Source organism: Paenibacillus sp. J31P190, from assembly GCF_059692075.1.
Genome location: NZ_JCAUAS010000025.1, coordinates 1 through 84,363, shown reverse-complemented (window position 1 = coordinate 84,363; position 84,363 = coordinate 1). Strand labels below are relative to the sequence as shown.

The following is an 84,363-nucleotide window of genomic DNA, read 5'->3' as shown; positions in this document are numbered from 1 at the left end:
CGGATGAACCAACAAATTGGGATTGTTAAGCAAGCGAGCTAATTTTAAAAAATAATACCGCAATTTTCGGCGGGTATTACCTGGGGCAAATTGCATTATGAAATTGACTCACATGTACAACTATTTGGTCCTATACAGGCCATTTCGCAACAAATGGGCTGAAAATGTTGTACAAACTGCAACTTCAACTATTTAATCAAGCTAATTCGCGTTTTTTCAACTGAATGTTGCAAAAAAGCCAAGCAGAAATCAAGGGAATTGTTATATGGAGTACAACTTGTCTTTCTAGTTCTCCATTTTTTACATGTATGGGACCAAACATATTAAAAATCACGTTAGCGAAGTGAAGAGAAAGGCTGCCTCGCGGCAGCCCTTCCAATGTTTAACTATCGTTTTCTTTTTTGAATTTTTCAACCGTAAGAGCAGAAGGATACTCACTCCACTTTCCTACCTTCAGGCCGATGCTCCGGCTGCTCCTCCACGACGGTTCCGTCATTCTGACGAATCCACGTATCGAACCGGCGCTCACCCTCCTTCAGTCGAATGACTCTTGCTCCTGTAGGCAGCAGGTCGTGACGCACACCATCCACGTAGCTTACATATCTTGTCGAACGTCCGTAGCAAAGGCGAATACCATGAAGGGTTCCCCAAAAATCGTTGCCGTGGTCATGACCGACAAACGTCCCCATTACATCGCCCATCTCCACCATTGCCGCAAACATACCTGAATTAATCGCAGGAGTAGAGCAGCAAGATTCATAACGATGCCCGTAGCATACGTGGAAATCCCATACGTCATTGTACTCCGGTAGGGGAATGTGGAAGAAGGCAAGCGCAGGCAGCGGTTGTTCACCGATTCCTCTTGTCAGCTCTCGCGACTTGCCCACGTACCAATTGATTTGATCTCTGCGAATCCAGTCATATCCGCCTACCCGATCACCGATTGTTGAGTAGTCGCCGCTATCCACGAAATACAGCGCCGCCGCCGTTTCACCGGACTTACCCGCTACAGTTACGACAAAGTTCCCGGCCCCATTAACACCTTCTGGATCCGGTTCTGCCACACAAAATTCATGCTGCAATTGCAGCTCATGCATCATTTTCCTCGGCACTTCACCCTCCGAATCGTGATTGCCAAACACGGCTGCCCATGGAATGCAGCTCATCTCTGCTACATCAACGGCTTGGCGGAACGATTGAATTGGATCTCTCGCCCGGTTACTTGCGATTACATCACCGGCAAACACAATGAGATCAGGCTTCTCGGCTTCGATGATTCGTTCCATAAGCGCTCTTGTCTCTGAATCATACTTCGGTGTTTCCGGGTCATAATCAAATTCGTCGAGAAATTCCACATCGGAAAATTGTACGATGACAAACGTACCATCATCTCGATATTGTAGTCGTTTTTTCATAACTCCACCGCCTATGCTCCATCGAATCTAAATTCTCTCATATTGATCACTCTTCGATCTACCCTTGACCGCTCCGCTGCAAATGCCATCAGGTGACTCTGTACCGAATGAGCTGCAGAAGTTAACCCCTTTCCTTGCCCGCCCTGCTGAACCAGCTTCACAAAATCGCGGATCAAGCCGAAGTCACCGCCTCCGTGACCAATATGACCTCCCGGTGTTTCAAGTAAGATTTGCTTTGTCGTGCCTGTTTCAAAGTCAATCACTTCAATCTCATTTTTCTCCATGGCAGCGCGAATTTCGCCTTTTGTTCCCATCAGTTTGAGGGTTCGACTGCAATCATTCGTAAATGCGCTCATCGTAAATGCAGCCGTCACTTCATTGGCAAATTCCATATTAACGACTTGATGGTCAACTACATCATTGTCGCAATGATACACGCATTTGCCGTACGGCCCCTCTTGCAGCGCTTTCGTTCGGGCTTCCAAGCTAAGATCATCACTGATCGCTGAAGTTGGCCAGTGTATATTGTCCGTAAGATACACTTTAGGCGCATAATATGGACATGTATCCGAGACAGGGCATCCGTCCAAGCATCGCTGCGGTGCTCCCTTCGGGGCATTTTCCTTTTTAAAATGAGACAACGATCCGAAAGATGATACATAAGTGCAATCCGCCCCAGCTAACCAAAGAATAATATCCAGGTCATGACAGGATTTGGCCAAAATCATCGGACTCGATTCGGCGGTTATGCGCCAATTGCCTCTGACAAAGCTATGCGCCTGATGCCAATATGCTACATTCTCATTATGCCCAATAGACATGAGCTGGCCAATCACTCCCTCGTCCAACAACGTTTTGATTGTTCCGAAGAAATTCGTATAGCGGAGAACATGACAAATCGAAAATACACGCCCATATTGCTCCGAACGCTCACCCATACGGATACATTCCAGCGGATCGGGGGACATCGGTTTTTCGAGCAGTACGTGATATCCCGCTTCCAACGCTTTCATCGTCGGTTCATAGTGCATGTTGTCCTGCGTACAAATAAGCACGGCATCTGCCAGTTTAGGTCTGGCCAATAAATCCTCCCAGTTCTCAAAACACATCTCATCAGGCAATCCATGCAGCAATTTAAACTTATGGCTTCTCTGCTGGTTCGGTTCCGCAACGGCAACGACCTGCAGCTCATCCGGATGTTCAAGCGCATATCCCGTATAATTGACTCCTCTTTGTCCAGCTCCGATTAATGCAATTGTTATTTTCTCCATTGTCTATCCCGCCTTATTTTTATTCCTTCACACTGCCTACTGTCATACCTTTGATAAAATATCTTTGCATGAATGGGTAAACCATGAGAATCGGCAGCGCGCCCATGAAAATCTGCGCAGTTCGGAGCGTTTTCTCGCTGAGATTCTCCAGCTGTTTGAGCTGCTCGACGTTAACGGACTGCATTTGTGCATTCATGGCTGTTATTAACGTGGAAAGGTACGTTTGCAGCGGGTATTTGTCCGGCGAGTTCATATAGAGAATGCCGTCAAACCAAGAATTCCAGTGTCCTATAATGGTAAAAAGCCCAATGGTTGCAATCGCTGGCAACGATACAGGCAAATATATTTTCCACAGCAGCGTCCAATGATTGGCTCCGTCGATCGTAGCCGCCTCTTCCATTTCCTTCGGAATGCCTCGGAAGAAGTTCAGCATCATAATCATATTCCATACATTCAGTGCTCCAGGCAAAATAAGCGCCCAGATCGTATTAATCAGCCCAGTCGATTTCACGATCATATACGTCGGAATAAGTCCTCCTCCCAAAAAAATCGTAACCGCAAAAAACCACACATACACAGTTCGGGAGCGAAACTGCTCCGTTTCTTTGGCAAGCGGATAGGCCGTAATAAAAACTAGAAACATGTTGATTACCGTTCCGAGCACGACCCTTTCCACCGAAACACGTAGTGACCTAATAAATTCCACCTTATGTCCGAGATACACGTAAGCATCGAGTGTAAAACCGATCGGCAGCAGCTTAACTTCGCCGGCCATCGCCGCCGTGTTGGAACTTAACGATACAGCCAAAAGGTGAATGAACGGCACAATACCTATAATTGTTATGAAAGTCAGTACCAAAGCATTCATCAAGACAAATAGCTTTCTGCTCAACGATGGTTTATAAACCATATGAAATCCCCCAGCCGTCTAAAATATTCGGTAATTGCTGAATTTGTACGCAAGATAGTATGATAACGACACCAATCCGACGGATATGCCTGACTTAAACAACCCCACTGCTGCCGCAGGCGCAAACTGTTGGCTGAATAGACCGAGCCTGTAAGTGAACGTGTCAATAATATCAGCACCCTGATAAACGGTTGGATTATACATGATCAAGATTTGATCAAACCCTGCGTTCAATATATTGCCCAGACTTAATGTGCTCATTAAAATAATGATGGGCATCATTCCCGGCAATGTGATATGAATCATTTGTTTCCATTTACCAGCACCATCTACTTCTGCAGCCTCGTAAAGACTTGAGTTAATGCCTGTGATGGCAGCCAGAAAAATGATCATATTGTAGCCCATACCTTTCCAAACATCCGAACCGACCATGATGGCTCGAAACCAATTGTTGCTGCCCATGAACATAATCGGTTCCAGACCGAAGCTTGAGATCAGATCGTTAACCGGGCCTCTCAATGAAAATAACTCGAGAATAACCCCACCCAGTACGGTCCACGCGAGAAAAAACGGTAAAAAAATGCTTGTTTGGATCATTCGCTGAAACCATTTTTTTGTAATCTCATTCAGTAAAAGCGCCAATACGAGTGGAACGAGCAAGGAAAAGGCAATTTTCAAAGATGAAATGAGTATCGTATTCCACATGACTTGATGAAAGTCCGGCAGATTGAATACATATTTAAAGTTTTTGAACCCGACCCATTTCGATTTAAAAAAACCAAGCACCGGTTCAAATTTTTGAAAAGCCATCACGACTCCAAGTATAGGGCCATAAGCATATACAAGTGTAACCAACACGCCAGGCAGAAGCATCAGATGCAGCGGCATTTCTGTTTTTATTCTCAACTGTGAAGCCTCCAATCGCACACAAATTCAAACGTCCCACTTTAATGAAATGGGGGAGAGATTGTAAGAAACTCCTCTCCCCCCGTTCTATGGTTCACCTTATTTTACGGCATTCTTCGTGTACCACTCGTTTACTTCCTTCGTGATATCGTCTCCGCCAAGCTTCTTCCAGCTCTCTACGTATTTATCGAATTCGCTTATCGATGCGCCCATAATGATTTTGGTATAGGTTTCGTCGAGAAGCTTATCCAGCTGCGCTCCCTTTTCGACCTGTGTTTCCGTCGGAACACCGTAGAACTCGTTAAAGAACACTTGCTTGCTGTCACGAATTTGGCGCGTTATGCCCCAACCGCCATTTTTAGCTGCACGGCTATAATATTGGCCCCAATTTGAACCTTTGGTTGCGTTCGTCGTGTCGCCTGCAAGGAACTCCTTGGTTGCCTTAAACACGTCTGCGACATTTTTGTAGTTATCATCATCAAGCGTAATCGCCTCTTGCTTGGCATCCAAGGCCTTGTTGACCTCTGTGTAAATGGTTTCAATTTGAGCAGGGTTGTAGATTCTCGGCACGAACCAATTGTAAACATACCCGTTTTCCGCTTTGTTTTTCTCCAGATACTGTTTTTTACCCATTTCGAGATAGAAATTTATCATTTTAATCGCAGCTTCCGGATTTTTCGCTTTTTTGTTTACTGCAATAATGTGGCTCATCCGCACCTTGCCCACCATTGATTTCCCTGGCTGACCATCCAACGATGGAATTTGATAAGCTTCCCATTCTGCATTTGGATCCTTGTCCTTGTTAATATTAAGCGGCCAGTTCGGGTACCACCATTCACCGTACGAAATACCGACCCTGCCGGCAACAATATCTTCCACAACCTTGTTCTCATCTTTCAGCGCAAATTCCTTATCAATAAGCCCCTTTTGATACCAGGACTGCAGCTTGGCCAAAGCGTTTTTCGTTTCAGGCTGGATTTCACCCGCTGCAAGCTTGCCGTCTTTCCCTTTAATCCAAGCTTTTGGAGCCGTACCATAGCCATTGAAAACACCCCTCGCATCAAATCCCCAACCAATGAGGGATTTCTGCATCGCAATGCCATATCGATCATTTTTACCGGTTTTGCCAGGGTCATTTTTGACAAAGGCATCAGCTATTTTTTCCAAATCGTCAATGGTTTTCGGAGGCTGTAGATTAAGGTTGTTCAGCCAATCCTTCCGAATCCACAATAGCTGTGTCGATAAATACGGATCCTCGAAACCAGGAATACCCAATAGTTTGCCATCGGTTGTTGTGGTCTTCATAGCAAACCCGCCATCCACCTGCATATAATTCTTCAAAGCGGGAGATGCGTATTTATTATAAGCATCCGTCAGATCTGCAAGCATACCCTGACTTTTCAATTTCTCAAATTGCAGCGCATCCAAATCCAAGATGTCAGGCAAATCTGCGGAAGCAACAGCAAGAGAAAATTTTTGCTCGTATTGTTCGGTCGGTACGCTCCACAAATACTTTAGATCAATATTCAGCATTTCTTTCAAATCTTTCAGATAGGCGTTCTGATCGGGCGTAATTCCCTTTGGCGTTTTCGGGTCTTCCGGAGGACGGAAACCTAGCACTTCGGTAACGGTGACCGGCTGAGCGTATTTCCCCAACGGATCAACGGTTTCGTTTTTTTGGGTATTGGAAGTTTGCTGCGGCGCATTCGTAGAGCTTGAAGCGCTTTCATTATTGCTGCAAGCCGCTAACGATGCAACCATCAGTGTAGTCATGAGAACAGAACTGACAAGCTTTCTTTTCATGTTTTACCCCCCATATTTTCGTAAATTGAGAACTAACAGTGTTAACGATCTATGGTAAAGGCTCGAGCTTTACACTTTTATTGTAATGCCGAGGGGCGAATAGCCGCTATAATAAACTATTTACATCGTTATGTTTTGTTTACTTCCTCGTTTTATGAATGATTGCATCCCTAAATTCCTGTGGTGACATCTCTTTCATTTTCCGAAAAAATGCCGTGAAGTAGGAAGGAGATTCAAATCCCAATTTCAAAGCAATTTCATTGATTTTCACCTGCATGTCCTCAAGCATGCTCACCGCTGCTTCCGCTTTGGCTGTATTGATGTAGTCGGAAAGATTGCGCCCTGTAAGCTGCTTATAAAAACGTGAAAGATACGAAGGATTAAAATAGACCACTTCAGCGATTCTCGCAAGGGAAAGATCTCCACCCAAGTTTTCGTTAATAAACCTGTGAATTCGTTCAACTAACAAATTTTCGCCCTTGTCAACTTGCTCTTTTTTCTCCATACATATCTGTTTGCCAAGCTCTAAATAAAAGGCTTCCGTCGTTAGCCAATCACCGGGAATGTCCATCATGGCAAAATTTTCGAAATGACTGTGCTCCTTGATTCTTTCCGTAATGTTTTGCCCATTGATATAGGCTAAGAAAACAAGCACAAACATATAGTACCTTTCTAGACCCACAAGGTAGTTTTGAGCTATTTCATCTTTCAAGCTGTTGATCAAATCCCTGCTGACGATTTCTGCTTGCTGCACGTCCCCTTCATCCAGCCTTTTTTCAAGTAATCGCAGTTTTTTGCTGAACTCATCCGAGTAAGCGGAAACCTTCGCAGGTTCTACTTTGAAAAATTCGTTCGTCATGCCAAGGTCCATGATCGTCATTTTGAGCCCAGCAGCGGATCTTTTCTTCATCATCGCTTTCATAAGTTCAAATTCCTTATGAATGCTGTCCCATTCGACTGCTCCCCTAGAAATGATGAAAGAAACGTCCAATTGAAGCAGATCGCGGCACGCATTTTGAACCGATTCCAGTATTCCTTTCAAATAGGTGACTAGGCCTCCCCAATCGATCACATCGTCTTCACTTCGAAACCTGTCCGTATCCGAACTTAGCTGAATAAACCAAACAATGGTCGAATTTTCATACACAATATCTTCGTTTATCATCGAGTTGGGCAAGTATTGCTCAACTAAGTTCCTGATGGAATAAAGCGCGTTTCGTTTATTGGCGTACGTCATCCCTTCCGGCCAACAGTCCATTTTGCCAACAAGGATCAATACAGGGGAATCCCCCTTCAGCTTTAAATCTTGTCCCGCAAATAGGTCTTCGGATAGAAGTTCGGCTACATTTTCGCCTAAAAGTAAAGCCTCGAACATTTCCTTATTCAATAGCGGTGCCATGACCAACATTTGCTTCCGAGCCTTATCAACAAGATCATTGTTCTTAAGCTCATCCTCTATTTTCGTTAACGCATTCGTAACCGCACCGATGACAACCTTATCCTCTTCGGTTTTCAGAATATAGCTTTCCACATTTTTTTGAATAGCTGTGTACACATAATCAAACTCGTTGTGCCCCGTCAAAAATATAATTTTGCAAGAAGGCCAATAAAATAAGATCTCATCCATCAATTGCAAACCATTTTTCTCCGGCATGCGAATATCGCTGAGAACGACATCAATCTTCGTTTTTTTGATAATTTCAATCGCCTCAAACGCTGAGTAAGCCTTGCATATGTCGAGATCTAGCTCCTCTCTTTCCTGAAACATCTGTACAAGTCCCTCGACAATTGCCGGCTCGTCGTCCACAACTAAAAGTCTATACATCGCTGCCGCCCCCATAATTGAATTGAATGATGATTTCTGCTTTAAGCCCCCCACATTCACTTCGGGATACAAATAGCCCGCTCTCCTCGCCATACTTCAGCCGGATTCGATTACAAACATTGATGATGCCTGTCTTTTCAAGCACATTGAAGGAATTCGCGAGTCTAGCATCCAGGGAATGAATGAACTCATCCGTGATTTTATTTCCATCATCTTCCACATATATGCACAACCTATGATTCTCACACGTAACTTTAATATGGATACTGCCGCCTTTGCGTTCATTCTCAAAAGCATGTTCAAATGTGTTTTCGATGATGGGCTGCAGGATTAGTCTCGGAACCATGAGATGTTTGCACGCATCGGGAATTTCTTCCGCTACGACTTGAATCCGATTGGAGAACCTAATACGTTGGATTTCCACGTAATCCATGGCATGTCGATATTCCTTGGCAAACGGTACTTCATCCTCTCCGCTTCTTGTAACAAACTGATAATAGCTGCCCAGCTTCTGAGCAAATGTGGCAACCGTTTCGTAATCTTTGGCCTTGCACATCATGTAAATATTGAAAAATCCATTGTAGAGAAAGTGTGGATTGATCTGCGACTGCAGCTGCTTTAATTCAGAATGCTGCAGTGCTATTTTCTGTTCATAATTTTGTTGAATCGATTGCTTTAGCTTGTCTATCATCTTGTCAAAGCTTCTATAGAGGTAACCGAACTCAATGTCATTTTTCGGCCTTATTGAAATGTTCAGGTTATCCGTTTCCAGCGTTTTGAACGCGGCAATCAACTCTCTTAGCGGATTGTGAATCATCATTTTGACTGAAAATGAAAAAACAAGAATGATGGCCATCGAGACCACAGACATAATGATTAACCAAACATTGAATTTCTTGAGAGACCCGGTAAGTTCATTTTGATTTACATAGGAGAAAAGGGTTAGTCCGAGTGTACTTATACGGGTCGAGGTGACCCAGTAACTTTGATCTCTGACTTTAAGGACATGACTATCCAACGTTTTGTTACTCTGCTCTTTGGAAACGATATTGAATATACTTTGGACAATGGCATCTTCATGCTTAGGTGATATATCAAAACTAAACGATTCATTGGTGAGAACAGCACCAGCATCGCCATAATTTCCTACTAGTTGATTCAGTGTCTTTTCCAATTTTTGGACGGATAGCTCCAAATAGACGATGACACTTGAATTGTTTGCAAACTCGATAAAAAACAATCGGCCATTGCTGTAGTATAAGGATGGTTTGGGCGAATAATTAAAGAACTTTTCAATCACCTCATACTCCTGATTCGGCAGCTCAGTGATTCCGCTTTGCGTGGAGATCGTCCTTCCAAATGATTTCAAATATACCCCGGTATTGAGTAAATACTCACTGGAGTTCTGGATGGTGGCCAATCGTTCCTTTACCCTTTTTACGAGTTGGATTTCTTCAAAATCATCTAGTGTGCCTGATAGAAAGTTTAGCTTCTGAAGATCGGAATCGTTGATAACCTGCAGCTGCTGGTTTCGGATGAAAGAGATTTGATCATCTAACTGGTTCGAGTAAAATTGCACTTTGGACTGGATTGAATTTGAAAATTCCTGTTTGATAAATGATTGCCCCATCATATTCATCAACAGATTTACCAGGTAGACAGGAATAATCAATGCCGTGAACACGATAATGACTTTTTGGAAAACGTACAATTTGGGCAGCATTGTTGGTCTTTTCACATTTCCTCCCTGTTGGACCGTTCATAGTTCTATCACCTCTCATCATACCAAAAAAATTTGTGAAAGCGTCTACCTTTTCACCCGATCGAAAAAAGGACGTAAGAACTCACTTCAGTGAGGCTTACATCCTTTTTTTGGTGCCTTGCTCTGAAGAACGGTAACATGTTTCATTGACCACGTATCATCACGCACATTTTCATTTCGGTTCAAATAATACGCTCGCATTCTTTCATCGTACTCCCCAATCCTTTCACGCTGCGCTTCCAAATTTGTACGATAGTGATTTTCAAAATAAACAGCAGGGACAGGCAACCGCGGCTTCGTATCCATCTGTTGATCCGGTACACCAACTGCCATCTATTGTTAAACACTATTGCCCATCTCTCTCACGAAAGCTGAATGACTCTATAATCGGATTAACTTATATACCAAAAAAAGAATGCTGGACCCCAATGAAGTGGTCTTGCATTCTTTACTTTTTATGGCGCAGCACTCAGTCTTCCAGCGAAAAATCCCGCATATAAGTTTCCTCTTCCCATAGCTGCTCCAGCTCAGACCCTTGACTCCACTGAATCGTAAATAGCCAGCCCTTGTCATAAGGAGATTCGTGAATCAGCATCACCGCTCTTTCCAGCAGCCGATTGACTGATGTTATTTGGCCGGATAATGGGGCTAGCAGATCGTGTTCGTCATCCGCTACAGTCTCAACAGAACCCATGAATTCCCCTTTGCTCACATGAGTATCCAGATCAGGGAGCTCGATAAAAACAAGCATACCCAGCTCGCTGATCCCATACTCCGTTAATCCGACAACAGCTTTTTCCCCTTCGAGTCGAATCCAGTAGTGATCTCTTGTATATTTCAAATTCGCGGGAACCGTCATGTCCGCTCTCCTTCATGAAGAAAAGCTCCCCTGCTCGCATTCTCATGCCAACCAGAGGAGCTTCTCTATGTATTCAAAAAGCTTATTTTACAACCAGGTTTTTGTCGCCTGGTTTCCAGTTCATTGGGCACAATCCGCCGGATTGAAGCGCTTGAAGCACACGAAGTGTTTCTTCTACGCTGCGGCCTACGTCGTTGTGGTTAACAACTTCGTATTTCATTTCGCCTTCTGGATCGATGATGAACAGACCGCGAAGCGCGATACCTTCTTCTTCGATCAGAACCCCGTAGTCACGTGCTACGGATTTCGTGATGTCAGCAGCAAGCGGGAATTCCAATTTGCCAAGGCCATTATCGTTGATTGGCGTATTGATCCAAGCTTTGTGCGTATGGATACTGTCGATGGAAACACCAAGAATCTCAGTGTCCAATTCTTTGAATTGAGCAGCAGCATGACTTAGTGCTGTGATTTCTGTTGGACAAACGAATGTAAAGTCCAATGGGTAGAAGAATAATACTAACCATTTTCCTTTGTAATCAGACAAAGAAACTTTACCAAATTCTTTTCCGTCACCTGTAGCGGTCTCCATTGTAAAATCTGGAGCTTGTTTACCAACTAAACGCTCTGCCATGGGTATGATTCCTCCTCAAATCTATCTTATTCGTATAAAATGGTAACATCCGACTAGATGAAAGTCAATAATTAGATCAGATACTACATAATAATTATTATAATATATGAAGACCTGATGAACATGAATAAAAATCGATTTACGAGCAGTAGGGGCTGTCCCAAATGTCATAGATAGATGACTTTTGGGACAGCCCCTGCTAATACTTGAAATAAACCGTTCCTACGAACCGGCGCTGTCAAATAATAGGCCTAATGTGCGCCTAAGTAGGCTTTGACGATGTTGTCGTTGCTGCGAAGCGCTTCCGAGCTTTCTTCCATTGTAATGTTGCCTGTTTCCAACACATAACCCCGGTGGGCCAGTTTGAGCGCAGCTTTGGCATTTTGTTCTACCAGCAAGATCGTTGTCTTGTTCTGTTCGTTAATGTTTTTAATGATCTTCATGATTTCAATGACGATAATGGGAGCGAGCCCCATGGACGGCTCGTCGAGCATTAGCAGCTTCGGCTCCGCCATCAATGCCCTACCGATCGCAAGCATCTGCTGCTCGCCTCCGCTTAACGTACCCGCCATTTGCTTGTGACGCTCCGCTAATCGGGGGAACATGTCGAAAACCATGGCGATTTTTTGCGCCGTTTTGGTAGCGCCTTTTTTGGTAAACGCGCCGAGCTCCAAATTTTCCGTCACTGTCAGAGCAGCAAAAACGCGTCTGCCTTCCGGAACATGGATCAATCCTTTTTCCACGATGGTATGCGCATCGGTCGTCGTGATATTCTCCCCGCCAAATGACACCGAGCCTTCCGAAGGACGGATAAGACCGGAAATCGTTTTTAGGATCGTGCTCTTGCCGGCTCCATTAGCGCCGAGCAGAGCTACGATTTCGCCTTGTTTCACGGTAAGGGATACGCCCTTAACCGCCTGAATTTTGCCGTAGAACGTCTTCAAACCGTTCACTTCAAGCAGATTCATCTGCTTCATCCTCCTTTCCGAGATAGGCTTCGATAACGAGCGGGTTATTTAATACCTCATCTGGCGTTCCTTCCGCGAGCTTTTGTCCATAGTTAAGAACGAGAACCCGCTCTGACACTTTATTGATAAGCCCCATATCATGCTCGATCAGGACCACAGAAATCTTGTAAGTTCGGCGTATTCGACCGATTAAATCGATCAAATCCTGCTTCTCGGTAAAGTTGAAGCCTGCAGCAGGTTCATCTAGGAAAAGGACTTTCGGCTGAATCGCTAGCGCCCGAGCAATTTCCAAATATCGCTGCGCCCCGTATGGCAAGTTTTTGGCTCGGCGGTTTCTGTACTTGTCAATGCCGACAAACCGGATACACTCTTCCGCGACACTTAAGATCGTTTCTTCTTCCAGCCGCTGTGCTTTCGTATGAAATAAGGCGCCGTAGAGGCCCTGCTTCGTTCGAGAATGCATCCCGGCCATGACGTTCTCGAGAACCGTCAAATTCGGGAATACCCTGAGGTTTTGGAATGTTCGCGCCATGCCTTGTGCTGTAATCTGATGCGGCTGCTTTCCAACGATATTCGTCCCGTTAAATATAATTTCCCCGCGCGTCGGCCGGTAAAAGCCGGAGATCATGTTGAACAGCGACGTTTTGCCGGCACCGTTCGGTCCGATTACGCTCATCACGGTTTCATTAGGAATGTCGAAACTCAAATTATTCACGGCTGTCAATCCACCGAACTGCAGATGTAAATCTTTGACTTGGATAATCGGCATAAAGGGTTTCACCTCCGGTTACTCTTCAGTATCTTCTTTATCGGGGACGAGCCCTTTAGGACGGAAAATCATTAAAATCACAAGCGCGACACCGAACACTAGGTAACGGTAACGATCGACGCCGATGTTCAAATGAACGACCTTGTCGAAATCCCGAAGCAATTCCGGTATGACGATAACAAGAACGGCTCCGATAATAACACCGGATACTCGGCCGACTCCGCCGAGAATGACGGCGAGCAAAATCATCGTCGATTGCATGAAGCTGAAGCTTTCCGGCGCGATCGCCGTCATCTTGACAGCAAAGATGGAACCAGCCAGGCCGCCGAGCATAGCGCCCATTGAGTAAGCGGCAAGTTTCGAGCGCGTGCGGTTGATCCCCATTGCCTCCGCTGCATCTTCGTCTTCACGGATATATGCCCAGGAACGACCAATCCGTGAATTTTTCAAGCGCAAGGATACGAAGATGATAATCAGCATAAGCGCGAGAATTGCCCAGAACGAATAGCTTAAATTGTTGATCGTCACGCCGCCAAACCGCACCGGTGCCGGAAACGGACTCATAATGCCATAGATGCCGGAGGCGCTTCCGGTAAAATCAAGATTTTTGGCCGAGATGCGGACAATTTCGCCGAACCCAAGCGTAACAATGGCCAGATAGTCACTGCGTAAACGAAGCGTCGGAGCCCCTACGAGAATGCCGGCTAAGGCAGCCAAAGCGCCTCCTATCAGCATCGTCGGCCAGAAATTCATATGAAACTGGGTCATCAGAATGCCTGTTGTATACGCTCCTACTGCGAAGAAGGCGGAGTACCCGAGATCGAGCAAACCGGCATAACCGACGACGATGTTCAGTCCAAGTCCAAGACATATATAAAACACAGCTAGAAACCCAACGTCAAGCCAGTAGTTGCCTGCGTAAAACGGAAATAGCGCCGCGGCAACAAGCAGAATCCCAAGCAATATGGGCTTGCGCTGCACCGATAATTTCAGTTTGGTAACGGTATGGTGTATCGTTTTCTCCATCATCTACATCCTTTCCGTCACTTTTTTTCCAAGCATGCCGGTTGGTTTTAAGACAAGCAATAAAATGAGAATAATAAAAGCAAATACGTCCTTCCACTCGCTTCCGAGCGCATAGGTGCCGAATGTTTCCAAAAGTCCGAGCACTAGGCCGCCAAGCATGGCACCTGGAATACTGCCGATTCCGCCGATGACCGCTGCGGTAAACGCTTTCAATCCAAAAATGAATCCCATCATAAACGTGATGGTACCGTAATAAGTTGCGTTCATCATGCCTGCCGAGGCTGCGAGAGATGAGCCTACAAAGAACGTAAGCGCAATTACGCGTCTCACATTAATGCCCATCAAGCTGCATGCCGTCTGGTCAAGGGCGATTGCCCGCATCGCCTTCCCATAAATGGTTTTGTGGATAAACAGCTGCAGACCAACCATGAGTAGAACCGAGATGGCAATGATGCCGATCTGCGTATAAGTGATTTGCGCACCCAACAATTGAAAGCCTGCCGTCGGGAGCGTAATCGGCATAATATGCGGCTTGGAGCCGTATGCTGCCATCACGCCGTTTTCAAGAACAAGCGACATGCCTACCGCGGTAATGAGAATGGACAACTTTGGTGCCTTCAATAGAGGACGGTAAGCAATCCGTTCAATACCCATCCCAAGAAAACCGGTTACAATCATTGAAATGACAAAGGCAGCCACTAGTCCAAGCACGCTTCCTCCCACGCCGGTAAGCTTCGCAAGAACGGTATAGCCAACGAAAGCACCGGCCATGAACACGTCGCCATGGGCAAAATTCAGCAATTTGATAATGCCATAAACCATGGAATAGCCCAGAGCGATTAAAGCATAGAACGAGCCGATGATGAGCGCGTTGATCAACTGTTGAATAAACAAGTCAGTCGTTATTTGCAAGGCGGGCACTCCTATTCCTGTTAGAGTGGCGTACGGCGCCATCTGGCACCGCACCACTCCAAAATTGTTGGGAAATCTCTATTATTCGGCTTTAACAAAGCTGCCGTTCTTAATTTGCAACATCACGAAGTTCGATTTTTTCAGCGTGCCGTTGTCGTTAAAGGCTGTTTGATCGGCATTCAGAGTCTTAAGATCCGTTTTCTTCAAGGCAGCTGCGATTGCGGCTTTGTCCGTGGAGCCCGCACGTTTGATCGCATCAGCCATAATGTTCATACCGTCAAATTCAAGCGCGGAGTATGGACCTGGCTCCTGGTTGAATTTCGCTTTGTATTCATCCGTAAACTTCTTCGCTTCCGGCAGTAGATCAGCAGTTGGCGGCGTTGTGATGAAAGCTCCTTCAACCGCGTTTTTGCCGGCAATGTCAACGATTGTTTTGTCGTTTGCTCCGTCACCAATGCCGATAATTCCGCTAACGCCCTGCTGCTTGAACTGCTTGATAAACAATCCGCCTGCTTTATAGTAAGCAGTCCAGTACGTTGCATCCGGCTGAGCTTGCTTCAGCTTGGAAACAAGCGGCGAGAAGTCCGTTTCATCCGGATTGATCGCGTCAAAGACGACAACTTGTCCGCCTGCCGCTGTAACGGCCGCTTTCGTACGTTCAGCTAAATCTTTTGCATAACCGGAATTATCGTGAATGATGGCGATTTTTTTCGCGTTTTTCTTTTTCATCATGTAATCGGTTGCAATTTCAGCTTGGTGAAGAGTCGTACCATTGATCATGAATATTTCCGGGAACTTCTGATCGGAGATTTTCATCGAATTCGCGGCAGTGATGACCATCGGGATTCCGCTTTGATGGTAAACGCCTGTTGCCGGAATTGTAGCTCCGGAGCAATAACCGCCAACAATTGCGGTAACGCCTTGAGACACTAGTTTATTAGCGGCCGCCGTCGCGGTTTGCGGATCACACGCGTCGTCTTCGGCAGTCAATTTGATCTTTTTGCCGTTGATACCGCCCGTCCCATTGATTTTTTCGACAGCGAGTTCAGCTGCTTGTTTCATATCCTGTCCCATTTTCGCTTCGTTACCGCTTAGAGGTAGCTGCAGACCAATCAAAATGTCGCCTTCAGCAGCTTTACCGCTGGAGGTCGTTCCTTGTCCGCAAGCACTTAAAATCATCAAACTTGTGATAGCGCTTACAAAAAACATGTTTTTAATTCGCTTCTTCATAGTAGACCCCCTATTTGTGTGTTCGATGTTCATTCTATACACAAATTAGAAAAAAGTGTACAAGAAATATTTTACAATTGTGTTTATTATGTGTATTTGTCTGACTATTCGCTGTTCTATATGAGCATTTTTACACATTTCTTCCAAGCTGAAAAAGAAGCTGCACCCGTTTCCGAAGTGCCAGCACCTAGAGCCAAGCATAATATTATAAAATGAACGGCTTATGCCTTCTTGGGTTAGAGTAATGTTGGATGCTTTATGCTCTTTTAACCTTAAGGAACATTCGTATCGGTATTCAGCACGAAATTATACTTCTATTGGAATTTTCCAATGGAATCGACTCTCATGCCTCGAAATTCGTGCTTTTATTGGAAAAAATCCAATGAAATTGACTTCCAGGTTGTCAAATCTCTACTTCTATTGGATTAATCCAATGGAAGTATCTTCAGGCTTTGAAATTCAAAAATTTTGGGGCCTTGATGAATGAAAATAGATCTTTCGCATTCCCCAGCGGCGATGTTCGTATCATTCGAGCATTTGTTAATAAGAGAGAGATCTTCTGCTGTAACAATACAAGCTTCGCTGCCAAGGCAACGAAGCTTGATCCTTTTGCAAATAGGCTGAAATCTCTTCTATTATCGAATCCGCATTGCGTGTATGAAAATAGTTATTCAACGAAAATGTTCAACCATTTTATCCGAATTCCATTATTTTTAAACAATTGCTGTTCAAAATAAAAATAATGGTGTATATTTCTCTCATGAAATTAAACAACATTGTTCAATTCTTCTGGGGGAATCATACATGGAAATGATGCTGAGAAACATGTTTCAATCATTGGGCAAGAGCCGTTCTGCGAATCGATTAGCCAAAAAGTACGGCCTTCGATTTGGAGCCGCCCGCTTCGTAGCTGGTGAAACCATCAAACAATCCATTGATGCTGTAAGCGGGCTCAATAAGGATGGCCGAATCGCGACTTTAGACCATTTAGGAGAATTCGTCTTTAGTGAAGAAGAAGCTACATTGTCCGCTGATATGTGCATACAAACATTAGATGCCATTGCCAGCTCAGGTGTACAGTCCAATCTTTCTTTGAAAATGACATCACTCGGCCTAGATATCAGCAGAGAGCTTTGCGTAAACAATATGAGACGAATTCTGAATCGAGCGCGCCAATATGGTAATTTTGTTCGGATCGATATGGAGGATTACGCACACTGCCAAGTTTCTCTTGATATCTACCGTGAGCTTCGAGAAGAGTTCGATAATGTAGGGATCGTGATTCAAGCTTATCTGTTCCGAACGGAGCAAGATATCCAGGATTTGAGTGCGCTGAGTGCCAACTTGCGTCTTGTTAAAGGGGCATATAAGGAATCCCCTCAAGTTGCTTTTCCAGAAAAGAAAGACGTCGATGAAAATTATAAAAAAATCATTCAAATGCATTTGAAAAATGATCATTATACGGCTGTTGCCAGCCATGATGAAGCGATCATCAACTTCACCAAACAATTCGTAAGTGAGAATGGAATCTCCAGAGATCAATTCGAATTTCAGATGCTTTATGGCATTTGTGAAGAGATGCAGAAGCAATTGGTTAAAGAAGGATACCGTGTCCGCGTCTATGTTCCCTATGGTGTCGATTGGTTTGGATACTTTATGAGACGGTTAGCCGAGCGGCCAGCGAATGCCTGGTTTGTTCTTAAAAATATGTTTAAATAGGCCCGCAAAGGGAGAGGAGAATGAATATGAGCACATTTACAAAAGCAACCCCTTATGCAAACGAACCGTTCACTAATTTTTCTTTGGATGAAAATAAGCAAGCTATGGAAGCCGCTATTGCGAAAGTGAAATCGGAATTAGGTCAAGAGTACCCGCTTTATATCGGATCTGAGAAAGTAGTTACTGAAGCGAAAATCAAATCCATTAACCCAGGCAATGTGGATGAAGTGATTGGTTATGTGAGCAAAGCGAATCAAGCACTAGCGGAAAAAGCAATGGTCGCTGCTTTGGAGACTTTCGAATCTTGGAAGCGTGTTCATGTTAAAGAGCGGGCGGAATATTTGTTTAAAGCGGCAGCGCTTATGCGTGAACGTAAGCATGAATTTTCTGCACTTATGATTTTGGAATCAGGTAAGAACTACGTAGAAGCTGACGTAGATACCGCGGAAGCTATTGATTTCATCGAGTTCTACGCTCGGGAAATCATTCGTTTGAGCGAAATCAATGAAACTCAATCGTTAACCAAAATTGCCGGTGAAGACAATAAAATTTCCTATATCCCACTTGGCGTTGGCGTCATTATTCCGCCGTGGAACTTCCCGCTCGCTATTTGCGTGGGCATGACGACTGCTGCCGTTGTATCAGGTAATACGGTTCTTCTTAAACCTGCTTCTACAACGCCAATCATTGCGCACAAGTTTGTTGCTTTGATGCGAGAAGTAGGACTTCCAGACGGTGTTATCAATTTCATTCCGGGAAGCGGCGCTGAAGTTGGCGATTACTTGACGACACATCCGAAGACTCGTTTCATTAGCTTTACAGGTTCCAAAGAGGTAGGTCTGCGCATTAACAAGTTGGCCGCGGACACGGTTCCAGGTCAGATTTGGATCAAACGCGTCGTTGCTGAAATGGGTGGAAAAGACGGCATTATCGTTGATGAAACGGCTGATCTGGATGCAGCAGCATCCGCGATTGTCGCATCAGCGTTTGGATTCCAAGGTCAGAAATGTTCAGCTGGTTCCAGAGCGGTTATTGTGGAATCCGTGTATGACCAAGTTGTAGAAAAAGTAGCCGTTTTGACGAAACAACTGCAAATCGGGCTGCCAGAAAACAATTTCGCTGCAGGTCCAGTTATCGATAAGACTTCGTACGAAAGAATTTTGGAATATATCGAAATTGGGAAACAAGAAGGCACTCTGCTTGCCGGCGGTGAGAAGGCTGAAGGAAACGGCTATTACATCCAACCGACCGTGTTCGGTAATGTTAGCGGCAAAGCGCGGATTATGCAAGAAGAGATCTTCGGACCCGTGCTCGCTATTGCGAAAGCGAAAGATTGGCAGGAAGCAATCGCAATGTACAATGACACTGAATTCGGTTTGACCGGTTCTTACTTCTCCACGAACGAAGAACGTATCGCTGAAGCTCTGGAGACCGTGCATTGCGGCAACTTATACATCAATCGTAAATGTACAGGTGCGTTAGTCGGTGTACACCCGTTTGGCGGATTCAATATGTCAGGTACGGATTCCAAAGCAGGCGGTTATGACTACCTGTTGCTCTTTACACAAGCTAAATTAACGTCCCGCAAAATTTAAGGCAGTGTGGGGCCCTCTATCATTCAATGGAGGGCTCTTTTTTAAGAGTACTTATCAATAAATATATATAGGGGGAAATAGGATGAGCGTTACGGTAGAAAATGTGGAAAATGTGGATGTGTTGGCAAGAACGCAGCTGGTGATTGAAACGGCACTGAAAAAAATGGGGTACGCTGACTCCCTTTATGAACTGCTAAAGGAACCATTGCGCCTATTGACGGTACGAATCCCATTAAAAATGGATGATGGATCGGTTAAAGTACTTACAGGCTATCGTGCTCAGCATAATGATGCGGTTGGTCCAACCAAGGGGGGCGTCCGCTTCCACCCAGATGTTACAGAGGAAGAAGTTAAAGCGCTTTCAATGTGGATGAGTATAAAATGCGGCATTACAAATCTGCCTTATGGCGGCGGCAAAGGCGGGGTTCAATGTGATCCGCGTTCGATGTCTTTTCCAGAGTTAGAGCGGCTGAGCCGGGGATATGTTCGTGCTATCAGCCAAGTTGTCGGACCAACTAAGGATATTCCAGCGCCTGATGTATTCACCAATTCGCAAATTATGGCCTGGATGATGGATGAATACAGCCACATCCGCGAGTTTGACTCCCCAGGATTTATTACAGGCAAGCCACTGGTTCTAGGCGGGTCTATAGGACGTGAAACGTCCACCGCATTAGGTGTAAGTATTGTGATGAATGAGGCTGCCCAAGTGCTTGGAATTCCTATCCAAGGTGCGAGAATTATTGTCCAAGGGTTTGGAAATGCGGGTAGTTATTTGGCCAAATTCGTGCATGATGCGGGCGCTAAAGTGGTAGGCATTTCCGACGCAGGTGGGGCTTTATATGACCCGAACGGATTAGACATCGATTATTTGTTGGATAGACGGGATTCCTTCGGAACCGTTACGAATTTATTTCCTAACCGTATCACGAATAAAGAGTTATTAGTTCAGGAATGTGATATTTTAGTGCCAGCGGCTATAGAGAATCAAATTACAGAGGAAAACGCTTGGCAAATCAAGGCGAAGCTACTGGTTGAGGCAGCTAATGGTCCTACTACTTCTATCGCTACAGAGATTTTAACGCAAAGAGGCATCATGATCGTTCCCGACGTCCTAGCCAGCGCGGGGGGTGTAGTCGTATCCTACTTTGAGTGGGTTCAAAATAATCAAGGTTATTATTGGACAGAGGAAGAGGTTAACGAGAGACTGCATAAAATTCTGGTTGATTCCTTCCATAACGTTTATCGAACTTCACAAGAGAAAAAAGTGGACATGCGTTTGTCGGCTTACATGGTTGGGCTGAAGCGTATGGCAGAAGCTGTGAAGTGGAGAGGCTGGGTTTAAAGCGGCGCAAGCAAGTATTATTTTCCGTTTAGAATTAATGAGCCGATGTAGCTGGCCGCGGCGAGAGCCGCAAAGCTGTGATTGAAGCGGCCATTTTAACGTATGTTGCTCGGAGAACCCCGCCTGAGTTTAGGTAATAGGAAATAAATCGACAAGAACAATGAGTAGTTTGCTACGGCGAGCCGCTCCTTGTTCTTTTTTTGACTTTTCAAATCAATCGCAGTCATCCGTTGTCCTATTTTCACGACATCTGCATAAGCTCCTCCCGCGAAGATTATACATAGGGTATCAGACTACTTCTGAGGAGAGTGTCAAAATTGTCAAATGAGTTCGTTAGTCGTTCATTGGATGAGGTACGGTTCTGGTCACGTATTATGAAAGAGCATTCTTTATTTCTGAAGCTGGGATTTCGGTGTGAGGATACGCAATTAATCCAAGAAGCGGATCATTTTTATCATACTTTTGAACAAATAGAAGGCAAATCCCATGCATTCACAGAGTTAGCTGATCCTGAGCAAATCATACGCTTTAACATGGAAGCTCACTTAGCCGCAACCCACATTTGGGCTTTTAAAAGAAGGGTTTTAGGTCTCATCATCCAATGTAAACTTCCAGGCGGTAACAATTTCCCTTTATTAGTTGATCATACCAGTAGAGAGGCTAATTATTTTAGAAATCGATTAGAGGAATTGAATGCTGGTCGATTAGAACCGCTGCCCGATGCAATCATTGATGAAAATGTTTTCTTTTTGAGAATAATGGCTGACCATGCGAAGTTCATCGGGCATCTCCTTGATCCGTCCGAACGACAACTAGTTGAGCAAGCTCGAAACTTTAGCCAAGATTTCGACCAACTGCTCTTTCAAGCTGTTGATTTAAGCGGAATGCGTCCTCAATCTCAAACGGAGCCGCTTCTCGACCAATTCCTTGATCAAAATCGTGTTTCTGTTGTTTCTCTGCGAGATTTCAAAAAAACAGCAAGGGACTTAATCGAAGCTTGTCGTATAAAAAGTATCATTCATCCTTTACTTGCTGACCATGTGTTTCGTGAGGCTGAAAGATTCCTCTATATCATTGATATGTTTGAAGCAAGCTTAACAAGAAAACAAGCTGCAAACTAGACTCTAGGCAAAAAAAAGCTCGCCCCCCGAAGCCTCTACGGCCTCGTCGGGCAAGCTTTTTATTATTTACGCATAGCGTCTACGATCAGTTGGCCCATTGCAAGAGTACCGATTGCTTTGCTCTTGTCAACCGCAATGTCGCCTGTACGGTGACCCGCATCCAGCACTTCTTTCACTGCACGCTCGATGGAATCCGCTGCTTCGTGGTAACCGAAAGTCAAACGGAACATCAAGGCTACGGAAAGAATGGTTGCGATTGGGTTGGAGATGCCTTGACCTGCAATATCCGGTGCGGAGCCATGTACCGGCTCGTACAAGCCGAAGGCGCCTTCGCCAAGAGAAGCGGATGCCAACATACCGATGGAACCTGTCAGCATAGCTGCTTCATCACTCAGAATGTCGCCGAACATGTTTTCAGTCACGATGACGTCGAAGCTGGATGGGCGGCGCAGCAATTGCATCGCACAGTTATCAACGAGCACGTGCTCTAGCTCAACATCCGGGTAATCAACCGCAATGCGGTTCACAGTTTCGCGCCATAGACGGGAAGTTTCCAGAACGTTCGCTTTGTCTACAGAAGCAAGCTTCTTGCGACGTGTCTGTGCGATTTCAAATGCTTGACGAGCAATACGCTCGATTTCAGTAACATTATAAGCACAAGTATCGACAGCTTCTTGACCATTAGCTGTTTCACGACGGAATTTCTCACCGAAGTAGATCCCGCCAGTTAATTCACGAACAACGATCAAATCCGTTCCTTCCAGCACTTCAGGCTTCAACGTGGAAGCTTCTTTCAAGCAGTCAAAAATGAAAGCTGGACGAATGTTCGAGAAAAGTCCAAGCGCTTTACGAATACCAAGAAGTCCAGTTTCAGGACGAAGCTCTTTGGAGTTGTTATCCCATTTCGGTCCGCCAACAGCTCCAAGAAGTACAGCGTCTGCCGATTGGCAAACTTTCAACGTTTCTTCCGGAAGTGGCGTCCCTTTCTCATCAATCGCAATCCCGCCGAATAAGGCGTGCTCTGTTTCAAATTGATAACCGAATAATTCTTCGGTACGTTTCAATACTTTTTCCGCTTCTGCAACGACTTCTGGACCAATGCCATCTCCAGCGATTACAGCAATTTTTTTCACATCTGCCATGACTGCCATTCACTCCTTAGATTAGTAAACCTGCTCTTGAAAGCATTTACTATCGTTATATACTGCTAACATTGTATCATAAGTAGCCCCTCTTCTTTAGATATAAAAGCTATCGCATTTATAGGTATCACCTATTAACATTTCTCAAGGACTATTCAGAAACCCCAATACTTTTAATGATGACTTTAGGTGAAACATTGATAGTTGCTTCAGATAGCGCTTTTCCCCAGTTATCCTCTACCTTCTTCCAGTCTTTAATCTGATATGCGCGTACATGGACGCCAAACTGAAAAGGATCTACTTGATATTTTTGAGCTTTCTTGATTAAAGCCTCGCATTCTTTTTTCAACTCTTTTTCAATGACTTGTTCTAGCTGTTTTTTCTTCTCATCTAAGTCTAAGGTAAACAAGCGCTCCGTCAAATCGATCTGAACCTTCATCTTAATATCGATTGTAAGATCGCCGCCTTCGAAATTCGCCTTCATCTTAGGCTTTGCCTTTTTTATATTGAAACTCACATAGGACAACTTTTCATCCGTATGGAACAATTCAGGAGGTAAGTGAAACGTTAACGGTATAGGGTTATTCACATCGCCCTGTAATAATAGGAGCAGAGAACTTTCTTGATGATTCAAAGAAGTCGCATAGGTGCCGTCTTTATGCAAAAGAACTGTACCTGAAATCACGAGGTCATTTTTCTCTACTTTCATTTCAGTTAACGTAGGCGTCATTCCTTTATCCTTCATTTGTTGATGAAATCGCTGTAGTGAAGTTTGCACGGAAATCCTGCTCTTATATGCGCTATCTAGCAGTTGTTTAATCACATTGGACACTATGCCTTTATCACTCATGTTCGTATACATCACATCTTTAACGGCCCCATCAACCACAATCACATTCGCATTAATCTCATTTCGGGAATCGCGGAAGAGAACATCCAAATAGGGGAATGCGTTTCTTTGCTGCAGCAGTTTTTTTCCTATAAGAACATTTTGCGATTTTCCGTAAGCAAGGTTGCCACTCGTCTTACTATTAATTCCCCCTTTTGATTTGCGCATCGTTTTAGCACTTGTTGATGTGATTTTATATCTATCTGTGGCTTCTTTGTTGAAGACAGGAGTAGACGTGAATACGATTAGCTTATTATTCTCATCAAAATCTATAGCCTCTGTAAGAACAAACTGTTGATTCTCTAAATAAATGGCTTTACCGCACCCAGATACAAACAATAAAATTGCCAATGTTAGAAAAATGTAATTGAATTTCTTCATTGTCGATGTTCCTTTCTTCTGCGATGAAAAAACCATCCGTACATCCAAAGGAAAATAGGGAACACAAAAGCGAAGCATAAACCTATAGTCCCCTGTGATTTGCCCATTTTAGTTATTTGAGAAGAAGTAGGGATAAAAAAGAAACACATAACGATCCATAGGATGATATGAATTCGTATTGAATTTCGATGATCCTGTTTGCCAAATAATTGACTTATTCCTAGCGTAGCCGTGTAGAGGTAAGGAATAATCGTCATAAAAATGATAAATAAATAAAAGGAAAGGCAGATTATTTCCAGCCGTTCCAAAAAAGGCAATCGGATAACTTTCAATAAGTTGAGCACGGGATAAACGTACTCTGTCACCTCAACTGGAGAGAATTTAACAAAACAGACGATTGTAGTCGTTAAATAGATAATCATCGATAAGGAATTTGCAATAACAATTCCCTTGGATGCTGATTTCTTATCCTTTAGAAAGGGATATAGGATGAAAGCCAGTTCAAATCCTAGGAAAGAAAATACGGTTGATTTTACGGCAGAAAGAATGGGAAACAGTCCTCCTTTTCCAATCGGAAGAAGGTACATCCACTCAACATCCTTTAGTGTTAATAACAACAAGAAGGACATCCAAAAAGTGATCATAAAAACAAACTCAGCAAAGAGTCCGATCACCCTTATTCCCTGCTTGGTAATCATATAGATGGGAACGATAAACAGGATCATTAAGATGAAGTTCCGTATATCCGGAACGATCCATATCTTTATGATGTGAATCGTTGCAAGCATGATTGTAATTGCTGAATATGCCGCAAATAATATCCATGCTACCACTAAACCTTTGCCCACCCAGTTACCAAAGTATTTAGTTAAAAGTTCGAATAACGTATGCTCGGGATTTTTCTCCAGAACTCTTATGATGACCAAGCTTACCAGCATAGACATAATCCAACCCAGTACAATGGATATCCATCCGTCGGTACCCGCACTTTTAGCCAAATCGCGTGGCAGGGACAGGACACCGATCCCAACTTGGGTTTCACATATAATAAAGATGTATTGTTTCAAGGAGATTTGATTCATCGAATATTTGTTCATTCGGAAACTCCGATACTTTTGATGGCAACTTTAGGTGAAACATTTACTGTTGCTTCAGATAGAGCTTTTCCCCAGTTATCCTCTACCTTCTTCCAGTTTTTATAATCGTGTGCCCGCACATAAATCCCAAAACCAAAGGGATCTACTTGATTCTTTTGAGCTTTCTTAATTAAATCCTGGCATTCTTTTTCAAGTTCTTGTTCAATCTCTTGTTCCAACAGTTTGCTCTGTTTCTCCATGTCTAAGGTAAACATACGTTCCGTTAAATCGATCGGAACCTTCATCTGAATATCGATGGTAAGATGGTTTCCTTCGAACTTTGTCTTGAAATTAACCTTTACCTTATTCATATTGAAACTCACATAAGACATTTCTTCATCCGTATGAAACATCTTAGGAGAAAGGTGAAACGTTAACGGTATGGGTTTGTCCATATTACGCTGCAATAATATCAGTAGAGAACTTTCTTGTTTATTGATAGAAGCTGCGTAGGTACCATCTTTATGTAATAGAGTAGTCCCTGAAATAACGAGATCATTCTTCTCTACTCTCATTTCAGTTATGCAAGGCGTCATTGCATTATCCGTCATTTGTTGATGGAATTTCAGCAGTGTAGTTAGCACTGAAATTCTGCTTTTATATGTACTTTCTATCAATTGTTGGATCGCAATACCTATTCGGCCTTTATCACTCATATTCGTATGCATCACCTCTTTCACAGACCCATCAAGCACAATCACATTCGCATTAATTTCATTTTTGGGATCGCGATAGAAGACATCCAAGTAGGGTAATACATTCGTTTGCTGCAGCATTTTTTTTCCTATAAGAATACTTTGCAATTTTCCAGCTGCAATATTGCCGCTTAGTTTCGACTCGAGTTTTTTCTTCGATTCACGCATCGTATCCGCAGTTGTGCTTGTAATTTTATATCTATCCTTAGCTACGTTACTGAAGACAGGACTTGAAGAATAGACGACCACCTTCTTTTCTTCATCAAAATCTATACCCTCAATAAGAAGAAACCGTTGAGTCTCTATATAAACAGCCCTGCCGCACCCGGTTAACCATAATAAAGCTGCCCCTGTTAAGAAAATGCTCTGCCATTTCTTCATTGTTTCTGTTCCTTTCTAACGAGATGAAACAGCCATCCGTAGATCCATAGGAAAATAGGAAACACGAAAGCGAAATAGGTACCTGCCATCCCCCACGATTTGCCCATTTGAGTTACTTGGGAAGAAGAAGGGAGGAAAAAGAAAGACACTACAGTCCATAGGCACACGAGTATTTGTAAAACATTTCGATGATCCTGCTTGCCGCATAATTGACTTGCTCCCAGCACAGCTGTGTAGAGGTAGGGAATGATCGTCATAAATAGCAGAAACAAATAAAAGGAAAGAAAAGTGATCTCCAGCCGTTCTAAAAACGGCAATCGGATGAGCTTCAATAAGTTGAGCGTGGGATAAGCGTAATCTTTAATTTGATCTTGAGAAAACCTAACAAAACTGATAACTGTCACCATTAAAAATACAAACATGGATAAAGAGTTTGCAATTACAATTCCTTTGGTCGCGGATTTTTTGTCCTTTAGAAACGGATATAGAATAAAAGCCAGTTCAAATCCAAGGAAAGAAAGGATGGTTGATTTTACGGTAGACAGAATGGGAAGCAATCCTTCTTTACCGATTGGAAGAAGGAAAAGCCAATGGGTATCTTTGAGTGTATAAAACAACAAGAAAGGCATCCACAAAGAGACTAGAAAAACTAACTCAGCAAAGATTCCGATCACCCTTATTCCATGCTTCGTAATCATATAGATGGGAATGACAAACAGGATCATCAAGATAAAGTCACGAATATCCAGTATGATCCATACCTTTATGATATGGATCGTTGAAAATATGACCACACTTGCTGCAAATGCCGCATACAGACTCCAAAGTACAGATAAACTTTTACCTACCCACTTGCCAAAGTATTTAGATAAAAGTTCGATGAACGTATATTCGGGGTTTTTTTCCATAATTCGAATGATGATTAAGCTTAACAGCATAGACAATATCCAGCCCAATAAAATGGATATCCATCCATCCTTACCGGCAGTTTTCGCTAAATCGCGGGGAAGGGATAAGACACCGATCCCGACTTGCGTTTCAAATATAATAAAGATATATTGTTTCAAAGAAATTTGATTAAACGAATATTTATTCATGGTTGATCTTCACCTTCTCTGTTTGCTCCCTGTCTTTGTAGTTGGGTTGGATCAGCCGAGAGCGGGCGTTTTTTCATTTTCCACATGGGGACCCGAATCCATACGTCTTTCCAATCAGACAGTCGGATTGGAGCAACTGGACTTCCATAGGAAATCCCAAAAGATTCCATTGAAATAAGGTGGGCCCCAATAATCATCAGCCCTATCACAATGCCTACCATACCGAACAAAGAGGCCATAATCATCATGGGAAAACGGAGCAATCGCAGCGAAGATGACATGTCGTAATCCGGGATAATGAAAGAGGAAATAGCTGTGATAGCAACGATAATCACCATAATATTACTTACAATTCCCGCTTGAACCGCCGCCTGTCCGATGACAATACCCCCTACGACTCCAATTGTTTGTCCAATAGGGCCAGGAAGACGCAAACCTGCTTCCCTTAACATCTCTAAGGCTAGCTCCATGAGAAATGCCTCTACAATCGGAGGAAAAGGTACCTTTGCTCTGGATTCCCCGATCGATATCAACAAATCCAAAGGTAGTACTTCATAATGAAACGAAACAATGGATATATAGACAGCCGATAAAGAGATCGTCGTAATTAAGGCTAGAAAACGTAACAGACGTAGAAAAGTGGCTATGATCCAGCGATTGCTGTAATCATCGACACTTTGAAAGAATGCCGAAAAGGTTACAGGAGCAATGATCACACTGGGGGAATGGTCGACAATGACGACTATTCTTCCTTGCAAAATATGAGCTGCTGCAGAATCCGGACGTTCCGTCATGATTAATTGTGGAAAAAGACTTATGGGATGATCTTCAATAAATTCCGCTAATTCCCCCGTATTTAAAATGGCATCCACATCAATTTGCAGCAGACGGTCCTCCATTTCTTTTACGAAATCGGGTTGTACAACATCTTCGAGATACATCACAGAAACTCTCGTATTTCCCCGTGATCCGACGAAATATTCTTTTATTTTCAGTTCGCGATTAGGAAGATAGCGCCTGATAAGGGCAATATTCTGCCCGGACGTCTCCACAAATCCCTGATGCGACCCCTTTAACGTCGATTCGATTTGCGGCTCTTTAATCGCTCTTTGAGGCCAGCCTTGCGTATGTAAAACAAGCGAACGCATCTGCCCATCAATAAGCAGGATGCTTTTACCTTGGAAAATCGAGTTTTCAATATCTGACCATAAGCTTACAATTTCTGTTTTTGCAATCGTAATGGAAGAGTTCCAAATATCGTTAACCGATTCGATTTCATAGATGAGCGGTGTTAAGATGTTATTATTAATCGCTGATTTATCAATAAGCCCTTCCAAATAAACCAGTACAGCATTGCCCCCTGTTCTTAATTGAAACTGTCGAGTAACAAGATCTGGGGCATGACTAAATAAGGCGTGTAGGGTAATTAGGTTATCTTCTAGGGTCCCTGAAATCGGGTGATTAAGATGACCAGATGATTTCTTGACTGGAGCTGATTTTATGCCATTTAACCATCTACGGATCGTCCCCATCCCTGCACCACCATTCTGATATCATGTACCCAATAGTTTCCCATATATAGGCAAAATTATTCGGAAACCAAGGTCATGTAAACAAAAGCAAAGAAGCCATCTGGATGTATCATCCAAACAGCTTCAATAGGATTTCCCGTTTATCTTGGTTACAACGATAAAGTCTCTGGATTTGCAGTTGATGATGTGCCTTGCGGCAATAAGGGCTCATACATCATTATGGCATGATTCTCAGTCACCCATTCATCACCTACGATTTCCCTTGCCAAGTTCAGCACTCTGCGATGTATCTCATTATGGCGAACATAACCGCCCCAATATTCGCGTGAGATCCAATGCTTGTTCTCATAAATTTCATAAGTATGAATGGCTGGCCTAACAGCACGCCACTCCCCAACCAAGTGAGTATCCGTTACCCGGATAACGAGTTGAAACTCCTCCGTCGTCTCATTAAGAATTTGCAAGTCTATATAATTGTAGAAACAAGTTGCCCCGCTTCCAAAAGGTTGACTCCTACCTGCATCCGGAAATACGTCATAACTGTGCCGATACCTTTCCGTTACGGTAAGTGGCGTATGCAGCGTCATCCAGTAGATTAAATTCGAAAGCTGACATAACCCACCTCCAACGCCCGCATGCACCTGCCCATGAAAAAGCACCATACCGTCCAGATAGCCTTTACGCCGTGTCGTATTGCCAATTAACCGCCAATAGGAGAATGTTTCTCCTGGCTTCAGAATGACACCGTTTAACTGCTTGGCTGCGGTCTTTAGATTAATCACTTTATTATGTTGCAGCCACATATCTACATCCTTCAGCTGTCTAAGGAGTGGTGTTTTATGTGAAAATAGGAGATAAGGGAGAGGCTCTGCTTGCTTCGTCTTGGCATATGTCTTACCATCCAAAAACCACTGAAGATACCTTTTAAGTCGATACACTTTTTTACCCAGGAATATTCTTGCTCGGCTTCGGTTGATGGGTTTAAGCAAAGAAAAGCCTCCTTCAACAACAGACAATTTCTTCGATCATTGTGAGCAAAAAAGCCGCCAATGCCAGTAATAATTTGCTGACTTGGCGGCTTTTTATGACCTTAGAGCTTTGAGATAACGATGGAAATAAGAATACCCGTAATTGATATCCAAAAGAGATAAGACTTTACGATTCTACCAAGCAATGAATCTTGGAATTGAAAATGTTTCTTTTGATTATGTTCCATATTCAAATCAGTGGCTGACCCGCTAGTGCCGCCCACTCCAGTCAAACTAGTAAATCCCTGACTCCATGCACCTTTTGCAATAAAAGTTACAATCAGCAATAATAAAGAACCCATGAACAAATAATTGGAAATCTGTATCAACATGAAGTCACCCATCCTTTCCATTGTCCTCCTTTTATCATAATTTGTAATATATTCCATGTCAATGATCCGTCAAATCCCATTGAAGATGCCTGGGGATAAGCGGCTCTTTCATTTTACAAAAAAACACCCTCCTACTGATGGTCTTAGACGACCAATTCGCATGAGGGTGCGTTATCTTCTATGCATTTTGTAGATATGATTCCATAGCCTTAGCTAATTTCTGCATACCGAGAATCGTGTTCGCACGATCCGTATGTGTGTAATTCAGGCGCATCGTGTTGTATTGTGGATTTTCGGCGTAAAAAGTGGATCCTGGTACAAACGCTACGCCTTCTTTTACCGCAATTTTCAGTAGATCTTCGGCACGAATATGCGCCGGCAGCTCCACCCAGATGAACATGCCGCCTTTCGGTTCTTCCCACTTCAGTCCAGGCCAGTTTAAATCTTTCAATAGGCCTGACATGAATTTCATCCGATCCAGATATTGCTCACGAATTAAGGAGATATGTGCGTCGAGATCAAAGTGCTCAAGCAAATGATACAGCGTTTGCTGATCAATTGTGCTGGAGTGCAGATCCGCAGATTGCTTAAAACGAGCAATTTGGCGAATAATGGTTTCATCGCCCATGACCCATCCTGTACGGAAGGCAGGCGCGACGGTTTTGGAGAATGTGCTGGTATAAACAACATTCCCGCCTTCGGCTTTCCCCCCCAAAGAGAAGATGGATGGGTATGCTTCGCTTTCATCAAACTGGATTTCTCCATACGGATCATCTTCCAGAATAAGCACTTCCGCGCCGCGGCAAATATTCAGCAAGCCTTGACGACGTTCCAAGCTCCATGCACGGCCTGCCGGGTTAGAGAAGGTCGGAATGACATAAACCATCTTCGGATTGTGCTTCGCAATTTTGGCCGCTAGGTCTTCAAGAATCATACCGTCATTATCGCTATCAACCGAATAAATCTTAGCGCCTTTGGCTTGAAATACTTGAATCGCTGCCAAATACGTTGGGCTTTCAACAAGAATGACATCGCCTTCATCAATATAAACACGCGTCAGAAGATCAATCGCTTGCTGAGAACCCGTCGTCAGCAGCATCTCGTCAGGTGTTACATGCATATTCTTAGCAGCCATACGCTTGCATAAGGATTCACGAAGTGGCTTATACCCCTCGGTCAAACCATACTGCAGCGCTGACTTCCCGCCGCCAATCACTCTTTGAAACGCATCAGCAACCGCGTCCAAAGGAAAAAACTCTTCAGCAGGCAATCCGCCGGCAAAAGAAATAATCGAACTGCCTTGTGTCAGCTTGAGAATTTCTCTTACCGCCGAGGATGAGAAACCTTCAAGCGATTTAGAAAATCGATATTTCATAAATGGACGCATCCTTTCGCATTGGTAGAAAGCACCCCTCCTCGCTATGCTTGGAGGTGAGGTGCTTATCTGGGTGGTGCCGTGGACTCAAGGTTATTAAATCAACGTGACGTTGCTTCTGTTGCTTGTTGGAGTTTTGCGTTTATCAATGAGCCTGTTCACAGCGTCCAAATATGCTTTGGCGCTTGCTTCCAGAATATCCGTGGAAATACCGCGGCCTTGAACGGCTACATCGTTCTGCTTAAGAACAACGTGAACCTCGCCTAATGCATCTTTCCCGTGGGATACGGATTTGATGGAGTAGTCATCAAGTTCGACGTCTTCCTTCGTTGCTTTATCGATCGCATTATAAATCGCATCAACCGAGCCGTTACCGACCGCGCTTTCAGCCACTTCAGTACCGTCCTGGAAGCGAACATGTACCGTTGCCGTTGGTGTCATTTGGTTGCCATATGCAACCTGAAGCGTACCTAGCGCGAAAATTTCCGGTGTCTCGATCAATTTCTCTTCGATCAATGCGCGAATATCTTCGTCTTCAACCTGCTTCTTGCGATCTGCCAAATCTTTGAACTTGGCGAAAGCCGCGTTCACTTGCTCGTCTCCGAGGTCGTAGCCGAGATCAATTAGCTTCTCACGGAACGCGTGGCGTCCGGAGTGTTTACCCATGACGAGCTTACTTTCCTTGACCCCGATGGTCTCAGGGGAAATAATCTCGTAAGTCGTTTTCTCTTTGAGCATCCCATCCTGATGGATGCCGGACTCATGGGCGAACGCGTTAGCGCCGACGATCGCCTTATTGCCTGGCACCACCATGCCGGTCAGCTTGCTGACCAAACGGCTGGTGCGGTAGATCTCTTTCAGCACAAGCGAAGTCTTCGCTTGGTAGAAGTCCTGGCGCGTCTCGAGCGCCATCACAACTTCCTCGATCGAGGTGTTGCCCGCTCGCTCGCCGATCCCGTTAATGGTACCTTCGATTTGATCGGCACCATTAAGTACCGCCGCCAGCGCGTTAGCCGTCGCCATTCCGAGGTCGTCATGGCAGTGCGCGCTCAGCTGAATCTTCTCAATGCCTGGCACGGTCTCCTTCAGCATTTTGAAAATATTGCCGTAGTCGTACGGTGTCATAAAGCCGACTGTATCCGGAATATTCACCACGGAAGCGCCAGCACGAATAGCCATTGCTGTTACTTCTGCGATGAAATCCAGCTCTGTACGACCAGCATCTTCGAGTGAAAACTCGATTTTGCTGAAATACTTTTTCGCATATTTAATCGCTGCTTCGGCTGTCTCCAGCACTTGGTGTTTCTCCATCTTCAGCTTATGCTGACGATGAATAGGAGACGTCGCTAGGAAAAGATGAATACACGGGTCCTGAGCGCCCTGCAGCGCTTCACGGACGGCCTCGATGTCACTCTCCTTCGAGCGGGACAAACCGATAACAGAGGCATTCCTGACGGCTCTAGCTACGGCATTCACGCCTGCCAAGTCACCTGGTGATGCAGCTGGGAAACCAGCCTCCATACGATCAACGCCAAGCTTCTCAAGCTGCAGCGCGATCTCGACCTTTTCCTGCGTGTTCAGGTTCACACCTGGTGATTGCTCTCCGTCTCTTAGCGTTGTATCAAAGATGTAGATTTTGCGCACCATGTCACCTCCTAAAAGATGGTTGTTTAAATGTGTTAATACCTTACTTGAAATTCACAACCGTTCCGGTCTTCAGCACTTACTTCCGATCGTTTCTTGAAAACGTGTCCCCCTCATCTGACTAAAACAAAAAGTAGGGACACGTTTTCAAATACGAACGCTACGCTTCTCCAGCAAACACTGAGCCCTCCACTGAGCATTTCGAAGAAGGCTATTAAAAGATTTAAGACAACATTTTTACTCGTCTTTATAGTATTCACAGGGAGTGATTGGGAAATTCTCCTCAATCACTCCCTGTGGAAGGTATTGCTATAGATTAGTACTTATGATTACTTTTTGATCCAGTGCATCATTTCGCGCAGTTCTTTACCAACCACTTCGATTGGGTGCTCTGCTTCATTGCGGCGAGTTGCGTTCATGAAAGCAAAGTTGGATTGGTTTTCCAAGATGAAGTCGCGAGCGAATTTACCTTGTTGAATATCAGTAAGAACAGCTTTCATTGCTTTTTTCGTTTCAGCTGTGATAATACGTGGACCAGTTACATAGTCACCGTATTCAGCTGTGTTGGAGATGGAGCTGCGCATGGAAGCAAGTCCGCCTTCATACATCATATCAACGATCAATTTCAGCTCGTGCAGACACTCGAAGTAAGCCATTTCAGGTGCATAACCAGCTTCAACCAATGTTTCGAAACCTGCTTTAACCAGTTCAGAAGCACCGCCGCAAAGAACAGCTTGCTCACCGAACAAATCAGTTTCTGTTTCTTCACGGAAAGAAGTTTCGATAACGCCTGCACGTGTACAGCCGATACCTTTTGCATAAGCAAGACCGATTGCTTTTGCGTTGCCAGTAGCGTCTTTCTCGATTGCGATCAAGCCAGGAACACCAAAGCCTTCAACATAAGTACGACGTACCATGTGACCTGGGGATTTAGGAGCTACTAAGAATACATCTGTACCTTCAGGAGCTACGATTTGTCCGAAATGGATGTTGAAACCATGGGAGAACATGATCGCTGCGCCTTTTTTCATGTTCGGTTGAATGGACTCACGGTAAACGCGAGCTTGTGTTTCATCCGGCATCAAGATTTGGATAACGTCAGCGCGTCTTGCTGCTTCTTCAACGGATACAACTTCGAAACCATCATTTTTTGCAGAGTTCCATGAACGACCTTCACGAAGTCCGATAATAACGTTCAATCCGCTGTCACGCAAGTTTTGTGCTTGTGCGTGCCCTTGGGAACCATAACCAACAACTGCAATCGTTTTACCTTTAAGTACCGCTAAGTCTGCATCTTTTTCATAGTAAGTAGTAACTGCCATTCGAATAAATCCTCCTTTGATATGATGAATCCGTATTGTCTACCCCTTGAGTGGGTGTTTCAACGATTTACCCTTTTCAAGCGCTAAAGAGTACACCGCTGAAAGCCCCACTCAAGGAGGCTTTACCTCTTTACTAAAACTGCTTTATGCCTTATTTAACTGAACCGCGAATCATCGCTGTGACTCCCGTGCGGGAAAGCTCACGGATGCCATAAGGACGAAGCAATTCGACCATAGCATCTATTTTATCTGAATCTCCAACAACTTGCACGATAATTGAGGCTGGCCCAATATCTACAACCGCTGCGCGGAATGTCTCTACAATACCGAGTATTTCCGGACGCATAATCGGTTCTGCATTTACTTTAATGAGTGCCAGTTCTCTGGCAACCATTGGGTTCGAGCTTAGGTCGATGACTTTAATGACGTCAATCAACTTGTACAATTGCTTGGAAATTTGCTCAAGCGTGTTGTCGTCCCCTGTGGTGACGATTACCATTCGGGAAAGTCCGAGTTCTTCGGACTCCCCTACAGTGATGCTTTCAATATTGAAGCCTCTGCGTCCGAACAAACCGGATACACGCTGCAGGACACCAGGCTGATTGTTTACGAGTACGGAAACTGTATGTTTAGTTGTCGTCATTCCGAATCCCCCATTAACATGTCACTAATTGTATCGCCTGCTTTAACCATTGGGAAGACATTCTCACCTTTTGGCACGACGAAATCAATAACGACAGGACCCGGTGTATCGAGTGCTTCCTGCCATGCTCTTCTTGCTTCTTCCTTCGTCGTGGCACGCAAGCCTTTTACGCCGTAAGCTTCTGCCAGTTTCACGAAATCAGGGCTGCCAGCCAGGTCAATATGGCTATAGCGGTTATCATAAATGATCTCCTGCCATTGACGAACCATACCCAGCACTTGGTTGTTAATAATAACAACCTTCACCGGAATGTTGTTAATCGCACAGATCGCAAGCTCTTGCGCACACATTTGAACGCCGCCGTCGCCATTAATGGATACAACGAGTTTATCCGGGTTCCCCATTTGAGCACCAATCGCTGATGGGAAGCCGAAGCCCATTGTACCAAGACCACCGGAAGTAACCAAGGAGCGCGGGTTTTTGAAGCGATAGAATTGAGCTGCCCACATCTGATGCTGTCCAACGTCTGTCGTTATGATCGCTTCGCCTTTCGTCGTCTCACTAATCATTTCGATAACGTATTGTGGCTTCAATTCCGTCTCGGTATTGCCGTATTTCAGAGGGAACTTCTCTTTGCTTTCCTGAAGCTCAGCAATCCACGCTCCGCTCTTCGCAGGCTTTGCTTTGGTATTCGCATATTCCAGAACAGCTTTCACGTCGCCAACACATGGGATATCCGTCTTCACGTTCTTGCCAATTTCCGCAGGATCAACGTCAATGTGAGCGATTTTCTTCACTTTTGGAGCAAAACCGTTCAAATTCATCGTCACGCGGTCATCGAATCGGGAACCGATAGAAATCAAGAGATCCGCATTCTGAATGGCTGTGTTCGCTGTAAACGTCCCGTGCATACCGGGCATTCCGAGCCATAGCTCATGTGCGCTTGGGAAGCCGCTTAATCCGAGCAAGGTCGTTGCAACCGGAATCTGTGTTTTATTGACGAACTCGATTAATTCTTTGGATGCGTCTGCGTATACAACACCGCCGCCTGCAATAATGACCGGACGTTCTGCTTCTTCGATCGCTTTAATCAGCTTATCCACTTGCAGTTTATTCGGATGCACCGTTGGGTTATAACCGCGGATGCTTACATCCGTTACGGGTTTAAATATCGTTTTATTAGCGGAGACATCCTTTGGTATATCAATGAGTACCGGACCTTTACGACCTGAGTTCGCTATATGGAACGCTTCATGAATGATGCGCGGTAGATCGTTTACGTCTCTAACCAAGTAGCTATGTTTGGTAATAGGCATCGTAATACCTGTAATATCTGCCTCTTGGAAAGCATCCGTACCAATGAAGTTTGTTGCTACGTTCCCTGTAATGACGACGAGCGGAACGGAATCCATGTAAGCTGTAGCTATTCCTGTGACGAGGTTCGTTGCCCCCGGTCCGGAAGTTGCGATACATACGCCAACTTTACCTGTGGAACGTGCATATCCATCAGCTGCGTGAATGGCTCCTTGCTCATGTCTAGTCAATAAGTGGTTAAAATCATCAAAACCATGCATTGCATCGTAGATGTACAAAACAGCGCCGCCCGGATATCCAAAGACGCAGTCCACACCCTCCAGCAATAAGCTTCTCAGCAGAATTTCGGAGCCTGTAATCAGGTCCGGCTTCATAAGCTTCTCAATCAATTCTTCTTTTGACTTCTTTGGTTCAGTTTGAACATTCATTGTGATCCTCCTCTCAAAAAGTAAGTCCATGTCATTCTGCGAGCTTTCTTAGACAATAAGAAAAACCCCTATTCATCCCATACACGCACGTAACGTGTAAAACGGGACGAAAGGGGTTCAAGCTTCCGTGGTACCACCCAAATTTGCTACGCGCCTCACAGCACATAGCCTTAGCAGGTATGTTCATGAGAACAATACCCTCAGCACGATAACGTGTGCTCTTCCGATTTCCCCTAGTACCTGCGTCTGTACGCATGTTTCAGGAAAACAGCTCCGAGGCGACTTCGTACGTAAGGGATTAAGGCGATGGTTTCAGCAAGTCCAACGCTCTCTGCGCATAAGTGCCCTTATTACTTCTTCCTCTTCATAGCCGATTCGTTAGTGTTGATCACCATATATAATATGATTTAGAGATTATTATATGCATCCCCAGAGTATTAGTCAATAGGAGATCGAATAAAACCATCGTAAATGAGGGAAGATACTACCAATTCAGGAAATGAGGGCTTCTGCTGATGAAATCTTCTCTGAAACCCGTCCTCCCCTTATCGACGAATTTGCAAACGAATCTATCTATGCTTCAAGAATCACTCGGTGATTCACCGGATATAATCATTCGGATGCTCGATATGCAGGTTAATCAGGAGTATTGCACCCTAGCATTAGTATACATTGACGGGCTTGTTCAATCGGATTCCGTTCATAAGCATCTTATTGAGCCATTATTAAATGCTCAGGCAACTGAAAAGATAAGCGAGCAATATTGCGGGATTCATGAAGTGCTGCAGCAAACCATTACAGTTGGCGAGCTTTATGAAGCTAAAGATAATTCCGAGCTGCTTGGAGCTATTTTAGAGGGCAGCACGGCTATTTTGATCGACGGTTTCGACGAAGCGTTTATCGCCAGCACCACGGGATGGGAGAAGCGAGCGATTGAGGAGCCTCAGACTCAAACCGTCATCCGAGGACCTAAGGAATGCTTTACGGAAGATATCCGAACGAATTTATCCATGCTTCGCAGAAAAATCAAATCGCCTGATCTTCGCTTCCAAAGCATGAAAATTGGCCGTTACACGCGTACTGAGGTCATCCTGACATATCTTCAGGGCGTCGTCAATGAGAAGGCTCTAAATGAAGCGCGTAGTCGGCTTTCTGTCATTGATACAGACAGTATTTTGGAGAGTTCTTACATCGAGGAGTTCATCGAGGATAAAGGATATACCCCTTTTCCAACCATGATGAACACAGAACGTCCAGATACCGCGGCAGCAGGTTTACTTGAAGGACAAATCGTAATCATTGTCGATGGAACCCCGTTCGCTTTAATCGCTCCGGTGACATTTTATAAGTTCCTGCAATCAAGCGAAGACTATTACCAGCGATACGATATTGCTTCTTTTGTCCGTTTAATCCGATATGCTTCTTTTTTCATCTCCATGCTGCTTCCTTCACTCTATATCGCGATTACAACTTTTCATCAGGAGATGCTGCCCACGACATTACTTATCAGCCTCGCTGCCCAACGGGAAGGGGTTCCGTTCCCCGCACTTGTAGAAGCATTTCTGATGGAGATTACGTTTGAGGTGCTGCGGGAAGCAGGCGTGCGGATGCCCCGTGTCGTTGGACCTGCTATCTCTATTGTTGGCGCGCTTGTGCTCGGACAAGCAGCCGTGCAAGCTGGGCTCGTATCCGCGGCCATGGTCATTGTCGTCTCTTTCACAGCCATCTCCAACTTTGTCACTCCTGCGATTAACCTAGCTGTCGCAGCGAGACTGATTCGCTTCATGCTTATGCTCATGGCGGGTTTTCTAGGATTGTTCGGCATCTTATTTGGATGCATGTTCATTCTCATTCACATGTGTTCCATTAAATCGTTTGGTATCCCATACATGGCACCGATATCTCCGTTTATCGCATCAAATGTGAAGGATATCTTCATCCGACTTCCATGGCGAAAATTATTCAAGAGGCCGGAAATGTTAACCAAAAATGTTTACAGACAGCCCCCTCCTGCTAAATCTTCAAAGAAAAAATAATGACACAAGGAGGGGAATGATTCATGCGAATCATGCGCCGAGTGGTATTGACAAGCTTGATCTCTTTCGCGCTTTTAAGCTCCGTTACTGGATGCTGGGACCGAACTGAATTAAATCAGATCGCGATCACTTCCGCGACAGCAATCGATTGGGAAGATAATCATTGGCAAATCTCTTACCAAGTTGTCATTCCTCAATCCATATCCAGTGCAGGAGGAGCGATTATTCAGCAAGCCCCCGTGATGGTATTCTCCACAACCGGAGATTCCATCCAAGCAGCTGTTCAAAGAGCCAGCCTGGAGATGCCTAGAACCATGTTCTTCGCTCATAATCGCGTTGTCGTCATAGGCGAAAGCGCCGCTCGCCATGGCATCTCTCCGATCATAGACGTCTATTTACGAAGCGCGAACTCTCGGGAAACTGTCAGTTTGCTCGTCAGCAGAGACAAGGGACGGCGAGTCCTAGAGCAAATTCTACCGCTTGAAAAGATTCCGGGTGCTGCCTTACGAAATATGGTCCTCAATGAGGATAAAACCGATGCCAACCTCAAACAAGTCATGCTTTATGAATTTGCCATGGGGATGTCTGGCGATTCTGGCTACACGATTATGCCAGAAGTGTTTATTTCGGGACAAGGGGTCGGATCCACGTCGGTCGAAAATTTGAAAAATACAAATTTTGATACCAAACCTAAAATGGGACGGATAGGCATCTTCCAAAAAGACAAGCTAATCGGTTGGATGACAGGACATGACGGTTACGGCATGAGCTGGATTAAAGGTAAAATCAAACAATCCATCTTGTTTTTCCGCTGTTCTAAGGATGGTACTCAACTTCTCTCATCGATGCGGATTAATAAGGCTTCAACCACTTTAATCCCTGTAAATATCCACGGACAGTGGGTTATGAAGGCTAAGGTGAAAGCTAATGGACAACTGCTTGAGAATGGCTGTAATATTGATGCCTCTAAGCCAGAAGGCATTCGCAAAATGGAGGAGCTCATCAGTGCTGAAATCTCCAATATTATGCAAAATTCCTTGCATAAAGCCCAGAGCATGAAAGCGGATGTGCTCGGATTTGCAGGTCTTATTCACAGAAAAGACCCCGAAGCTTGGAAGCTGATGAAAACGAACTGGGAAGAGCATTTCACACAGATCAAGATGGAGCCATCTTTCAAAATCGAGATTGAGAATATCGGGATGAACGGCAAGTCGATCAAGCAGCTTATTGAAAGAGACAGTCAATAAAGCGTGATCTGACGAAGGAGGATATTCGCATGGAACGAATTGGTAACTACCAGATTATCGTTATGATTATTCTTTTCCAAATCGGTAGTACGCCTCTTTTTGCCATTGGCAGCAAAGCGAAGCAGGATTCATGGCTTGCTATGCTTGTAGCAGCAGCGATTGGCTTTATTCTGCTGCGGATGTTTCTATATATACAAAGCATTGCCCCAGATCAGTCACTAATCGTTTTAATGCGCATCTGCTTCGGCAAGGTGGCTGGGAGCATTCTCAGCAGCACTTTTATTGTTTACTTTGCCTACGAGTCTATGAGAAACGTGCGTGACTTTGGCGAGATTACCAGCATAACGCTACTCACCCGAACGCCTAAATCCATTGTCATGCTGCTGGTCATCCTTTTAGCTGCGTATATGATTGTCATGCGTATTGAAACTTTTTGCCGCGTCGTTGAAAGCCTGATAATCCCTGTGCTTTTCAGCTATGGGGTACTGTGCTTTCTCATTTTCGGGTCCAAGCTGATAAGTTTTGATCGTATTCAGCCCGTCATGGAGAACGGCTTCATGCCCATTCTCAAGACGGCGTTTCCCGATTTGGTCTCTTTTCCTTTTGGCCAAATGGTCGTTTTCCTGATGTTTTGGCATCTCATGTCAGACAAAAAGAAAGTAGTTCGAATAAGCAGTTTCGCCTACCTTGGCGTTGCTTTCTTCCTCATAGTGATGAATATGATTAATGTGCTGGTGCTTGGACCAGAATTAATCGGTAACAGTACCTTACCCTTCTTGCAAACTGTACAGCTAATCCAGGTCGGCGATATTTTTGAGAGGCTTGATGTATTCGTTACATTGCTTCTGTTTCTCGGACTATTCGTTAAATTAACCGCATTCTTCTGGGCAGCATCTTACGGGATCTCACAGCTTACGGGCGGCAGTAGCAAGCTTTCGATTTGCATTGTTGGCGCCGTGATTTTCATCAGTTCTTTTCTTGAACCCAATTATACCTACCACATTTGGCTAGGCCTAACGGTCAGCGTTAAGCTATTTACCATCTTCCAAATCTTCCTACCTGTAGCAATGTTCATCGCAATTCTAACCCGCAAGCTGAAGGCAGAGCCATCATCCGAGGAGACTCAACCTGTTGGTTAGTGTATATTAAGCAAACAAAGAACTGTGGCTTTGTGCCATGTATGGCCAAAATGTGATGTCCCTTTCGCTGCTGCTAGATCCTAACATGGCCTAACAATTAAAAAAAGCTTGCCCCCTCACGGGGACAAGCTCCTAGGACGCGAAGCGATGCTTACGCGTTTACTTTTGCTTTTGCAGCTGTTGCCAAATCGTTGAACGCTTTGGAATCATTCACAGCTAGATCAGCCAAGATTTTACGGTTGATGTCGATACCAGCCAATTTCAGGCCGTGCATCAATTTGCTGTAGCTCAAGCCGTTTTGACGAGCGCCTGCATTGATACGTGTAATCCACAGTCTGCGGAAGTTACGTTTCGTTTGACGACGGTCACGGTAAGCATACACTAAAGATTTCATTACTTGTTCTTTAGCTGTTTTAAATAAGCGATGCTTGGAACCGAAATAACCTTTTGCTAGTTTCAAAATTTTCTTGCGACGGTGAGCGCGAATAAATCCGCCCTTGACTCTTGCCATGGTGAACTACCTCCTGGGATATATAAATGATGTTCGAATTTTAGCTAATAACGATTAACCTTTGATAAGGGACAGTTGTTGTTGCAAACGACGTACATCGCCTGGAGCCATAACTGGGTTTGTTCCAAGAACACGTTTAGTACGTGAAGATTTACCGGAAAGCAAGTGGTTTTTACCTTGTTTGTATCTCATCACTTTGCCTGTGCCAGTAATTTTGAAACGGCCTTTCAAGCTGCTGTGTGTTTTCATTTTCGGCATGGTGTTGTTCCTCCTAATTTAGTATAACGCCTAGGTAGTGACTTTCGGCGTTAAGATCATGATCATGCTTCTTCCCTCAAGCTTTGGAGCGCGCTCCTGTGAGGAAATGTCAGCTGTTTCAGTAGCTAAACGTTCAAGCACTCTACGGCCAATCTCCGAGTGCGCTATTTCACGACCACGGAATCTGACGCTGGCTTTCACTTTATCGCCTTCGCCAAGAAACTTAACGGCATTGCGAAGCTTCGTTTGGAAGTCGTGCTCATCGATTGTCGCGCTTAAGCGAATTTCTTTGATATCCACGATTTTCTGGTTCTTGCGAGCTTCTTTTTCTTTCTTCTGTGTTTCATAACGGAATTTACCGTAATCCATAATGCGGCATACTGGCGGCTTAGCCGTCGGTGCCACATTTACCAAGTCCAAATTCGCGTCAAGTGCGATTTGAAGAGCTTCGCGAATCGGCGTGATGCCGAGTTGTTCTCCGTCCGCCCCAATCAGGCGTACTTCCTTCACACGAATCTCGTCATTAATCATATGGTCTTTGCTAATAGTATTCCACCTCCAAAAAGTATGTAACGCTCTGTCTAACAATATAAAAAAGATGCGGGCGCAGTGGCCCACATCTTCATCAATAACAGGTTCATGCAAACCTATTGTACATTCATGACGATTCATTCAAACCAGCCAACGGTGTTGGTCAGGTGAGAAGCGGGCGCTTCTGCTTTTACTTGAAATATAATATCATCTCATTCAGAGAAAGTCAACTCACTTGTTTACTTTTCATTTCGTCTAAACGAATCACACGTGTATGCTCCGTATGGCTCCATTGTTTGTTGTTTTGCGTGAAGAACGCATAGAACGTAATTGGCCACCAAGAAAGCATAAATATCGGATATAGAATTAAATATTTATATACTTTGCCAGGTGCCTTCTCAATCAACATGGAAATAGGCAGCAGCACATAAATTGCTATGCTGACGGTGTTAAAGAAAATAGGATTGATATCGGCAAGCATAGGCGCGTCTGCCCAGCCCGGAGTCACCGATTTAATCCAAAGCAGCACAGAGATAATCGCACCGAAAAAGAAGTTATATACGTTAGCGGAGTAGATAGCCGCGTCAATCTTCGTCCAGCTGCCCTCTTTGATACCTTGCCACAATAGGGGGAAGAAATAACGCTTGGCCACATCAAAGTGTCCTTGCATCCAGCGCAAACGCTGTTTGGCAGATACTTTAAACGTTAGCGGCTTCTCATCATAAACAATCGCCTCATAGTTGTAGGTCGGTCGAATACCGAGCTTAATGCAGCGCATGGAGAACTCAAGATCTTCAACAAGGCTGGTTGCTCCCCAACCGATCTGTTTAAGCAGCTTGGATTCAAAGCACATTCCTGTGCCTCCCAAGTAGTTAGCAAGCCCTAAGTTTGTACGGGGCATTTGCCAGAAGCGGTTTGCAAAGTAATACGAGATTGCATAGGAACCTGTAACCCAGGAATCGTTCGGGTTCTTGCTGTCCAGGTAGGCCTGAATAACTCTGGAACCGGAGCAAAGATCATTGTTCATGTGCATCAAGTAATCAGGGCTGGATAGATTGTCAGCATCAAACATGACAACTGCGTCGTACTGTCGCTCCCGTTTCCAAAGCTCTTTCAGCATCCATTCGATCGCATAACCTTTCCCTCTCAGGTTCGGGTTATGGCGTTCCATGGCGTGAACACCATGACTGCGTGCAATATCTGCTGTATTGTCTGTACAGTTATCACAAATCACGAAGATGTCATAAAGCTCTTTGGGGTAATCCAAAGCCTTCAAATTCTCGATCAATGCGCCAACGACCTGCTCCTCATTATGAGCGGCAACCAATACGGCAAACGATTTCTGGGGAGTAAATTTCTTTTTGTTTCTGGGACGGTACCACCCGAAAAAAGTCAAAAACAACTGATACGCACCGACCAAAGCCAAGCCAATTTGAAAGGTAAGCATAATCTTGTCAAGCATGAAGCAAAGTCCCCCTTTTTTGTTTATGCACACAAGCTATCTTTTTATACGCGTATGCGCAGTTTTATGTACCATGTGAATAACCGTTCTTGATTTTCCTCTCTTTCCACTCATTTGTCAAAGTTCACAATGACGAATATAAGCCATTTCTCTGAGATTTGAGCGGAACGCGCACAAACTATGCAGGATGTGCTTGAAATCAGATCGTTAAAGTCCTGTTTTCAACGTTTTTCATTTTATTGTGTACCAAAAGTTCACCATTTAGACGAACTAGCCGTCCCCCATGTGATACGCGCTTTATTATAATTCACCTCAGCTGTCCCTGACAACTTTTGCTCATCTGCCCATGTTAACGGATCATACGGTTTGCATGCATGTGGGACTGATTGGCAGATGTCCTATAGACTACTTCTTCATAGCTGGCCAACAATTGGTTAAATATGTGATCCCAAGATTGACGCAAGGCGAACTCTCTCCCCGCAAAGGCAAGTCTCTGCCGAGTCTCCTTGGATTCATACAATCTTACGATGGCTTGTGCGAAAGCAGCTGCGTCGCCAGAAGGACAGAGTAAACCCGTCACTTCATGCTCAATAGTATCTTGTACCCCGCCTGCAGCTGCTCCAATCACCGTTGTCCCAGAAGCCATTGACTCCAGAACAACATTGCCGAAAGTCTCTGTCGCCGAAGGAAAAAGAAACACATCTGCAGACGCATAAAGATCAGCTAGCTGTGTCCCCTGAACGAAACCGGTAAAAGTAACTCCCGATGCCCCCCCATAACATTCGCGCAGCACTTCGGCAGACGGTCCGTCACCAGCAATAATGAAATGACAATCATCTCTGATCGCAGTTGGCAGTGCAGTAAAACTATCTAGTGCGACCTCTACACTCTTCTCAGGGGCTAAACGCCCGACATAAAGCATAACGAACTTTGCAGGATCTACACCATATGTCCCGAGTACTGACTTTCGGTCAACAATCGGCTGGAAACGTTCCGCATCGACACCGCGGCTCCAAATCTCTAAATGCCTTAACCCTTTAGCATGCAAATGCTGCAAGGTAGACTTAGAAGGCACATACACCTTCTGACAGCTTTGGTGAAACCATTGCATGTATTTCCAAAGCGTTGGCTCCACCCAAGGTATTTTATAATGACTTAAGTATTGGTCGAAGTGAGTATGGTAGGACGCAACTAGTGGCGTTTTGTGTTTACGAGCATGGTGCAAGCCAAAAAGTCCCAAATTGAAAGGGGTTGCACAATGAATAATCGTAGGCTGAAAGGCATGGAGGGATTTGCGAACATGGAGGGGATTTGGGATAGCTAATCGACATTCTGGATACAATAAAAAGGGAATACTGTAAAATCGTTCTACACGGAACGGATCGTTGTCACCCTCTGTCATACTAGTAGGAGCAAACACTTTGCAAGTCACATCTTTGGATTCCAAAAATCGCGTCCACCTGCCAAGTGTCTTGGCAACTCCATTTACATCTGGCAGGAATGTATCTGTAAATAAGGCAACTCTCAACCTCATCAGCCCCTTTAACATTTACCTTCAATTCCCTCATGTCACATCATGCTAGCACAGGATTGTTATCGGGAGATCAGAGGAGCGTTAAATTGAATTTCTTAAAATTTATTACTGCGTTAATCTTCCTTTAATAAATGTCCTTTACAATAGACTTATGAAAGTAACGCAAGCAGCGAAGGAGGCTACTACTCATGAGCAGGGTCGTACACTGGCTTCAGCATCATGAAACACGCGTATTCCACTTTGTGAATCAACGTATCCAGCACTTCTTCCTTGATCATTTATTTAATAAAATCACACATTTAGGCGGGGCCACAGCCTCCATTGCGATATCCTTATGCTTTGCATTATTCGGGCAAGGCCCACTGCGTACAGCAGGTATTCAAGCTCTCCTTGCCTTAACCATCAGTCACATTCCAGTTGCTATTATTAAAAAGAAATACCCAAGACTTAGGCCTTACCTGGTACACCCTCAAACCATTACTTATAAAAACCCGCTGACGGATCATTCCTTTCCTTCCGGGCACACAACCGCTATCTTCTCAATCATTTTCCCTTTTGTTACAGCCGTACCTGCACTTGGACTTATTCTCATACCGCTCGCATTAATCGTTGGTCTATCACGTATCTACCTAGGGCTGCACTATCCTTCCGATTGTATCGTTGGGTGTTTAATCGGAACGACGGCTTCTCTAGTGACAGTAGCATTCTGGGGGTAAACGAATGGATGTCTTGCATGGTAAAAAACGGGTTCTCATTCTTTCTGAAGGCTTCGGAGCCGGACATACGCAAGCGGCTTATGCACTTGCCGTAAGCTTAGAGCAGCGTTGCTCGACCATTGAGACACGAGTTTTGGAATTAGGTTCATTCCTTCACCCAACAATAGCGCCATGGATTATTCATGCTTACAAAAAGACGCTAACAGCTCAGCCCAAGCTTTACGGCCGATTGTACCGCTCTCAATACAAAAAATCGCTAAACCGCTTGACGCAATTGGCCTTGCATCGCATTTTTTATGCACAGACAGCGGCGATTATCCAGCAGTGGGCTCCTCAAGCTATTGTCTGCACACATCCTTTTCCCAGTGTTGTGGTATCTAGACTGAAAAGAGCTGGCTTAGACATCCCGCTATGCACGGTTATTACGGACTACGATGTCCACGGGACTTGGGTCAGTAGAGAAGTTAATAAATATATGGTATCGACAGAAGACGTCAAAAATAAACTGCTGGGCCGCGGCATCACGGCAGCTCAAGTCGAAATCACAGGAATTCCCGTTCATCCAAGCTTTCGTGTTGCCCACGATAAAGCGAAGATTCGACAGCAATTCCAGCTGGCATCTCTGCCTACCGTACTAGTTATGGGCGGCGGCTGGGGATTAATCGGCGGCGATTCGCTCAGTGAGCACCTGATAACTTGGAGAGATCGGATCCAATTCATATTTTGCTTAGGCAATAATGAGAAAGCACTGGCAAAGCTGGCGATGGACGCCCGCTATCAGCATCCCAATATTCATTTACTTGGATTTACCCAAGAAATTGGCAAGCTAATGGAAGCTTCCGATTTGCTCGTTACAAAGCCTGGGGGTATGACCTGCTCAGAAGGGCTTGCAAAGTCGATCCCCATGCTGTTCTATGATCCGATACCGGGACAGGAAGAAGAGAATGTCCACTATTTTACCCAGCTTGGCTTTGGTGAACCGATCCGATCTGCAGATACGATTGCGAACTGGTTATCAATGTTGGCTAGCCGATACACGGATGTAGAGGCTAAGCGCGTTTCTAATTATCATAAAAAGAAAATGTATCTTCCTTCAGCTGATTGTTCAGAGGTCATTATGCAATTGCTTGGGTGATTCGTGTAATAAAAAAGCTAATCTCCTACCGCAATTTATGCAGTGGAAGATTAGCTTTTTTGTGTATAAACCTATTCCGATTTAGCTTTGTTCAGCTGCTCTAGATGAGAAGCAAGGACATTTTCACCAATAACGACTTCACAGCGATGAATGTTCATCCCTTGTCCAGCGAACTTCGTTTCATATTCAGTCATAACATGGTCAGGATGAATCCCATCCACGTGCAAGTTTAAGGAAATATTTCGCATTCTCAGTCCCATATCTGCAAAAGAATTGAGCGAGAATTCAAACAATGATTGTGAATCAGTTTTCAAGTGAATCTCACCGTTCGCATTTAATATTTGCTGATATTTCTCAACAAAGCCCGGATGCGTTAAACGTCTACGAGCGTGCTTTTTCTTCGGCCATGGATCACTGAAATTTAAGTAAACCCGCTCTAATTCACCTTCCGCAAAAGCTTCTTCAATATGTTCGATATTGAAAAGCATGAGCTTCAAATTCGGAATGCTTAGCACAGAGTCCGTCTCTTCATCCGTCTTGATTTCATGAGCATTCTTCGCTTTTTCACTTGCTTTGCGAATCAACTCGTCATACATATCAACACCAATGAAATTAATGTTCGGATATTTCTTACTCATCTCACTAATGAAGCGCCCTTTACCCATCCCAAGCTCGGCATGAATCGGGTTGTTGTTACCGAATAACTCGGCCCATTTGCCTTTATATTCCTTGGCATTTAAAACAACGAGTTCCTTCTGACGTTCTATATCTTCTCGAATTCCTTTTCTTCCCCGTAAACGCATCTACTTTTTGCCTCCTACACGTACAAGCTATCGAATACAAATCATAGACGATTCGAGGAAAAAAATCAAAGGAAATTACACCTCAAGGGTATGATAATCAATGGTATTCGATGTGGCTGGAAACAGCTTTTGATCCAAGGACCGCAGAACTTTTCGTCTTGCGTCCTTCGATATGCTCGGGTCTGCAGCGAATTTCACGCCACTGCCCAAAGCAAATGCTTCTTTAATGGTCAACTCGACGGATAACGTATCGGTAGCTAGGGACATCTGAACCAACTCATTCACCTTCTTTCCTTTTGCCTCATTAATGATAGCTTTCGTTAGGATGATGTTCTTTATGAATGGTAGATCATTCTAGCGGCAAAGAAAAAACGCCCTCCAATTGGAAGGCGCATTTAGATAGTAACTTTTAGATAGTAACTTTCTATCTAGCATCATCTCTTCGTTTGTCTTTTCCTCTAAGGCCTGCTAAGCCCAACAGACCTATCAGACCAAGCCATCCCCAGTCCATATCGTTATCATCTGCGGTGGTCGCATAGGAACGATAAGACGAAGTGTCATAATTTCCAGTGTTTGTTCCAGTAGTACTCATGCGATCCATCATATTGTTGCCATAACTATTGATATGACCCATAACACCAGTACCCGTTCCTGTCCCAGAATAGGAACCTGTGCCAGTACCGCTCCCCGTGTAGGTCCCAGTAGCTCCTGTAGCACCTGTTGTTCCTGTAGTACCAGTACCTACCGTAGCGTCATAATTACTTCCTGTATATCCCGATGTTGTCGTAGTTCCTGTCCCCGTTGTTCCTGTAGTTCCAGTAGTTCCCGTAGCTAGTGCACCAGTTGCCCCAAAGCTTAATGCCGTTGTCAAAGCTACCGCCAATGTAATTGTACGAAACTTTTTCACTTGTTCAAAACCCCTTTCGGCATGTAATAGTTATGCAAAGTTATCATGCTCCGTATCGCCCTCTTTTAACGGGGAACTTCTTGGAAAGGCAGGGGTCGCTTTCATGCTTCAATTTCGCTACAATAGGTTGGAAAGAAAGGAGCAACCATATGTCTACTACAATTACTCAGGAGTCGCCTCAATTATGGGGGGACAAACGTTTCCATACATGGAATTATGAAATGCGTGAAGCTTTCGGCGGGAAGGTTTTTAAAGTCATGCTGGATGCAGGTTTTACTTGTCCCAATCGGGATGGCAATATCGCAACCGGTGGCTGTACATTTTGCAGCGCGCGGGGATCAGGTGATTTTGCGGGAAGCCGCCGCGATGATCTGGTTACCCAATTTAATAAGATTCGTGATCTCCAGCATCTGAAGTGGCCGGAAGCCAAATACATCGGTTACTTCCAGGCCTATACGAATACGTATGCACCGGTTGAAGAACTGCGGGAATACTATGAAGTTATTTTAAAGCAGCCAGGTGTTGTTGGTTTATCCATTGCGACCAGACCGGATTGTTTACCAGATGATGTGATTGAATACTTGGCGGAGTTGAATGAACGTACGTATCTATGGGTCGAAATGGGCCTTCAAACCGTACACGAATCAACCTCTGAACTCATCAATCGTGCTCACGACACACAATGCTATTTGGACGCGGTCGCTAAGCTTCGAAAGCATAATATCCGCACCTGTGCACACATTATTTATGGATTGCCTGGGGAGACCCACGAAATGATGTTGGACACGGGACGAGCAGTCGCACAAATGGATGTTCAGGGCATTAAAATCCATTTACTTCATTTAATGCGTAAAACACCTATGGTGAAACAATACGAAGCTGGCTTGCTTCAGTTCCTGGAAAAAGACGAGTATGTGAAGTTGATCGTTGATACGCTCGAATTTCTCCCACCGGAAATGATTGTCCACCGCCTTACTGGAGATGCTCCCCGGGATTTACTGATTGGTCCCATGTGGAGCCTCAAAAAGTGGGAAGTGTTGAATGCCTTTGATAGCCTTTTGAAAGAAAGAAATACTTGGCAGGGTAAACTTTGGAAGGGTAAGGCCAACCAAGGTTAAATGTAACGAAAACGTAAACACATAAAAATATAAACACATAAAGATATAAACACATAAAACCAAAATAGGTTATTATCCGTTTCCTTTATATAGGTAGAATGACTAAAGGAGATGGATAATCATGATGATGAAACGGGCTCAAACAGCTATTGTTGGGATGATGCTATTTGTCGCTGGATGTGGAGGAGAGCCGGCGACACCAGGAGTAATGAGTACGGTGGCGCCGTCAGCGACACCGACGGCGGTAGTTAGTGCGTCGCCGGTTGCTGCAGCGACGGCAACACCGGCAGCCGCTACGGTACAGCCGGCGGCAAGCAGCACTCCGCAGCCGAGCGCAGCGGCGACAGCGAAGCCGACAGCTGCGGCGGCGACGCCAGCAGTGAAAGAGGCCGCTACGGCGAAGCCGGCGCCGGCTGCAACGCCAGCGCCTGCTAGCGCGGCGCCATCCCCACCCCCATCCGCTAAGCCTGCGGATGGCGGCAGCAGCACCGCAGCGCAGGCGCAGGTGCTGTATAAGGACAACTGCATGTCCTGCCACGGGGCGGGGCTTGCAGGCGACTTCGGGCCGAACCTGACGAAGGTCGGTTCACGCAAAACCAAGGATGAGATCGTTGCGCAGATCCTTGGAGGTAAAGGCGATATGCCACCTTTCAAAAGCGCATTGAAATCCGAAGAAATCGAAGTGCTAGCCGCATGGCTAGCAGATAAAAAATGATCGTATAGCAGCATGGAGGGCTTTCATCGCATGGGTTTTGTTTCGGTACTAAGTTTTGCTCATCAATTAATTAATCAGCGGGCACAGCCGGGCGATACGGTTGTCGACGCGACTCTTGGCAACGGCGTGGATGCCTTGTTCTTAGCGAAGCTGGTAGGCGCCCGCGGCAGCGTGTACGGCTTCGATATCCAGCAGCAAGCACTGGATCAAACAAAGATGCGTCTGGAGAAAGATCTTCCAGACGCATCTTCTTGTGTGCACATGAGCCTATGCAGCCATGCGCTCATGGAGGCGGCTGTGCCGCAGGACCGCCACGGCAAGGTCGCCGCGGTCACGTTCAATCTCGGCTACCTGCCCGGCGCCGATCCGGCAACCATTACGAAGCAGGAATCCACGATCCCTGCTCTCGAGGCTGCCCTCCGCCTGCTCCGCAAAGGCGGTATCGTGACCATCGTGCTCTACAGCGGACACGATGGAGGTTCGGAAGAAGCTGCGGCCGTCGAAAGCTGGGCCCAGCGCCTTCCGCTCGCAGCCTTTCAGGTGCTGCGTTACCAATTCATGAATACCAGCCCGCATGCTCCCTATCTCTTAGCTCTAGAAAAAAGATAGACGCATGATATAATGCTAGAGAATGCATTAGTTTATTTTTAGTAGGAGAAATTAGAGAAGAAAGTAGGGATAGTTAGTGAAATCATACCCGCTTCAATTTCAACCTGAAATGAAAGAACGTGTCTGGGGTGGAAGAGCCCTAGAAAAGTTTGGTTTTCAGCTTCCAGAAGGCGCTATTGGCGAAGGCTGGATGATTGGCGATCACCCGAATGGAACGACGAAGGTTATTAATGGCGAATTAGCAGGCCTTGGTCTAGACGAAATTCGCGAGAAATACGGCAAAACGTTATTCGGCACGAAAGGATTCTCCGAAAAAAACGGCCGTTTCCCACTACTTATTAAGCTACTAGATTGCGAAGACGATCTTTCCGTACAAGTACATCCGAATGATCATTACAAGAATTTGGCTGCCGGTGAGCTCGGCAAAACAGAGATGTGGTACATCCTTGATGCCAAGCCAGGCGCCAAAATTATATACGGCATGAAAGAAGGCGTTACACGCGAAAGCCTAGCTCAAGCAATTGCAGAGAACCGCATTTTGGACTGCTTGCAGGAAGTGCCTGTTGAAGCCGGTGATTCCTTCTACATCCCAGCAGGAACGGTCCATGCCCTTGGCGCTGGCGTCCTAGTTGCCGAGATTCAGCAAAATTCCGATACAACCTATCGTTTGTACGATTATAATCGTCCTGGACTGGACGGTAAACCTCGTGATCTTCATATTGAAGATTCGCTCAACGTTATCGCCTACGAAGGCTCCGGCTCTACTCGCATGAAAACGGATTTGAATGAAGCTGGCACTTGGTTAACGCTCGCCGAGTCTCCTTTCTTCACCGTGGAAAAAGGCCTTGTTGGACCGAAATGGGAGCTAAGCACTTCTCCTGAAAGCTTCGTCATCCTCGTAATTGCAGACGGTAACGGAACCCTCCAGTGGGCAGATGGCAGCATCTCCACGAAGCCAGGCGACTGCTTCCTGCTTCCTGCCGATCTTGGCAGTTATGCGCTAGAAGGCAGCATGACGGTTATTCGCAGCTACTTGCCTTAATTGTTCTTTGTGCAATAAATCCCTCTTGCTCAGAGGTAATGTGCCTTTGGCATTGGCTTTTATTTAAATTCTCTCTCAGCAAAGCTGAGAGCAACCTCAAAATGAAAACAAGCCTCCTAAACCACTTTCATCGTGGTTTGGGAGGCTTGTTTTGTTAGCGGACTGTCTTTCAGGTGTTACCCCCCCTTATGAGGCAGCCCACCTTTTCCCAGCTGCTATTCTTCAGATAAGCTGCTTTCTTTTAAAATAACGTCATGCGCTCCGCCTTCAACAAGGCTAGTTGCGGAAACGAGTGCAATTCTCGCTTTACTCTTCAGCTCATCCAAGCTTAATGATCCACAATTGCACATCGTGGACTTTATTTTACCAAGCGTCTTGTCCAGGTTCTCCTGCAGGCCTCCAGCGTATGGAACATACGAATCGACGCCTTCTTCAAACAAGAGCTTGTTTTTGCCACCTGTATCATAACGCTGCCAGTTGCGGGCACGATTGGAGCCTTCTCCCCAGTATTCTTTCACGAAGTTGTTGCCAACTTTCAGCTTTCTGGTCGGGCTTTCATCGAAACGAGCAAAATATCTGCCCAACATGACAAAATCAGCGCCCATGGCTAAAGCTAATGTAATATGGTAGTCATGTACGATACCACCATCGGAACAGATTGGAATGTAGGTACCTGTTTCTTTGAAGTATTGGTCTCTGGCTTCAACAACTTCCATGAGGGAAGAGGCTTGTCCGCGACCAATCCCTTTTTGCTCACGAGTGATACAGATAGATCCGCCGCCGATGCCGACTTTAATGAAGTCCGCTCCGGATTCCACCAGATAAAGGAACCCTTCACGGTCTACAACGTTGCCTGCGCCGATCTTTACATTGAAATTCTCTTTCACATACTGAACCGTTTCTCGCTGCCATTCGCTATACCCATCTGAAGAATCGATGACCAGAATGTCTACTCCCGCTTCAACAAGCGCAGGCACTCTTTCTTTATAATCCTTCGTATTAATCCCTGCACCAACAATATAGCTTTTGTTACCGTCCAGCAGTTCCATCGGATTTTCTTTATGCTCATCATAATCCTTGCGGAAAACGAGGGTGTCGAGTTTCTGATGCTCATCCACAATCGGTAAACAATTCAGTTTGTGATCCCAAATTAAATTGTTTGCTTCCGATAAAGTAATTCCTGATTTGCCGTAAATTAATTTATCGAAAGGTGTCATAAAATGATGGATTTGGCGATCCAAAGGGTCACGACTTGTCCGGTAATCACGTCCCGTTACAATACCAAGCAATCTTCCATTCGCTGTACCATCGTCCGTAATGGCAACCGTAGAATGACCTGTTTCCTCTTTCAACGCCAGTACATCACTTAGTGTATGCTGGGGAGTTAAGTTCGAGCGGCTAACTACAAACCCTGCCTTGTACCCTTTTACTTTACGCACCATAAGTGCTTCTTCTTCAATCGATTGCGAGCCAAAAATGAACGAAATCCCGCCACTCCGCGCCAAAGCAATCGCCATTCCATGATCGGATACGGCCTGCATGACAGCAGATGAAAACGGGATATTGAGCGAGATTGCAGGCTCCTCGCCTTTATTGAATTTAACTAACGGTGTCTTAAGCTTCACATTCGCCGGTGTACATTCCTTCGTTGTAAGATTAGGAATCAACAAAAACTCACTAAACGTACGAGATGGTTCTAAGTAATACGTAGCCACTTTACGATTTCCTCCTCATATAGGGATCTTTGAGCTTGCTCAAAGTCTCCGCTCTGGGATCTTTGACCTTTGCTCAAAGTCTCTCATTAATCTTTGATCCATAGGTAAATTTTTTCAATCTTATCACTAACCTTACCTGTGGTCAATGGATTTTTCAGGGAAATCCTTCGATGGGATCTAAAAAGGTTTAAAAAGCTATATCGTCCAAACCTGCGGTTCGGAATTCCCGTTTACATATTCGATATAGGAAGGCGTAATTTCGAGTACCACGTAGTTCGGATCATGCGGACCATTGAACCATTGTTTCATGGAGTCGTTCCACAGCTTCTCACGAAGGGCATTATTTGCAGTAATCGTAGCCGTTGCTTGGATCTGCAAAATTTCGGAGGAAGCCTTGCCGTCATAGCCTACCAGAATGTGTACATGGGGATTGTCTTTTAGCTCGTCCACTTTATCCGTCTTTTTATTAGTCGTAAGGTTGATAGTCAATCCATCGTGGAACAAGGCCATGTAACGCACTTTGGGCTTGCCGTTGTCTACGGTTGCAAAAGAGCAAACTTGATTAGCATTTAGTACCTTCACGATCTGATCTTCAAGCTGTTTATTCTTGGTTTCAATCATGAGTTTCTCTCCTCTCAAGTATCAATGATTAAGTGTTTCAACTACCATAGATTACCCCCAAGAGGCCATGATTAAACCATATATGCCGGGCAAAAAAAGCCCCACTCCCTATTCGCACGGGGAGCGAGGCTTCGATTATACGGCTGCCACTTGCTGCAGCGGCATGGTGTAATAGCTGGCCGGCTGCTGTGCGTCCGGCGGAAAGTGTACAACAAGCAGCTCTTTGCTGCTTTCGTCGATCTCTCCGCTCTGCAGATACGTCTGCAAAGCGAAAGGAAGCACCTCAAGCATTGCGTGCTTGTGGAGATCTTTTTCATTGATGCGGAGACTCTGGAAGTCACCGCTGACGAGCTCAGGCTGCTCAGCCAGCAGCCTCAGGTACGCATTCTGCTCAGACTTCTCCAAGGTGAAGTCCCACCAAATTTTGCGCGGTTTATATTTATGGCCCAGGAAATAATCCAATTTCATCAAGCCTTCAATGACGTGCATGTTTATCGTTTCACGATGCATCAGGAAGTCGCGCAAACGAGTAAAAAGATCCTCGAGCTGATGCCCAATCTTCTGCCAGCCGCGGCCCTCCCAGAAGTCGCCGAACTCTTGAAAGAAATCAAACGCAGAAGCGAATTCTTTGGCGATTAAATATTTGACCGTATGATCCATGCGGTGCGCGTTCCAATATTTCTCGAGTACATCCTCCACCCGTTTGATGCGAATCAAATCAGTGAATGGCAGAATGTCATTGCCGAGAATCTCGTAAGGCGCGTGGTCCATATAGACGTAGCCATATTTATGCGCGTCATTGCGCATACCCGTGCCGCGCAGCATTTTGAGGAATCCGAGCTGCAGCTCTTCCGGACCTAGTTCAAAGACATCGTTAAACGTCTTGCGGAATGAGTTATAATCCTCTTCCGGCAAGCCGGCAATAAGATCGAGATGCTGATCGATTTTCAAACTATTTTTCACCTTAGATACTGTACGGCTCAGCTTGAAGAAATTTTGCCTGCGCTGCACTAAATCGTTGGTCGTGTCATTCGTAGATTGAACACCGATCTCGAAGCGGAATGTACCCGGAGGGGCATTCTCTGCTAGGTAATCGAGAACTTCTGGACGCATAATGTCCGCAGTAATCTCAAACTGGAACACGGTGCCGCGATGATTGGCAATGAGGAATTCAAAGATTTCCATCGCGTAATCACGCTTAATATTAAACGTCCGATCCACGAACTTGATCAGCTTCGCGCCGGAGTCGATTAAGTACAGCAGGTCTGACTTGGTGCGTTCCATATCAAAATACCGCACACCGACCTCAATACTCGACAAGCAGAATTGACAGGAGAAAGGACAGCCACGGCTTGTCTCGAAGTAAACAACACGATTGGCTAGACTAGGTACATCCTCTGCAAAACGGTGCGGAGAAGGGATATCATCCAGCTTCAGCTTTGGTCTGCCTGGCATTAGTACGATTTCCTCGCCTTTGCGATAGGCCAGCCCATAAACAAAATGATATTTGCGAGTCGTTGAAATTTCCGTCAGCAGTTGGTGGAAGGTCTCTTCCCCTTCGCCCATCACAATGAAATCGACCTCAGGAATGCGATTCATCCAGTATTCGGTATCATAGGAGACCTCGGGGCCGCCAAGCATGATTAGGAGGTCTGGCCGAATCTTTTTGATCATTTTAATTATCGTTATCGTTTCTTCAATGTTCCAAATATAACAAGAAAAACCCAATACATCCGGGGCCTTTTGGTAAATGTCCGAAACGACGTTCATGACAGGGTCTTTAATCGTATATTCTGTAATTTCAACGTCAAAATCCTTCTCGCAGAACGCTTTCAAATAGCGTAAGGCCAAGGAGGTATGAATGAATTTGGCATTAAGTGTGGATACAAGTACTTTCATTATCAAAAAACCTCGTTCTGTTCTCGTTTATCGTACAATCTAATTCTACACGAAAACCGAGGAAATACAAAGGTAAGCCCTCCCAAAGAAGACTAAAGGACCATATCATCATCCAACTGAGGATTCTCATAAGGGAACTGCAAATAGGAGGCTTCCTGAATCGCATTTTTCCACCGTTCGGCATGGGAATACAGCTGATCTTCGACTTCTTGCATTCTTTGTTGCAATTCACCGGTATTTTCAGCGGGTCCACTTTGCAAAGCCTTTTGCAGAGTCGTGCGTTCTTCGAACCATTGCGTTAACTGATATAACAGCATAAGGATTTCCCACCTTTTCTCACACGAAGTGTTGCAGCATGTAAGTAGCAGTGTTCCCTTATTTGGAGGTGGGCATACAGTTGTTTGCTTTTAAGCGCGTTTTCCTCCCCTATTCGGCGGGGAGGCTACTGGGCTTTCACTGAGAGGCATTGTGCTAGTTCAACACTGCTCCGTCTTGCACGAGGATAGCTTGCAGCTCTGCAATATCAATTTGCGCAGGTTGAATACCGTGCTTAACGGCAAGTCCTGCTGCTGAACCGGCTGCTTGCCCAGTTGCCATACAGCTTGGAGTAAGGCGCGTTGTTGCAAGTGCTTCATGTGTCGTTGAGATGCAGCGCCCTGCGGTCAGCAGGTTCTCGATTTTTTGCGGCAGCAGGCAGCGGTAAGGAATGTCGTAGGCTCCGTCGCCTTCGACCCAAGCAGCGGTCACACCTTTGCCGGATGGATCGTGAATGTCGATCGGATAGCCGCTGCGTGCGATAACATCTTCAAAACGACGTCCTTGCACGACATCGGCAACCTGCAGCGCATACTGGCCGTCAATACGGCGCGTTTCGCGGATACCGATTTGAGCGCCTACCGATGAAATCGAGGCTTTTGCGAAGCCTGGCAGGTTGTTCTTCATGAACTCTGCTACCATCAACACCTGCTTACGCCCCAGCTCTTCAGCTTCTGTCAAATCCTCAACATTAGTTCCATCGAGCCCCTGTACACGCGTAGTGTTGACCAGTACTTCGTCGGCCTCAGGACCTGTGAAGAAGAGCACTTGATCTCGATTAATCGGCAGGTTCGCCTCCTTCCAGTGCTTGTAATAACCCAAAACACCAGACAAAGGCAGATCAACAAGCTCGGCAATCGGTGTCTTTTTATAAAATTCATCTGGATGTTCGATCATGTACTGTTTGACGACTTCCAAATCCACACCGCGCATCCGGAATTTCATCGTCATCGGCTGTGTAAGTCTATCGCCGTCACGCCCTTGCAAACAAGGTGCTCCTGATAAATAAGCAAGATCCGCATCTCCTGTTGTATCGATAAATATTTTGCCCTTTACATCAATTCTACCCGACTTGGACGTTAATTGTACGGACTGGATACGGTTGTCCACGGTCTCTACATGATCAACAAAGCTATGGAATAGCAGCTTAACACCCGCTTCTTTCAACATATCAACAGCAAGCACTTTATAAATCTCAGGGTGGTATGGCGTAATCGTATTCACAAAGCCAACCGTGTCCCGAAGATGGCCTGGGGATGCATTCATTGCCATGAGGCGGTCGATAATCTCTTGCGCGAGACCTTTAATGACTTGCTTACCATCTGTTGTATGAAATGTCATCCATGGATAAACAAGCGCAGCGGTTGACATCCCGCCAATAAAGCCGTATTTCTCTATCAAAACCGTCTTGGCCCCGCTCCGTCCAGCCGCAATGGCTGCGTTCACACCAGCTGGACCTCCACCTACAACGACGATATCTGCTTCTATTATTTTGTTCATCTGTATTCGCTCCCTTTGTTTAAATTCTTCAGAGTTCCTTACTTCCCCCTTAGTGTAGTTTAAATTTAACCTTCTTTTTAGTTTAAATTTAGTTTAAAATTGCAGATACAAAGTAATTGAAATGAGGGATTCACGGACATATGCGCAAACGAATTACACTTCACGATTTGGCTGCTGAGCTCGGTCTTACGATACAAACGGTGTCTAAAGCGCTGCGCGGGCTCCCCGGAATGTCCGAACAGACAAGAAGTGAAGTGTTCCGGCTTGCACGCGAGCTTGGCTATATGACCAAAGATCAGAAACAAACGCTGCAGTTGGATCATATTTCTCCCTATCCTGTTGTAAAGCGCCGGTTTGTGCTGGTCCAAAATAAACAGTCTTTAAACTTCAATCGGCTATTGCTGCAAGGACTGCACGAAAGATTCATGGAATTCGGCCACACGGTGCAGCCTCTCCTCATTCCTCCACAGCTGAAGCCATCGCAATTTGAAGCATGGGCTGAGGAGCAAGAGCTGATGTACGCGGAAGGTGTTTTCATTGCGCCGCGGATGAATTTGGATCTTCTAGAGCAGAAATTGTTGGAGCTTCCGCTCCCTCGCATTCTGCTGAACTTCCCACCGCCGGAAACCAAGGTTGATAGTGTGATTTGGGATGTATACGAGGCTGTTTTTCAAGCTGTTCGAAGACTTGTGCGAATGGGGCATAGGAAGATTATGTATGTGGGGGATGCGTTGGATCAACGTGGCTTCGTTATCCGGTGGCAGGCATTTCGCGAGGCGATGAAAGAAGCCGGGGTTTCAGTGGATCCGCTAGAGCACGCAACGGAGCGAGACGGTACAGATCGGTGGCTGCAGAATTTCGGAGTGCTCTATAGGACGCACAAGCCCACTGCCGTTATTTGCGGTATCGATGAAGAAGCTGCGCCTGTGTATCATACGTTGCGCCGCTTAGGGATTGCTGTTCCACAGCAATGCTCGTTAGTCGCACTGCTCAATGAACAAAGTGATACGCTTCCACTGTGCTCACGCCCGCAGCTGCCGATTCGAGAAACCGGCTATCGCGCAGCGGATCGGATGCTTTGGCGGATAGCGAATCCGCATTTACCCTTTGAGCATGTGCGATTACAGGGAGAATTTTTCGCGGGGAGCACGACTCAGAAGTTGGCGGGACAGATAGCGGATAAGTAATTTCTCATGGCATGTACCTTAAAAGTCGCGCGCTATATAGGATCTTCCCTCATAGCGTTTCTTTTGCTTTTCCGAACGTGGTATATTGTAAGGTGAATGATCTGACCGGAAGGTAAGCGATCGCAATAGGAGGTCTTTTTTATGCAAAAGAAGCCAGGTAAGTTTCAAGGTCCAAATAAAAACCAGAACCAGACTCCCAAATTCAAGCAAAATAAGAGTCAGAGCCAGAATCCTGCTCCGTCTAAGGGGAACCAAGAAATGAGTACTCGTCAGTACACCGTCAAGGAGTCCTCTGAGCTTCTACCTTTTTTAATAGAAAAGCTTTCGAGTTTGGGCCGGAATTCGGTTAAAGCCATACTTGCCCGTGGACAAGTCGCAGTGAATGGCAAAGCCGTAACAGCATACAACTATCCATTGCAGCCAGAGCAAACGGTCACCATTAATAAAGATAAAATCGTCGAAGATATCCCGCTCGCTGGCATGACGATTTTGCATGAAGATGAAGATGTGATTGTCATTCAAAAGGATGCCGGGCTATTATCTATCGCCACAAATACGAAAGAAAATGAGATTACGGCCTATCGACAGCTTACGGCACATGTTCGAAACCACGATCCGAAGGCACGGATTTTCGTCGTACATAGACTGGATCGAGATACATCCGGCGTGATGATGTTTGCCAAAAACGAGAAGGCTCAGCAGCACCTACAGAACACTTGGCAGGAAAGTGTCAAAGAACGCACTTATGTTGCCTTGGTTGAAGGCATGGTGAAGAAGCCTGAAGGGACCATTTCCTCGTGGCTCAAAGAGCATACGAAGTCGCTTAAAATGTTTTCGACGCCGTATCCGAATGATGGACAACACGCAGTTACTCATTATAAAACGCTACAAGCGAACCGGAGCTTTTCACTGTTAGAGGTTAATCTTGAAACCGGCCGCAAAAATCAAATCCGCGTTCATATGCAGGACATCGGTCACCCCGTTGTTGGCGATAAGAAATACGGTTCAAAAACGAAGGAAATCGGCCGTCTTGGACTGCATGCGCGTGTGCTTGCTTTTTTGCATCCGACGACAGGTCAGCTGCTGCGATTTGAGACGCATATTCCGAAGGTGTTTTTGAATCCTTTCAAGGAGTTACCTGCGAAGAAATAATTGGCTTGGGGAGCGATATGAGATGCAAATCGTAGTGCTTGATGGTTACACACTAAATCCCGGCGATCTGGACTGGAGCGGATTAGATTCACTAGGCGAGCTTGTTGTCTATGATCGAACGGCAGAGTCACAGATCATTGAACGCGCTGCTGACGCGGAGATTGTACTGACGAATAAGACGCCGCTTTCCGCTCAAATGATTCAGCAGCTGCCCAAGCTTCGCTATATCGGCGTACTTGCGACCGGTTACAATATCGTTGATATTCAGGCTGCCAAGGAGAAGGACATCATTGTCGCTAACGTTCCTGCTTACAGCACGCATTCTGTTGCTCAACTGGTGTTTGCTTTGTTATTGGAGTTTTGCCATCGGGTTCAGCAGCATAGTGACACCGTGCTTAATGGGGATTGGTCAGAGTCGATTGATTTCAGCTACAGCCGATCTCCGCTCGTGGAGTTAAGCGGTCAAACCATGGGGCTGATTGGCTTAGGGCAAATCGGCAAACAAACCGCGTTGATTGCGCAGGCGATGGGAATGAAGGTTATCGCAACAGGCAGCGGAAGAAATGTCCCTCAACCTGTTGAGGGTATCGATTGGGTGCAGCTTGACGAGCTGCTGCAGCGATCTGATGTCATTAGTCTCCACTGTCCGCTGACACCGGAAACGAATCAACTGATTAATGCTAATCGGATAGCACAGATGAAACCGACGGCTATTTTAATCAATACAGCTCGAGGCGGCCTTCTCAATGAGGAGGATGTCGCTCATGCGCTCAACGAAGGCAGATTGGCTGGAGCCGGTCTCGATGTGCTGACCGTAGAACCGCCTCAACCGGACAATCCCTTGCTGCATGCGAGAAATGTGATCATTACCCCGCATATCGCATGGGCAACTAAAGAAGCACGAGCTAGACTGATGGATACGGCAGTTGGTAACGTGCGTGCTTATCTAGATGGGCGTCCGGTGAATGTGGTTGGGTAGCTTGTGCAGTACGAGTGAGTGAGTGAGTGAGAGTGAGTGAGGCAGTTTTAAGCATGTTTTATATCGCTATCGAAGCTCATTTCCTTCTTACGCCCGCAAACATGAACGAAATCAGCCTTTGGGAAGAAAAAACCACCGTCGTAGGGTTCACTCCCTAAATGGTGGTCTTATCTATGTTCAAAACTATGCGGGGCTGCGGGTATTCACTGCCCCGTTTTTTGGCCGCTTAAGTGTTAGCGCACTTAAGCGGTTTTTTGATGTTATTTCAGCAATGCCGCATAATCCATCTGCGGCACAAGCCCTTCCTCAGCAGCCCGCTGGAGCAAGGTCAAGACGGCGCCATAGCCGCTCTCACCCAGATCAGCGGTAAACTCATTCACGTACAGGTCGATGTGTGCCTCAGCGACCTGCGGGTCCATCTCCTGCGCGTGCTGCATGATGTAGTCGCGTGATGCTTCCGGATGCGCCCACGCGTATTCGACCGAGGCGCGGGTCCAGCCCGCAAGCGCCTCAAGATCCATGGAGCGCCGTGCAATGATGGCGCCCAGCGGGATCGGCAGGTTGGTGTCTGACTCCCACCAACTGCCCAGATCTGTGAGAAGCGCTAACCCGTAAGACGGGTAAGTGAAGCGCGCTTCATGAATGACGAGGCCGGCATCAACGAGGCCGTCCCGCACAGCAGGCATGATCTCGTGGAACGGCATGACCACGATTTCACCTACGCCGCCCGGAACGTTCTGTGCCGCCCAAAGGCGGAACAGTAAGTACGCGGTCGAGCGCTCGCTCGGCACAGCGACCCGGCGGCCGCTGAGCATGGCCGGGTCCGGCACTATTCTCTCAGGCACTGTTCCCTCAGCTCCTGTTGTTCCCGTTGTTCCCTCTGTTCTCTCTGTTCCCGTTGTTCCCGTTGTTCCCTCAACTCCCGTTTGTCCTGTTGTTCCCGCCGTGACGCTAGTCTTCGTAAGCACCAGCGGTCCGCAGCCTCTGCCCAAAGCCCCGCCGCAGGGCAGCAGGGCGTAGTCCTTCAGCACCCAAGGCAATGCTGCGTAAGAGATCTTAAGGACATCCGGCCCAGTGCCTTCAGCAGCTAGCTTGTTCGTAATGTCGATGTCGGCATATAAGACATCCAGCTCAGGGGCACCTGGGATTAACCCATGCGCCCAAGCATGGAAAACAAATGTATCGTTTGGACAAGGTGAATACGCAATCTTCATATTAAAGCACCTCCGCTAGGACTGAACTTGCTGCTTCTAAAGCCTTAAATGCATCACCGATACGCCAAGCGTCTCGGTCACGAGGACCAACCGCGTTGGAGATCGCGCGGATCTCCAGCACAGGCACGCCGCGCTGCTGCGCAGCTGTCGCAATGCCGAAGCCTTCCATGGCTTCGGCAGCGGCTCCAGGCACGCGAGCAGCCAGCGCGGCCGCTGTTACTGCCGTCCCGGTGGCCGTTGCCACCGTAAGCACTGGCGCCATCTGCGCCGTCAGACCAGCGGCTAACAACGCCGCTGTCACTCGCTCGGCCACATCAGCGGCAACACCAATGCGCGTCGAGCCGAAGCCCAGCTCATCTAAGCTGCTGAAGCCATCCAGCAGCTCCACGCCAAGGTCTGCTGCGATGATCTCGCTCGCCACAACAAGCGAGCCTATCTCCGCTTGACCTATAAATCCGCCGGCAATACCGGCAATAATAACCAAATCATATTCAGCTTTCGCAAGCTCTATCGCTCCGTTCACTGCTGCCGCAGCAAGTCCAACGCCAGCTAGGGCAAATTCAAACCTGCTGTCATGGCCAAGGCCGCGCTGGACTGCATCTCTTTCAGGAGCTACAGCTGTCATTACAAGTACACGCATCGTTGTTCCTATCCCCTTTTATGATCAATAACCATTCTTATCTACGATTATTTTACATGACCAAGAACAAATAGGAAACTTTCAAGGAATGACAACTTTCTCGATCGATTCCATTGTGTTGACAATCTCAATTAATTTAATTATTATCTAATTAGATATCAATCAAATTAGATACTCTTTTAAGGAGGTGCACCCGCCATGCAATTAGATAAAATCATTACTTATCACAAAGCTCTCGCAGACGCAACGCGTATACGCTTGCTTATTTTACTAGCGGATGGAGAGCAGAATGGTCAAGTTCTTGCCGAGAAACTGGGCGTTACCCCAGCAACCATTACCCATCACGCAGCCAAGCTTCGCGAGGCCAGCCTCATCAATGAACGTAGAGACAAGAACACCATTTACTTCACTTTAAATGAGTATTTCATTCGCAGTAATGCCACCGCGACGGCCGATCTCATTTTCAAAAATAAGAAAGGAGAAACTGAACCTATGAAGGATGAAGACCGTAATCAGAACCTCAAGCAATCTGTCATTCGAAACTTTATTACCTTAGACGGCAAGCTCAAGCATATCCCTGCTCAGCTCAAGAAAAAACTTATCGTCCTAGAACACCTTGTAGAGCAGCTTGAAAAAGGACGCACCTACACAGAGAAGGAACTGAATGCATTTATTAAGAACTACCACCCTGATTTCGCAACGATTCGAAGAGAATTCATTATGCACCAGTTCATGTTTCGCGAGAACGAGATATACGAACTCAATCCAGTGGAGATGTGGGCCAAATGGGAGGACTTATCCTAAATCGGACTGAATCTATAAAAAAAGGACGGTTCCCAGTCGATTACACGACCTAAGAACTCGTCCTTGTCTTTAAATCCTTACCCTTTTAAAAGAAACGTATTTCCATCCTCATCCTTAAATGTGGCAAAAGTTCCCCACTGCATCTTTGAAAGTTCCCCTTCGAATTCAACGCCTTTGGACTTCATGTTTTCGTAGGTCGTCTGAATATCATCGGTAACAAAGACCACAGAAGGCTTCAGTTCGGCATAATTTGTCATCATGCTTTTCGGATAAATGACTAGTGCGGACTCAGCTCCTTGCGGCGCTACCTCTAACCAGAAGGCATTAGGACCCATTGGCGTTTCGCGAACGACTTCAAATCCAACTTTTTCGGTCCAAAATGTTTTGGCCTTTTGCTGATCCTCTACATAAATGCCAACCGTTGCTATTTTCTGAATCATGAGTCGTACCTCCCTGTTTGTGTGCGTTGATTTAACGCTTGTCTCCGTTGGAATCATAGCATTAACGTTCCTTATTCGTCTTGTAAAAATACGACATTCTTCGCTTGCTTCCTTTGCTCGAAAGCACGTAGTATCCACTTTTTGTATTCAGCTGGTGTTATGCCTAGACATTTCTTGAAGTCTTTTGAAAAGTGCGCATAATCATAATAGCCATATTCAGTCATACAGGTATGAAGATCCACATGGGGATTAAAGAAAATTCGAAGCCGGGCCAAGTTAAATCTGGACACGGTATTCAATTGTTTGGCAGACATGCCGACAAGTTCTGAACTAATACGTTCGAACTGTCGCTGTGAGTATCCACTCTCTGCTACACTAGTCGGTACATCCTGTTCCATCGGAGTCCGATACAGTTTAGATAGAATATCAATCATGGCATCTGGTGTGGAGTCAGGTTGAAATTTTGTATGTAAAAAAGCTGTAAGAATGTAGATGCCCTCATCTAACTCGGCCTCCGCAAGTTTCTTTTCCAGCTGAGCAATCTCAGCTTCCGGAAACAATTCAACTAAAGGAACAAACTTATCCTTTAATAATCGGTTATCTATCTCCTTGAAAGCCTGAAGCCCCCATGGCAATAAGCGCACGCCAAACAAACGGATGGGTCCCTCCGCGGTGAGTGGATGATAGTGTGACAATGTACCGATAAAAAAAGCTATTGGCAGCGTTTGACCGTTTGCCGAATAGCTGGATCCGAAATGGAAGATAAGCTCCTGGCAGCCATCAGGCCAGAGCGTTTCTCCTTCTTCTGCTCGGCTGTAATCTCGCTCCAAAAACCAAAAGCATTTGATGAATCTCTTCAACTTCTCATCCGGTTGACGTTCCTCGTAACGCATGTGCCTTTTTCCTCCATCCGCTTCTGCAGGTCAAGATGCAATCAAACCAATGAAGCCATTATACTACCTCCAGCAGTCGCCTCTCCACTCCTTTCTTCCCGCTGCCACTTAGAAGGTGTTGGACACGTTATCCAATTTTAATTCAGAATCTGGACATTCATCCATGCGCCCTCTAGTTGAATGACATATAGTAATTTTGTGAAGGGAGGGATTGACATGAGTTATGGTTGCGGTCCTGCTGTACCTTATACAGGCACTTCTATCGTCCTTGTTTTATACGTTCTTTTGGTTATCGTTCTTAGTACTTTCGGATTTGGTTGGTAATAAAGGAATAAGCGGCTGGGACGATGATTCATGTTCCAGTCGCTTTTCGTTATTCAACCCTTTTTAGATAACAAAATAATACCCATTAAAAAAGCCAATCGTCACGAAAAACTGTAGAATCATAAATAGCAACATATAGAAAATTCGAGCATTTTCCCACTTCTCGGTTAACGTTACTAAGTAGAAATAGATCGGTATACTCACCATCATATAGCGAACGACGCTTACTAGAAATAAGGGTTGACTTGAAAATGGGATGACGATTAGCAGCAAGCCATAAACGAAAAATAGCAGCTCATGCTTATTTGTCAAAAGCTTTTTCATATGAAGAATGAGGTAACTCAAAAAAACAACAAACACAGCCGTTGATACGGTAAAAGCAATGAAGCCGTTATCCCAGCCATCAGGCGTGGAGAAGTAAGGCTTTTTCAAATAACCAATATAATTGACAAAAGGTATGGTGGTATACCGGAACCAATGCAAGCTCTGCTCATGGAAAGGTGCCAAGAAATCACCGGTGACGCTTTTCATATGTAGGAGATAAATACCCATTGGGATTAGGGATAAAATGCTATACAATGACCATTTCAGGTAACGCCAGGTCCATTTGAACCCTTCGTCCATAAACACGGTGCCCATGACCAATGCAAGGTTGATAAACCCAGGCACCCTTGTCACGGTAGATAAACTGGCTGCTATAAAGGCAAGTGCATACTTTTTATTGCCTGCATAATAGATGGAGGCTGCCGAGAGCAGCAGAAATAGACTCTCTGTGTACGGTAATGTATAGTAAAGCGACGATGGGTAAATCACAATTAGGAATAGTACGGTTCCCGCCTGACGCTCATTGAGTCCCCGCTGCAGGGCAATAAAATAAATATAAATAAGAGCTCCAAGCAAGCATAGATTCGAAACAATCATACCGACAGTGGCAGGTTCGAACCAAAATATTTTACCAAGTAAAAAAATCAGCGACGGAAATAATGGAAAGAAAACCCAATTAGCAGCTGTATGCGGTTCATCCATCCGAAACTTATCATAACCTTGGGTGGCTATTTTTAAATAGGAATACGTATCAAACTTGATAAAATCCTCTAACTTCAGCTTCTCCGTAGAAGCTAGTTCTCCAGGAAACTTCAGCGTCCACTTGGACAACGTGCCTGGCACATTCTGCATATATACCGGTACCTGAGAAGATTTACTGAATAAATTCATCCCGATATATCCAGTAAATAGCATGAGTGCCCGAGAAATAAGGACAAGCAAGACAATCGACAGTATCACATTGACCTTCCCTCTTCTTGGTTCTTTCTCTAGCCGTGGTTCCATCATCCATCTCTCCTATCCGGACATCATATATCTTTTCTGTAAATTTACCTGATTCCTCCTCTTTTACCAAGTTAAGGATTCGTAAAGTGCTTATTACTATGGACGTTCATTTGTAAAAAATGTTTAATTTTCGTTAAAAATTAATATTTTACATACATTACGATATAATGAAAGCCATATATCATCCTTTTAATCCCCTTTTCAGAATGGAGACGAGAATTGTGGTTTATCCCGTTTTGACCATTGTGGTCCCCTGTTATAACGAAGAAGAAGTACTCCCAGAAACGGTATTCCAACTTACGAACGTATTACAAACTCTCATCTCTGATAAATTAATTGCCACCGCAAGCACAGTGCTGTTTGTCGACGATGGCAGCAAGGATGCAACTTGGACGCTTATTGAGCGGTTCCATGCCTCCAGTCCCTTTATGACTGGGCTTAAGCTTGCGAAAAATGCCGGGCATCAAAGCGCTTTGCTTGCAGGGCTTATGAAAGCCAAGACCTATTCAGACTGCGTCGTTTCCATTGATGCCGATCTGCAGGATGACACGAATGTCATTCGCGAGTTTATCGTCAAATTCCATGAAGGTTACGATATCGTTTATGGCATACGACAGGATCGCTCAGCCGATACGTTTTTCAAACGAGTCACGGCCCAAGGTTTTTATAAGCTAATGACATCGCTCGGTGTGAAAATTCATTACAATCATGCGGATTTCCGCTTAATGAGCAAGCGTACCCTCGAAAATTTAGAGAAATTTCAAGAGGTCAATTTATTTCTGCGCGGCATGGTGCCTCTACTGGGCTTCCCATCCACTCAGGTCTATTATGACCGTAAAGAGCGTTTTGCCGGAGAATCCAAGTATCCGCTTCGCAAAATGCTGGCATTCGCCTTCGATGGCATCACGTCGTTCAGCGTAACCCCCATTCGCTTCGTCACTATGATGGGTTTCCTCTTATTCGCGTTGAGTGTCGTTGCCGGTTTATACGCAATTATAGGCAAAATCCTCGGTGCGAACGTTACCGGTTGGACATCGCTTATTCTTTCAGTTTGGTTCATTGGGGGCGTTCAGCTTCTCGCTCTCGGCTTAATTGGTGAATACATAGGTAAAATATATAAAGAAGTGAAGCAGCGACCGCTTTTTGTCATTGAGAAAGACTTGACAGCAACTGGACAGGATCAGGAAGCGGTTCATCCTCCATCCACCCAAGTAAGCTCAACTCGGTGATCGTACAATGAGCCGGATAAAAGCTTTGTTGACTAGCAGCTTCGCGCGCTTCTTACTTGTCGGTCTGTTCAATACGTTAGTTGGTCTGTCAGCCAGCTTTGCTTTCTTTAATCTGCTGCACCTGAATTATTGGATATCCACTTTCGCAGGAAATACCTTAGGCGCGATAGTAAGCTACACGCTGAATCGTACATTTACGTTTCGTTCCAATGTCAGCGTCGGCAGCAGTTGGTGGAAATTTGCTGTTGTTATTTTGAGCTGTTATGGCCTTTCTTATGGGCTAAGTTGGGCGCTTGCTGAAGCGGCAAGGTCTGTCATGCCATCCATGCAGGCAGATTGGCTGCACAATGCTGCCATTTTGGTTGGGAATGGCTTGTATACGATTGGCAATTATTTGGGACATAAATATTTTACCTTCCGTACTCATGGTACGGAGAACCCCAGGGCATCCTAATCACTAAGAGGTGATGCCTAATGGCACGAAGAAGAAGCAACCGGGCCATCGTGCCCGGATCGGAACACGGCCTTGGACTGCTCAAGGCTCAAGTCATGAAGAATCAGGGATATAATGTCAACCCAGAACGACCTGATCTCGTTAAATACGAAGTAGCCCGAACGCTTGGCGTTCCCCTTCAGCAAGGCTACAACGGGCAGCTTAGCTCGGAAGACGCGGGCAAGGTCGGAGGTCCGATTGGAGGGGCCATGGTGCGTGAGCTCGTGCGCATGGCGCAGCAGCAGCTCGCCAATCAGCGGCCACCGCAGCGATAGGTTCATGCTAGACAGCCATATTCCGCCGCGGGTGTACATAAACTAGTAGCAAGCTGCTCGCAGCGCTACTTTCTATGTAGAAGTCAGGTGATGATGGCCGATGAATCCCCCAGGCAACCGAACGCCTAAGCCCGATTGGAAAGGGCTGTCGGCGCAAGCCGGCGATGTGCTGGGCCCCGAATTCTGGCAGGATATTGCCAGTATCATCCCGCTAACCGGGCCAAGAGTCGATATGTATGAGACATCGCAGGAACTCGTTGTTGTGGCTGAAGTTCCCGGATTGTCTTCGCCCGAGCAGATTCAGCTTTCTTTCCGTGACCAATCGCTGCTCATGCGCGGGATGCTCGTTCGGCCCTACCAAGTACTTGATGAGCAAATGCGGTTGTCCGAGCGATTCTTTGGCGCATTCGAGAGAGCTTTCCGCCTACCCGGTAACGCTATGACCGATCAAATGCGGGCGCAGTATCATAACGGTTTGCTTATCATTCGTATCCCGCTTGCTCCTCCGGATGGAGAGAAAGTTATTCCGATACAGTTCACGTAATGAGTACACTGTGAACCTAATAAAGATTACCCTCTAACTGGCCTTACTGGCCGATTGGTTGGTAATCTTTTTCAGTAGATAAGAAAGTATAAGTTTTATTACACTTCGCGTCATCAGTCTTGACAAACGCGCTCGTCCCTGAAGGACGACGGAGTCGTTTATCCTTGTATCCATAAATTAATCTTTAACAAAAAGAGAAATGAATCTCCCTTTGTCCCCATATAAATAAAAGAGATCGTTCGGAAATGCAGGATTGGAGGGATTACTGTGGTGCGCATACAATTTCAATCTATTCATATTGATGGAATCACGGAAACATCCAGTGTGAATAGGGGTACAAATCGGATCATTGGAAGGCGTCATTCCGAGAAGATTAATCAGGGGCTCGGGGAAATAAGCGGAGAGCACAATGTTGTTCTAGGTGGCAAGCATACTGTCCAAGATGGCGACACCTTTGATGTTAAACCATCTACACGGAAGAGCTGAGATTAATGATGTGGTTTCAAAAAAAGAAAACGTCCCCGCCCAAAGCGCAGCCAACTACAGGAACAACTACAGCGAAAGAATCAACCCCAGCTAGTTCTGCTAGCTCTAGAGCTAGTTCTGGCGCTAGTCTTGGAGCTAGATCAGAAGTTAAAGCTGGAGCCACGTCTCCCGTTCATGATCAACATGTACAGCAATTAGAACGGCGTCTACGTAAATTGGAAGAAGAATTAGCTGATCTTACTGCCAAACACCCGAAGATACATATAGATACCCTGCATATTCATCAACCCGTTTTAGAAAACTTAACCTTTCGGTTGGATCATCTCGATATCAAGGAACTAAGCGGTTCTTTGAATTTAGGTAACAATTTCGGCGCCAAGCCAAGTGAGAAAAGTGCGCCGGTTGATGAAGCTTTTAAACGTGCTCAAGTGTCAAAAAAAAGTAAGACCGTCGGCTCTCGTACAGCAGCTGAAGGTGTAGAAGCTGATTCACAAGCTGCAGCCGCTCCGAAAACCGAGCGAACCGCAACCGGATATAAATACACACCACCGCAGTCCAAATCGTAAAGAGGTGATACAAGGTGTCTTCCTTCATGTCCCCAACATTCATTATCGGCTCAATCCGCATCGGATCGGTACAAAGCGCATCCTGTCTCAATATGGGCAATAATTGGCCGACTGATTTTCAAAGCAATCAGAAAACGGTCCAAGGCTTTGGCGCTGTCGAAGGCGACAACAATCAGTTAGTTGGAACGCGTTCTATGCTCAACGACTCCGATTTCCTTGATATGCTCAACATCGGCGATAACGAAACGCCCGATTGGCTGCAGGACATGATCGCCAATCAGGCTAGGACGTCCGGCTTTACCCCTGCTCCCGCCAGCCCGCAGGCCGAACATACGACAAATGCTCCACAAACTGCTGAGTAGAGCAGCTGCGGAGCATTCTTTTTTATACTCGGCCAATGATCAAGTCCCCTTTGGTATAAGGTGCATCGATGATGTCATTATCGTAAACCGTGTTGATATTATAAAGCACGTAATTATGATCACCGTTTATTTCTCCAAGGCCGAGGTTCCCTTTCCCGCTTGTAGACCAATTCACTTGTGTGTTGGTGCCGATAAAAATACCTGATGCCTCGGCTATGGAATTTACATGGATAGAATCAAATTCAATGAGCGCCGGCTCTAGTGGGCACGGTAATTTCAACATGGTTTCACCCACCATTCAACTATACTTGGTTAGTGACAGCTGGTTTAAAATCTTGATCATTAATTGGTGAATCAATAAAGTCGTTGTCATAGATGAAATTAATAATATTGGCAGAGACGGAATTGCCTACCCATTGACCGGTACCGTAATTGTTTTTGCTGTGTGAATCCCAGCTGGATTGCGCATTCTCACCGATCCCGATGGTTGCATTCGTATTCTGGTTGTTAATATTAATCATATTAAAAACGATGGAACTCGGCACACTGCTCACTCCCTGTCATTGAATAACTTCAGCTTCATCAGCCAGCCTGAGGGACTTTGGCCGGACACCTGCATGTTAGCCTATTCATCCAGAGCTGATATGGTGCCATAAACTTCAAGCTCCCTTGATACACAAGGTTAAACGACTCCGTCGTCCTTCTGGGACGAGCGCATCTACTGAAAAAAGACCCTTTCCCAAATTCGGGAAAGAGTCTCATTTAGAACCTTACCACCAGAGTCCTGGACCACCGAAGCCACCATACGGATAACCGCCATAACCAAAGCCAGGGCCATATCCAAATCCACCATAAGCATATGGTGCTGTACCAATCGCTAATAGGTCAAACAAAACCAAAGGAATAATGGCTTTGACTTGAACCTTTTTGCCTTTTTGTGGAGCAACAATCAACGTGTTACCGCTGATCCGCACCAATTTACCAGTTACTTGAGTTCCGTCTTTCTTAAGAGCCACGATATTTTTCCCGACCAATTTCCGAACGTCGTCTTTACGAATTTTGGATGCCACGAACGTCCACCTCCTTCAGCTACCAGAGATACATTGCTCTACAGTGTACGGCTGTGTAGGTAATATCGCTTGGATAGCTGTCCATTCTCCTGTAAAAATACGCAGTTGTCCCTCTTTCTGTTCAACCAAGGATAAACGACTCCGTCGTCCTTCTGGGACGAGCGCGTTTGTCAAGACTGATGACGCGAAGTGTAATAAAACTTATACTTTCTTATCTACGCAAAAAAATTGCCGCATCTCCAGCCCTAAGGCCAAGATAACGACAATTTTATGGATAAAAAGTGCTTATGCTTTACGAATCTTTCCAAGCTCTGTGGTAATCGCATCAATTTCGCTAATGCTGAAATTTTCTTTGCTGACGACCAAGTCATATAAGTCCTTCAAGTCCTCATATACTTCCTGCTTGACGTTCGAGGCTTTAATCGACCCACCGGTAGCCATGCGAAGCTTTCTCTTAATTTCTTCAAACATATATTCCACGTTTTCTTCCGACCAAATGTTCAAATCCATAGCTTTATATTCTTCCTTCCTCTAAGCGCGTGTGCCACATTAAGGAGCAAGCTCCCCTTCTGTTATTCTAAAGCACTTATCGGATGTTGTAAAATGAATTCCATTGACTGATTTACGCAGATTCTGTATTGACAAGTGTCACTAGCGGACGCTGCTGTTCATAGGAATCTAAATCTAAGCTGACACAGATGAGGCGGATATGCTCTTCAGCCAGTTTCCGCGCTTCCTCATAGGATTGTTTAAACTGAATGCAGTAGGAGATGAGGCCATGTAAGGACATAAACAAATTCCACGGAAGTGTGAACTTCCTGCTCTCGGCTCCCGGCTGATCGGCCACCACTTGACGGATCACAATAGCAAACATTTCCAAGGATTGTGCTTGCTCTGTTCGCGAATATTGCTGCAGCTCCGGTTCGTTAATCATGAACATCATTTCGTAATGATGCGGATTGTTCAAACCAAACCAGACGAACTCCATCATCAACTTTTGAAGCAGATTCACGCTAAACCCTTGCTCACGAACAATCATTTCCCGCTGACGCTGTACTAATTCGGAGAAATCTTCCTTAATTAACGCATAAAACAGTTCAGCTTTCTCATTAAAATGGTAGTATAACGCACCATGGCTGTACCCCATTGCTTTAGCGATGCTGCGCATCGTTAAAGCGCGATAGCCGAAAGTAGCGAATAATTCCCGCGCTTCCGCAAGTATTCGTTCTCTGCTAAGCTCTTGCGCGACTGCTTTCCTAGCCATTCCTATCCCTCCGCATCCTTAGCTTCTCTATGAAATTAGTTGTGCCTTGTAACCCGAGCCTGCCTATTCCGGCAAGCTCTTATGAATCATGTATTCGTTCTCTCCTGCGATAACAATGCCTTGACCTTGTGTGAAATCAGTTGCCCAGTTGATAAATGCTTCCGCTGCCGCTGTCAAAGGATAACATGCCACAGTCACTCTATCCGTAAACTGAATGTCTCCTAGGAGCATCCCCTGACTTCTCAGCTCGTTCTCGAGTTTGCCATACCACGTATAGTCAACCTCAATCAGCACTTGCTGATGATTGACTTTATAAATTGGCTGTCCTGCTTCAATGCCTACCACGGCTCCATCCGTATAAGCTCGAATGAGTCCGCCCGCGCCAAGCATGATGCCGCCGAAATAACGGGTAACGACAATAACGATATTCTTAAGTCCTTGATGCTTAATCACTTCCAGAATCGGCTTTCCTGCTGTACCGCTCGGTTCCCCATCATCAGATTGCTTCTGAATCTGATCCCTTTCTCCGATGACATAGGCGCTGCAGTTATGTGTGGCCGACCTGTGTTCCTTCTTGATAGCTTCAATAAATAGGGTAGCTTCTTCTTCTGACTCTACCGGTTTGGCATGACCGATGAAACGCGACTTCTTGATGATGATTTCCGACGATCCGTACGATTGGATAGTTTTGAAATGTGCTAGCATAGCCGACCTTTCTTGGTAGAAGGAAACATCTGTTTCATTATATTCTACACACATCCTTTGACTTCGACAATATAGAAAGAAAATTTACCACATAAATAATGGAAATTTTCGATGGAAAAAACGACCAATCCGATAGGATTGATCGTTTTTTTTGCTTGGCATTATGAATTAATTCTGCAAGCGTGCTTCGAGCTCCGCTTTTTCCTTCTCATAACCCGGTTTGCCTAAGAGGGCAAACATGTTCTTTTTATAAGCTTCAACGCCTGGTTGGTCAAAAGGATTCACACCCATCAGGTAACCGCTGATACCGCATGCTTTTTCGAAGAAATACACCATATATCCGAACGAGTAAGGCGTCATATCCGGCAGCGTTACGATCAGGTTCGGTACGTTACCGTCTGTGTGAGCAAGCATCGTACCTTGGAAAGCTTTCTTATTCACGAAATCCATCGTTTTCCCGCTCAGGAAGTTGAGTCCATCCAAATCATCGGGATCTGTGCCAATTGTAATATGGTCAGCCACTTGATCAACTTGAATGACCGTTTCAAACAGAATCCGGTTGCCATCTTGAACGAACTGACCCATGGAATGCAAATCCGTCGAGAAGTCTACCGATGCAGGATAAATACCTTTGTAATCTTTTCCTTCGCTTTCACCGAACAACTGCTTCCACCATTCCGATACGAAATGCAGGGAAGGCTCGTAGTTAACGAGAATTTCGATCGTTTTCCCTTTACGGTAAAGTGAATTTCGAACAGCAGCGTATTGATAAGCTTGATTCTCACTCAACTTAGGATTGGAGAATTCATGCTGCGCATCTGCAGCGCCTTTCATAATCGCTTCAACATCAATACCCGCTGTCGCGATTGGCAATAAACCAACAGCTGTTAATACCGAATAACGTCCGCCTACATCATCTGGAATGACAAAGGTTTCGTAACCTTCTGCTGTAGCGAGTGTTTTGAGTGCACCCTTCTCTTGATCCGTTGTAGCATAGATACGTTTGCGCGCAGCTTCTTTCCCATATTTCTTCTCTAACAACTCACGGAAAATACGGAAAGCAATCGCTGGCTCTGTCGTCGTACCCGACTTCGAGATCACGTTCACAGAGAAATCTTTGCCTTCAAGCAATTGAAGCAAATGAGTAACATATGTAGAGCTGATGTTATTTCCTACGAAATAAATCTCAGGCGTCTTACGTTTATCTTTTGGCAAAATATTATAGAAAGAATGAGACAACATCTCTAGCGCCGCGCGTGCGCCCAAATAGGAACCGCCGATACCGATAACAACAAGCGCCTCGGAGTCGGATTGAATTTGTTTAGCGGAAGCCTGAATACGAGCAAATTCCTCACGATTATAATTCTCAGGAAGATCAACCCATCCTAAATAATCGGAACCTGCACCCGTTTTGTTATGCAGCTGTTCATGCGCTAGCTCTACTTGAGCCGCCAAATAATCAACCTCATGCTGGGATAAAAAGGATAGTGCTTTACTGTAATCAAATTGTAGTTTCTTACTCACTATGCTCGCCTCCATCTCTATTTTTTTCCTTTTCCTAGCATACTTATTTGCCTGTCCAAAAGCAAGTAAGCGATCCTATATTGAATGATATTCAACGATGATCGCGTACGCGGAGAGACTTTGGTCGGAGGGCCAAAGATCCCTATAAAGTAATTCACAGGTTATTATTACCATGATAAAATGAATCTAGAGGTGAAGGATCATGAAACGTATAGGCTTTATTGGACTTGGCACTATGGGTAAACCCATGGCTGCTAACCTTATTCAAAAAGGTTTTATGGTAACTGTATATAATCGGACTGCTGAAAAAGCGGACGAGCTAGCCCGTCTTGGTGCTGAAGTGGGTTTGACCCCTGCGGAGGTAGCTCGCGGTTCGGATGTTCTGATTACAATGCTTAGCAATGACGCTTCACTATTTGAAACGTTCTACAGTGAGCAAGGCATTCTGAGTGGCATTCATCCCGCTCTGACGATTATTGACTCCAGTACCGTAGCCCCACAAACAAGTCAAAAGCTGGCTGAGGAGCTCGCAGCGCATTTCGTCGACTTCCTCGACGCGCCTGTCACTGGCAGTAAACCTGCTGCCGAAGCAGGCACACTTACTTTCATGGTCGGCGGCAGCCAAGAAGTGTTCAACGAGCATCAAGATGTATTCCTCGCACTTGGCAGCAAAGCACTTTACCTCGGGCCGAGCGGCTCCGGTTCGTATGCCAAGCTTGCCCACAACACGATGGTGGGCATTAATTTAGCTGGCTTAGCCGAAGGCTTATCCATTGCGGTTAAAGCAGGTGTGAACCCTGCTCAATTCCTAGAAATTGTTCGCTCCGGCGGAGCGAACAGCAAGATGGTGGAGCTGAAAGGCGATAAGATGATCGATCGCGATTTCAGCAATCAATTCTCCCTGAAGCTGATGCTGAAGGATCTGCAGCTTGCTCAGGAAATAACGGGCAAGTTTCAGCTGCCAACTCCCATATTGCAGTCGGCAACCAACTTATTCCAAATCGGCCTAAGTAAAGGCCTGGGTGAAGAAGATTTGAGCTCCGTCATTCAGTGTTATGAAGAATGGATGGGGCAGCAGGTCGTTCGACCTAGCGAGCCTGTCGTCGCTGCAGAGAAGCCGGCATCGCCGCTTTCTGGCCGCGAACGCCGCCGGAACACGCGCGTGAAGCTGGACATTAGCCTGAAGCTGTCCATTTACCAGTGGGAGCAGGAAGGTTCCTTCTCCGGCCAAAACATCGACGGCACCCTCTTCGACTTGTCCGAGAGCGGACTGCAGATCACATCTGCCGCCCCGCTTGCGCCGGACATGTTCATCGTCATCCACTTCCCGCAGGAAGCAGAGCTGCCGCCAATCACCGCTCGCGTGATTCGCATCGAGCCTGACGGCCGCAACTTCCGTTATGGCTGCATGCTTTCAGCGTTGCCGCCTTATGTGCGAATTAAGCTGGAGCAGTATATTGAGGATCATATTGCTTATGCAATGTAGGATTTAAATTTTCCCTGCTCCTAGCTGTGGGGAATTCAACCAAAGAGATTACATCTACACTGACGCGTGAAGAACATGCCGTCTTTCCCTTTTGGGAGAGGCGGTATTTTTGATTTCCAGGGAGGTCGGGACTTCACTTCACTTCACTTCACTTCACTTCACTTCACTTCACTTCACATACCACGCTAGACCAAATTGCACTGCACTGCACTACATTGCACTACACTACACTACACTACACTACACTACACCAGGCCAGGCCAAACCACAGCTCAGCTTAAAGTTGAACATAGCGAGAAAATAAGAAAAACACTTTATAGTCGGAGGTTGGAATGATGGAGTTTGTAAAGAGCATGAAAACTTTGTAAGATTCCATGAGGAGAAACGCTCAGGAGAGCGACTGCGCCGGTTAAAGGAGGGGCATGGCTATGCGGAAAAACAGTTTATGCAGCATGTCTGGTGGCCCATCATTGGACATTTTCGCTATCTTCATCCCGAGTATGAAGTAAGAGATTTTCAGGACAACACAAGGTTCGTTGACTTTGTTTATCTTCGTCCTCCTCATCAAATTTGTTTCGAGATCGACGGTTACGGACCACATGCTCGAGATGTTGACCGCTCTCGTTTCGGGGATAACCTGATGCGGCAGAATCAATTGGTTCTGGACGAGTGGAAGGTTTTTCGGTTCTCACTTGATGATATCACCCAGCATCCGCGACGCTGCCAACAAGTCGTCCTCAACATCATGGCACGATGGTATAGCGATCAAACTCAACATATACTCACACATCGAGAAAAAGAAATTGCTTGTTTAGCTGCGAGTACTCTAGATCCGCTTAAACCGCATGTAGTTGCTGAGCATCTAGGCATCCGAGTTGAGCACGCACGAAAGTGGCTTCATAGCCTACACAGCAAAGGCATAATAATGCCAGCCAGTGGGGAACAGAGAATTCGGTCATATATCCTGGATCCTGCAGGGCGGAAGTTGTTCGTTTAGGCTAAATTAGAGGGGTGGCCGCTGAAATTGGTGGGTGATCCCACGGAACCCCAGAATAGAAGTCTTTTGGGACTTCTATTTGTGCCAATTCTAGGGTTTAAGTGAAAATAGAAGCTTCTAGAGACTTCTATTTGTTAAAAAATCAGTACCAAGTTGGAATATCTGTGCAAATAAGAGTCTTTTGAGGCTTCTATTTGCCTCCGACGAAGAGAAAATGACAAAATAAGAGTCCCTAGGGACTCTTATTTTGGTTTCGAACTGAAGAGTTATTAGCATTTTACGTGGTAAGTCAGCAATTTGAAGTTATCGAATCGTTGTTCAGAATTCAGCAGCTTACTACTGCCCAGACACTATCCTAAGCTCGTCAGCCAAACGGTGAAATTCCACTCTAGCTTCTGCATCCTCTGTGCTCATCCAAGCAGCGGACAAGAAATTAATAATCTTATTGGCATCATCAGAACTCATCATATACCCCCTTACCTCCTTTATCTGATCAAAACGAGTTAGCTCACTCCCTTCAATAATCCGAATCAGCTTGTCCGCATACTGCGGATCTGTTGCATAACCTGCGCGCTGCAGCTCTTGACTTGCGCACCTGTAGTCTCGCTCATTGAGAACTTTAGCGTATCTGGGATTGCCTGCAAGTAGCAGCGAATGATCGCGAACGCTATCGCACCAGCTGTCGTACACACGAAAGCCGCCTACAATTTGTATCCACTTGCCGTTTATGAATTCCTGCGTTACTTGCTGCTGCCCACTTCCCTTGATCCCAAACAAATTATTACCGGGAGCTGAGCGACCCCAGCCACTTTCCAGAATAGCCTGCGCGATAGTAACACTCGCTAAAATACCAAACTCCCGCATATCCGCTTGTGCAGCTGGAGCTAATTGATCAATAAAGCTTTCTTTGCTCATAACCCTTCCTCCTTGCCTCGAAGCACTTGAATCATCTGCTTCATAAAGCTGGGCAGCGGCAGCCCTAATCGTCCATAATTTTCAGTAATCGAAATAAACTCATTCGCCAAGTAAAAATAAATCGCTCCCGTCATCATCAGATCTGTATCCATGAGAATATCCATGCGATGCGCCAGCATAATCACAAGCAGCATCAGCCCTTTGCGGGCAAGTCCCCAGTAGCCAACCTGGCTATTAAGCCAACGCTGTTCCTTCATCGAGGCGGCAATGCCCGTTACATAATCGACTAGTATCGCCATGAGAAATAGGCTAAGTAGCTCGTTCCACTCGCCAAAAGCATAGGTTGCGACCCCACCGAGCGTGGCTGAAATCAGATTAAAGCCGATTTGGTTCATTCGTTTTTGCTCCTTTCTGTTGGGACTGGTTGGAGAAGGCTGTCGGGATATTTAGCTTCCTGACAATTCGAACCCTCTCACCTTGTTATGAATGCGATATTTTCTTTACTGACAATTCAACTTAACTGGCTTAGCAACCCCACCATTGATGCCCTGCTCCATTGCGCTTAACGCCGCAGCCTTAATATTCATATCAAAGCTCAGTAAATATCGAACAATCCGTTTGACTCCAAGTTCCATTTGTTATCAATTCCTCTTTGGCATAAGATACTTTAATTATGGACTGTTGCTGTGCCTACGCCCGCTAAGAGAGGTAACGTACCTTGTGGAGCTGTAGCCGCCCCAGTCAAAGTAACGGTTAGCACCCCTGTAGACAAATCCCCTTTTCGAATCGTTACACTGGAATTAATCACCGTTAACCACCTGCTTCCTGCGCCTCCCATTGGCAATATAACTTGTTCAGCCAGTCCCAGCAGTAATAATTGAGCGGCCAACTGATACTCATTTGCCGACCGCGCAGCAATCTGTCCAACGAATTGTTTCACAAGCTGGCAACTACCTCTTGACTCCGACGCACTCTGTACGCTCACACACTGCCACGAGACGCTAGGTCGACATGTGCCGTTGAAACCACGGTATACGCGCCATTGAGAGCCTAAAGCCGCTTCCGTAAATGCGGATATCGCTTTCAGCCAAGTTTCTAGCACAGGCTTTACTTGCCGAAGGATCAGGACAGATTTCATTAGGTATCTGGCTGCCGCATCCTTGTCCTGCACAGCAGGTAGCTCTGTAATTTGCACCGTGTAGGTTTGCCCGTCCACTTCGATAATACCGTCAACTGGATCGAGCAGCTTGTTAATAGCGCTCCAGATGCGATCCTGCGTCCCCACCGGTGTTGTACTTCTCACGTTCAAGCTTAACTTGCGCCAGCTACCCGGCGCATCTAGCTTGAATTCCGCGGTGCCACCAACGTGACTTAGCCAGATGGCCTCATCCGGGGTCTGTGGAACACCATCCACGAACATGTCGCTCCCGAGTGTTCCCGCACCCTCAGACTGAAGATATAGCGCTAGTTGATTTGCCATGTCAATCATTCACTTCTATCGCTTCCTTTCCGCTTACCACAAATTGTTAAGTATTGAGCATTGGTGTTAAGTGTTTTGAAATTCAAAACACTTTTTCTTTTCAAAACGCACACTGTCTAAAAGACCTAACAACTAGTCGTTTCACTCCTTCCATTCGTCCCCTAAGCAGCCCTCACAGATCTGCTCGATCTGGACATTATCCCTTGCATCCTGTTCAGCATTATCACCTCACTCGCTCCTGTACACAACGATCTTACCACGCTGCCAACCTAACGAACTGCCAAAAAGCGGCCAACTTACGGTCACACTCCCCTAGCTGTCTGTATGCCTCTTATATTCGTTTGCTTCCCACATCACATCGCCCTATGCCCCATACCAACACAGCTTCTTATGAAATAATCACCTCTAGCCGCAGCATGTAAGCCAGCTTAGCTATCGCCTTAGCCTTCACTCGGCGATATGTGCGCTCGCTCAAATTCAGCTCATCGAACAGCAAGAAATCAAATAACTTGTCCCTTTGCAAATAACGTTTGCTGATCATTTCCTGCTCAAGTTCATCAAGCAGCAACAACGCCTTCTCTACCTCTGCGCATAAACCAACCAGTTGTTCCTTCGTATCTGCCTGGTACGCAGCTGCCTGCTCCTTCACATTGAGCACCTGACTCGAACCCGAAATCGCTCCTCTCTCTCTCCGCACATACCCGATCAACCGGTACATACGAACCGTTTCGAGTACATCTTCCACCCGCTTGCGCGTTGCCCGGCGATCAATTTGTTCTCGCTCTATGTGTAAAATACGATCTACCATACTCCGACCATCTCCTAAAATTTGACGTTTTGAATTTCTAAACAAATCATACGTCTTCTTGTTTTAAAATTCAACACAAAATGTTTTGAAAATCAAAACTTTCTTGCCGAGCCCTCTTGTTTTTTGTACCACCAACCATTTACAATAGAAACAGGTGATGAAGCGATGAAAGATATGGTGCAATTCGGCATTCGAATCCGGCATTTGCGTCAGCAGAACAATTTCTCCCTTAGAGAACTCGGAGAAAGATCCGGTGTCAGTTATTCGTTTATTAACTCCATAGAAAATAACCGCTTCAACCCATCCAGGGAAACGGTTATCGCCTTAGCTGATGCGCTTCGAAGCGCTGATAAGGACGAGCTTCTATTGCTTGCCGGATTTGCTCCGACGGAAGAAGAGGCGCTAGAAGGACCATTTGGACCGAGCAGTTCCATGGAAGTAGATGATCCTGAAGTCAGCTTATTTTTCAAAGATTTCAAAAATGCGCCCAAAGAGCGACGGGACGAGATGCTCCGCTTCTGGAACTTTATTAAAGAGCAGCAGATGACCCGCAAACCAGACAGTCAGCAGTAACTTATCCTTTTACAATAAAGCCAAGCCCTAACGGGCTTTTCTTTACCTTAAATAAACGAACATATATTCCTATAGCGAGGTGTTTGCCCTGTTCACTCACTACCAAACCACCCCTCTGGAACAATGGGTCGAGACTTTATATCTCCAACATGAGATCACAGAGCCATCTCAGCTTAGCATGACCAATTTGGCTGCTAAACTGCATATTTGGGTTTATGCGATGGATATGAACAGCATGGCTGTCGAAAATAATGGACAATTCAGCATTAACGTAGATCGACGTTTATCTGCCAAGGAGCAGTGGGAAGACTTTCTTCACGAGCTTTGTCATGTGCTTCGCCATTCCGGCAACCAAATGATTATGCCAGATCGCTATGTCGATTGGCAGGAGCAGGACGCAACGGCCTTCCAGCTCTACGCGGCAATACCCATTTCTATGCTTAAGAAACTGCCGCTGCCCGAGCAAAAGAACGAAATGATCGCCCTTCTCTCCGAAGAATTTCAAGTAACCCATCGGCTTGCAGCAGCGCGCATTGAACAAATTCAACGGCGCGTCCTACAAGGCATTTTGGATCATGAATACCAACTATTTACACAAAGCCAAGCTAGCAAGTACAATCCAGACAATTGGTCCGATGCCACTCGTCTTATCATGGACAAGCTGGAGCATCTGAAGCAAAAAGGAGCACCCTCTGATGGCTAAGCTGACTGTTTTTTATGACTTCCACGAAGAGTGCATCCAGCCATTTCTCATGGCGCTGCGTTTTCGGCCTCAAGAGCTGGATTGGAACAAAACTTCGATGTACGTTCCATTAGACGCTCCGTTTCAGCAGCTAAAGATGGAAGAAATCCCAGACTTAGAGGCTGGCATAACTGTTTTGCTGGATGACCTTGTCGTCAATCCACGACACCCCCAATGCATTGGCGTCAGCCTCTCCAGGATTAAACAGCGGCATATTACGCTTCTTAATGACCTTCAATACATCCAGCAGCTATGGATACGCATGAGCGACATCGAAGAAGTGCTGCAGATGGATACCCGCTCTCTCTACCCCTGGTCATCCAATTAAATCCCCCCCCAAAGGCAAATAAGCGCGAAAACCGCGCTTACAGCGAAAGCTCTGCGAGCCGAAGCTCGCGGACAGAGTCCGAGAAGCCGAAAATCGACTTCTCAGCAGACCATCCTGCGCGTCCACGCTGAATAAACGCGGAAAACGCGCTTATTCAAAAGCGCCCGAACACATAAGCGCGAAAACCGCGCTTACAGCGAGAGCTCTGCGAGCCGAAGCTCGCCGACAGAGTCCGAGAAGCCGAAAATCGACTTCTCAGCAGACCATCCTGCGCGTCCACGCTGAATAAACGCGGAAAACGCGCTTATTCAAAAGCGCCCGAACACATAAGCGCG

General features: G+C 45.6%; 88 protein-coding genes. 30 read left to right on the top strand and 58 right to left on the bottom strand.

Going from position 1 to position 84,363, the window contains the following annotated elements; translation table 11 throughout:
* Positions 1 to 434: 434 nt before the first annotated feature.
* The 15 genes from AC58U0_RS30755 to AC58U0_RS30685 form a co-directional block, all read right to left on the bottom strand.
* The gene (locus AC58U0_RS30755) at positions 435 to 1,415 is read right to left on the bottom strand and encodes a metallophosphoesterase family protein (protein ID WP_497382610.1); all 981 of its coding nucleotides are present in this window, start codon (positions 1,413 to 1,415) and stop codon (positions 435 to 437) included.
* Between the two features lie 11 nt (positions 1,416 to 1,426).
* Positions 1,427 to 2,686: a Gfo/Idh/MocA family protein gene (locus AC58U0_RS30750; RefSeq protein WP_497382609.1), complete on the bottom strand. Its 1,260-nt coding sequence runs from the start codon at positions 2,684 to 2,686 to the stop codon at positions 1,427 to 1,429.
* Positions 2,687 to 2,705: 19 nt separating this feature from the next.
* Positions 2,706 to 3,596, bottom strand: coding sequence for a carbohydrate ABC transporter permease (locus AC58U0_RS30745; RefSeq protein ID WP_497382608.1), 891 nt, complete (start codon positions 3,594 to 3,596; stop codon positions 2,706 to 2,708).
* A gap of 18 nt (positions 3,597 to 3,614) precedes the next feature.
* Entirely contained in the window at positions 3,615 to 4,484 is an 870-nt protein-coding gene (locus AC58U0_RS30740; protein ID WP_057305085.1) for an ABC transporter permease, read from the bottom strand.
* 117 nt (positions 4,485 to 4,601) lie between these two features.
* Positions 4,602 to 6,305, bottom strand: a complete 1,704-nt coding sequence (locus AC58U0_RS30735) for an extracellular solute-binding protein (RefSeq protein ID WP_497382607.1) — start codon at positions 6,303 to 6,305, stop codon at positions 4,602 to 4,604.
* A gap of 139 nt (positions 6,306 to 6,444) precedes the next feature.
* Positions 6,445 to 8,130 carry a response regulator transcription factor gene (locus AC58U0_RS30730; protein ID WP_497382606.1) on the bottom strand — a complete coding sequence of 562 codons (1,686 nt, stop codon included), beginning with the start codon at positions 8,128 to 8,130 and terminating at the stop codon, positions 6,445 to 6,447.
* Complete coding sequence (locus tag AC58U0_RS30725) at positions 8,123 to 9,868, bottom strand: sensor histidine kinase (protein WP_497382605.1); 1,746 nt, start codon at positions 9,866 to 9,868, stop codon at positions 8,123 to 8,125. The genes AC58U0_RS30730 and AC58U0_RS30725 overlap by 8 nt, the downstream gene beginning before the upstream one ends.
* 111 nt (positions 9,869 to 9,979) lie before the next feature.
* A complete protein-coding gene (locus AC58U0_RS30720) occupies positions 9,980 to 10,225 on the bottom strand; it encodes a hypothetical protein (RefSeq protein ID WP_497382604.1) in 246 nt (81 codons plus the stop codon).
* Positions 10,226 to 10,361: 136 nt separating this feature from the next.
* Positions 10,362 to 10,751, bottom strand: a complete 390-nt coding sequence (locus tag AC58U0_RS30715) for a biotin/lipoyl attachment domain-containing protein (RefSeq protein ID WP_497382603.1) — start codon at positions 10,749 to 10,751, stop codon at positions 10,362 to 10,364.
* Positions 10,752 to 10,833: 82 nt separating this feature from the next.
* On the bottom strand, positions 10,834 to 11,382 hold the full coding sequence (locus AC58U0_RS30710) for a peroxiredoxin (RefSeq protein WP_497382602.1): 549 nt from the start codon (positions 11,380 to 11,382) through the stop codon (positions 10,834 to 10,836).
* 251 nt (positions 11,383 to 11,633) lie between these two features.
* On the bottom strand, positions 11,634 to 12,344 hold the full coding sequence (locus tag AC58U0_RS30705) for an ABC transporter ATP-binding protein (RefSeq protein WP_497382613.1): 711 nt from the start codon (positions 12,342 to 12,344) through the stop codon (positions 11,634 to 11,636).
* Positions 12,337 to 13,119 (bottom strand): ABC transporter ATP-binding protein, encoded by a 783-nt coding sequence (locus AC58U0_RS30700; protein WP_497382601.1) that lies wholly within the window; start codon positions 13,117 to 13,119, stop codon positions 12,337 to 12,339. Before AC58U0_RS30700 ends, AC58U0_RS30705 begins: the two co-directional genes overlap by 8 nt.
* An 18-nt stretch (positions 13,120 to 13,137) precedes the next feature.
* Positions 13,138 to 14,145 (bottom strand): branched-chain amino acid ABC transporter permease, encoded by a 1,008-nt coding sequence (locus tag AC58U0_RS30695; RefSeq protein ID WP_497382600.1) that lies wholly within the window; start codon positions 14,143 to 14,145, stop codon positions 13,138 to 13,140.
* A 3-nt stretch (positions 14,146 to 14,148) separates the two neighbouring features.
* Positions 14,149 to 15,057 carry a branched-chain amino acid ABC transporter permease gene (locus tag AC58U0_RS30690; RefSeq protein WP_497382599.1) on the bottom strand — a complete coding sequence of 303 codons (909 nt, stop codon included), beginning with the start codon at positions 15,055 to 15,057 and terminating at the stop codon, positions 14,149 to 14,151.
* 81 nt (positions 15,058 to 15,138) lie between these two features.
* Positions 15,139 to 16,287 carry a branched-chain amino acid ABC transporter substrate-binding protein gene (locus AC58U0_RS30685; RefSeq protein ID WP_497382598.1) on the bottom strand — a complete coding sequence of 383 codons (1,149 nt, stop codon included), beginning with the start codon at positions 16,285 to 16,287 and terminating at the stop codon, positions 15,139 to 15,141.
* 804 nt (positions 16,288 to 17,091) lie between these two features.
* Between AC58U0_RS30685 and AC58U0_RS30680 the strand changes: the two genes are divergently transcribed.
* From AC58U0_RS30680 to AC58U0_RS30665, 4 genes are all read left to right on the top strand, one after another.
* A complete protein-coding gene (locus tag AC58U0_RS30680; protein ID WP_497382597.1) occupies positions 17,092 to 18,006 on the top strand; it encodes a proline dehydrogenase family protein in 915 nt (304 codons plus the stop codon).
* 26 nt (positions 18,007 to 18,032) lie between these two features.
* Positions 18,033 to 19,601 (top strand): L-glutamate gamma-semialdehyde dehydrogenase, encoded by a 1,569-nt coding sequence (gene pruA / locus AC58U0_RS30675; protein ID WP_497382596.1) that lies wholly within the window; start codon positions 18,033 to 18,035, stop codon positions 19,599 to 19,601.
* 82 nt (positions 19,602 to 19,683) lie between these two features.
* A complete protein-coding gene (locus tag AC58U0_RS30670) occupies positions 19,684 to 20,946 on the top strand; it encodes a Glu/Leu/Phe/Val family dehydrogenase (RefSeq protein ID WP_497382595.1) in 1,263 nt (420 codons plus the stop codon).
* Between the two features lie 317 nt (positions 20,947 to 21,263).
* Positions 21,264 to 22,067 carry a DUF2935 domain-containing protein gene (locus AC58U0_RS30665; protein ID WP_497382594.1) on the top strand — a complete coding sequence of 268 codons (804 nt, stop codon included), beginning with the start codon at positions 21,264 to 21,266 and terminating at the stop codon, positions 22,065 to 22,067.
* 62 nt (positions 22,068 to 22,129) lie between these two features.
* On the opposite strand, the gene leuB is transcribed toward AC58U0_RS30665, so the two are convergent.
* The 13 genes from leuB to ilvB form a co-directional block, all read right to left on the bottom strand.
* Positions 22,130 to 23,209 (bottom strand): 3-isopropylmalate dehydrogenase, encoded by a 1,080-nt coding sequence (leuB, locus tag AC58U0_RS30660; RefSeq protein ID WP_057304668.1) that lies wholly within the window; start codon positions 23,207 to 23,209, stop codon positions 22,130 to 22,132.
* Between the two features lie 151 nt (positions 23,210 to 23,360).
* Positions 23,361 to 24,479: a Ger(x)C family spore germination protein gene (locus AC58U0_RS30655; protein WP_497382593.1), complete on the bottom strand. Its 1,119-nt coding sequence runs from the start codon at positions 24,477 to 24,479 to the stop codon at positions 23,361 to 23,363.
* Positions 24,476 to 25,576: a GerAB/ArcD/ProY family transporter gene (locus AC58U0_RS30650; protein ID WP_497382592.1), complete on the bottom strand. Its 1,101-nt coding sequence runs from the start codon at positions 25,574 to 25,576 to the stop codon at positions 24,476 to 24,478. The genes AC58U0_RS30655 and AC58U0_RS30650 overlap by 4 nt, the downstream gene beginning before the upstream one ends.
* Positions 25,573 to 26,691, bottom strand: a complete 1,119-nt coding sequence (locus AC58U0_RS30645) for a Ger(x)C family spore germination protein (RefSeq protein WP_497382591.1) — start codon at positions 26,689 to 26,691, stop codon at positions 25,573 to 25,575. The genes AC58U0_RS30650 and AC58U0_RS30645 overlap by 4 nt, the downstream gene beginning before the upstream one ends.
* Positions 26,688 to 27,788: a GerAB/ArcD/ProY family transporter gene (locus AC58U0_RS30640; protein WP_497382590.1), complete on the bottom strand. Its 1,101-nt coding sequence runs from the start codon at positions 27,786 to 27,788 to the stop codon at positions 26,688 to 26,690. The genes AC58U0_RS30645 and AC58U0_RS30640 overlap by 4 nt, the downstream gene beginning before the upstream one ends.
* Positions 27,785 to 29,320 carry a spore germination protein gene (locus AC58U0_RS30635; protein ID WP_497382589.1) on the bottom strand — a complete coding sequence of 512 codons (1,536 nt, stop codon included), beginning with the start codon at positions 29,318 to 29,320 and terminating at the stop codon, positions 27,785 to 27,787. Before AC58U0_RS30635 ends, AC58U0_RS30640 begins: the two co-directional genes overlap by 4 nt.
* Before the next feature lie 149 nt (positions 29,321 to 29,469).
* Entirely contained in the window at positions 29,470 to 30,309 is an 840-nt protein-coding gene (locus AC58U0_RS30630; RefSeq protein WP_497382588.1) for a VanW family protein, read from the bottom strand.
* A gap of 101 nt (positions 30,310 to 30,410) precedes the next feature.
* Positions 30,411 to 30,680, bottom strand: coding sequence for a hypothetical protein (locus tag AC58U0_RS30625; protein ID WP_497382587.1), 270 nt, complete (start codon positions 30,678 to 30,680; stop codon positions 30,411 to 30,413).
* Positions 30,681 to 30,858: 178 nt separating this feature from the next.
* Positions 30,859 to 32,055: an aminotransferase-like domain-containing protein gene (locus tag AC58U0_RS30620; RefSeq protein ID WP_497382586.1), complete on the bottom strand. Its 1,197-nt coding sequence runs from the start codon at positions 32,053 to 32,055 to the stop codon at positions 30,859 to 30,861.
* A gap of 96 nt (positions 32,056 to 32,151) precedes the next feature.
* Positions 32,152 to 33,699, bottom strand: a complete 1,548-nt coding sequence (locus tag AC58U0_RS30615) for a 2-isopropylmalate synthase (RefSeq protein WP_057305083.1) — start codon at positions 33,697 to 33,699, stop codon at positions 32,152 to 32,154.
* A gap of 329 nt (positions 33,700 to 34,028) precedes the next feature.
* Complete coding sequence (gene ilvC / locus AC58U0_RS30610; RefSeq protein WP_047681140.1) at positions 34,029 to 35,021, bottom strand: ketol-acid reductoisomerase; 993 nt, start codon at positions 35,019 to 35,021, stop codon at positions 34,029 to 34,031.
* A gap of 151 nt (positions 35,022 to 35,172) precedes the next feature.
* Positions 35,173 to 35,664, bottom strand: coding sequence for an acetolactate synthase small subunit (ilvN, locus tag AC58U0_RS30605; protein ID WP_056835944.1), 492 nt, complete (start codon positions 35,662 to 35,664; stop codon positions 35,173 to 35,175).
* A complete protein-coding gene (ilvB, locus tag AC58U0_RS30600) occupies positions 35,661 to 37,406 on the bottom strand; it encodes a biosynthetic-type acetolactate synthase large subunit (protein ID WP_497382585.1) in 1,746 nt (581 codons plus the stop codon). The genes ilvN and ilvB overlap by 4 nt, the downstream gene beginning before the upstream one ends.
* A gap of 515 nt (positions 37,407 to 37,921) precedes the next feature.
* Here ilvB and AC58U0_RS30595 point away from each other — a divergent pair.
* Genes AC58U0_RS30595 through AC58U0_RS30585 form a run of 3 tightly spaced genes read left to right on the top strand, consistent with a single transcriptional unit; the run spans position 37,922 to position 41,828 of the window.
* On the top strand, positions 37,922 to 39,442 hold the full coding sequence (locus AC58U0_RS30595; protein ID WP_497382584.1) for a spore germination protein: 1,521 nt from the start codon (positions 37,922 to 37,924) through the stop codon (positions 39,440 to 39,442).
* Positions 39,443 to 39,465: 23 nt separating this feature from the next.
* Positions 39,466 to 40,689, top strand: a complete 1,224-nt coding sequence (locus tag AC58U0_RS30590; RefSeq protein WP_497382583.1) for a Ger(x)C family spore germination protein — start codon at positions 39,466 to 39,468, stop codon at positions 40,687 to 40,689.
* Positions 40,690 to 40,718: 29 nt separating this feature from the next.
* On the top strand, positions 40,719 to 41,828 hold the full coding sequence (locus AC58U0_RS30585; RefSeq protein ID WP_497382582.1) for a GerAB/ArcD/ProY family transporter: 1,110 nt from the start codon (positions 40,719 to 40,721) through the stop codon (positions 41,826 to 41,828).
* A gap of 151 nt (positions 41,829 to 41,979) precedes the next feature.
* On the opposite strand, the gene rplT is transcribed toward AC58U0_RS30585, so the two are convergent.
* The 5 genes from rplT to AC58U0_RS30560 form a co-directional block, all read right to left on the bottom strand.
* Positions 41,980 to 42,339 (bottom strand): 50S ribosomal protein L20, encoded by a 360-nt coding sequence (rplT, locus tag AC58U0_RS30580; protein ID WP_029199204.1) that lies wholly within the window; start codon positions 42,337 to 42,339, stop codon positions 41,980 to 41,982.
* Between the two features lie 54 nt (positions 42,340 to 42,393).
* On the bottom strand, positions 42,394 to 42,597 hold the full coding sequence (gene rpmI, locus AC58U0_RS30575) for a 50S ribosomal protein L35 (protein ID WP_171649758.1): 204 nt from the start codon (positions 42,595 to 42,597) through the stop codon (positions 42,394 to 42,396).
* A 30-nt stretch (positions 42,598 to 42,627) separates the two neighbouring features.
* Positions 42,628 to 43,128 carry a translation initiation factor IF-3 gene (gene infC / locus AC58U0_RS30570; RefSeq protein ID WP_047681158.1) on the bottom strand — a complete coding sequence of 167 codons (501 nt, stop codon included), beginning with the start codon at positions 43,126 to 43,128 and terminating at the stop codon, positions 42,628 to 42,630.
* Positions 43,129 to 43,354: 226 nt separating this feature from the next.
* The gene (locus tag AC58U0_RS30565) at positions 43,355 to 44,590 is read right to left on the bottom strand and encodes a glycosyltransferase family 2 protein (protein WP_497382581.1); all 1,236 of its coding nucleotides are present in this window, start codon (positions 44,588 to 44,590) and stop codon (positions 43,355 to 43,357) included.
* Between the two features lie 349 nt (positions 44,591 to 44,939).
* Positions 44,940 to 46,118: a glycosyltransferase family 4 protein gene (locus AC58U0_RS30560; RefSeq protein ID WP_497382580.1), complete on the bottom strand. Its 1,179-nt coding sequence runs from the start codon at positions 46,116 to 46,118 to the stop codon at positions 44,940 to 44,942.
* A gap of 194 nt (positions 46,119 to 46,312) precedes the next feature.
* Between AC58U0_RS30560 and AC58U0_RS30555 the strand changes: the two genes are divergently transcribed.
* Together AC58U0_RS30555 and AC58U0_RS30550 are read left to right on the top strand one after the other, a co-directional pair.
* The gene (locus tag AC58U0_RS30555) at positions 46,313 to 46,840 is read left to right on the top strand and encodes a phosphatase PAP2 family protein (RefSeq protein WP_057304655.1); all 528 of its coding nucleotides are present in this window, start codon (positions 46,313 to 46,315) and stop codon (positions 46,838 to 46,840) included.
* Positions 46,841 to 46,844: 4 nt separating this feature from the next.
* Positions 46,845 to 47,975 (top strand): MGDG synthase family glycosyltransferase, encoded by a 1,131-nt coding sequence (locus tag AC58U0_RS30550; protein ID WP_497382579.1) that lies wholly within the window; start codon positions 46,845 to 46,847, stop codon positions 47,973 to 47,975.
* Positions 47,976 to 48,046: 71 nt separating this feature from the next.
* Here AC58U0_RS30550 and trmB read toward each other — a convergent pair whose 3' ends face one another.
* The 3 genes from trmB to AC58U0_RS30535 form a co-directional block, all read right to left on the bottom strand.
* Positions 48,047 to 48,778 (bottom strand): tRNA (guanosine(46)-N7)-methyltransferase TrmB, encoded by a 732-nt coding sequence (gene trmB / locus AC58U0_RS30545; RefSeq protein WP_497382578.1) that lies wholly within the window; start codon positions 48,776 to 48,778, stop codon positions 48,047 to 48,049.
* 75 nt (positions 48,779 to 48,853) lie between these two features.
* On the bottom strand, positions 48,854 to 49,054 hold the full coding sequence (locus AC58U0_RS30540; protein ID WP_497382577.1) for a hypothetical protein: 201 nt from the start codon (positions 49,052 to 49,054) through the stop codon (positions 48,854 to 48,856).
* Positions 49,055 to 49,202: 148 nt separating this feature from the next.
* A complete protein-coding gene (locus AC58U0_RS30535) occupies positions 49,203 to 49,685 on the bottom strand; it encodes a WGxxGxxG family protein (protein WP_497382576.1) in 483 nt (160 codons plus the stop codon).
* Positions 49,686 to 49,834: 149 nt separating this feature from the next.
* Between AC58U0_RS30535 and mnmL the strand changes: the two genes are divergently transcribed.
* From mnmL to AC58U0_RS30515, 4 genes are all read left to right on the top strand, one after another.
* Positions 49,835 to 50,803: a tRNA modification radical SAM protein MnmL/YtqA gene (gene mnmL, locus AC58U0_RS30530; protein ID WP_497382575.1), complete on the top strand. Its 969-nt coding sequence runs from the start codon at positions 49,835 to 49,837 to the stop codon at positions 50,801 to 50,803.
* A gap of 121 nt (positions 50,804 to 50,924) precedes the next feature.
* Positions 50,925 to 51,518 (top strand): c-type cytochrome, encoded by a 594-nt coding sequence (locus AC58U0_RS30525; protein ID WP_497382574.1) that lies wholly within the window; start codon positions 50,925 to 50,927, stop codon positions 51,516 to 51,518.
* 30 nt (positions 51,519 to 51,548) lie between these two features.
* A complete protein-coding gene (gene mnmM, locus AC58U0_RS30520) occupies positions 51,549 to 52,127 on the top strand; it encodes a tRNA 5-(aminomethyl)-2-thiouridylate-methyltransferase MnmM (RefSeq protein ID WP_497382573.1) in 579 nt (192 codons plus the stop codon).
* Positions 52,128 to 52,203: 76 nt separating this feature from the next.
* Entirely contained in the window at positions 52,204 to 53,169 is a 966-nt protein-coding gene (locus AC58U0_RS30515; protein WP_497382572.1) for a type I phosphomannose isomerase catalytic subunit, read from the top strand.
* A 215-nt stretch (positions 53,170 to 53,384) separates the two neighbouring features.
* Here AC58U0_RS30515 and AC58U0_RS30510 read toward each other — a convergent pair whose 3' ends face one another.
* The 5 genes from AC58U0_RS30510 to AC58U0_RS30490 all read right to left on the bottom strand — a co-directional run bounded on the left by AC58U0_RS30510 (position 53,385) and on the right by AC58U0_RS30490 (position 59,219).
* A complete protein-coding gene (locus tag AC58U0_RS30510) occupies positions 53,385 to 54,884 on the bottom strand; it encodes an IMP dehydrogenase (RefSeq protein WP_497382571.1) in 1,500 nt (499 codons plus the stop codon).
* Between the two features lie 195 nt (positions 54,885 to 55,079).
* Positions 55,080 to 55,505, bottom strand: coding sequence for a pyridoxamine 5'-phosphate oxidase family protein (locus AC58U0_RS30505; protein ID WP_497382570.1), 426 nt, complete (start codon positions 55,503 to 55,505; stop codon positions 55,080 to 55,082).
* A 135-nt stretch (positions 55,506 to 55,640) separates the two neighbouring features.
* Positions 55,641 to 57,404 carry a B12-binding domain-containing radical SAM protein gene (locus AC58U0_RS30500; protein ID WP_497382569.1) on the bottom strand — a complete coding sequence of 588 codons (1,764 nt, stop codon included), beginning with the start codon at positions 57,402 to 57,404 and terminating at the stop codon, positions 55,641 to 55,643.
* Between the two features lie 92 nt (positions 57,405 to 57,496).
* Positions 57,497 to 57,721 carry a hypothetical protein gene (locus AC58U0_RS30495; RefSeq protein WP_056831740.1) on the bottom strand — a complete coding sequence of 75 codons (225 nt, stop codon included), beginning with the start codon at positions 57,719 to 57,721 and terminating at the stop codon, positions 57,497 to 57,499.
* Positions 57,722 to 57,875: 154 nt separating this feature from the next.
* The gene (locus AC58U0_RS30490; RefSeq protein ID WP_497382568.1) at positions 57,876 to 59,219 is read right to left on the bottom strand and encodes an FAD-dependent oxidoreductase; all 1,344 of its coding nucleotides are present in this window, start codon (positions 59,217 to 59,219) and stop codon (positions 57,876 to 57,878) included.
* A gap of 140 nt (positions 59,220 to 59,359) precedes the next feature.
* Between AC58U0_RS30490 and AC58U0_RS30485 the strand changes: the two genes are divergently transcribed.
* The 3 genes from AC58U0_RS30485 (at position 59,360) to AC58U0_RS30475 (ending at position 62,537) form a co-directional block, all read left to right on the top strand.
* Positions 59,360 to 60,406, top strand: coding sequence for a LacI family DNA-binding transcriptional regulator (locus tag AC58U0_RS30485; RefSeq protein WP_497382567.1), 1,047 nt, complete (start codon positions 59,360 to 59,362; stop codon positions 60,404 to 60,406).
* Between the two features lie 258 nt (positions 60,407 to 60,664).
* A complete protein-coding gene (locus AC58U0_RS30480) occupies positions 60,665 to 61,558 on the top strand; it encodes an RluA family pseudouridine synthase (RefSeq protein WP_497382611.1) in 894 nt (297 codons plus the stop codon).
* Positions 61,559 to 61,580: 22 nt separating this feature from the next.
* Positions 61,581 to 62,537, top strand: a complete 957-nt coding sequence (locus AC58U0_RS30475) for a D-2-hydroxyacid dehydrogenase (RefSeq protein WP_497382566.1) — start codon at positions 61,581 to 61,583, stop codon at positions 62,535 to 62,537.
* A gap of 260 nt (positions 62,538 to 62,797) precedes the next feature.
* Here AC58U0_RS30475 and AC58U0_RS30470 read toward each other — a convergent pair whose 3' ends face one another.
* Together AC58U0_RS30470 and AC58U0_RS30465 are read right to left on the bottom strand one after the other, a co-directional pair.
* Positions 62,798 to 63,751, bottom strand: a complete 954-nt coding sequence (locus tag AC58U0_RS30470; RefSeq protein WP_497382565.1) for a 1,4-dihydroxy-6-naphtoate synthase — start codon at positions 63,749 to 63,751, stop codon at positions 62,798 to 62,800.
* Position 63,752: 1 nt separating this feature from the next.
* Complete coding sequence (locus tag AC58U0_RS30465; RefSeq protein WP_497382564.1) at positions 63,753 to 64,391, bottom strand: futalosine hydrolase; 639 nt, start codon at positions 64,389 to 64,391, stop codon at positions 63,753 to 63,755.
* Between the two features lie 198 nt (positions 64,392 to 64,589).
* On the opposite strand from AC58U0_RS30465, the gene AC58U0_RS30460 reads away from it, so the two are divergent.
* Entirely contained in the window at positions 64,590 to 65,195 is a 606-nt protein-coding gene (locus AC58U0_RS30460) for a DUF2087 domain-containing protein (protein WP_497382563.1), read from the top strand.
* 77 nt (positions 65,196 to 65,272) lie between these two features.
* On the opposite strand, the gene AC58U0_RS30455 is transcribed toward AC58U0_RS30460, so the two are convergent.
* A complete protein-coding gene (locus AC58U0_RS30455; RefSeq protein ID WP_497382562.1) occupies positions 65,273 to 65,635 on the bottom strand; it encodes a VOC family protein in 363 nt (120 codons plus the stop codon).
* Positions 65,636 to 65,706: 71 nt separating this feature from the next.
* Positions 65,707 to 66,528, bottom strand: coding sequence for an AraC family transcriptional regulator (locus AC58U0_RS30450; RefSeq protein ID WP_497382561.1), 822 nt, complete (start codon positions 66,526 to 66,528; stop codon positions 65,707 to 65,709).
* A gap of 216 nt (positions 66,529 to 66,744) precedes the next feature.
* On the opposite strand from AC58U0_RS30450, the gene AC58U0_RS30445 reads away from it, so the two are divergent.
* Positions 66,745 to 66,852, top strand: a complete 108-nt coding sequence (locus AC58U0_RS30445; RefSeq protein ID WP_497382560.1) for a YjcZ family sporulation protein — start codon at positions 66,745 to 66,747, stop codon at positions 66,850 to 66,852.
* Positions 66,853 to 66,915: 63 nt separating this feature from the next.
* Here the strand turns inward: AC58U0_RS30445 and AC58U0_RS30440 are convergent, their stop codons facing one another.
* Positions 66,916 to 68,181 carry a hypothetical protein gene (locus AC58U0_RS30440; protein WP_497382559.1) on the bottom strand — a complete coding sequence of 422 codons (1,266 nt, stop codon included), beginning with the start codon at positions 68,179 to 68,181 and terminating at the stop codon, positions 66,916 to 66,918.
* 206 nt (positions 68,182 to 68,387) lie between these two features.
* On the opposite strand from AC58U0_RS30440, the gene AC58U0_RS30435 reads away from it, so the two are divergent.
* The 7 genes from AC58U0_RS30435 (at position 68,388) to AC58U0_RS30405 (ending at position 72,136) form a co-directional block, all read left to right on the top strand.
* Positions 68,388 to 69,410, top strand: a complete 1,023-nt coding sequence (locus AC58U0_RS30435) for a glycosyltransferase family 2 protein (protein ID WP_497382558.1) — start codon at positions 68,388 to 68,390, stop codon at positions 69,408 to 69,410.
* Positions 69,411 to 69,417: 7 nt separating this feature from the next.
* The gene (locus tag AC58U0_RS30430) at positions 69,418 to 69,864 is read left to right on the top strand and encodes a GtrA family protein (protein ID WP_057305062.1); all 447 of its coding nucleotides are present in this window, start codon (positions 69,418 to 69,420) and stop codon (positions 69,862 to 69,864) included.
* A 20-nt stretch (positions 69,865 to 69,884) separates the two neighbouring features.
* Positions 69,885 to 70,178, top strand: coding sequence for an alpha/beta-type small acid-soluble spore protein (locus AC58U0_RS30425; RefSeq protein ID WP_029199178.1), 294 nt, complete (start codon positions 69,885 to 69,887; stop codon positions 70,176 to 70,178).
* A gap of 100 nt (positions 70,179 to 70,278) precedes the next feature.
* Positions 70,279 to 70,722, top strand: a complete 444-nt coding sequence (locus AC58U0_RS30420) for an Hsp20/alpha crystallin family protein (RefSeq protein ID WP_060645538.1) — start codon at positions 70,279 to 70,281, stop codon at positions 70,720 to 70,722.
* 267 nt (positions 70,723 to 70,989) lie between these two features.
* On the top strand, positions 70,990 to 71,208 hold the full coding sequence (locus AC58U0_RS30415; protein ID WP_497382557.1) for a hypothetical protein: 219 nt from the start codon (positions 70,990 to 70,992) through the stop codon (positions 71,206 to 71,208).
* Positions 71,209 to 71,213: 5 nt separating this feature from the next.
* Positions 71,214 to 71,774: a hypothetical protein gene (locus AC58U0_RS30410; protein ID WP_497382556.1), complete on the top strand. Its 561-nt coding sequence runs from the start codon at positions 71,214 to 71,216 to the stop codon at positions 71,772 to 71,774.
* A gap of 26 nt (positions 71,775 to 71,800) precedes the next feature.
* Positions 71,801 to 72,136: a hypothetical protein gene (locus tag AC58U0_RS30405; protein ID WP_497382555.1), complete on the top strand. Its 336-nt coding sequence runs from the start codon at positions 71,801 to 71,803 to the stop codon at positions 72,134 to 72,136.
* 22 nt (positions 72,137 to 72,158) lie between these two features.
* Here AC58U0_RS30405 and AC58U0_RS30400 read toward each other — a convergent pair whose 3' ends face one another.
* The 7 genes from AC58U0_RS30400 to AC58U0_RS30370 all read right to left on the bottom strand — a co-directional run bounded on the left by AC58U0_RS30400 (position 72,159) and on the right by AC58U0_RS30370 (position 76,699).
* Complete coding sequence (locus AC58U0_RS30400; RefSeq protein WP_497382554.1) at positions 72,159 to 72,419, bottom strand: hypothetical protein; 261 nt, start codon at positions 72,417 to 72,419, stop codon at positions 72,159 to 72,161.
* Between the two features lie 19 nt (positions 72,420 to 72,438).
* Positions 72,439 to 72,681, bottom strand: a complete 243-nt coding sequence (locus AC58U0_RS30395) for a spore germination protein (protein WP_497382553.1) — start codon at positions 72,679 to 72,681, stop codon at positions 72,439 to 72,441.
* Between the two features lie 225 nt (positions 72,682 to 72,906).
* Positions 72,907 to 73,206, bottom strand: a complete 300-nt coding sequence (locus tag AC58U0_RS30390; protein ID WP_497382552.1) for a hypothetical protein — start codon at positions 73,204 to 73,206, stop codon at positions 72,907 to 72,909.
* Between the two features lie 285 nt (positions 73,207 to 73,491).
* On the bottom strand, positions 73,492 to 73,716 hold the full coding sequence (locus AC58U0_RS30385; protein ID WP_057305055.1) for a DUF1128 domain-containing protein: 225 nt from the start codon (positions 73,714 to 73,716) through the stop codon (positions 73,492 to 73,494).
* Between the two features lie 112 nt (positions 73,717 to 73,828).
* On the bottom strand, positions 73,829 to 74,470 hold the full coding sequence (locus tag AC58U0_RS30380; protein WP_497382551.1) for a TetR/AcrR family transcriptional regulator: 642 nt from the start codon (positions 74,468 to 74,470) through the stop codon (positions 73,829 to 73,831).
* 63 nt (positions 74,471 to 74,533) lie between these two features.
* Positions 74,534 to 75,175 (bottom strand): YigZ family protein, encoded by a 642-nt coding sequence (locus AC58U0_RS30375; RefSeq protein ID WP_497382550.1) that lies wholly within the window; start codon positions 75,173 to 75,175, stop codon positions 74,534 to 74,536.
* 168 nt (positions 75,176 to 75,343) lie between these two features.
* Positions 75,344 to 76,699, bottom strand: coding sequence for a glucose-6-phosphate isomerase (locus AC58U0_RS30370; RefSeq protein ID WP_057305052.1), 1,356 nt, complete (start codon positions 76,697 to 76,699; stop codon positions 75,344 to 75,346).
* 202 nt (positions 76,700 to 76,901) lie between these two features.
* On the opposite strand from AC58U0_RS30370, the gene AC58U0_RS30365 reads away from it, so the two are divergent.
* Both AC58U0_RS30365 and AC58U0_RS30360 read left to right on the top strand, forming a co-directional pair.
* Positions 76,902 to 78,185 carry an NAD(P)-binding domain-containing protein gene (locus tag AC58U0_RS30365; protein ID WP_497382549.1) on the top strand — a complete coding sequence of 428 codons (1,284 nt, stop codon included), beginning with the start codon at positions 76,902 to 76,904 and terminating at the stop codon, positions 78,183 to 78,185.
* Positions 78,186 to 78,630: 445 nt separating this feature from the next.
* Entirely contained in the window at positions 78,631 to 79,182 is a 552-nt protein-coding gene (locus AC58U0_RS30360) for a DNA-binding response regulator (RefSeq protein ID WP_497382548.1), read from the top strand.
* Positions 79,183 to 79,518: 336 nt separating this feature from the next.
* Here AC58U0_RS30360 and AC58U0_RS30355 read toward each other — a convergent pair whose 3' ends face one another.
* The 5 genes from AC58U0_RS30355 to AC58U0_RS30335 form a co-directional block, all read right to left on the bottom strand.
* Positions 79,519 to 80,097, bottom strand: coding sequence for a glycoside hydrolase family 73 protein (locus tag AC58U0_RS30355; RefSeq protein ID WP_497382547.1), 579 nt, complete (start codon positions 80,095 to 80,097; stop codon positions 79,519 to 79,521).
* Positions 80,094 to 80,492 carry a phage holin family protein gene (locus AC58U0_RS30350; RefSeq protein WP_497382546.1) on the bottom strand — a complete coding sequence of 133 codons (399 nt, stop codon included), beginning with the start codon at positions 80,490 to 80,492 and terminating at the stop codon, positions 80,094 to 80,096. Before AC58U0_RS30350 ends, AC58U0_RS30355 begins: the two co-directional genes overlap by 4 nt.
* A 105-nt stretch (positions 80,493 to 80,597) precedes the next feature.
* Entirely contained in the window at positions 80,598 to 80,732 is a 135-nt protein-coding gene (locus AC58U0_RS30345) for a hypothetical protein (RefSeq protein ID WP_497382545.1), read from the bottom strand.
* A gap of 32 nt (positions 80,733 to 80,764) precedes the next feature.
* On the bottom strand, positions 80,765 to 81,577 hold the full coding sequence (locus AC58U0_RS30340; RefSeq protein ID WP_497382544.1) for a minor capsid protein: 813 nt from the start codon (positions 81,575 to 81,577) through the stop codon (positions 80,765 to 80,767).
* 388 nt (positions 81,578 to 81,965) lie between these two features.
* Positions 81,966 to 82,385, bottom strand: coding sequence for an ArpU family phage packaging/lysis transcriptional regulator (locus tag AC58U0_RS30335; RefSeq protein WP_497382543.1), 420 nt, complete (start codon positions 82,383 to 82,385; stop codon positions 81,966 to 81,968).
* Positions 82,386 to 82,550: 165 nt separating this feature from the next.
* Between AC58U0_RS30335 and AC58U0_RS30330 the strand changes: the two genes are divergently transcribed.
* The 3 genes from AC58U0_RS30330 to AC58U0_RS30320 all read left to right on the top strand — a co-directional run bounded on the left by AC58U0_RS30330 (position 82,551) and on the right by AC58U0_RS30320 (position 84,028).
* Positions 82,551 to 82,958: a helix-turn-helix domain-containing protein gene (locus AC58U0_RS30330; protein ID WP_497382542.1), complete on the top strand. Its 408-nt coding sequence runs from the start codon at positions 82,551 to 82,553 to the stop codon at positions 82,956 to 82,958.
* Positions 82,959 to 83,145: 187 nt separating this feature from the next.
* Entirely contained in the window at positions 83,146 to 83,661 is a 516-nt protein-coding gene (locus tag AC58U0_RS30325) for an ImmA/IrrE family metallo-endopeptidase (protein ID WP_497382541.1), read from the top strand.
* The gene (locus tag AC58U0_RS30320; protein ID WP_497382540.1) at positions 83,654 to 84,028 is read left to right on the top strand and encodes a hypothetical protein; all 375 of its coding nucleotides are present in this window, start codon (positions 83,654 to 83,656) and stop codon (positions 84,026 to 84,028) included. The genes AC58U0_RS30325 and AC58U0_RS30320 overlap by 8 nt, the downstream gene beginning before the upstream one ends.
* Positions 84,029 to 84,363 lie beyond the last annotated feature (335 nt).

What these genes read in the sequence shown, in the direction of transcription:
- AC58U0_RS30755 (WP_497382610.1), bottom strand. Translation starts at nt 1,415, where the DNA reads ATGAAAAAACGACTACAATATCGAGATGATGGTACGTTTGTCATCGTA.
- AC58U0_RS30750 (WP_497382609.1), bottom strand. Translation starts at nt 2,686, where the DNA reads ATGGAGAAAATAACAATTGCATTAATCGGAGCTGGACAAAGAGGAGTC.
- AC58U0_RS30745 (WP_497382608.1), bottom strand. Translation starts at nt 3,596, where the DNA reads ATGGTTTATAAACCATCGTTGAGCAGAAAGCTATTTGTCTTGATGAAT.
- AC58U0_RS30740 (WP_057305085.1), bottom strand. Translation starts at nt 4,484, where the DNA reads ATGCCGCTGCATCTGATGCTTCTGCCTGGCGTGTTGGTTACACTTGTA.
- AC58U0_RS30735 (WP_497382607.1), bottom strand. Translation starts at nt 6,305, where the DNA reads ATGAAAAGAAAGCTTGTCAGTTCTGTTCTCATGACTACACTGATGGTT.
- AC58U0_RS30730 (WP_497382606.1), bottom strand. Translation starts at nt 8,130, where the DNA reads ATGTATAGACTTTTAGTTGTGGACGACGAGCCGGCAATTGTCGAGGGA.
- AC58U0_RS30720 (WP_497382604.1), bottom strand. Translation starts at nt 10,225, where the DNA reads ATGGCAGTTGGTGTACCGGATCAACAGATGGATACGAAGCCGCGGTTG.
- AC58U0_RS30715 (WP_497382603.1), bottom strand. Translation starts at nt 10,751, where the DNA reads ATGACGGTTCCCGCGAATTTGAAATATACAAGAGATCACTACTGGATT.
- AC58U0_RS30710 (WP_497382602.1), bottom strand. Translation starts at nt 11,382, where the DNA reads ATGGCAGAGCGTTTAGTTGGTAAACAAGCTCCAGATTTTACAATGGAG.
- AC58U0_RS30700 (WP_497382601.1), bottom strand. Translation starts at nt 13,119, where the DNA reads ATGCCGATTATCCAAGTCAAAGATTTACATCTGCAGTTCGGTGGATTG.
- AC58U0_RS30695 (WP_497382600.1), bottom strand. Translation starts at nt 14,145, where the DNA reads ATGGAGAAAACGATACACCATACCGTTACCAAACTGAAATTATCGGTG.
- AC58U0_RS30685 (WP_497382598.1), bottom strand. Translation starts at nt 16,287, where the DNA reads ATGAAGAAGCGAATTAAAAACATGTTTTTTGTAAGCGCTATCACAAGT.
- AC58U0_RS30680 (WP_497382597.1), top strand. Translation starts at nt 17,092, where the DNA reads ATGGAAATGATGCTGAGAAACATGTTTCAATCATTGGGCAAGAGCCGT.
- pruA (WP_497382596.1), top strand. Translation starts at nt 18,033, where the DNA reads ATGAGCACATTTACAAAAGCAACCCCTTATGCAAACGAACCGTTCACT.
- AC58U0_RS30670 (WP_497382595.1), top strand. Translation starts at nt 19,684, where the DNA reads ATGAGCGTTACGGTAGAAAATGTGGAAAATGTGGATGTGTTGGCAAGA.
- leuB (WP_057304668.1), bottom strand. Translation starts at nt 23,209, where the DNA reads ATGGCAGATGTGAAAAAAATTGCTGTAATCGCTGGAGATGGCATTGGT.
- AC58U0_RS30655 (WP_497382593.1), bottom strand. Translation starts at nt 24,479, where the DNA reads ATGAAGAAATTCAATTACATTTTTCTAACATTGGCAATTTTATTGTTT.
- AC58U0_RS30650 (WP_497382592.1), bottom strand. Translation starts at nt 25,576, where the DNA reads ATGAACAAATATTCGATGAATCAAATCTCCTTGAAACAATACATCTTT.
- AC58U0_RS30645 (WP_497382591.1), bottom strand. Translation starts at nt 26,691, where the DNA reads ATGAAGAAATGGCAGAGCATTTTCTTAACAGGGGCAGCTTTATTATGG.
- AC58U0_RS30640 (WP_497382590.1), bottom strand. Translation starts at nt 27,788, where the DNA reads ATGAATAAATATTCGTTTAATCAAATTTCTTTGAAACAATATATCTTT.
- AC58U0_RS30635 (WP_497382589.1), bottom strand. Translation starts at nt 29,320, where the DNA reads ATGGGGACGATCCGTAGATGGTTAAATGGCATAAAATCAGCTCCAGTC.
- AC58U0_RS30625 (WP_497382587.1), bottom strand. Translation starts at nt 30,680, where the DNA reads ATGTTGATACAGATTTCCAATTATTTGTTCATGGGTTCTTTATTATTG.
- AC58U0_RS30620 (WP_497382586.1), bottom strand. Translation starts at nt 32,055, where the DNA reads ATGAAATATCGATTTTCTAAATCGCTTGAAGGTTTCTCATCCTCGGCG.
- ilvC (WP_047681140.1), bottom strand. Translation starts at nt 35,021, where the DNA reads ATGGCAGTTACTACTTACTATGAAAAAGATGCAGACTTAGCGGTACTT.
- ilvN (WP_056835944.1), bottom strand. Translation starts at nt 35,664, where the DNA reads ATGACGACAACTAAACATACAGTTTCCGTACTCGTAAACAATCAGCCT.
- ilvB (WP_497382585.1), bottom strand. Translation starts at nt 37,406, where the DNA reads ATGAATGTTCAAACTGAACCAAAGAAGTCAAAAGAAGAATTGATTGAG.
- AC58U0_RS30595 (WP_497382584.1), top strand. Translation starts at nt 37,922, where the DNA reads ATGAAATCTTCTCTGAAACCCGTCCTCCCCTTATCGACGAATTTGCAA.
- AC58U0_RS30590 (WP_497382583.1), top strand. Translation starts at nt 39,466, where the DNA reads ATGCGAATCATGCGCCGAGTGGTATTGACAAGCTTGATCTCTTTCGCG.
- AC58U0_RS30585 (WP_497382582.1), top strand. Translation starts at nt 40,719, where the DNA reads ATGGAACGAATTGGTAACTACCAGATTATCGTTATGATTATTCTTTTC.
- rplT (WP_029199204.1), bottom strand. Translation starts at nt 42,339, where the DNA reads ATGGCAAGAGTCAAGGGCGGATTTATTCGCGCTCACCGTCGCAAGAAA.
- rpmI (WP_171649758.1), bottom strand. Translation starts at nt 42,597, where the DNA reads ATGCCGAAAATGAAAACACACAGCAGCTTGAAAGGCCGTTTCAAAATT.
- infC (WP_047681158.1), bottom strand. Translation starts at nt 43,128, where the DNA reads ATGATTAATGACGAGATTCGTGTGAAGGAAGTACGCCTGATTGGGGCG.
- AC58U0_RS30565 (WP_497382581.1), bottom strand. Translation starts at nt 44,590, where the DNA reads ATGCTTGACAAGATTATGCTTACCTTTCAAATTGGCTTGGCTTTGGTC.
- AC58U0_RS30555 (WP_057304655.1), top strand. Translation starts at nt 46,313, where the DNA reads ATGAGCAGGGTCGTACACTGGCTTCAGCATCATGAAACACGCGTATTC.
- AC58U0_RS30550 (WP_497382579.1), top strand. Translation starts at nt 46,845, where the DNA reads ATGGATGTCTTGCATGGTAAAAAACGGGTTCTCATTCTTTCTGAAGGC.
- trmB (WP_497382578.1), bottom strand. Translation starts at nt 48,778, where the DNA reads ATGCGTTTACGGGGAAGAAAAGGAATTCGAGAAGATATAGAACGTCAG.
- mnmL (WP_497382575.1), top strand. Translation starts at nt 49,835, where the DNA reads ATGTCTACTACAATTACTCAGGAGTCGCCTCAATTATGGGGGGACAAA.
- AC58U0_RS30525 (WP_497382574.1), top strand. Translation starts at nt 50,925, where the DNA reads ATGATGATGAAACGGGCTCAAACAGCTATTGTTGGGATGATGCTATTT.
- mnmM (WP_497382573.1), top strand. Translation starts at nt 51,549, where the DNA reads ATGGGTTTTGTTTCGGTACTAAGTTTTGCTCATCAATTAATTAATCAG.
- AC58U0_RS30505 (WP_497382570.1), bottom strand. Translation starts at nt 55,505, where the DNA reads ATGATTGAAACCAAGAATAAACAGCTTGAAGATCAGATCGTGAAGGTA.
- AC58U0_RS30500 (WP_497382569.1), bottom strand. Translation starts at nt 57,404, where the DNA reads ATGAAAGTACTTGTATCCACACTTAATGCCAAATTCATTCATACCTCC.
- AC58U0_RS30495 (WP_056831740.1), bottom strand. Translation starts at nt 57,721, where the DNA reads ATGCTGTTATATCAGTTAACGCAATGGTTCGAAGAACGCACGACTCTG.
- AC58U0_RS30490 (WP_497382568.1), bottom strand. Translation starts at nt 59,219, where the DNA reads ATGAACAAAATAATAGAAGCAGATATCGTCGTTGTAGGTGGAGGTCCA.
- AC58U0_RS30485 (WP_497382567.1), top strand. Translation starts at nt 59,360, where the DNA reads ATGCGCAAACGAATTACACTTCACGATTTGGCTGCTGAGCTCGGTCTT.
- AC58U0_RS30480 (WP_497382611.1), top strand. Translation starts at nt 60,665, where the DNA reads ATGAGTACTCGTCAGTACACCGTCAAGGAGTCCTCTGAGCTTCTACCT.
- AC58U0_RS30475 (WP_497382566.1), top strand. Translation starts at nt 61,581, where the DNA reads ATGCAAATCGTAGTGCTTGATGGTTACACACTAAATCCCGGCGATCTG.
- AC58U0_RS30470 (WP_497382565.1), bottom strand. Translation starts at nt 63,751, where the DNA reads ATGAAGATTGCGTATTCACCTTGTCCAAACGATACATTTGTTTTCCAT.
- AC58U0_RS30465 (WP_497382564.1), bottom strand. Translation starts at nt 64,391, where the DNA reads ATGCGTGTACTTGTAATGACAGCTGTAGCTCCTGAAAGAGATGCAGTC.
- AC58U0_RS30460 (WP_497382563.1), top strand. Translation starts at nt 64,590, where the DNA reads ATGCAATTAGATAAAATCATTACTTATCACAAAGCTCTCGCAGACGCA.
- AC58U0_RS30455 (WP_497382562.1), bottom strand. Translation starts at nt 65,635, where the DNA reads ATGATTCAGAAAATAGCAACGGTTGGCATTTATGTAGAGGATCAGCAA.
- AC58U0_RS30450 (WP_497382561.1), bottom strand. Translation starts at nt 66,528, where the DNA reads ATGCGTTACGAGGAACGTCAACCGGATGAGAAGTTGAAGAGATTCATC.
- AC58U0_RS30445 (WP_497382560.1), top strand. Translation starts at nt 66,745, where the DNA reads ATGAGTTATGGTTGCGGTCCTGCTGTACCTTATACAGGCACTTCTATC.
- AC58U0_RS30440 (WP_497382559.1), bottom strand. Translation starts at nt 68,181, where the DNA reads ATGGAACCACGGCTAGAGAAAGAACCAAGAAGAGGGAAGGTCAATGTG.
- AC58U0_RS30435 (WP_497382558.1), top strand. Translation starts at nt 68,388, where the DNA reads ATGGAGACGAGAATTGTGGTTTATCCCGTTTTGACCATTGTGGTCCCC.
- AC58U0_RS30430 (WP_057305062.1), top strand. Translation starts at nt 69,418, where the DNA reads ATGAGCCGGATAAAAGCTTTGTTGACTAGCAGCTTCGCGCGCTTCTTA.
- AC58U0_RS30425 (WP_029199178.1), top strand. Translation starts at nt 69,885, where the DNA reads ATGGCACGAAGAAGAAGCAACCGGGCCATCGTGCCCGGATCGGAACAC.
- AC58U0_RS30420 (WP_060645538.1), top strand. Translation starts at nt 70,279, where the DNA reads ATGAATCCCCCAGGCAACCGAACGCCTAAGCCCGATTGGAAAGGGCTG.
- AC58U0_RS30410 (WP_497382556.1), top strand. Translation starts at nt 71,214, where the DNA reads ATGATGTGGTTTCAAAAAAAGAAAACGTCCCCGCCCAAAGCGCAGCCA.
- AC58U0_RS30405 (WP_497382555.1), top strand. Translation starts at nt 71,801, where the DNA reads ATGTCCCCAACATTCATTATCGGCTCAATCCGCATCGGATCGGTACAA.
- AC58U0_RS30400 (WP_497382554.1), bottom strand. Translation starts at nt 72,419, where the DNA reads ATGTTGAAATTACCGTGCCCACTAGAGCCGGCGCTCATTGAATTTGAT.
- AC58U0_RS30385 (WP_057305055.1), bottom strand. Translation starts at nt 73,716, where the DNA reads ATGGATTTGAACATTTGGTCGGAAGAAAACGTGGAATATATGTTTGAA.
- AC58U0_RS30380 (WP_497382551.1), bottom strand. Translation starts at nt 74,470, where the DNA reads ATGGCTAGGAAAGCAGTCGCGCAAGAGCTTAGCAGAGAACGAATACTT.
- AC58U0_RS30375 (WP_497382550.1), bottom strand. Translation starts at nt 75,175, where the DNA reads ATGCTAGCACATTTCAAAACTATCCAATCGTACGGATCGTCGGAAATC.
- AC58U0_RS30365 (WP_497382549.1), top strand. Translation starts at nt 76,902, where the DNA reads ATGAAACGTATAGGCTTTATTGGACTTGGCACTATGGGTAAACCCATG.
- AC58U0_RS30360 (WP_497382548.1), top strand. Translation starts at nt 78,631, where the DNA reads ATGCAGCATGTCTGGTGGCCCATCATTGGACATTTTCGCTATCTTCAT.
- AC58U0_RS30355 (WP_497382547.1), bottom strand. Translation starts at nt 80,097, where the DNA reads ATGAGCAAAGAAAGCTTTATTGATCAATTAGCTCCAGCTGCACAAGCG.
- AC58U0_RS30350 (WP_497382546.1), bottom strand. Translation starts at nt 80,492, where the DNA reads ATGAACCAAATCGGCTTTAATCTGATTTCAGCCACGCTCGGTGGGGTC.
- AC58U0_RS30345 (WP_497382545.1), bottom strand. Translation starts at nt 80,732, where the DNA reads ATGGAACTTGGAGTCAAACGGATTGTTCGATATTTACTGAGCTTTGAT.
- AC58U0_RS30340 (WP_497382544.1), bottom strand. Translation starts at nt 81,577, where the DNA reads ATGGCAAATCAACTAGCGCTATATCTTCAGTCTGAGGGTGCGGGAACA.
- AC58U0_RS30335 (WP_497382543.1), bottom strand. Translation starts at nt 82,385, where the DNA reads ATGGTAGATCGTATTTTACACATAGAGCGAGAACAAATTGATCGCCGG.
- AC58U0_RS30330 (WP_497382542.1), top strand. Translation starts at nt 82,551, where the DNA reads ATGAAAGATATGGTGCAATTCGGCATTCGAATCCGGCATTTGCGTCAG.
- AC58U0_RS30320 (WP_497382540.1), top strand. Translation starts at nt 83,654, where the DNA reads ATGGCTAAGCTGACTGTTTTTTATGACTTCCACGAAGAGTGCATCCAG.